We start from the raw sequence: 111,326 nt of genomic DNA, 5'->3' as shown, positions 1-111,326 counted from the left end.
AAAAGGCAGCATCGCCGCGGGCATCGGATATCGCCTATGACAAGATCCGTCAGTTCGTGCTTTCGGGCCGCGCGGAACCAGGCCAGCAGCTGACGGAGGAGCAGCTCGCGCGCATATCTGGCGTGTCGCGCACTCCGGTGCGCGAGGCGGTGCGGCGGCTCGAGAACGAGCTGCTGATCGTGCGCAGCGATTCGAAGCGGCTGTTCGTCGCCGACTGGTCGGCCGACGATATCGACGAGATGTTCGTGCTGCGCGGCATGCTCGAGGGTCATGCCGCCAGCCGCGCCGCGCGCAATATCTCGGCCCGTCAGATCGAGGAACTTGGCCGGATTTCGGATCTTCTCGACGCGGCGGTGCGGTGCAGTCCGCCCGATGTCACCGCTTTCCTTGCGCAGAACCGGCGCTTTCACGAGATCATTCTGGAGGCTGCCCGCTCGCCGCGCCTGTCCGCCATGCTGCCGATGCTGGTCGAGCAGCCCGTGGTCCGCCGCACGGCCGCGCAGTACAAGACCGAAGAGCTGCTGCAATCGGCGCGCGAGCATCGCGAACTGATCGCAGCGTTCACCGCACGCGATTCGCACTGGGCCCGCGCGGTGATGACCAGCCATATCCGCCGCGCCTTCCATGTCTTCAGCAGCACCGCCAAGCGCCACAAGGAGCAGCGCCAGGCCAATGACTGAGGCATTTTCCCGAGCGGCTGGACGGGCTCCCCACAAATGTATACAAACATCGCCATGAACAGCATCCAGATTGTCGAAGTCGGCCCGCGTGACGGCCTGCAGAACGAACCGGACATCGTCTCCACCGCCGACAAGCTGGAGATGATAGGGCGGATGATCGACGCCGGTGCGCGGCGGCTCGAGGTGGCGAGCTTCGTCCACCCGCAGCGCGTGCCGCAGATGGCCGATGCCGAAGCCGTGATCGCCGGGCTGCCCGACCGTAACGACGTTTCCTATATCGGCCTGACGCTGAACAAGCGCGGCGTGCTGCGCGCGCTGGCGACGAAGGAGGGCGGCAGGCGCGGGGTCGACGAGATCGGCTGCGTCATCGTCGCCACCGACACGTTCGGGCAGAAGAACCAGGGCCAGACCGTCGCCGAGGGCATTGCCGAAGCGAGCGAGATGATCCGCTTTGCCAAGGAGAACGGCCTGATCGCGCAGGTGACCATCTCCGCCGCGTTTGGCTGCCCGTTCGAGGGCGATGTGCCGGCGCAGCGGATCGTCGATATCGCCAGGGCCGTGCTCGAGGCAGGGCCTTCCGAGATTGCGCTCGCCGACACGATCGGCGTCGGGGTGCCCGCGCAGGTGACGGACCTGTACGGACGTCTGCGCGAATTCGTGCCCGCCGATATTCCGCTGCGCGCGCATTTTCACAACACGCGCGGCACCGGCATCGCCAATGCCTGGGCGGCGATCCAGGCGGGTGTTTCCGTGCTCGACGCCAGCCTGGGTGGGCTTGGCGGCTGCCCGTTCGCGCCCAGGGCGACCGGCAATATCGCGACCGAAGAGTTGATCTATCTCGCCGAGCGGTCGGGGCTGGATCATGGCATGAATCTGGATGCGGCCATTGCCGCCAATCGCTGGATGGCCGGGATTCTCGGTCGGGAGCTGCCCTCTCTGGTTGCCCGCGCGGCAGCCTGACGGGAAGGCCAACACATCAATCGTGTCGGCGACAGCGCCGACAAGCGAAGGGGTGAATGAATGAGTTACAGGCTGGGTGTCGATGTCGGCGGCACATTTACCGATCTGCTGCTGTTCGACGAACAATCGGGCGCCTTCTGGCGGCACAAGACCCCTTCGACCCCGCATGACAGTTCCGAAGGCATCCTGATCGGCGTGCAGGCGATCTGCGCCAATGCCGGGATCACGCCGGCGGATGTCGAGATCTTCCTGCACGGCACGACGGTCGCCACCAATGCGGTGCTGGAGGGCAAGGGCGCACGCGTCGGCCTGATCGTTACCGAGGGCTATCGCCAGGTAATGCAGATCGCGCGCAGCTTCGTGCCCGGTGGTCTTGCCGGCTGGATCGTCTGGCCCAAGCCGACCCCGCTCGCAGCATTGGAAGACACGGTCGAGATCAAGGGCCGCATGTCGGCGCAAGGCTCGGAAATCCGCCCGACCGATGATGCTGATATCCGCGCCGCTCTCGAAAAGCTGAAGGGCCAGGGGATCGAGGCGCTGACCGTCAGCCTGATGAACGCCTATCTCAACGGCGCGCATGAAAAGCGGGTGGCGGAACTGGCCGCCGAGATCCTGCCCGATGTGCCGATCTCGCTGAGCCATATCGTTCTGCCCGAGATGCAGGAATATGAGCGCACGCTCACCACCGTCGCCAACGCCGCGGTGCGCCCGGTCGTGGGCCGCTATGTCCGCAACCTGCGCAGCCGTCTGCGCGATGCCGGCATGGCGGGCAAGCTCGCGCTGCTCCGCTCGGACGGTGGCCTCATGTCTTCCGAAAAGTCCGAGGAGCATCCCGTCTCGCTGCTGATGTCGGGGCCTGCAGGCGGCGTGACCGGCGCGATCTGGGTCGGCAAGAATGCCGGGATCAAGAACATCCTGACGCTCGATGTCGGCGGTACCTCGACCGATGTCGCGCTGATCGAGAATCTGGAGGCGCGCCGCGTGCGCACCACCGAGGTCGGGCATCTGTCGGTCCGTGCCTCGGCGCTCGACGTCAAGACCGTGGGCGCGGGCGGCGGATCGATCGCCTATGTGCCCGAACTGACCGGCGCGCTGCGCGTCGGCCCGCAATCGGCGGGCGCGGTGCCGGGCCCTGTCGCCTATGGCAAGGGTGGCGAACTGCCCACCGTGACCGACGCCAATGTCGTGCTAGGCTATCTGCCCGAGGCATTGCTCGGCGGTACCTTCAAGCTCGACCGCGAGGGAGCGAAAAAGGCGGTGCAGACTATTGCCGATGCGCTGGGGATCGACCTCTATGCCGCCGCGCGCGGCATCATCGACATCGTCAACGAGAACATGTTCGGCGCGCTGCGCATGATCTCGGTGCAGCAGGGCTATGACCCGCGCGACTTTGCGCTGATGGGCTTTGGCGGGGCAGGGCCGCTGCACGTCAACGCGGTCGCCCGGCTGATGGGCAGCTGGCCCGCGATCTCGCCGGTCTCGCCCGGCGTGCTCTGCGCGCTCGGCGATGCGACGACGCGGATGCGCACCGAAACCGCGCGCAGCTTCTCGCGCCTCGCTTCGCAGACGACGCTCGAGGAACTGGGCGGCATTCTCGACGAGATGGCGGCGCAGATCGGCGACGAGCTGGTCGCCGAGGGCGTGGCGAAGGACGATGTCACGATCACCTTCGAGGTCGATGTCCGCTATGCCGGCCAGGCGTTCGAGGTACCCATGTCGGTCACCCGCGACGACCTGCACACCCATGGCATCGAATGGCTGACCGGACGTTTCGACGAGGAGCATCACCGGTTGTTCACCTTCAACATGGACTCGGAGCACGAGATCGTGAACCTGCGTGCGGTGGCGATGGGCAAGGCGCTCGACCTTCCCGCCGCCAAGCTGGCTGAGGGCAATGGCGATCCATCGGCGGCGAAGCTGCGCGATCACGAGCTGTGGATGGACGGGGCGATGGTGCCCGCGATCATCTACGACCGGTCGAAGCTGCTCGCCGGGGATGTCATCCCCGGGCCGGCCATCGTCATCGAAATGGATTCCACCACGCTGATCGAGGCGGACTGCACCGGCACCGTGGACAGTGTCGGCAACATCCTGATCACGCTGAAGACGGGGAACTGAAAACCATGCCCGCGACCATCATCCAGAGCGACACCACCCCGTTCGAGAAGAAGGCGATCGATCCGGTCACGCTCGACATCATCGAAAACGCCCTGCGCAATGCGCGGATCGAGATGGACGCGACGCTCGTGCGCACCGCCATGTCGCCCGGCATCCGCGAACAGGGCGATGCCTTTCCGCTGATCGCCGACCATGAAGGCCGGATGATCGTAGGCCAGTTCGGCAGCTTCATCGGTGGCTTTCTTGAAGGCTATAACGGCACGCTCGAGGACGGCGACATGATCTTCCTGTCCGACCCCTATTCGGTCGGCGGCGCGATCAGCCATTGCAACGACTGGCTGGTGCTGCTGCCGGTGTTCAAGGACGGCCGCCTGCTCGCCTATACCGCGATGTTCGGCCATCAGAGCGATATCGGCGGCAAGGTCCCCGGATCGATGCCGATCGACGCGACCAACATCTTCCAGGAAGGCGTACGCATTCCGCCGGTGAAGATCTGGAAGAAGGGCGTGTACAACGAGGATCTGGTCAAGCTGGTGCTGCACCAGAGCCGCACGCCCGCCTGGTGCGCAGCGGACCTGAACGCGCTGATCGCCTCGTGCCGTGTCGCCGCGCGCCGCGTGATCGAGATGAGCGAGCGCTTCGGCGTCGATACCTATGTCTCGGCGACGCAGGAACTGCTCGCGCGCAACCACCGCGCGATGAAGACCTTGCTCGCCCAGGCGATCAGCGAGGAGCCGGTGAGCTTCGAGGATTATATCTGCGACGACGGCATGGGCTATGGCCCGTACAAGCTCAAGTGCACGATGTGGCGCGAAGGCGATACCGTCATTCTCGATTTCGACGGCACCGATCCGCAGAGCCAAGCCTCGATCAATTTCCTGCTCAACGAGAACATGTTCAAGATGTTCTTCGGCATCTACATGATCATGGTCTTCGACCCGCAAATCCTGTTCAACGATGGCTTCTACGACCTGATCGAGGTGCGCATTCCGGAAGGATCGCTGCTGAAGCCGCGTTATCCCGCCGCGCTTTCGGGCCGCACCCATGCGCTGGGCCGGATCTTCGACATCCTCGGCGGATTGCTCGGTCAGAAGACGCCCGAATTCCTCAACGCCGCCGGGTTCTCGTCGAGTCCGCACCTGTTCTATGCGGGGACAGACAAGAAGGGCGACTGGTTCCAGCTGTTCCAGATCGGCTTTGGCGGCATTCCGGGCCGTCCGATGGGCGATGGCCCCGACGGTCATTCGCTCTGGCCGGGCTTCACCAACGTGCCCAACGAGTTTCTGGAGCGCTATTTCCCGCTGGTCATCGAACGCTACGAGACCGTGGCGGACTCGGGCGGCGCGGGGCTGCATCGCGGCGGCAATGGCATCGTCATGACCTATCGTTTCCTCGAGCCGGGCGTCATCGCCATTCATGACGACCGCTGGTTCGTGCCGCCCTGGGGCGTCAATGGCGGCAAGCCGGGCGCCCGCGCGCGCAAGATCCTCGAAAAGCCCGACGGGTCGCAAACCATCGTCGGCAACAAGGTGGAGGATGTCGCCATCGAAGCGGGCGATGTCCTCCATTTCATCACCTGGGGCGGCGGCGGTTGGGGCGACCCGCTCGAGCGCGATCCAGAGCTGGTGGGCAAGGAAATCCGCCAGGGGCTGGTCACGCCTGCAGGGGCCAAGGCCTATGGCGTCGTCGCCGATGGCGAAGGCGTGGTCGATCTGGCCGCGACCGAGGCCCTGCGGGCGGAGATCCGTGCCGGTCGCGGCGACCTGCCGCTGTTCGATTACGGGCCTGGCATCGAGACCTTGCGCGCCAATTGCGAGGCCGAAACCGGGCTGCCTGCGCCGATCCAGCCGCGCTGGGCCAATTACGCCATTGCTGCAGAATAAGGGACGGATGAGATGAGCCAGGAAAACCGGGGGGCATTGGCCGGCATTCGTGTCGTCGAACTGGGGCAGTTGATTGCAGGCCCGTTCTGCGGCCAGCTGCTCGGCGACATGGGCGCGGAAGTGATCAAGGTCGAACCCCCGGCCGTCGACGGAAAAGGCGGCGGCGACCCCATGCGGAACTGGGGCCATGGCGAGCACAAATTGTGGTGGGAGGTCGTCTCGCGCAACAAGAAGTCGGTGAGCGCCAATCTGCGTATCGCCGAAGGGCAGGAGGTCGTGCGCAAGCTTGCCGCGCATGCCGACATCCTGATCGAGAATTTCAAGCCCGGCACGATCGAGAAATGGGGGCTGGGGCCCGATGCGCTGCACGCCATCAACCCGCGCCTGATCATCGTGCGCGTCTCCGGCTATGGTCAGACCGGGCCCTATTCGAGCCGTGCGGGCTTTGGCGGCATTGGCGAGGCGATGGGCGGATGGCGCGCGATCGTCGGCGATCCCGACCGTCCCCCCAGCCGCATGGGCGTGTCGATCGGCGACAGCCTGGCGGCGACCTATGGCTGCATGGGGGCGCTCGCTGCGCTGCATGCGCGCGAACGCACCGGCAAGGGCCAGGTCGTCGACAGCGCGCTGTACGAGGCGGTGCTGCAGGTGATGGAAAGCCTGGTGCCCGAATATATGGTCAGCGGCCATGTCCGCAAACGCACCGGATCGATCCTCGAAGGCATCGCGCCCAGCAACGTGTACCAGTGCAGCGACGGTGAATATCTGATCGGTGCCAATCAGGACGCGGTGTTCGCGCGGCTGTGCCAGGCGATGGGGCGACCCGAGCTTGCGACCGATCCGCGCTATGTCAGCCATGTCGCGCGTGGGCAGAACCAGAAGGAGCTCGATGACCTGATCGAGGCCTGGACGAGGACGCTGACCGTCGCCGAGGTCGAGGCACTGATGATCGAGTACAGCGTGCCCGCAGGCAGGATCTACGGTGCGGCGGACATGCTGGCGGACGAGCATTTCAAGGCGCGCGAGGCGCTGGTCGAGGTCGACAGCCCGCGCTGGGGCAAGTTCGCCATGCAGAACAGCTTTCCCAAGCTGTCCGACACGCCGAGCTCCATCCGCAGCCTCGCCCCGCAGAGCATCGGCGAGCATAATGACGAGATCTATGGGACATTGCTCGGCATGGACCAGCAGACGATCGACAATCTGAAGGCGGCCGGCGCGATCTGATCCAGCCAAGTTGCTCCGTCATTCCCACGAAAGCGGGAATCCCGCTTCTTTCTGTACCTTGCGTACATGCGGGACCCCCGCCTTCGCCGGGGTGACGGAAAAGGGACAGGCAGGCGTAACCTCGCTCAGCCCTTCAGCCCTGCCAGATAGTCGAGCGCCTCGCCCTCGCGCACGACATCGGCATATTTGGCGTCCATATCGAACAGGTTCGCCTCGTGCGGCGCCTGGTGCCGGTCGCCGCAGGCATCGGCGATGACGATCGGGATGAAGCCATGGCTCGACGTGTCGACACAGGTCGCGCGCACGCAGCCGCTGGTCGAAAGCCCGGTGAGCAGCACCGTATCGACGCCCATCGCGGTCAGCGTCGCGGCGAGCGACGTGCCGAAAAACGCGCTCGGATATTGCTTGGAGATCACCAGCTCGTCGGCGTTCGGCTCCAGCCCCTGCGGCCATGCGCCCATCGGTGATCCTGCCTTGAACACCGCGAGCAGCGGCGTCTTCTGCTTGAAGCGGCCGCCATCGACCATGCTGGGGTGATAGACGACGTTGGTGTAGATGATCGGGATGCCCGCCGCACGGGCAGCATCGCGCACCCGGATCGCGCTCGCCAGCGCATCCTCGACGCCGGCATAGAGCGGACATTCCGGATCGAAATAGGCTTGGACGAAATCGATCAGCAGCAGGGCGGGGCGGTGGCCGAAGCCGATGCGGTTGCCGAACACGCCCGCATAGTTCGATGCCGCTTGCGATTCCGTCATGGCCAGACCCCCTTTGCCGCCGTTCCCTGCTGATTCGCGGATGCGCTGTCTTAAGGGGCCAAGCTCAACAGGCTGGCGCGGCGGAATGCAAGCGCTGGGCTCCGCCATGCGGATGAATTTGCCCGCGAAAACCGTCGAACTGCGCAGCGATCACCCGCGCATAAGGTTCCGAACCCTGGGCCAGCACGAGGTCGTGATCCTCCCAGAAAAGGAGCCCGCGCCGTTCGAACTCGGTCAGGACGGCGCGGGCAGTAGGGAGGAACTCGTCGTTCAGGCTCGCGCGGCCACGGCAGAGCAGCGCGTTGATGATATCGCCGCGGCGGATGTCGTCGGCATTGAGTGCGACACCGCGCGTCGGCGTCAGCCGGCCTTCGCCCACCAGCTTGCGATAGGGGCCCGCATTCTTCTCGTTCTGCACGATCAGGTCAGGAAAGATGCTGATCGCGCTGGCACCGAAGCCCAGCAATGTCGACGCACCATCGTGCGTGAAGCCCTGGAAATTGCGGTTTACCCGGCCTTCGCGTGCCGCGGCGGCTAGCGGATCGCCGGGCAGCGCGAAGTGGTCGAATCCGACCGGCACATAGCCGGCCTGGGTCAGGGTCAGATAGCCATAGGCCGCCTGCTCGAACCGCTCGCGATCGTCGGGCAGGTCGCGCGCATCGATCCGCTTCTGCCGCGGGATCATGTCGGGCAGATGCGCATAGCCGAACAGCGCGATGCGGCTGGGCGCAAGCCGGATCGTCTGCTGCAGCGTCGCGTCGAGATCGTCGAGATGCTGGCCGGGCAGGCCGTACATCAGGTCGAAATTGATCGCATCGATGCCGCGCATGCGCAGCGAGGTCATCGCGGTCTCGATATGGTCGAGCGGCTGGATGCGGCCGATCGCCGCCTGGATGTGCGGCGCGAAGGTCTGCACCCCCATGCTCACCCGGCTGACCCGCGACGAGGCGAGAACCAGCGCCCATTCGGAGGTGAAATTGCGCGGGTCGATCTCGATCGACACCTCGGGGCGCGAGCAGTCGAACACCGTCATGATCCGGTCGAGCAGCCGGACGAACTCGACCGGCGCGATCGCATTGGGGCTGCCGCCGCCAAAGGCGATATGCTGGACGCGTCCGCGCCCGCCCAGCCTTTTGGCCACCATCGCGATCTCGGCACGCAGCGCGGTGAGATAATCGGTCAGCCGGTGCTTGCGGTTGGCAGCGCCGGTGTTGCAGCCGCAATACCAGCAGATCTGCTCGCAATAGGGTATGTGGACATAGAGCGAGAGAGGGGCCCCCGATTCCACCGCATCGAGCGCGCGCATATAATGCTGAGCCCCCACATCCTCGCCGAAATCGGCAGCGGTGGGATAGCTCGTATAGCGCGGCACAGGGCGGCTGAGCAGATCGGGGTGATATGTCCACATGCCCGCAGATTATGCCGCTTCAGGCCAGGCAACATTGATGGAGGTCAAAGTTCCCTGAAAGACCTTCGCACCGCGCCGAATTCGGTCAGAAGCTTGCCCAGTTCGCATCGTCGGGATCGGCCTTCAGCGCCAGATTGCCGGCCACCGGGGCGGGGCGATGCTTGGGCGGCGCGGCGCGCGGGGCTGGCTGTCTGGTGCGGTGGCCGGTGTCGAAGCCCTCGACCAGCCGGGCGAGGTCGTTGGCCTCGTCAGCCAGGCTGCGCGCGGCGGCGTTGGACTGTTCGACCATCGCGGCATTCTGCTGCGTCATCTTGTCCATGTCGCTCACCGCCTGGTTGACCTGCTGCAGGCGCAGTGCCTGGGCCTGGGCGGAATCGGCGATCTCGGCGATGCGGTCGTTGATCGCGGCGACCCGCTCGCCGATGCGGGTCAGCACGGTGCCGGTTTCGTCGACCAGCGCCACGCCTTCGGCCACCGATGCGTGCGATGCGCCGATCAATGCCTTGATGTCGCTGGCGGCATCGGCCGAGCGCTGCGCAAGCGCCCGGACCTCGTTGGCGACGACCGCAAAGCCCTTGCCCGATTCGCCTGCGCGCGCGGCTTCGACACCTGCGTTGAGCGCGAGCAGGTTGGTCTGGAAGGCGATACCGTCGATCACGTCAATGATGCTGGTGATCTCGCTCGACGACTTCTGGATTTGTCCCATGGCTTGGACCGCGCGGGTGACGACGATGCCGCCCTCGGTCGCGCTGCCATGCGCGTCGGAGACCTGCTCGCCGACCTCGCGGGCATTCCTGGCGGTCTGCTGCACCATGCCGGTGACCTCGCGCATGGCCGCTGCGCTTTCCTCGATATTCGCCGCCTGCTGCTCGGTGCGCTGGGCGAGATCGCCCGAGGCCGAGCGGATTTCGGCGGAGCCATTGAGCACATTGCCGGCCGAAGCGGCGGTGCGGGTGACCACCGCGCACAACGTCTCGGTCGCGCTGTTGAAGCTGATTCGCAGCGGTTCGAACTCGGGCGGGAAGCTGGCGGTGATGCGATAGGCAAGGTTGCGGCTGGCCAGCGCCTCGAGCCCCATGGTGAGCTCGCGCACCACGCCGGCCTGGACGTCGGCGGCAAGGCAGGCCTGTGACGATTTGCGGAAGACTTCGATCGCGCGCATCATGTCGGCTATCTCGTCTACCGGCTTGTCGAGCCTGGCCTCGGCCTTGAGATCGCCCTCGGCCATGCGCCACATGACCGCGGAAACGGCCTTCAATGGATCGACCAGATGGCGGCGCAGCAGCAGATTGGCGGCGGTCAACACCAGCAGCAGGACAAGCCCCGCCACCGCCATCGCGACAAAGGCCATGGTGACATAGCTGTCGCCGGTCTGCCGGGTCGCGGCCTGATAGACGGCGGTCTGCTCGACCAGCTGGTCGATCTCGCGCCGGTGATCGGCATAGGCAGCAGCAAGCCGCGCGACGCTCTGCCGGGCGGCGACCTCGTCGCCGCGTTTCAGGCTGGGCAGGAAACGCAGTTCGAGCTCGGTATAGAAGCGGCGGGCAGGCGCATCGACCTTGTGGACCTGGGCCTTCAGGTCATCGGGCAGGGTGGATGCGGCCCAGTGCTTCTGACGCGCGTCGAATTCGCCATGCAGCTTCTTCAGCCGTGCCGCATGATGGTCGAGCCGCTGTGGCTCGGCCATCGCGAGCCGCGCTTCGAGATAGGATTCGAGGATATAGACCGGAGGCGGCAGGATATCGGCGACCAGATCGGACGCCTGCTGGTTGTCGTTCGAGATCGGGCCGCCGACGCTGATCGTGGCCATCGCTGCGCCGACGAATAGCGCGGTCGCTGCCAGGGTTGCGAAAATGACGCCGGTGCCTGCCAGCGTGGCCTTGCCGATCTGCATCTGTCCTGCCCTTTCGCGCCAGCCAGATCGCCCGGTCCCCGCGTCAATCGAGAGCCGTGAGATGGGTGTCGGCCTTCCCACAAGGCCGTCTGGAATAGCGAATGAGCAGAAGCGTCGCGCAAAGCGCTGAATTTAAGGTTAATGCCGAATTATGCTTGAGTAACAATGAATAGAACTGATCCTGGATCGAGGCATGACCTCCGGTCTATCTCTGGCCGGTTCAACAATTCGCCCAGGCGCCGTCATCGGACTTGAGGGCAAGATTGCCCGAAGTCACCGGCAGGCGATGAGCTGCGCGTCTTTGCGCATTTGCTGCTGCGGCGTGTGGCCGACCGGTTTCAAAGGCTTCGACCAGCGTCGCCAGTTCGCTCGCTTCATCTGCCAGGCTGCGTGCGGCAGCGTTCGATTGTTCGACCATGGCGGCATTCTGCTGCGTCATCTTGTCCATGTCGCCGACCGCGATATTGACCTGCTGCAACCGCACTGCCTGCATCTGTGCGGAGTCCGCGATATCGGCAATGCGCGCGTTGATCGTCGCCACGCGCTCGCCGATCTGCAGCAGGACCGCGCCGGTCTCGTCGACCAGCGCCACGCCTTCGGCCACCGACTGGTGCGACGTGGTGATCAGGTCCTTGATGTCATGCGCTGCGTCGGCGGAGCGCTGGGCGAGCGCGCGCACCTCGTTGGCGACCACGGCAAAGCCCTTGCCTGCCTCGCCCGCGCGCGCCGCCTCGACCCCGGCGTTGAGCGCGAGCAGGTTGGTCTGGAAGGCGATGCCGTCGATCACGTCGATGATGCTGGTGATCTGGCTCGCCGATTTCTGGATGCTGTCCATCGCCGCCACCGCGCGCGCGACCACCTTGCCGCCATCGGCAGCGCTCGCATGCGCTTCGGAAATGTCGCGGCCGACATCGGTCGCGTTGCGCGCGGTCTGGTGCACCATCTCGGTGACTTCGCGCATCGCGGCAGCACTTTCCTCCAGATTGGCGGCCTGCTGCTCGGTGCGCTGGGCGAGATCGTTCGAGGCGGAGCGGATCTCCGCCGCGCCGTTCAGCACATGGCCGGCCGATGCGACGCTATGGCTCAGGACCTCGGCCAGCTCTGCCATGGTCTGGTTGAAGCTGGTGCGCAGTGCTTCATACTCTTCGGGGAAACGCGCGTCGATTCGACGGGTCAGCTGCTTGGCAGCGAGCGCGTCCAGCCCGCCGGTCAGCTCGCGGACGATGAACGCCTGTTTCTGCTCGGCGGCGAGCCGCGACCGCGAGGCTTCGCGGAAGACCTCGATCGCGGCGATCATGTCGGCGATCTCGTCGACCGGCTTGTCGACCTCGGCCCGCGCGTCGAGATCGCCGCCCGCCATCCGCCGCATGGCATCGGCGACCGATTTGAGCGGAGTGATTGCATAGCGCGACAGCAGCCCATTGGCGGCTGCGAGCACCAGTGCAAGGATGAGCCCCGCCAGCGCCATGCTCCAATACGCAAAGCTGGCCTGAGCCGCGCCAGCTTCGCGCGTTTCAGCCTGATAGGCGGACGTCTGCTCGACCAACTCGTCGATTTCGCGGCGATGCGCGGCATAGGCGCGGCCCAAGGCATCGATGCTGGCCGATGCCGCCGCCATGTCGCCGCGCTTCAGGCTCGGGAGAAAGCGGCTTTCGACCTCTGCAAAGAACTGTTGCGCTGGCGCATCCACCCTGTTCAGCTGCGCCTTGAGCGGATCGGGCAGGGTCGAGGCGGTCCAGTGCGCCTGGCGGGTCTCATATTCGCCCTGCAGTTTTGCCAGTCGATCGGCATGGCGCCGCATCGCGCGCGGCTCGACCATCGCAAGGCGCGCTTCCAGGTAGGATTCCAGGATATAGACGGGCGGCGGCAGGATATCGGCGACCAGATCCGATGCCTGCTGGTTTGCGGCAACGACGGGGCCGCCGACACTGATCGTGCCTAGCGCCGTGCCGACATAGAGCGCCGCGACAGCAACGGTGGAGAAGATGACTGCGGACCCGATAAGTGTTGCCTTTTTCAGATCCATCGTCCGCGCTCCTATCATTGGCGACCCGGCGCACGCACAAACGATTGCGAACACCGTTGCAATAAGCTTCGATCCCCCTGTTTTGGGGGTGGCCTCCCGTACGACCGGACTGCTCAAGCAATGGTTAACGACGGCCCTGTTCCGCAGCAGATCTGGACCGATCACCCCCTGTTTCAGGGGGGTGTGGCGTAAAGAAAGATTGACACAAACGGATCGCGGTAACGGCGCGGCCAACGATTGCAGATGCGGGACGTGCTTGCTTCAGCAGGCCAATAATCAATGTTTATCAATGTTTTTGTTGGCTGGTCGCGGCCAGCAGGGGTTGGCCTGCCGGTTGACGCAAACGACAAATCGAAATGGTTAACATCTTCAGATTTGGGTTAACGGCGCGCCTTTTGAAATGGAGTTGTAAATTTTGCGGGGACATGGCCGCAAACCCGCAGAAAAGCGCTGATTGGCGCAAATTTCCTCCGAATCGGATGTAATTCGCGCGAGAACCCAGCCAGGTCTCGTGCGCTCGCGACCCGTGCCAGGCGGGGAACGGACCCGTGCGTCGCCTCGTATGCTTCCTGTCGGGCCGGGTGACACAGGAGAAACCCCATGCATAACAGTTTTGTATCCGCCATTTTCGACAACGAGCGCCAGGCCGGACAGGCGGTCGAACAGCTCCGCACTGCAGGCGTGCCGGATAGCGCGATCTCGATCGTCGCCAGATCGGACAATGGCAAGGCCACCACCACCGATGGGGCGGGTGAAGAGCAAACCCGGGACGTTCTGGGCACGGCCGCTGCGGGCGCAGGGCTGGGCGCGCTGTTCGGTATTGCTGCGCTCGCCATTCCCGGGGTCGGACCGTTCATAGCCGCCGGCGCGATAGCCGAGGCCGCCATTGGCGGCGCAGCGGTTACCGGGACTGTCGTGGGCGCTGCCGCTGGCGGATTGATCGGCGTGCTCACCAGCCATGGCGTCGACGAGGACGAGGCACGCTTCTATGAAGAGCGCATGACCCAGGGCGGCATCTTCGTTTCGGTCGATGCCGATTCCGCAGGTGTCTCGCCGATGCACGTGCGCGATATCCTGTTTGGCGCGGGCGGTTACAATTCCACCGGCGCGCGCAGCGGCACGCTTGCCTGACAAGACAGCGGATCAGGGCGGTGGCTGACAGTCACCGCCCTTGCATCGCTGCACGCGCCTCAGCAGTGCGAACCGGATTTGCCTGCAAGCCCCTTGGTGCGCCGGTCGGTCATGGCGTGACAGGCTTTCGCGCAATCGCCTTGCTTTTTCGGCAGGCCGTCGTCGCGTTCGGGAATGACGATCGTCGTCGTTCCGCCATTGCAATTCTCCATGACCAGCACCCGCCCCTGCGCGCGGGCAAGCGGGGCGTTGACCAGCGCAAGCGCCACCAGGAGCGCGCAGAGCGAGGCCATTCCGCCGGGCCGGCGCAGCGCGTTCATGGCTGCATCCGAGAGCGGTCGGCCTCGTCCTCGACCAGAATGCGCAGCGCTGCGCCATCCATGTCTTCATACTGACCGCCCTGGACCGACCAGAAGAACGCCCCCAGGCCCAGTAGCCCGAGGCAGAGGGCGATGGGGATCAGCAACAGCAGGCCGTTCATTTCAGGGATCCCTTGAGACGCAGCGCGTTGCCCACCACGATCAGCGACGATCCCGACATGGCGATCGCGGCGACCAGCGGCGTGACCAGTCCGGCAAAGGCCAGCGGCACCGCGATGACATTGTATCCGATCGCCAGCGCGAAATTCTGGCGAACGATGGCCTGGGTGCGGCGGGCCATGCGGATGGTGTCGACCACGGGCATCAGCCGATCGCCCATGAAGATACAGTCCGAAGCGTTCTTGCCGACATCACTGGCCGATCCGGGGGCCATCGAGGCGTGGCCGGCGGCGAGCGCGGGGCCATCGTTCAACCCGTCGCCGATCATCAGCACCTTGTGGCCCGCGCCGCTGCTCCGCGCGATGGCGGCGAGCTTGTCCTGCGGGCTGAGCCCAGTCATCGCGGTAAGACCCAGCGTGCGCGCGACCGGAGCGACGGCTTCGGTGCGATCGCCCGATAGGATCATCGCATCGACCCCTTCGGCCCTCAGCGCCGTGATGGCTTCCACGGTATCGGGGCGCAGCGCATCGGCAAAGCGCACCAGCGCGACGGGATGCCCATCGATGCTCAGCTCGCTCGCCAGTTCGCTGCCCGCTTCCGGACCTTGCGGCCTGCCCAGTGTGACCGGCTGGCCCTGCCACAGCGCGGCGACGCCGAAACCGGGCGTTTCCTGGACTTCGTCGATCTGCGCGGCGTGTACGCCCTGCGCGGTCAGGTCGCGGGTAAGCGCAGCGCTGAGCGGATGGCGGCTCATCTGCGCCAGCGCCAGCAGTACCGGGCGATGCTCCGCCGCGATCTCGGCCAGATTGCTCGCGACCGGCCGGCCGAGCGTGAGCGTTCCGGTCTTGTCGATCAGCGCGCGGTCGATCTCGGCCATGCGCTCGAGCGCCGACCCGTCCTTGATCAGCACGCCGCGCTTCATCAGCGCGCCCGCCGCGACGATCTGCGCTGCGGGCACGGCGAGGCCGAGCGCGCAGGGGCAGGTGATGATCAACACCGCCACCGCGATCAGCAGCGCCTCGTGCCAACCTGCACCCGCGACCATCCATCCGGCAAAGGCGGTGAGCGCCAGCCCGTGCACCGCCGGGGCATAGAGCCGCGCGGCGCGGTCGGCGATGCGGACATAGCGCGACTTGCCCTGCGAGGCTTCACCCATCAGCCGGGCAATATCGGCGATCGCGGTATCGGTTCCGGCGGCGGTGACGCGCACGCGCACCGGCGCATCGATGTTGAGCGTGCCTGCATGCACCACATCATCGAGCGCCGCCTCCTGCGGCGCGCTCTCGCCGGTGAGCAGCGACAGGTCGATCCGGGTGCTGCCCTGGACGATCACGCCGTCGGCGGCGAGGCGCTCGCCGGCGGCCACCAGCATCACCATGCCGGGCTGCAGCGCAGTCGCATCGGTCCAGTGGGTGCTGCCATCTGGCCCGACGACCATCGCGCCGGTGCCCATGTTGCGCAGCAACGCGGTGACGCCGCCGCGCGCGCGATCGCGCATCACGCTGTCGAGCCAGCGGCCGCACAGCAGGAAGAACAGCAGCATCACCGCGCTGTCGAAATAGGCATGCGCGCCGTGGGTTGCGGTCTCGTACAGGCTGAGCGCGGTGGCGAGCGTCACGCCGATGCTGATCGGCACGTCCATATTGGTGTGGCCATGTTTCAGCGCGCGCCAGGCCGAGCGGAAGAAGGGCCGACCGGCATAGGCGATGGTCGGCAGCGCGATCAGCGCCGAAAGCCAGTGGAACAGGTCGCGCGTCACCCCGGTCGCGCCCGACCAGACCGAGACCGACAGCAGCATGATGTTCATCATCGCAAAGCCACTGACCGCGACCGCGCGCACCAGCTCCTTGCTCGTCGCCGCTTCGCCATCGACGTCCTTCGGCCCCTCGCCGATCGGGTGCGCCTCGAACCCCAATGAGGTGAACGCGCCGAGCAGGTCGGGCATTTCGGCATCGGCGGTATGCGCCAGGTGCACGCGCTTCTCGGTGAAGTTGACGCGCGCGCTCCGGATCCGGGCATCGCGCACCAGCCCCTGCTCGAGCTTGGAGATGCAGCCGGCGCAGCGGATATCGGGCACGGCAAAATCGCGCTCGATCAGCGCCGTGTCAGGCGCGAGACGGGTCATCACGTTCACTTGAGGTCCCTCCGATAGCGTGCCTCGTCGCCGCCATGGTGCACCGCGAGCTCGATCCGCCAGCGACCCTGGGGCAACATCCTGGTCGAGATCATCCCGCCCTGGCCGTCGCCGACCATGACCAGCGCCTGCGAGGGGAGGCGGCCGAGCGGGTGGTGGATCATCGCCTTGGCGCTTTCGATCGGAAGCTTCGCGTCCTCATGCGCCAATGTCACGCGGACATGCCGGGTGCGGTCGAGCCAGACCGAGGGCTGCCAGCCGAGCCGGTCCTGCGCCTCTGCCTTTGCGAGCAGCTCGTTATAGTGCTGGCTGGCGACATAGCTGTTGTCGACCACCGTGCCACCGAAGCTCGACAGCGCGAACCGGGCCATGGCGAAATTGACCGCCATCACGATCACGAAGAACCCGACGAGAATCGCGGTCATGTGCCAGCCGGTAAACGGGCGAGGGGCGGTACGCGTGGTCATTGCTAGGCCTCCGGACGGTCGAACTGGATGGTGTCGCTATCGCCGCGCGGGTCGCCATCCCGGCCTTGCGTCGCGATGGTGAAGTCCTGGCGCGCCGGCCCCTTGGCGGGCGCGGCGACGAACAGGCGGACGCGGGTGACGCTGTCGGGCGAGATGGTCATCTCGACCCGCTGGCTTGCCTTTTCGCGCGATCCGGTCTCGGTCCACAGCTGCGCGCCGGGCAGGCCGCTGACGCTGATCGCCACCTTACGCGGGCGGGCTTCCATGTTGCGCAGCTTGAGCGTGTAGTTGTTGCGGATCATGCCGTCGGACAGCTGGACATAGAGCGGGCTGCGCTCGTGCTGCACGGCCAGGTCGAGCCGGGTGCGCTGACCTAGCGTGAACAACATCGCGAGGCCGATCGCGCACCAGATGGCGAGATAGACCATCAGCCGCGGGCGCAGCAGCGTCTTGAGCACCGGCTGTGCGGTGCCGCCCGCGCGCTCCACCGCGACATCGTCGAGCGCGCAATAGTCGATCAGCCCGCGCGGGCGACCGACCTGCGCCATCACCTTGTCGCACGCGTCGATGCACAGCGCGCAGGTGATGCAGCCGATCTGCGGCCCGGTGCGGATGTCGATGCCGGTCGGGCAGACCGCGACGCACTGGTTGCAGTCGACGCAATCGCCGACGCTGCCCGGATGCGCGAGCGCGGTCTTCAGGCTGCCGCGCGGTTCGCCGCGCCAGTCCTTGTAGGTCACCAGCAGCGACTTTTCGTCCATCATCGCGGTCTGGATGCGCGGCCAAGGGCACATGTAGATGCACACCTGTTCGCGCATGAAACCGCCGAGCACGAAGGTCGTCGCGGTGAGCACGCCGACGGTCGCATAGGCGACATAAGCCGCCTCGCCGGTCCAGAATTCACGCGTGAGCGTGGGCGCATCGGCGAAATACATGATCCACGCGCCGCCGGTCCAGAAGGCGATGGCGAGATAGAGCCCGTATTTGAGCGCGCGCTTTCCGATCTTCTCCGCGGTCCACGGGCCGTTGGCGAGGCGGATCTGCGCATTGCGGTCGCCATCGATCAGCCGGTCGACATGCTGGAAAAGATCGGTCCAGACGGTCTGCGGGCAGGCATAGCCGCACCAGGCCCGGCCGACCGCGCTGGTCACCAGGAACAGCCCGATGCCCGCCATGATCAGCAGGCCCGCGACATAATAGAATTCGTGCGGCCAGATCTCGATCTGGAACATGTAGAAGCGGCGATTGGCCAGGTCGACGAGCACCGCCTGATCGGGCGCATAGGGCCCGCGATCCCAGCGGATCCACGGCGTCCCGTAATAGATCGCCAGGGTGACGGCCATGATCAGCCATTTCAGGCGTCGGAAATGGCCGTCCACCTTCTTGGGGTAGACGCCCTTGCGCGCGGCGTAGAGCGGGCCTTCGACGGTCGCAAGGGCGTCGGGGTTAGCCATTATCGGCCTCCCCTTTGGGCTGAGCGGTGAGGACAGGAGCGGGAGCGTCCTCTCCGCCGCCCAAAGAATGGACATAAGCGCTGAGCATCTTGATGGTCACCGCGTCGAGCTTGTCGTTCCAGCGCGGCATCACGCCGTTGCGCGGCGCGTAGATGGTCCTGGCGATCGCCTCGCGGCTGCCGCCATAGAGCCAGACCGCATCGGTCAGCTTGGGGCCGCCCAGTTCGCGAATGCCCTGGCCCGCGGGACCATGACAGGCGACGCAATTGGCCTCGAACAAGGCCGCACCGCGCGCCGAGGAGGCGCTGGGCTTTTCCTGGCGGCTGATGACGCGGACATGGCTGACTAGATCGTTGATCGCGGCGGCATCGAGAATGCCGTCCTTGCCGAAGGCGGGCATCATGTTGAGCCGCGTTTCGTCATGATCGGGGTTGCGGATGCCGTGCGTCAGCGTGGTCTCGATCGCGGCAAGGTCGCCGCCCCAGAGCCAGTCGTCATCGGTCAGGCTGGGATAGGCACCGACAACGCCCGCACCGCCCGCGCCATGACATTGCACGCAATGCACCTTGAAGGCGGCGCTGCCGCCCTGGATCGCGGCTTCGAGCAGTTCGGGCTTCGCGGCCAGATCGGTGATGGAGGTAGCGGCAATGGCCTTCGCGATCGGTGCGCGCTTGGCGTCCTGTGCGGCCAGCTCAGCCTTGAGGTCTCCCCGGCTCGACCATTCGAGCATGCCGCGCGTCGCGCTGTTGACCATCGGCCAGGCCGGGAACAGCACGACATAGACCGCCGCCCAGGCGATGGTCGCGTAGAAGGTCCACAGCCACCAGCGCGGCAGCGGGGTGTTCAGCTCCTCGATCCCGTCCCATTCATGGCCGACGGTGGCGGTGCCGGTGGGTTCGTCGATGCGGCTCTTGTCAGACATTGTCGTCTTCCCTGAAGATCATGTTGGCGGCGTCGTGATGGTGCTGGCGCGCGCCCTTGCGGAAGGGCCAGGCGATCAGGCCGATGAACAGCACGGTCATGGCGAGCAGGCCCCAGCTGTCAGCGAAGTGGCGCAGATCGTCATAGGTCATGGATTGGCTCCCTTCGGAGCGGCAGCGGCGACCTTGGCGGCCACGGGCGCATCGCCCTGATCCTGCGGCGCGGCCTTTTCGACATCGACCAAAGTACCCAGCATCTGCAGATAGGCGATCAGCGCATCCATCTCGGTGATCCGCGAAGGATCGCCGTCGAAATCGCGCACCTGCGCCTTGGGATAGCGCGCCTGCAATTCGGCAGCGCCCTCGGCATTGGGGTCGGCCTGCGCCTTCAAGTCGGCATTGGCGGCGGCGATCGCGGCCTTGCTGTACGGCACGCCGACCCGCGACAATGCGGTCAGGTCGTCGCTCATGTCGCCCGCATCGAGATCGCGCTCGGCGAGAAACGCATAAGGCGGCATGATCGATTCAGGCACCACGCTGCGCGGATCGGCGAGATGCGCGCGGTGCCACTCGTCCGAATAGCGCTTGCCGACGCGCGCCAGGTCGGGCCCGGTGCGCTTGGACCCCCATTGGAATGGGTGGTCGTACATGCTCTCGGCCGCCAGGCTGTAATGGCCATAGCGCTCGACCTCGTCGCGGAACGGACGGATCATCTGGCTGTGGCAGGTATAGCAGCCTTCGCGCATGTAGATGTTGCGCCCGGACAGCTCGAGCGGGGTATAGGGGCGCATCCCCTCGACCTTCTCGATCGTGTTGTCGATCCAGAAAAGCGGGGCGATCTCGACGATGCCGCCGACGACGACGGCGGCGAGCGCGCCCAGACCCAGCAGGGTGATGTTGCGTTCCAGCTTCTTGTGGCTGAAGCGCGGTTCGGCAATGGGTTCGGCCATGATCTTGGCTCCTTATTCGGCGGGCACGGCGACCAGCGGACGGTCGGCGGCGGGATTGTGCGGCGTTTCGGTCATCGGCTTCTCGTCGCGGACCTTGCCGGCCAGCGTCGCCCAGACGTTGACGATCATGATGATGAAGCCGCTGAGGTAGAGCAGGCCGCCAAAGGCGCGCATCAGGTACATCGGGTGCATCGCGGCGACGGTTTCGACGAAGCTGTAGACCAGATATCCGTCGGCACCGTATTCGCGCCACATCAGGCCCTGCATGATGCCCGCGACCCACATCGACGCGGCGTAGAAGACGATGCCGGCGCTCGCGAGCCAGAAGTGCCAGTTGACCATCCGCAGCGAATAGAGCCGCTGGCGACCCCAGAGCCGCGGAACCAGATAGTACATGCAGGCAAAGGTGATCATGCCGTTCCAGCCCAGCGCGCCGCTATGGACGTGGCCGATGGTCCAGTCGGTATAGTGCGACAGGCTGTTGACCGACTTGATCGACATCATCGGGCCTTCGAAGGTGCTCATGCCGTAGAAGGCGAGCGCCATGACCATCATGCGGATGATGGGATCGGTGCGGATTTTGTCCCATGCGCCGTTGAGCGTCATCAGGCCGTTGATCATGCCGCCCCAGCTCGGCATCCACAGCATGATCGAGAAGACCATGCCCAGGGTCTGCGCCCAGTCGGGCAGCGCGGTGTAATGGAGGTGGTGCGGACCCGCCCAGATATAGAGGAAGATCAGCGACCAGAAGTGGATGATCGACAGCCGATAGCTGTAGACCGGACGCTCGGCCTGCTTGGGCACGAAGTAATACATCATCGCCAGGAAGCCGGCGGTCAGGAAGAAGCCAACGGCGTTATGGCCGTACCACCACTGGGTCAGCGCATCCTGCACGCCTGCAAAGGCGGCATAGCTCTTCGATCCGAAGATGCTGGCAGGCAGCGACAGGTTGTTCACCACGTGCAGCATGGCGATGGTGATGATGAAGCTCAGATAGAACCAGTTGGCGACATAGATATGCGGTTCGCGCCGACGGACGATCGTGCCAACGAACACCGCCAGATAGGCGAGCCAGACGATGGTCAGCCACAGATCGACATACCATTCGGGCTCGGCATATTCCTTCGCCTCGGTCACGCCCATGAGGTAGCCCGTGGCGGCGAGCACGATGAACAGCTGATATCCCCAGAAGACGAAGCGGGCGAGGGCAGGGAAGGCCAGGCGCGCGCGGCAGGTGCGCTGCACGACATAAAAGCTGGTCGCGATCAACGCATTTCCACCGAACGCGAAGATCACCGCCGAGGTGTGCAGTGGCCGCAAGCGCCCGAAGGTCGTGAACTCCAGATTGAAGTTGAGCGCGGGATAGGCGAGCTGCAGCGCGATGAACAGGCCGGCGGCAAGCCCCGCCGTGCCCCAGAACAGGGTCGCGATGACACCCCAGCGGATGGGGTCGTCATCATATTGCCCCTGGTCGGCGGGGGATTTCAGGATCCCGCGCGCGATCGCGCCATAATCAGCGCGGCTCATGGTGAACCACAAGGCGAGCAGCGCGGCGATCATCATGATCGTCATGTGCACCGCAAAGGGCGTATCGACGGCCATTACCGCCATTGCCAGTGCCAGCAGGGCGAGGCCCAGCCAGCCCCCGGCCTTCAAAACCAAACCATCCATAACGCTTGTCCCCGTGCACGCGGCTTCACAGCAGAATCCGCGCTTCCTCCGCTGGGGTTTGCCCCGAGTGGCGGGGCAAGACATTGATCCGGGTCAAAGAAATTTTTGCGCCGCATCAATGCGACGAACCGAGGCGCGGGGCAGGGATGCGATCACTCAAGGAGGAGTGATCATCATGAAAACCAAGATTATCCCGCTGGCTCTCACGGCAGCTGCGCTGGCCCTTCCCGGCCAGGCGATGGCACAGGCGGGCGAAGTGCATTTCAAGGTGCTGGGCACGCTGGTCGCGCCCGATGGCAAGATCAAGGACGTCAAGGTCGACCGCATCGGCCTGCCTGCAGGCACCCAGACCAAGGCGAACGACAATTTCGTGCCGACGGTCGCGATCGAATATTTCCTCGCCGATTCGCTGTCGGTCGAAACCATTGCCGGCGTGACCGAGCATGATGTCGACGGGCGCGGCGCGCTCGCCGGGGCCGGGCTGGTCTCGAACGCCAAGATCGTTCCCGCCACGGTCACGCTGAAATATCATTTCGGCAAGCCGGGCGGCATCCGTCCCTATATCGGCGCGGGCCCCAGCTATTTCATCTTCATCAACGAAAAGCCGGGCGCGACGACACGGGCGCTCGGTGCCACCAGCCAGAAGATCAACGATACCGTCGGTGCGGCGCTTCAGGCGGGTATTGATATCCCGGTCAACGACAAGGGGCTGTTCGTCTCGGCGGACGTGAAGCGCTATTTCCTGCGGCCGCTGGCCAGCTGGCGCGCCAATGGCGTCGAGGTGCTGCGCACCCGGCACGAGCTCGATCCCTGGGTGATCAGCGCCGGAATCGGCTTCCGCTTCTGAAGCGGGGGGGCGGGTGGATCAGCCCGCCATCTCTTCCATCGCGGCGCGGTTTCGGATCACGATCTCGCGTCGCGATGGCAGGGAAAGCAGCCCGTCGCTCTTCATCCGGGTGAGCTGGCGGCTGGTGGTCTCGATGGTGAGGCCCAGAATGTCGGCAATCTGCTGACGCCCGAATGGCAGCTCGAAGCCGTTCAAGGATCCGTCGGCGTTGCAGCCCTGGCCGGACAGGCGATCGGACATTTCGAGCAGGAACGAGGCGACCTTCTCGGTCGCCGACTTGCGACCCAGCAGCATCATCCAGTGGCGCGCGCGGTCGAGTTCGTCGAGGGTGCGGCGCAGCAGCTTCTGCTGCAGGTCGGGATGCTCGCTGGCGAAATCGTCGAAGGCGTTGCGGTTGAAGATGCACACCTCGGCATCGGTCATCGCGGTGACGCTGTACGGGCTTTCCTTGCCGAACGGACGGCCGATGAAATCGGACGGGAACACGATCCCGACAATCTGTTCGCGCCCGTCCGACGCGGCCACGACCAGCTTGAGCACGCCCTCGAGCACATTGGCGACGACAGGCGCGTCGTCGCCCTCCCAGAGCAGGGTGTGCCCCGCCTTGACCTTCTGGCGACGCCCCATCTTGCCCAGAATCAGCAACTCATCCGGTGTCAGGCTTGAACAGATCGCGCGGTTCCGCACGATGCAGGAAGAACAGTCGTTCATGGCTCGTCCCTAACCAGAAAGCTGTGTCTTGGACATAACATTCTTATTGGCGGGGGGGTAGCCCCGCGAAGGTAACCGCGCTTTCGGCGCCATTTTCGGCAATCGCCGCCACGCCGGCAAAATGATCGTCAACGATCACGCCGGGCAGCGTCAGCTTGGTATCGGTGGTCTCCTGCGACTGTTCCCAGTCGCGCGCATCGGCCCTGCGCCAATAGACCTTGTAGCGCGCCGCGCCCGGGACCTCGGGCCAGCTGACCTGGGTGTCGCTGCTCAGCGCCCCGCCCAGCACCGCGCTGGCGGGCGCAGGCGGGGCACTGGCGAGTTCGCGGATGACCGCGATGTTGAGCGCGGTGACGCGGGCGAGATAGGGGAAATCCATCTCGTCGATGGTGTCGCCGAACTTGCGGCCGTTTTCCTCGCGAAGGTCCTGATGCTGGTGGTCGTAATTCTCGACCCCCACGGTGAAGCGGATCGCGGGATAGCCCAGCTCGAGCGCGGGCAGATGGTCGCCGCCGCGCGAGAAGCGGTCGGGGCGGCGCACGCCGAACACCTCGAGTCCCAGGTCGCTGCGCGCCTTGCCGACGCGCTGCGCGGCACGCATGACGGCGCGCGAGGGACCGTCGTCCTCCGCACCGCTGCCGCGCCGCGCCATCGCCTCGGCCAGCGATTCCGAAGCGCGGATGCCCTCGCTGAACACGCGTACCCGGTCGGTCACGCGGCGGCCGTCCTGGCCCTCGGTGTTGCCGACAATGTCATTGTTGAGCAGCGCGCGCACCTGCCAGCCGCGCGCGCGTGCCGTTTCGGCGATCAGCCGTCCGCCCCACAGCCCCTGCTCCTCGCCCGAGAGCACCGCATAGATGATCGTCGGCGCGAACCTTTCCTTGCTCAAGGTGCGTGCGGCCTCGAGCACCAGCGCGACGCCCGATCCGTCGTCGTTCGCGCCGGGTGCGTCGCTGGTGAAATCGGCAACGTCCGACACGCGGCTGTCGATATGCGCGGAGATGATGATCACGTCATCGGGATTGCCCGTGCCGGCCTGCACGCCCAGCACGTTGACGACATTGACGCCATTGGGCGCGCGCGGGCCGGTGAAGCGCCGGTCGATCTGCTCGACCGTGATGCAGCCGCCGCACGCCTTGCCGATCTTCGCGAATTCCGTCGCCGCCCAGCGTCTTGCCGCACCGATGCCGCGCGTGGGATGGTCGGGCGAGGATAATGTGTGGCGCGTGCCGAAGCTCACCAGCTTCTCGACATCGGCGCGCAACCGCGCGGCGTCGGCCTCGGGCGCGGCGAGCGCCGGGCTGACGGAAAGGGAAAGGGCGGCGACCAGCGTTGCGATTTTGAGCATGCGCTCAAGCTGACGCAAATCCCTTGCCAGCGCAAGGCTTTGGCTGCGTGTCAGCCGCCCGTTTTGAGATACCAGCGCTCCCGGCCTTCCAGGCACAAGGCGGTCAGCATACCGCTCATATAGGCGCCGGTATCGATGCCAATGCGGTTGGAGCATTCCTCGACATCGTCGGTGATGGTGTGACCATGCACGATCAGCTTGTCATGCGGTGTTTCGTCGAGAATGAAATCCTCGCGGATCCAGCGCAGGTCCTTGGGGCGCTGTTCCTCGATCGACTTGCCCGGACGGATGCCGGCATGGACAAAGGCATAGTCGCCCATCACGATCCGGTCCTTGAAGCCGCGCACGAATTCGAGGTGCCTTTGTGGCAGCAGCGTGGTGAGCCGCTCGGTCAGCTCCTCCATGCTCAGCGAATTATATTCCTGTGGGCTGATGTCATAGCTCAGGATCGTCTCGCGCCCGCCGATCTTGCAGAAGAAGCGCACCAGCTTCTCGTCGCCATCGGCGGCGGCGAGATACACTTCCTCGTGATTGCCCATCAGGAAATGGACATTGTCGCCCAGCGTTTCGGACAGTTCGATCGCGCGATCGATCACCCCGGCGCTGTCCGGGCCGCGATCCATCAGGTCACCCAGAAACACGATATGCGTGTCTGCAGGGCCACGCATGCGGTCGTCCATGACGATCTTGTCGAGCAGCTGGTCGAGCAGATCGCGCCGGCCATGGATGTCGCCGATCGCATAGACGCGCTGGCCGTCGGGCAGGGTGGCGGTATCGATGGGCGCTGCCGGTTTGGGCTTTCTGCGCAGCAAGGCCTTCAGCATGATGCTTCCGCTTCTTCTCTTGTCGTGATCGTGCGTCGCCCCGTGCGGCTGCTATATGCGCCAATCTGCCCAAAGTGCAATGGGCCTGTGTTCGCAAGTGCAGCAATTCCTGCGCTGTGTCGCAATGGCGCAACATTTCCCCCTCCCGACGGGGAGGGGGAATCAGGATCACTCCGCCGCGAAGCTCAATCCGGCCCGGGCGACCAGCCGCTTGACGAGATGCTCGCCCAGCACCGCGCCGGGGGTGGTGATGCCTCCGGGGCCTTCGGGCACGTCGTCGATCAGCCCGAGTGCGCTTTCGGCGATCATCTTGCTGGTGGAGCCGTATCCGGGGTCCTTGTCGCCCTTGACGCCATAGAGCTGCACCTGGCCATCGGGCATCTCGGCAACGAAAAGCACGTCGTAGAAGCCGTTCTCGCGCTCTTCCTTGCTCGGGCCTTCTCCGGGCTTGGGGCCGCCTTCGCCGCCCATCATGTCGGTGCTGGCAATATGCTTGGCGATCGCCTCGCCCTTCTCGCCGGGGCCGGTCAGCATCATCTCGTCATAGACGAAATCCTGCCCATAAGGGTGGCCGAGCAGCGCATTGGTGCGATGGACATTCTTGGTGTTGATCGGCGCCATGATGAACGGCGCGGCCCAGCTGCCGAGCTTGTCGTCATGCTCGGGCTTGTTGCCCTTGGGCTGGGCCGGGCCTTCGAAGCCGCCCGCCAGGCTGAACGGATTGGTGAGATAGCCGAGCAGTTCGGGATTGCGCCCGACCGCGGCCATGGTCGCCTTGAGCGAGGCGGCGGTGCCGCCCGAAAAGGTGCCCTGCATCGCGCGGACCCGGCCCTTGACGCGCGGGGCGGGCTTGCCGAAGCGGCTGACGCATTCCTTCTGCAGCATCAGCACGCCGAGATCGAACGGGATCGAATCGAAGCCGGTGGAGAACACGATTCGCGCGCCGCTTTCCTTTGCCGCGGCGTCATACTTGTCGATCATCTGGCGCATCCAGGCGGGTTCGCCGCAAAGGTCGACATAATCGGTGCCATTGGCGGCGCAGGCGGCGACCAGCGGCTCGCCATAGAGCTGGTACGGACCGACCGTGGTCAGCACGACCTTCGTCCGCTTGGCCATCGCGTCAATGGTCTCGGGCTCGTCGGCATTGGCAACGACGATCGGGGTGTCGGCGGGCAGGCCCATCTCTGCAAGCACCGCTGCCATCTTGTCGGCAGAGCGCGCCGCGACCGCCCATTTGGGCGCATCGCCGCCCTGGCCATAGGTGTTTTGCAGATATTCGGCGACCAGACGCCCGGTAAAGCCGCTGGCACCATAGACGATGACGTCGAACTCGCGCGAATCGCGTGCGGACATGAGGCTCTCTCCTGCTGTGATGTTATAGTGCGTGCTTGTGGGTCAAAGCCGGGGCAATGTCACGCCGCGCTGGCCCATATATTTGCCCGCGCGGTCGGCATAGCTGGTCTCGCACGGCTCGTTGCCCTTGAGGAACAGGAACTGGCACGCGCCCTCGTTGGCGTAGATCTTGGCGGGCAGCGGCGTGGTGTTGCTGAATTCCAGCGTCACATGTCCCTCCCAGCCCGGCTCGAGCGGGGTGACGTTGACGATGATGCCGCAGCGCGCATAGGTCGATTTGCCAAGGCAAATGACCAGCACGTCGCGCGGCACGCGGAAATATTCGACCGTGCGGGCGAGGGCGAAGCTGTTGGGCGGGATGATGCAGACATCGGTCTTGCGATCGACAAAGCTCGCCGGATCGAATTCCTTGGGGTCGACCACCGAGGAGTTGACGTTGGTGAAGATCTTAAACTCGTCCGCCACCCGCGCGTCATAGCCATAGGAGGACAGGCCGTAGGAGATGCAGCCATCGCGCCGCTGGGCTTCCACGAACGGCTCGATCATGCCGTGTTCCTGCGCCTGGGTGCGGATCCATTTGTCGGAAAGGATGGACATTCTCGTTCCTTCTAACTTCGTCATTCCCGCGAAAGCGGGAATCCCGCTAGCGCTGCAAAGCGGGACCCCCGCGTGCGCGGGGGTGACGGGATGGCGGCATCATTCCAGATTGGCCGGGCCGAACGCGGCTGGCAAGAGCACCGACAGCCGGTGCTCGATTGCGCCCGTCGCGTGGCCCGAATAGACGATCGGATCAGTCCCGCCCAGTTGCGCCAGTTCGTTCATCACCTGGCGGCAGCGGCCGCAGGGCGTCACCGGATGCGGACCCGGCGCAAGCTGGCCATCGGGCCCAAGTGGCCCGCCCATGATCGCGACCTCGATCAGCCCGGTGCGGCGGCCCTGCAGGTTCGCGGCGATCGCGGCGCTGGTCTCGGCGCAGATGGCGAGGCCATAGCTTGCATTCTCGAAATTGCTGCCGGTCACGATCGTGCCATCGGCAAAGCGGAAGGCCGCGCCGACATGAAAGCCCGAATAGGGGGCATAGGCCGTCAGCGCCGCTGCCCGCGCTGCCTCCAGCAATTCGGTTCTGCCTATATTGTCATTCATGGTCGCACCACATTCCAGCGCACGCCGTCCGGCGCACCGTTGATCCGGTAGAAACTGCTCGATTGCCACATCACCCAGCGCTTGGCGGCATAGTCGGGTGGCACGAAATCGCCGATCAGCCAGACGGTGCGCGCCAGCCCTTCGCTGACCTGATACGCATCCTCGAAATCGCGGCCGATGCGCAGCAGCGCCGGCTTGCCCGCATGGTTCTCGATCTGGTTGAGCAGGGTGTTGAGTTCGCCAAGCAGCATGGCGCGATCAGGCCTGTTCTTGCAGGCCTCGCTCAGCTCCAGGCTGACAACGGGGGGCAGCATGTCGGGATCGCGCGGAACGGTGGTGATGAACTGCTGCGCCTGCGATTCCTCGCTGGCGCACAGGCTGAACTCATGCACCGCGCCGTAGCGCATGCCCGCCGCGCGCGCGCCCTTGATGTTCGCGGCAAAGCGCGGGTCACGCAACGATCCGCCCGCGCTCGCGCGGACATAGGCAAAATCCGCACCCATGGTCGCCAGTGTCGGCCAGGCCAGGTCGCCATCGGCGGCGCTGACATACAGGCCCTGCACAGGGTAATCCTTGCGCGAAGGGGTCCATCCGGTGATGCCGCCCCAGACCAGCCCGCCGAGCACCGCCAGCAGCAGCGCGAGCAGGACAAGGCCGATGGTCCAGCGTTTCAGGGTCGAAGGGCGCATGTCGCTTTGGCTCAGCCCTTGATGTGCAGCACGCAGATCAGCGTGAACAGGCGGCGCGCGGTGGCAAAATCGATCTCGATCTTGTCCTGCAGCCGCTCGACCAGCAGCTCGGCGGCATCATTGTGGACCCCGCGCCGTGCCATGTCGATTGTCTCGATCTCCTGCGCCGTCGCCTTGCGGATCGCCTGGTAATAGCTGTCGCAGATCGCAAAATATTCGCGGATCGGGCGGCGGAAGCGGCCCAGCGCCAGCACCAGCGTTTCCAGATGGCTGCCGTCCTCGCGCGAGATGGTGATCGCCAGCCGGCCTTCGAACACCGCCAGATGCAGACGGAAGGGGCCGGCATAGCCGTCAGGATAGGCTTTCAGCGGCTTGAAATAATTGTCCTCGATCAGGTCGAAAATGGCGATGCGCCGTTCCTGCTCGATATCCGCGTTGCGCCACAGAATCGTCTGCTCGTCGAGCTCGACATGGATGATGCGCGGATTGGACATGATCCTCCCGTCTTTCCCTATGCCGTGCATCGGGGCAAGCGGAAAAAGCCCGTCGGTTCCGCTCTCCCCGGCCTTGTCCACACGATTATTGGTACAGGCGGCTTGCGCGCCAGGGCGGCTGCGGCGATTATGGCCGGATGCCCGAAGATATCCTGCTCCAAGCCGCACCGCCGCCGGCGCTGCCGCCCCAGATTGCCGCGCCGAGTGCGCGCGAATCCGCCGAAGCGCGGCTGCCGCGCAATATCGAGGCCGAGGCCGCGTTCCTGGGCGCGCTGCTGATCGACAACCGCATTGCGGAAGAGGTCGGCGCGCGGCTCAAGGCCGAGCATTTCTTCGAAAGCGTTCACCAGCGGCTCTACGCGCAGATCATGAAGCTGATCGACAAGAACGTGACCGTCACCCCGGTGACGCTCAAGCCGTTCTTCGAGAATGATCCGGGCCTGGGCGAACTGGGCGGCATGCGCTATCTCGCGCGGCTGACCGGCGATGCCGGCGGGCTGATCGGCGCGCGCGACTTTGCCGAGCAGATCTACAATCTCGCGCTGCTGCGCGAGCTGATCCAGGTTGGCCGCTCGCTGGTCGAGAAGGCGATGGACACCAGCGAGGCGGTCGACCCTATGGGCCAGATCGAGCTCGCCGAAGCGGCGCTCTACAATGTCGCGCAGGGCGAGGGCGATACCAGCGGCGCGGTGCAGTTCAACGTCGCCACGCGCACCGCGCTGTCGATGGTCGAAAAGGCGCTGAATAGCGGCGGCCATGTCTCGGGCGTGACCACGGGTCTCACCGATCTCAACGCCAAGATCGGCGGCCTGCATCCGTCGGACCTGCTGATCCTCGCCGGACGTCCCGGCATGGGCAAGACCTCGCTCGCCACTAACATCGCCTTCAATGCCGCCGCGCGCTGGCGGCTCGACAAGGCGGCGGGCGTCGCCGACGACAAGAATGTCGGCGCGAAGACCGCGTTCTTCAGCCTCGAAATGTCCGCCGACCAGCTCGCCACGCGTATCCTGGCCGAGCAATCGCGGATCAGCTCGGAAAAGCTGCGCATGGGGCAGATCGCGCGCAACGAGTTCCAGCGGCTGGTTGCGGCTTCGCAAGAGCTCGAGGACCTGCCGCTGTTCATCGACGATACCCCGGGCCTGACGATCGCCGCGCTGCGCGCCCGCGCGCGCCGCCTCAAGCGCAAGCACGATATCGGCTTCATCGTGGTCGACTATCTCCAGCTGCTCCAGGGCACGGGCCGCAACGAAGGCCGCGTCAACGAGATTTCGGAGATCAGCCGAGGCCTCAAGACGCTCGCCAAGGAGCTTCAGCTGCCGGTGATGGCGCTGTCGCAGCTCAGCCGTGCGGTCGAAAGCCGCGAGGACAAGCGGCCCCAGCTGTCGGACCTTCGCGAATCCGGCTCGATCGAGCAGGACGCCGATATCGTGCTCTTCATCTATCGCGACGAATATTACAATCAGGCGCTCCAGCCGACCGTTCCCGACGACAACAGCACGCCAGAAGAGGTCGAGAAATATCGCATCTGGGAGGAACGCCATCTCAAGGTGCAGGGCAAGGCGACCGTGGTCGTCGCGAAGCAGCGCCATGGTTCGACCGGCAATGTCCAGCTGCGCTTCGAGAGCGAATATACCAAGTTCAGCGATCTGGCCCGCGAGGATTATATGGAAGGCGGGTTTGACGAATAGGGGAATGAGTTCAAGCCGCCTGCGCGACGTTGATCTCGAACACCAGACCTGCAGCTGTGGCGATATTGACCAGCGCGTCGAGGGAGAACTTGCTCATCTTGCCGCGCAACAGATCATTCAGTCTCGGGCGGGTGATGCCCAGCCGAGCGGAGGCGGCCTCCTGGGTCAGACCCCAGCTTTCGATCTGACATATAATGGCTATCATAAGAGTGGAGCGGGCCTTGAGATTGGCCGCTTCAGCAGGCGTATCTGCCAGAGCATCAAACACATTGTCGAAAATCTCGGGCACCATCGGTCAATCTCTCCAATTCTTCAATCGTCGCGTAGCCAGATCGATATCCTTTTGGGCAGTGGCCTGGGTCTTCTTCTGGAATGCGTGCAGCACCAATACCGCATCGGGCAATGTAGCCAGATAGATGATCCTGTAAGCGCCGGATCGTTCCCTGATCCGGATTTCGCGGACGCCTGGACCGATGGATTTCATCGGTTTCCAGTCATCCGGATCCAGCCCGTTCTGGACGCGATACAGCTGATGACCGGCATCCATGCGTGCTTCTTCAGGAAAATCCCGCAAACAGGCAAGACTGTCGCCCAGAAACGCGATCCGCTTCATCGCCATAACGTATCAGAATTGATACAAGCCTGCAAGGCCTAACCCCGCACCACCGTCATCAGATAATTCAGCGCCAGGTTGTCGCTAAGGTGCAGGCCCTTGAGCGGGTCCCAGGCGATGCCGCGCGTGTCGGTGACGGTGAGGCCGGCGTCCTTCAGCAGCGCGGTCAGCTCTTCCGGGGTGAGGAACTTGTGCCAGTCGTGCGTGCCGCGCGGCACCTGGCCGAGCCGTTCTGCCGCCTCGACCAGCATCAACCGGGACATGGGCGTGCGATTGGGGGTGGAGAGCAGCATCAGCCCGCCGGGCGCGAGCGCGCGCTCGAGCGCGGCGATGAATGCGGCAGGATCGGTGACATGCTCGATCACCTCCATTGAGGTGACCAGGTCGAACGTCTCGCCCTCGAGCTTTTCGACATCGACATTGCGATAGTCGATCGTCAGCCCGACTGCCTCGGCATGCGCTTGCGCCGCCGCGACATTTTCTGCCGCCGCATCGAGCCCAGTCACGCGTGCGCCGAGCCGGGCGAGCGGTTCTGCCAGCAGCCCCGCGCCGCAGCCAACATCGATCGCGCTGCGCCCCGCCAGCGGCTTGCGCGCTGCGCCCGCCTCTGCCCAGTGCCGGTCGATCGCCGCGCGGATATAGGCCAGGCGCACGGGGTTCAGCTTGTGCAGCATCGCCGATTCGCCCCTGGGATCCCACCACTCGGCCGCAAGACGCCCGAAATGGGCGGCCTCTTTCGGGTCGATGGTACCGCTGCGCGGGGCTGGGGTTCCGCTACGAGTTTCCACGGTTCCGGTGCTTGCGTTCATGATGGGGCCTCTCTATGGCAGCGCCCGGTTATAGGGGCGAACTTCGCATAAGGGAAAGCACGAACGGGCAATGGCACGGATCGTCATGAAATTCGGCGGCACATCGATGGCCGGGACAGAGCGCATCCGCAGGGTCGCGCGCATCGTCAAGCGCCAGCAGGATGCCGGGCACGAGGTCGCGGTGGTCGTCTCCGCGATGGCGGGGGAGACCGACCGGCTGGTCAATTTCTGCCGCGAGGCCAACTCGCTCTACGATCCGGCGGAATATGACGTGGTCGTCGCCAGCGGCGAGCAGGTGACGAGCGGGCTGCTCGCCATCGCGCTGCAGGCGCTCGGCGCCAACGCGCGCAGCTGGCTGGGCTGGCAGCTGCCGATCAAGACCGTCGAGGCGCATGCCAAGGCGCGCATCGACAGCATCGATGCCGAAGCGCTGATCGCCGAGATGCAGAGGGGCGTCATTGCCGTGATCCCCGGCTTCCAGGGAATGAGCGAGGATGGCCGTGTGACCACGCTGGGCCGTGGCGGATCGGATACGTCGGCGGTGGCGGTGGCAGCGGCGGTCAAGGCCGACCGCTGCGACATCTATACCGATGTCGACGGTGTCTACACGACCGACCCGCGCATCGTCGCCAAGGCGCGCAAGCTTGCCAATGTGACCTATGAGGAAATGCTCGAACTGGCGAGCGTCGGGGCCAAGGTGCTGCAGACCCGCTCGGTGGGCCTGGCGATGAAGGAAGGCGTGCGCGTGCAGGTGCTCTCCTCGTTCATCGACGATGATGCGCCGGCAGCGGACACGATCCCCGGAACGATGATCGTCAGCGACGAAGAACTGGAAGGAATGGACATGGAACGCCAGCTGATTACCGGCATCGCGCACGACAAGAACGAGGCGAAGATCACGCTGACCCGCGTGCCCGACAAGCCGGGTGCGGTGGCGAACATCTTCGGCCCGCTGGCCGAGGCCGCGATCAATGTCGACATGATCATCCAGAATGTCGGCCGCGACAAGGGCGAGACTGATGTGACCTTCACCGTGCCCGCCGCGGATCTGGCGCGTTCGCTCGACCTGCTCGAAGGCGCCAAGGAATCGATCGGCTTCAACCGCATCATCCCCGACACCAATGTCGCCAAGATTTCGGTCGTCGGCGTGGGCATGAAGAGCCATGCGGGCGTTGCCTCGACCATGTTCAAGGCGCTTGCCGATCGCGGCGTCAACATCCAGGCGATCTCGACCAGCGAGATCAAGGTCAGCGTGCTGATCGAAGAGGATTACACCGAACTCGCGGTGCGCGTGCTGCACACGGCCTATGGGCTGGACGCGGTAGAGGCTTGAGCATGAACCACCCGCTCACCGCTGCCGCCATGGCGCGCGGCACCGCCTTTCTGGGCAGCGAGACCGCGATCCTTTGCGGGGCGATGAGCTGGGTGTCAGAGCGCAATCTCGTCTCGGCCATCTCGAATGCAGGCGGCTTTGGCGTGATTGCCTGCGGGGCGATGACCCCCGAACTGCTCGATGCCGAGATCGCCGCGACCAAGGCGCTTGCTACCAAGCCGTTCGGCGTCAACCTCATCACCATGCACCCGCAGCTGATGGAGCTGATCGCGGTGTGCGCCAAGCATCAGGTCGGCCATGTCGTGCTGGCAGGCGGGCTGCCGCCCAAGGGCAGCATCGAGGCGATCAAGGAGATGGGCGCCAAGGTCGTGTGTTTCGCACCCGCGCTGACGCTCGCCAAGAAGTTCATCCGTTCGGGCGTCGATGCGCTGGTGATCGAGGGGATGGAGGCAGGCGGCCATATCGGTCCGGTGGCGACCAGCGTGCTCGCGCAGGAAATCCTGCCCGAAGTCGCGCACGAGGTTCCGGTGTTCGTCGCAGGCGGCATCGGCCGCGGCAGCGCAATCGCCGCCTATCTGGAAATGGGCGCGGCGGGCGTGCAGCTTGGCACCCGCTTTGTCTGCGCGCATGAATCGATCGCGCACCCGGCGTTCAAAAAGGCGTTCCTGCGCGGCAATGCCCGCGATGCGGTGGCCAGCGTCCAGGTCGATCCGCGCCTTCCGGTGATCCCGGTGCGCGCACTCAAGAACAAGGGCACCGAAGAGTTCACTGCCAAGCAGCGCGAGGTCGCCGCCCTGCTCGACGCTGGCGGCATCGACATGGCCGAGGCGCAGCTGCAGATCGAGCATTTCTGGGCAGGCGCGCTGCGCCGCGCGGTGATCGACGGCGATGTCGAGAACGGATCGCTGATGGCGGGCCAGTCGGTCGGCATGGTCACGCGCGAGGAAAGCGCCGCCGAGATCATCGCCGCCTTGATGGACGAGACCGAAGCGGCGCTCGCGCGCTGATACGCGTCAATATCAGGGATTGGGGTTGGGCAATGGAGCCTGGCCTTCAGGCGCCTCGACCGGATCGGACACCGATTCCTGCGGATCGGGCGCGGGATTGTCGGGAGCATTGGCCGAGCCGGTGAACACGATGATCGCAAAGGCGATGACGATCAGCGCGAGCGAGATCATCAGCACATAGCGCACGATATGACGCTTCTGCCCTGCGCTCGCCTCTTCGCTGGTCATTTCGACCTCTTCGCCATGTCGGATCATTGCTCGCCTCCATAAATGTCTGCCGGGATTACGGAAGCTGGCAGCGTTGGTTCCCTTCAGCCGGTCGGTAGCGCGCTCGACCGCAGGAACCAGAGGGCGATACCCGCAAGGCTGATCGCGAGCACCCGGCGCGTTCCGCGCAGCCGCTCGGGCTGGCTGAGCAAGGGGTGCAGCGTCGCGGCGAGCAGCACGATGGCGAGGTGCACCGCCGTCGCCACGGCCACGCTGATCCCGGTCAGCAGCAGGCCATCGTGCAGGCTCGCGTTCTGTTCGGGCAGGAAACGCGGCAAGATCGCGACATAGAACAGCGCCGCCTTGGGATTCAGCACGTTGGTCATCAGTCCGCGCAGGAAGAAGCGGTGTTTGCCGGACGGTCCACCGGCAATGCCGGCGGGCGATGTCTCCTTCTCGTCGCGCCAGGTCTCCCAGGCGAGGTAGAACAGATAGGCCGTACCTGCCCAGCGCAGTGCGTTCCAAAGCATGGGGCTCGCAGCGACCAGCGCGGCAAATCCCATGGCAGCAGCAAGGCCGATCAGCGCGAGGCCCAGCGCCACCCCCGCGACTGCCGCCAGCCCGGCGCGCCGTCCATGGCCCAGCGTCAGCGCCGCGAGATAGGCCATGTTCGGACCCGGGGTGAGCTCGATCAGCAGCACCGTGGCAAGATAGCTTGTCAACATCGCCCGCCAGCCTAGTGTATGATGGTAGAAGCGCAATCATCGTGGAAAGAGGGGCGGGCATGCTGAAACGCGAGGAAAATCATGTCTTTGCCGCGCCTGTCGAGGCGGTGGTCGCACGCTGGACCGACGCGGACTTTTTGACCGGGATGATGCAGGACCAGGGCTCGCGCGAGATTTCGGTCACGGTAGAGCATCTGTCGTCCGATCAAATCCAGGTCGCGATCACCCGTCAGGTGCCAGTCGATGCGCCCGCGATGATCCGTGCGGTCATCGGCTCGTGGCTCGACCTGACCCAGCGCGATGTCTGGACGCGAGCCGCCGATGGCAGCTGGAGCGCAGTCCGCGATGCCAAGCCCAAGGGATTGTCGGCGGAAGGCCAGTGCCTGCTCACGCTTACTGGCAATGCTGATGGCGGCGCGACCTGCGCGGCAATCGTCAGCGTGCAATCGCGCGCGCCGATGGTCGCCGCGATGGTCGAGAGCCTGATGCTCGAGGACAGCACCAAGTTGCTGCGACAGGAATTTGCTGCGGTCGATGCAGCCAGCGGTTGAAACGGGAGAGACGATCATGACGACAACGGGGGGATGCTTGTGCGGCGCTGTGCGGTACGAGATCGAGGGCGATCCGCTGCTGAGCGCGGTCTGCCATTGCCGCAATTGCCAGAAACAGGCTGGCAGCGCGATGTCGGTGCTGATCGGGGTAGCCGATGCACAGATGACGATCACCGGTGAGCTCAAGACCTATGAGGACAGGGGCGAAAGCGGCGATCCCGTCTGGCGGCGCTTCTGCGGCAATTGCGGATCACCGATCCTGTCCGACCTGCCGAGTCAGCAAGGTCTGCATTTCGTCAAGGCGGGCACGCTCGACGACGTGAGCGGGCTGGAGCCCAAGCTGCATTTCTGGACGGTCAGTGCCCAGCCCTGGGTGCGCTTTGCCGACGACGCGGTGAAATTCGACAAGACGCCGGGATAGTCTGGTTGGCGGTCTTCGCAGGTTGCGGCGACAGATTAACAAGTCGTAATTATGTGACGCGCTCGAGGTCGCGTAAGGCTGCAGCATGCCTTTGGTAGGAGGAATGCTGCAATGGCCGGACCTTTTGATGATCTCGAAGCTGGGCAAAGCCGTATGATCGGAGGAGACAATATCGACGCGCTCGTCATCGGGCCCTTTCTTTGGGACTCAAAGGTTGAGATCCATGCCTGGCATGCTGGGGTAAAGACCGGCGAAGGCAATAGTGCCTATATTTCGCTGAGCCAGGATGGTGCTGAAATCGGGAGGAAAACGGACAGTAAATTCGGCAACTACTCGCTTCCTATCGATAAGACAGCAATGCTGGCCAAGCTGGCCAGCACAACATTTTCCATCAGTTATGACAATGTCATGGCCACTGTTAGCAGTGTTGGTCTGCGGGCAACGGTCACGCGGCTCGACTGAACCAGCAATCTGCTCAACCCGGCTCCCAGCCCGGCTCGGCCAGCACGAAGCCGCTGAACTCGAAGCCGGGCGAGACCATGCAGCTGACCAGCGCCCAGCCCTGGTCGGCATGCGCGGCCTGCCAGTGGCCGGGCGGAATGACGACCTGCGCGGTCTCTCCGTCCAATATGTCCGCGCCCAGCCGGTGCCATTGCACAGGCCCGGCATCGCCTGGCGCATGGCCGAGGGCGATGGCGTGACCGGCATGCCAGCACCAGATCTCGGTCGCATCGACGGTGTGCCAGTGCGAGCGCTGCCCAGCTTCGAGCAGGAAGTAGATCAGCGTCTCGCTGGCGCGGCCATCGGCACCGGCGGCGCCGCGCCAGGTTTCCTTGAACCAGCCGCCTTCGGGATGCGGAGCCAGCCCCAGCGTCTCGATCAGCGCGCGCGCCGCGTCGCTCATCCGCCGCGCTCCGCGTCGCGCTTGGCCGCCATCTGCGCGCCGATCGACCCGATCAGTTCGAACGCCTTGAGCGGATCGTTCATGCGCAGCTTGGCGATCATGTCCTCCATGCCTTCGGCGACCAGGATTTCTGGTTCGCCCGCATCGATTCCGGCGATGATCCGGGAGGCGCATTCCGCCGGGTCCATGCCATTGGCGATGGCGCTGTCGGTATGGCCGAAGGCGCTGCCATCGCCCGACAAGGCATTGGCCGAGACGGCAGTGCGAATCGATCCGGGGAGCACGGTGTGCACCTTCATCCCGTAATGCGTTTCGGTCTCTGCGCGCAGTGCGTCGAGATAGCCGATCAGCCCGTGCTTGGCGGCGCAATAGGCGGTGCGCAGCGGCACCCCGGCGCGGCCTGCGACCGAGGAGATGCCGACGACCAGTCCTGACTTGCGCGCGGTCATGTGCGGTAGCAGCAGCTGGGTCAGCCAGATCGGCGCCAGCAGATCGACAGCGATGATCCGGTCATAGACTTCGAGCGCACTGTCCACCGCGAGCGCGCGCTGGCTGATGCCGGCATTGTTGACGAGGCCATCGACCTGGCCCTTCCACGCGATCGCCCGTTCGACGATGCCGGGCAAAGCGGCCTGATGCGTGGTCTCGAAAGGCAGGATCAGGCTCTCGGTCGGTAGCCGATCGGCGACTGCCTGTAACGCATCGGTGCGGCGGCCCGAAAGGATGATGTGCGCGCCGCGCGCGGCCAGCGCCTCGGCGAGCGCCTCGCCAATCCCCGACGAAGCCCCGGTGATCCAGATGACCTTGCCCGAATATTCCATGCATCCTGCTCCCATTGGTGTTTGCGATATCAAAGGGTGGTCCGCAGAAATCCGCAAGCAGGAAAAATACCCCCAGATCTGTGTTTCCGCTTGCCGCACCACCCTTGCCAAGGCCGTGTTGCCGCAGTAAGACGCCAGCCCGCTCCAGCTATAGTGCAGGACCCTACGGATACATGACTTCCGCTTACGACCAAGCCCGCCCGGTCATCTCCTCGACCGGCCTTTTCACCCCCGCCGACAGCATCAGCAATGAAGAGCTGGTTGCCAGCTTCAACGCTTATGTTGCGCAGCATAACGCGCAGCATGCCGCAGCGATCGAAGCGGGAGAGATGGTCGCGCTGCAGCCGAGCTCGGTCGAGTTCATCGAAAAGGCGAGCGGCATCAAGGCGCGCAAGGTGCTGTCCAAGGCTTCGATCCTCGACACCGACATCATGTGCCCGCGCTTCGAGGAGCGGCCCAACGACCAGATCTCGGTGCTCGCCGAAATCGGCGTCGCTGCCGCGCGCGATGCGCTGGAACGGGCAGGCCGCGATGCCAAGGATGTCGATGCAGTGCTGGTCGCCTGCTCGAACCTGCAGCGCGCCTATCCCGCCATTGCGATCGAGGTACAGGATGCGCTGGGCATCGAGGGCTTCGGCTTCGACATGAACGTCGCCTGCTCCTCGGCGACCTTCGGCATCCAGACCGCCGCCGATTTCATCCGCGCCGGCAATGCACGCTCGGTTCTCGTCGTGAGCCCGGAAATCTGCTCGGGCCATCTCAACTGGCGCGATCGCGACAGCCATTTCATCTTCGGCGATGTGGCGACCGCCGTACTGGTCGAAGCGTCGGATTTCGCGCCTGCCGGGCACTGGGACATATTGGGCACGCAGCTCAAGACGCGCTTTTCCAACAACATCCGCAACAATTTCGGTTTCCTCAACCGCACCGCGCCGGAGAGCCGTGACAGCGCCGACAAGCTGTTCGTCCAGGAAGGCCGCAAGGTGTTCAAGGAGGTCGTGCCGATGGTCGGGGATCTCATCACCGATCATATCGCGCGGCTCGGCATCGCGCCTGCGGATCTGCGCCGCCTGTGGCTGCACCAGGCCAATGCGGGGATGAACCGGCTGATCGCGCAGCGCGTGCTCGGGCACGAGGCGAGCGATGACGAGAGTCCGACGGTGCTCGACACCTATGCGAATACCTCGTCCGCCGGATCGATCATCGCCTTCCACCTCAACAGCGAGGATCTGAAGCCCGGCGATACCGGGATCATCTGCTCGTTCGGCGCGGGTTATTCCGCGGGCTCGGTGGTCATTCGCAAGGCGGCCTGATGCGATGGCGGTGACGGTCGAGACATTGCCCGCCCACCGCATAGCAGAAGCGATCGAAGCGCTGGCGCTATTGCGCATCGCGGTGTTCGCCGAATGGCCGTATCTCTATGAAGGCGATGCGGATTACGAGCGCAACTATCTCGCCGAATTTGCCGCCGCGCCCCATGCGGCGCTGGTGATCGCGCGGGATGGCGATGGGATCGTCGGCGCCGCTACCGCTTCGCCGCTCGCGGCGCAAAAACCTGAATTCATGGCGCCGTTTGTCACCGCGGGATGGGATGTCGCGCGGACCTTTTATTTCGGGGAGTCGGTGCTGCTACCCGGCTATCGCGGGCAGGGCATCGGACATGCGTTCTTCGACCATCGCGAGTCGGCCAGCCGGGCGGCGGGCGCGACAGTGGCGACCTTCTGCGCGGTGCAGCGCCCTGCCGACCATAGGCTGCGCCCGGCAGACTATCGCCCGCTCGACGCGTTCTGGACCAAGCGCGGCTATGCGAAGGTCGACGGGCTGGTGACCAGCTTCGACTGGCTCGACAACGGCGAGGCGCAAGAGACTCCGCACCTGATGCAGTTCTGGGCGCGCGAGCTCTAGGCCTCTGCCCGTCATTCCCGCGAACGCGGGAATCCCGCTATAGGTGCAGCGCTGGCGCAGCAGCGGGACCCCCGCTTTCGCGGGGGTGACGAAGAGAGATGGCTCTCTCCTCCTTGCTTATTTCGGCAGCTTCACCTTGGGCTTGGTCGCGAACGGCTTGATGCCGAATTCGGGATAGACCTCGCTCGGATAGTAGAACACGCCGTCCTTGGCGACGAGGCGGATCGCCTTGATCGCCTTCAGGTCCCTGGTCGGGTCGCCCTGGATCAGGAAGAAATCGGCGTACTTGCCCTTCTCGATGCTGCCCAGCGATTGGTCCTGCTTCAGATACTGCGCCATGTCATAGGTCGCGCGGCGCAGGATCTGCGCGGGGGTCATGCCCGCCTTCTGGTACAGTTCCAGCTCGCGATGATAGGTGAAGCTGCCGCCCATATCGGTGCCGGGGATGAGGAAGATGCCCGATTCGTGCATCTTGCGGATCGTCGCCGCGACCTGATCGAACGCGCCGCGATAGGCCTTGTCGTCCGCCGCATCGGCAATCTTGGCCCAGGCCTGTTTCGCGCTGCGCTGCACGCCGACGGGCATGTGGTCGACATAATCGACCATGCCGGGATTGATCATGCCGTTGCGCGAGAGCAGCAGCGATTCATGGATGGCGAAGGTGGGGTCGATCGTGACCTTCCGATCGACCATCGCGCGGATCGTGGCGTTGACGCGGCCGCTGTTGAGGTCGAGCGCGGGCAGCCGCTTGAGCGCGGTGAGGCGCAGCAGGGTGCGCGTGTCCTCGCCCGGTTCGAGCACCCAGCCCAGCATCACCTGGTTGATGTGCGTCATCTCGTCATAGCCCGCCGCGATCATCGCATCGGCATTGGTGAAGGCTGGCACATGGCCCATTACGTGCAGCCCCAGCGCCTTGGCCTCCTTGACCAAAGCCGGAATCCATTCGGGGTTCATGCTGTTGTAGATCTTGATCGCCTGGTAATCGCGCGCCGCATAGAAGCGCGCGGCGTCGATCGCCTCCTGCTGGCTGTTCACCAATATGCCGTTGTTCGAGCTGAACGGCGACTTGCCCTCGATAAAGCCCGACTTGATGATGCGCGGACCCGCCAGCACGCCGCTATCGATCCGCTCGATCAGCCCGTCGAGCACGTCGATCTCGTTGCCCATGTCTCGCACCGAGGTGATGCCTGCCAGCACGTTGAGCATCGCGTCTTCCTGGCCGATATGCCCGTGCATCTCGTACAGGCCCGGAACCAGTGTGCCGCCTTCGCCGTCGATCGTCACCTCGCCTGGCGTGGCGGGGCTGCTGGCGGGCAGTACTGCGGAGATATGGCGCCCGCTGACCAGCACGCTTTTCGGTTCGGTCAGCTTCATCGCCACCGGGTCGAACACGCGCACATTGGTGATGCGCACCGGCGCCTTGTAGCTGTTCGCCGCCTTGGCCTGCATCTTGACGAAGCGCTCGGTCGAATATTTGACCGCCAGATCGCGCAGCTTGATGTCCTCGCCCTCGAAGCCCTTGCGCACGAACACGGCGCGCGGGGAAATCGCGGCGAACAGCGCGCCCTTGTCGTCGAGCAGGAAATAGCCGGGGTCGAGATCGTTGCCCGACAGCGCATAAGCGGTGACGGTCATCGCCCCGCCGCTGCCGGTCACCTGCACCTTCTCGAGCTCGGCGAGGCTCAGCGCGCCGCCGGGCAGTGCCGGGATGGAACGGTCGTCATCGGCGAGCAGTGCGCGGGCATAAAGCCCTGCCGACCAGGGGCTGCCTTCCTGCGCGACATAGATGGCCTGGCCCTTGGGCTTGGCGGTTCCTGAACCGGTTGAATCGGTCCAGCGCGCGGTGCCGCGCTGCATCGTGAAGCTCTCGTTGATCGCGTTGCCGAAGGTCGAGTTGCCGGTGATCTTCCAGGCAACCGGCATGCCCTTGGCATCGAGCTTCAGCTCTTCCTTCATCGTCGGGCCGCGACCGTTGTTCTTGTAGTCGTAATCGATCTTCACCGTGTCGCCGCTGCGCACGACATCGAGATGGCCGACATTGGTCCCGCCGATGATGACGGTGAAATTCTCGGTCGAATCTTGTGCCTGTGCGGGCATGCCCAACGGGGCGATCGCGAGCGCGAGCGCGATGGAACCGAATTTCAGTGCTTTAGCGGCCACGGCCAGTCCTTCCCTGCGAGGATTTTTATCTGCGCAGACAATGGGCTAGCGGGAAGGGGATGGCAAGCGGCGGCAACGCGCGAAATGCTCCCGGAGCATGCCCGGGAGGGAGGCGGTCGCAATGCGAAGGGTGGAGGGGCGCCGCACCACCTGCGGCGCACTGGCCCCTCCGTCAGCCTTGCGGGCTGCCACCTCCCCCAGGCAAGCTGGGAGAGGATTGGGATATATCAGCTCGCCGGGTTGCCCGTGGCGATGCTGAGTTCGGCCATCAGCGCGTTGCGGTCTTCGGCGGCGACCGCCAGTACATGCGCCTGCACCTCATCGGCGCGGCGGGCGAGCGTGTCGCTGACCTGCTCCTTGCCCTGGGCGCAGCGGCCGTTGGTCGATCCTTCGATCAGCTTGGCCGGTACCAGCGTGCGCACGACATGGCTGCCCTGTCCGGCCGGGGCCTGGAGATGCCGTTCGACCATGACTTCCGCCTTCCACAGGCAGCGGGCGGTGCTGGGCCGGTTCGGGCTCATATTGCCGATCTGGCGATAGCTGACCATCGTCTTGGGCTGATAGACGGCGGTCACTTCGCGCTCTCCGTGTGGCACCTGCACCTGATGGCGGATGTGCTGAAATTCAGAAGCGCTGGCGGGGATCGAAAGTCCTGCAACTGACAGAGCCGCGATCGTGGCGGCCTTTATATTTTTCATGGCATTGTCCTTTCCAATGGATGTGCATTGGTCGGGATGCGCGGGATTTCGATCGATTGACCGGGCCGGAAGCCCGGGATGGTGCGCATCCCGTAGCAGTCCGACATCACGCAGCATTGGAAATTGCTGCGCCAGAGGGGCCCGGCCTGCTGCGGTCGAGAATGGGGTCGGCAAGCCCGTCTGTCAACTACAGCGCGAAAGACGTTCATGCTGCGCAGCAATAGACGCAGACTATGCCCTCAGATCTGTCTGGCGAAGGCCGTCAGTTCGGCACGCAGATTGGGGTGGGCATCTGCGGTCCTGGCACAGATGAGGTCATAGACCTCGCCGGCATGCCCGTCGCGAAACGCCATCGACCAGTCGCCGAACTCGCGTCTGCCCACGGTCCGGCGGCTGAGCATCACCTGCGCGCGATGCCGCGTATCGCGCCGAATGCGCTCGAACGTGTTCTCCACCGCACCCGACGGCCCTTCGAGCACTTGCAGAAAGCGCTTGCCGTTGAACATCAGCAGGCCGGTAATGTCGTGCGCGCGGTTGTTGCGCCGGGCCACCGCGAGGATCGATTCCAGATCGACGGTTTCTCTTGGAGAAACCGTGCTGATATACAGGATCTGCAAAAGATCGGTGCGCTCTGACATGACCGCAGATTGCTGCAGCATGGTTAAAATGCCCTGAATCGGATCGAATTGCTCCGAATTTTTCTGGAGTTTACTGTCGATCAGAAGACAGGATCATTCGCTCCATTGTCATCCTGGGCACCGGGGAGCGGCGTTACCTCGCTATGGATGCCGCATTCGGTCTTGTCCCAGCCCTTCCAGCGCCCCGAGCGCGGATCTTCGCCGGGCGCGACCTTGCTGGTGCACGGCGCGCAGCCGATCGAGGGATAGCCCTGCGCCTCGAGCGGATGGCGCGGAAGGTCGTGTTCGGCGAAATAGCTGTCGAGCATCTCCTTGGTCCAGCTCGCGAGCGGATTGAGCTTGAACCGGCCCTGCGCGTCGGACGTGTCGATCTCGAACCGCGGCAGGCCTTGGCGCGTTGCCGACTGGAAGCCCTTGCGACCGGTGATCGAGCCGTCATAAGCGAGCAGCGCCTTGGCCAGCGGGCGGACCTTGCGGATCTCGCAGCAGCCATCGGGATCGTAGGACCAGCGCAGGCCGTTGGCGTCCTGCTTTTCCAGGTCTTCTGCATCGGGCGACAGCACGATCAGGTTGGTCAGCCCCAGCCGCTCGACCAGGGTGTCGCGATAGGCCAGCGTCTCGGGGAAATGCTTGCCGGTATCGAGGAACAGCACCGGCAGCGAGGGATCGACCGAGGCGATCATGTGCAGCAGCACCGCGCTCTCCGCGCCGAAGGACGAGACGATCGCAAGATCGCCGACCAGCCCGTCGCGGATCACGGTGCGCATCATCTCCGCCGTATCGGTGCCGCGGAACATGTTGTTCAGGCGGATCGCGTCGCGCTCGGTGAAGCGGGGCCCGGCATCGATGCGGTCGCGCTGGCGGGGGGCAGCACTGGCAGCGGGCTGCGCGTTGACTTCGGTCTGCTTCATGATGCCACCTGATGCCGCTTCGCCCAGATCGCGGCGACGCCGTCGCTGGTCTTCTGGTAGAATTCGGGGAAAAAGCCCTCGGCCGCCTTCACATCGTCCGGATTGAGCGGCTTGCGGGGCGCGAAGCTGTCGAAGCCACAGCGGCGCAGGAAGACGAACTGGTCGACCAGCACATCGCCGACCGCGCGCAGTTCGCCCTTGTATCCGGCTTCGCGCAGGATCTGTGCGCTGGAAAAGCCGCGTCCGTCGCCGAAGCTCGGAAAGTTCACCTCGACAAGGCGAAGCTGATCGAGCTGCGGAAGAAGTGCGCGCGCGTCCTCGCCCGGCTCGATGCGCACCGCAGCCGAATTGGTGCCGGTCGTAAACTCGGCGAGCGGGATGGCGGTATCGGTGACCGCAGGTTCGTCACGATAGAGGATCTGGGGTGTGGTCATGCCGCTTCTCCTGCAGTGCGCACCCAAATCCGTTTGTCCCGAGCGTGTCGAGGGACGTCGGCGAAACGGTAGCGATCACGTCCCTCGACTTCAGCCAGAGGCTGAAGTTCATCCTGAGAGACGCCGACAGGCGGCGTCGAAGGGCTCGGGACAAACGGGGAAGGGAGATGGGCCTGGGATGCGTCAGCCATAAAGCGCCTCCTTGAACGGCTGCATGCCGATGCGGCGATAGGTATCGACAAAGCGTTCGCCCGGTTCGCGTGCGCCGAGATACACGTTGGTGACAGTCTCGACCGCGTTGACGATGCCGTCCTCGTCAAAGCCCGGGCCGACGATCCTGGCGAGCGACACGTCCTCCGCCCCCGATCCGCCGAGCAGCAGCTGGTAGTTTTCCAGCCCCTTCTTGTCGACGCCCAGGATGCCGATATGCCCGGCATGGTGGTGGCCGCACGCGTTGATGCAGCCCGAGATCTTGAGCTTGAGCTCGCCCAGATCGCGCTGACGGCCGGTATCGGCGAACCGCTCCGAAATCTTCTGCGCCACCGGGATCGAGCGGGCATTGGCGAGGCTGCAATAATCGAGCCCGGGGCAGGCGATCATGTCGCCGATCAGGTCCAGATTCGCGGTGGCGAGGCCTGCGGCATCGAGCTTCTGCCAGATCGCGTAGAGATCGGCCTTGCGAACATGCGCCAGCACGATGTTCTGCGCATGCGTCACGCGCAGCTCGTCGAACGCATAGTCGCGCGCCAGTTCGGCCATCAGGTCGATCTGCTCCGCCGTGGCGTCGCCGGGAATGCCGCCCGCAGGCTTGAGGCTGATGGTCAGCGACGTGTAGCCCGGCACGCGGTGCGGGTGCGTGTTCTGATCGACCCAGACCGCGAAATCGGGGTCCGACCGGTCGATTTCGTCGCTCAGCCCCTGCTCGAACGGCGGGTCGCGGAAGAATGCGCTGATCCGCTCGAGCTCGGCTGCGGGCGGGTTGAGCCCCCGCGTCTTCATGTGCGCGAATTCTTCCTCGACCTGGCGGATATATTCCGCCGCGCCGAGTTCGTGCACCAGGATCTTGATGCGCGCCTTGTACTTGTTGTCGCGGCGGCCATGGCGGTTGTAGACGCGCAGGCAGGCCTCAGCATAGCTGATCAGCTCCTCTATCGGCACCCATTCGCGGATCATCGGCGCGATCATCGGGGTGCGGCCCATGCCGCCACCGGCAAAGAACCGTGCGCCGAGCACACCGTCGGCATTCTTGACCAGCTCGATGCCGATATCGTGCAGCCGCATCGCCGCGCGGTCATTGGGCGAGGCGATCACCGCGATCTTGAACTTGCGCGGCAGCAGCTGGAATTCGGGGTGGAAGGTCGACCATTGCCGCAGCAATTCGGCCCAGGGGCGCGGATCGGCAATCTCGTCGGCGGCAGCGCCCGCGAACTGGTCCGAGCTGATATTGCGGATGCAGTTGCCGCTGGTCTGGATCGCGTGCATCTCGACCGTCGCCAGCTCGGCAAGAATGTCGGGCGCATCCTCTAGCTTGATCCAGTTATACTGGATGTTCTGCCGGGTGGTGAAATGGCCATAGCCCTTGTCGTACTTGCGCGCGATATGGGCGAGCATGTGCATCTGCTTCGAATTGAGCGTGCCATAGGGAATGGCGACGCGCAGCATATAGGCGTGCAGCTGCAGATAGAGGCCGTTCTTCAGGCGCAGATGGCGGAACTCGTCCTCGGGCAGGCTGCCATCGAGGCGGCGGCGCACCTGGTCGCGGAATTCCGCGACGCGCGCATCGACCATCGCCTGGTCGTATTGGTCATACTGATACATCGCGTACCCTTCCGAAAAATCTCAAACCTGTGCGGCAAAGCCGCGAACGGCGACCATGTCGAGACGCTGGCTGCCGACGATGCGGCCCAGCTGCGCCAGGCCTTCGCCCTCGATCAGCACGGTCTTGTGGACCTTGCGGATCGCCTCGAAACCCTTTGCCGTGGCAGGGTCGTCATAACCCTGTGCGGTCGGGTAACCGACCTGCATCGCATAATCCCACGCCTCGAACCCCGGGGCGGAGCGCGCCAGCCAGAAGCCGGTGAACAGCCCCTGGTCGAGCGCCTTCTGGTCCATCACCAGCCAGTTGGCGGCGAGAAACCGGCCCAGCGCATCGGCCTTGCCCGGCAGCGCCTTGAGCAGTGTCTGTTCGACCACCACGGTCGGGCGCGGGCTCGCGGCGAGCGCAGGCGCGGCCACCCCGCCCAGCATGGCCAGGCCCGCCATTCCCGCCAGGGCGTCACGGCGCGAGGGCATGGTTTCAGGCCCTCACGATCGGGATGCTGGTGTTGATGGCAAGGTCGGTGCGCACCGTCGGTCCGAAGGCACGGATGCGTTCCTTGATGTGCAGCGGCATCGGACCCTGATCGGTCTGCCTGCCATCGACGATATAGGGGACATTGACGCGCAACGCGGCTTCCTCGCGCTTGAGGATCGCTTCGGCCTCGTCGCCTGCATCGACGCTGTCGGCGAGGTGGCGTGACCAGCGTGTATCGCCCGCCCACCAGATGACGTCGCCGGTCTTCAGGTCATTACCGGTGAGAATCTTCATGAAATCGGCTCCAGATGCTGGGCAAAGAGCGTGGGCAGGCAGTCGATGGCCTTGGCGCGGGTGACGACATCGCCGATCACGATCAGCGCGGGGCTCACCACCTTCTCGCGCGCGATCATGGGCCCGAGATCGGTCAGCAGCGTGCGCAGGGTGCGCATATCGGCGCGCGTGCCTTTCTCGAGCACGGCCACCGGCGTATCGGGCGACAGGCCGTCGGCGATCAGCTTCTCGGCGATCGCATCGCCGGTGGCGACGCCCATATAGATGACGAGCGTGCGGCCCTTTCCGGCCAGGCCGGACCAGTCCTGTTCGGTCAGCCCCTTGCACTGGCCCGCGACGAACGTCACCGCACTCGCAAGGTCGCGATGAGTGAGCGGCAGTTGGGCTGCGGCAGCGGCGCCATTGGCGGCGCTGATGCCGGGGATCACCTCGACGTGGACACCAGCGGCGCGGCAGTCATCGACTTCCTCGCCGCCGCGGCCGAAGATGAACGGATCGCCGCCTTTCAGGCGCACGACATCATGGCCCGCGCGCGCCTGTTCGATCAGCAGCGCATTGATGTCCTGTTGCGGCAGCGTGTGCCGGGCGCGCTGCTTAGCGACCGAGATCAGCTGCGCATCGGGCCGGGCGAGCGCCAGGATGGCGTCATCGACCAGACCGTCATGCACGATCAGCCGGGCGCGCGCGATGATCCGCGCGGCCTTGACGGTGAGCAGATCGGGATCGCCGGGGCCTGCACCGACCAGCCACACCGTGCCGGGCGCCGTTTGCGGGACAGAAGTGGGATGCGTCATGCCGTTGGTCCTTTCCAACGGTGCATCTGATATTTGGAGGCCTCGGATGCAAAGCAGAACCCCTTGGGCAGGGGTTAGATTTGCTTTTGCGGCTGCGAAGGAACCTGGTCCCCCGGTCCCGTTTCAGTCCGATTTCAGGCCGATGCCGATGGTCGCGCGCGGCTGTTCCATCTCGTTCGAGACGACCGGATAGGCGCAGTAATCGGCGGCGTAATAGGCGCTGGGGCGGTGGTTGCCCGAAAGTCCGACCCCGCCGAACGGTGCCTTGGACGAGGCCCCGTTGGTCGGTCGGTTCCAGTTGACGATGCCGGCGCGGATGTTGGCCCAGAACTGCTTGTAATGCTGGGGACTGCCGCCGACCAGAGCAGCGGACAGGCCGAAGCGCGTATTGTTCGCCTCGGCCACCGCTTCCTCGAACGAGCTGACCTTGACCACCTGCAGCAGCGGGCCGAACAGCTCGATATCGGGCCGATCCTTGACATTGGTGACGTCGATGATCGCGGGCGACAGGAAGGGCAGGCTGTCGTCGAGCCGCACCAGATGCTTGATGACGCGGCCACCGTTGCTGAGAAAATAGAGGAAGCTTTCGGTCAGCCCATCGGCAGTGGCATTGTCGATTACCGGCCCCATGAACGGCTGCGGATCGTCGAACGGCTTGCCGACGACCAGCCGGTCGGCCAGCTTCTTGGTTTCGGCGATCACCGCATCGTAGATGGTGTCACGAACGATCAGACGGCTGGCCGCCGAGCAGCGCTGCCCCGCCGAGGTGAAGGCCGACTGGATGATCAGCACCGCCGCATCGGCGATGCATGGCGTATCCCAGACCACCATGGGATTGTTGCCGCCCATTTCCAGCGCCACGATCTTGTCCGGGCGGCTGGCGAGCGTGCGGTTGATCGCGATGCCGGTGGTGGCAGAGCCGGTGAACAGCACGCCATCGACGTCTTCGTGCGCGACCAGCGCCTTGCCCTCGTCCGCACCGCCGATCAGCAGCCGCACCACGCCTTCAGGGATCCCAGCCTGGTGCAGGCACTCGACCAGCATCGCGCCGACGGCAGGCGTCTTTTCCGAAGGCTTGAACACCACGGCATTGCCCGCGATCAGCGCGGGGATGATATGCCCGTTGGGCAGATGCGCGGGGAAATTGTAAGGCCCCAGCACCGCCATCACGCCATGCGGCTTGTGCCTGAGCGCCATGGTGCCGCCCAGCGCGCTGTCAAGTTTGCGCTGCGAGGTGCGCTCGGCATAGGCGGCGACCGAAATATCCACCTTGGCGACGACCGATTCCACCTCGGTCCGCGATTCCCACATCGGCTTGCCGGTTTCGCGCGCAATCAGCTCGGCCATTTCCTCGGCGCGCGCGCGCACCTGATTGGCAAAGCGGCGGCAAAGCTCGATCCGCTTGGTGACCGCCATCGCCACCCATTCGGGAAAGGCCGCACGCGCGGTTGCGACTTCGGCATCGACATCGCCGTGCGGGCCGGACCAGAGCCGGGCACCGCTTGCAGGCTCGAAGGAGACAAGTTCAGGCAATTTCACGCTTTCTGGCGAGCAGTTCATGACCGGTTGTGCGAACCTGGAACCCCCGATAGCAAGTTATGAACGCGGCGGAAACCGTTGAACGCCATGGTGACAAATTTGTGGCGATTTCTTGGGGTTGCGCATCGCGGTCGCTCTGATAGATTTCGCTACGGCTGGTTAACGACCACTCGGCGAACAGGGTCGCATGAGTAAAGTTATAGCCGGGGGCAAACCCGCCTTGTCATCGAGCAAGGAGCGGTCCCATGAAATCTTTCCCCAACAACGCAAAAGCGTTGCGTGCCACGCTTTTTCTGGCCTCAAGTGCTGCAGCCATCGCCATCGCGAGCCCGGCTTATGCCGATGCCACCGCACCTTGCAACGCCAATGCCGGACCTGACGGGATCGCAGGCAATGCCGATGACCCGGCGCAATCCACCGAATGCGGCGTCAATTCCGTCGCAAGCGGGTTCGGATCGACCGCTGTCGGGCACACCGCGCGCGCGCTGAACCCCGAATCGACCGCCATCGGGGCGGCCTCGACCGCGTCGGGCGATGGGGCCACCACGGTCGGCAACCAGTCCCTCGCCTCGGGAAGCTTCAGCACGGCCCTGGGCGCGCGCTCGGTTTCCTCGGGGATCCAGTCGTCGGCGGTCGGTGCCGCAGCCACTGCCTCGGGCAATTTCTCGACTGCGGTCGGCACGTTCGCGACCGCTTCCGCACTGCAATCGCATGCCCTGGGTGACTCGGCCAACGCGTCTGCCAATTTCGCGATCGCCATCGGTACGGCGGCCGCCTCCTCGTCGCTGAGCAGCATCGCCATCGGCGCGAATTCGACCACCGCAACCATCGGCACCACCCCCTCGGGCGCAGCATCGCTGGGCACGGCGGTGGCCATCGGCAATGCCGCACGGGCCACGCAGGAAGACGCGGTCGCCTTGGGCGACCTCGCCAATGCCTCGGGCTTCCACGCGACGGCGATCGGCGGCGAATCGGTCGCCTCGGGCGTCGGCAGCCAGGCGTTCGGCTGGCAGGCCAATGCCTCGGGACGCACCGCCGTTGCAGTCGGTCATCAGGCGAATGCCGCCGGGCTGGAAGCGACATCGGTGGGCAAGAGCACCCAGGCGGGCGGCGCCAATGCTACCGCCGTTGGCAGCCGCGCCAATGCCGCAGGGATCAGTTCGGTCGCGATCGGCAACGGCGCGGTGACGGCGGACGGCACGACGCCCTCGGGCGCGGCTTCGACCGGAACCGCAGTCGCGATCGGCAACGCCGCACGGGCAACGGCAGAAGATGCGGTGGCGCTGGGCGATCTTGCCAATGCGAGCGGTTTCCACGCGACCGCGATCGGCGGCGAATCGGTCGCCTCGGGCGTCGGCAGCCAGGCGTTCGGCTGGCAGGCCAACGCCTCGGGGCGCACCGCCGTTGCAGTGGGTCATCAGGCCAATGCTGCCGGGTTCGAGGCGACGTCGGTCGGCAAGAGCGCGCAGGCGGGCGGCACCAATTCGGCGGCTCTGGGCAGTCGCGCCAATGCAGCCGGCATCAATTCGGTCGCGATCGGCAATGGCGCAGTGACTGCGGACGGCACGACGCCCTCGGGCGCGGCTTCGACGGGAACCGCGGTGGCTGTCGGCAATCTGGCGCAGGCGACGGCTGAAGATGCCGTGGCGCTGGGCGATCAGGCCAATGCAAGCGGTTTCCATGCGACCGCGATCGGTGGGGAATCGGTCGCCTCGGGCGTCGGCAGCCAGGCCTTCGGCTGGCAGGCGAACGCGTCGGGACGCACCGCCGTTGCAGTGGGTCATCAAGCCAATGCTGCCGGCTTCGAAGCGACCTCGGTCGGCAAGAGTGCACAAGCCGGCGGGGCCAACGCCTCGGCGCTGGGCAGTCGCGCCAACGCCTCAGGCGTGAACTCGCTCGCGGCGGGCAACGCGGCCGTGTCTGCCGGCATCAACTCGGTCGCGATCGGCAACGGCGCGGTAACCGCGGACGGCACCACGCCTTCGGGTGCGGCCTCGACGGGCACAGCGGTCGCCATCGGCAATGCCGCACAGGCCACTGCCGAGGATGCCGTGGCGCTGGGTGATCTGGCCAATGCGAGCGGTTTCCACGCGACAGCGATCGGCGGGGAGTCGGTTGCCTCGGGCGTCGGCAGCCAGGCGTTCGGCTGGCAAGCCAATGCCTCGGGTCGCACGGCCGTTGCGGTCGGGCACCAGGCGAATGCTGCGGGCTTCGAGGCCACCTCGGTGGGCAAGAGCGCCCAGGCGGGCGGTGCGAATGCGACGTCGGTGGGCAGCCGCGCCAATGCGGCAGGTCTCAACTCGGTGGCGATCGGCAACGGCGCGGTGACGGCGGACGGTACCACGCCTTCGGGTGCCGCCTCGACGGGCACCGCGGTGGCCATCGGCAATGGCGCGCGCGCGACGGCGGAAGATGCGGTGGCGCTGGGCGACCTCGCCAACGCCTCGGGCTTCCACGCAACCGCGATCGGCGGCGAATCGGTCGCCTCGGGCGTCGGCAGCCAGGCCTTCGGCTGGCAGGCCAATGCCTCGGGCCGTACCGCTGTGGCGGTCGGTCATCAGGCCAATGCCGCCGGGCTGGAGGCGACCTCGGTCGGCAAGAGCGCGCAGGCGGGCGGGGCCAATGCCACGTCGCTCGGCAGCCGCGCCAATGCCGCTGCCGATAACAGCGTTGCGCTGGGCAATGCGGCGAGTGCCACGGCGGCCAATGCGGTCGCGCTGGGATCGGGATCGGTGGCCGATCGCGCCAATACCATCTCGGTAGGGGCGGCGGGCGCCGAGCGCCAGATCACCAATGTTGCGGCGGGCACGGCGCTGACTGATGCGGTCAATGTCGGCCAGCTCAACGCGGTCGCCGCCACCACCACGGCCAATGCCGCGCGGCTCAACTATTTTGCGGTCAACAGCACCCAGGCAGGCGCAACGGCCACCGGCGCATCGGCGATCGCGGCGGGCGACAATGCCCGGGCCGAAGGGATCGACGCGCTTGCCATCGGCGGCGACGATGCCGGAACGGGCGCACGGGCGATCGGCAATTCGACCGTCGCGATTGGCGGCGAGGCGGATGCCTTCGGCCCCGGTGCGACCGCCTTTGGCTGGCGCTCCAATGCCGATGCCGAGCGCGCGCATGCGCTGGGCCACCTTGCCAATGCCACGGGCGTACGATCGCTGGCGGTGGGTGAGGCCGCCAACGCGACCGCGCTGACCAGCGTTGCTGTCGGCAATCAGGCCAGCGCTACCGACGAGGATTCGGTGGCGGTCGGCGATCTCGCCAATGCCAGCGGCTTCCACGCCACGGCGGTGGGCGGTGAGTCGGTCGCATCGGGCCGTGGGGCGCAGAGTTTCGGCTGGCAGGCACGCGCCTCGGGCGAACTCTCACTCGCGGCAGGGCACCAGGCCCAGGCGACGGGCGTGCGTTCGACCGCCGTCGGCAAGAGCGCCGTCGCCTCGGCCACCAATTCGGTCGCCATCGGCAACCAGGCCACGACCGACAGCGCCAACACCGCGTCGCTCGGCACGTCGGTGGCGATCGGCAACCTGGCGAGCGCAGGCGATGAGGATTCGGTGGCGATCGGTGACCAGGCCAATGCCTCGGGCTTCCACGCCACAGCGGTCGGCGGCGAAGCGGTGGCTTCGGGCCGGGGATCGCAGACCTTCGGCTGGCAGGCGCGGGCGACCGGCGAGCTGTCGCTGGCGGTCGGGCACCAGGCAGTGGCAGGCGGCGTGCGCTCGCTAGCGCTGGGCAAGAGCGCGACGGCAAGCGGCGATTTCTCGATCGCGATCGGCAATCTGGCTTCGACCGGAGCCTTTATCAACTCTGTCGCCATCGGCAATGGATCGGTCGCAACCGCGAACAACCAGTTCGTTCTTGGCGCAGCCAATCACAGCTATCGCTTTGCCGGTCTGGCCGGGATCGTCCCGGCAGGCCAGCAGTTCTTCCTGACCATCGATTCGGCGGGCAATCTGATCGCGGTCGCCTCCGCGCCTCCGGGTGCAGGCATCGGCACGGGTGTCGACAGTACGCAAGTGGGCGTCGGTGCGCGGGCAAGCGCGGAAGACGCGGTGGCCGTGGGCAACAGCGCCGTGGCCAGCGCGGTCGATGCAACAGCCGTCGGCACTGACGCGCAGGCGCTGAGCCCCGGAGCGACCGCGATCGGTGCGGGTGCGATCGCGTCGGGCTCGACCGCCGTCGGCGCGGACGCCCAGGCGCTCGGTGCTGGATCGGCGGCCTATGGCTCCAACTCGCGCGCGACCGGCGCGCGTTCGATCGCGATCGGCGAGGACGGTGACGATGCCGATGGGCTGGGGGCAGTGGCATCGGGTACCGGCGCCATCGCCATCGGCAACGACGCGCGCTCGACCGGTCTAGAGGCGGTGGCGATGGGGCTGAGCGCCTCGGCCACCGCCGCCAATGCGACCGCGATAGGCGGCCGGGCAACGGCCACGGCGCAAGGTGCGACCGCTTTTGGCTGGCAGGCCAATGCGGTGGCCGAACGTGCCACCGCGCTCGGTCATCTCGCCAATGCGACCGGCGTGCGTTCGACAGCAGTCGGTTCCTCGGCCACGGCCTCGGGCGAGGTCAGCGTCGCGATGGGCAATCTCTCGGTCGCCAGCGGCACCAATTCGGTCGCCATCGGCAACACTGCGATTGCCAGCGGCGGCGATGCGATCGCCATCGGCGGCAATCGCGACGGTGCTTCGGGCCGCGCGACCCAGGCCGCTGGTGCATCGACCACCGCCGTCGGCGGCCAGGCGCTGGCGACGGCAACGGCGGCCACCGCCTATGGCTGGCGATCGGAAGCAACGGCGGAACGCGCCACCGCGCTCGGCCATCTCGCCGTGGCATCGGGGGTCCGCTCGGTCGCGGTGGGTGAAGCGGCGATCGCCTCGGGCTCCGGTGCGATCGCCATCGGCAATCAGAGCTCGGCGGCGTTCACCAACTCGGTCGCGATCGGCAATGGTGCCACCGCCAACCGCGCCAACCAGATCAAGCTGGGCGGCACGGGAAGCTCGGTGACGATCGGCGATCTTGCTGCCAGCACCGCGGCGCAATCGGGCACCACCTCGATCGTCACCACCGATGCCAGCGGCACGCTGGGCGCAGGGCCTGCGGTGAGCAATTTCGCCACCAATGCGCAGGTCACTGCGCTCACCGGCCAGGTGAACACGCTGTTCGACCTGACCGAGATCAACCGGCGGGCGATCAACCGGGCGAACGAGGGCGTCGCCATGGCGCTGGCGATGGAATCGCCCGCGCTGCCGGCGGGCACCAACTTTGCGCTGTCGGGCGGTGTCGGCTATTATGAGGACCAGGCCTCGCTGACCATGGCGATCACCGCCCGGGTCGGGGAGAACGCTTCGGTTTCCGCCGGTATCGGTACCGGCTTCAACAGCGGTTCGGTGGGCGCGCGCGGCGGCTTCCAGATCGCCTGGTAAGGACGGGTATGACAGGTTTGAACTTCTGGCCGGGGCGTTTTGTCCCGGCCTTTTTGCTTGCCGCTGCGGCGCTGGTGCTGCCCGCTACAGCCATGGCGCAGACTGCGCCCCAGGCTGCGCAACCGCCAATCTCGGTCGAACCCGTGCCGAGCGAGCTCGAACTCGCCAAGCTGCTCTGGTCGACCATGACGGCGGTGCACCATGCCAATCTTTCGGGCAACTACTCGGTGCTGCGCGACATTTCCTCGCCGGGCTTTCAGGTGATGAACAATGCCGCGCGGCTGGGCGAGATCTTCGCCAGCATTCGCGCAAGCCGCGTCGATCTGTCCAACGCGCTGCTGCTCGCCCCCACCTATACCGAGCCGCCCTCGGTGGTGGAGCCGGGTGTGATCCGCGTGCGCGGCTATTTCGGCCTGAGGCCCACCGCGATCTTCTTCGACTTCTATTTCCAGTGGGTTGAGGGGCGCTGGCGGTTGCATGGCGTTTCGATCAGCCCGCAGGCGATCGCATCCGAGGAAGCGCCGGAGCGGGGGCGGACCTCGACCCGATAACGCTTGCGCGTACGTCCCTCGACTTCGCTCGGGAAAAACGGGTGGGCGGCACCATGCCACGATTCTTTCCACGTTCCCCAGCCCAGTTGAGCGACGTTACGCGAAGCATCGCCTCACATTCCCGCTTCCCCCCGCCCGCATCCGCGCGCATATAGCGCCCGGTTTTTCATCGTTCACAGGCTATCCCCATGAAGCGCAGATCCGGACAAGACCCCGCCATCACCAGCCGCTGGCGCCCCGCCACCCGCGCGATCCGCGGTGGCACCGCGCGCAGCGAGTTCGGCGAAACCTCCGAGGCGCTGTTCCTCAGCTCGGGCTTTGCCTATGACTGCGCCGAGGATGCCGCCGCGCGCTTCAATGGCAAGCAGGACGGCATGACCTACAGCCGGCTGCAGAACCCCACGGTCGAGATGCTGGAAAAGCGCATCTCGCTGATGGAGGGCGCGGAGGCCACGCGCTGCATGGCGAGCGGCATGGCCGCGATGACGGCCGCCCTGCTTTGCCAGCTCAAGATGGGCGACCATGTCGTCGCCAGCCGCGCGCTGTTCGGATCGTGCCGCTGGCTCACCGACACGCTGCTGCCCAGGTTCGGCATCGAGACCACGATCATCGACGGGCGCGAGCTCGACCAGTGGGAGGCCGCGATCCGCCCGAACACGAAGGTGTTCTTCTTCGAAACCCCCGCCAATCCGACGATGGATATCATCGACCTCAAGGCCGTGTGCGACATTGCCCGCGCGCACGGGATCGTGAGCGTCGTTGACAATGCCTTTGCCACCAACGTGCTGCAGCGGCCGATGGAATATGGCGCGGATGTCGTCGCCTATAGCGCGACCAAGATGATGGACGGGCAGGGCCGCGTGCTCGCCGGCGCGGTCTGCGGCACCGAGGATTTCATCACCAACACGCTGCTGCCCTTCACCCGCAATACCGGCCCGACGCTGAGCGCGTTCAACGCCTGGGTGGTGCTCAAGGGGCTCGAGACGCTCGACCTGCGCATCCGCCGCCAGAGCGACAATGCGCTGAAGGTCGCGCGCTTTCTTGAGGGCCGGGTGGAACGGGTCAACTATCCGGGCCTGGCAAGCCATCCGCAGCATAACCTTGCGATGTCGCAGATGGAGGCCGCAGGGCCGATTTTCTCGCTCTATGTCGGCGGTGGCAGGGCACGCGCCCACGCGCTGCTGAATGCGCTCGAGCTGGTCGATATCTCGAACAATATCGGCGACTCGCGCTCGCTGATGACGCACCCGAGCTCGACCACGCACCATGGCCTGGGCGAGGAGGCGCGGCTCGCGGTCGGCATCACCGAGGACATGCTGCGGCTCAATGTCGGCCTCGAGGATGTTGACGACGTGATCGAGGACCTGGACCGGGCGCTGGGCAAGGCGGGGTTGTAAGCGTTTACAGGTTGCGAAGGACCCACCCCTAACCCCTCCCTTTCAGGGAGGGGAACGCGCATACACTGGCCCCTTGCGTAACCTGCTCTCTTCCCTGGAAGGGAGGGGCTGGGGGTGGGTAGGCGGCCATGAGAAACCGCTATAGTCTAGCCCCATGACCAAGCGCGTCCCGCCGCACATGACCCGCAATGCGCGCGCGTTGCGCAATGATCCGACGCTGCCAGAATACAAGCTGTGGCAGATCCTCGCGCCTTATCGTCCACGCTATACCCGGCAGCTGGTCATCGGCCCCTATATCGCCGACATCGCCCACCGCATCGCGCGTCTGGTGATCGAGCTCGACGGCGAGCAGCATCTCGACAACGCGGACGATCTCTTGCGGACGCGCTATCTGGAGGCGCAAGGGTGGGCGGTGGTGCGCTTCTGGAACCATGAGGTGCTGGAAGACCCCTATGCGGTCGCTGAGGCCGTACTCGATCACACCGCGCACCGTCTTGGCGGGACCCACCCCCGGCCCCTCCCTTCTAGGGAGGGGAGCAGGAGGCGCAAGGAGTAAGCGTATGCGTGCTTCCCACTATACAAAGCAGGAGCAGAAGGCGCCGACGTTGAACCGATGCGCGTTCCCCTCCCTGAAAGGGAGGGGTTAGGGGTGGGTCAGCGCCTGCAAAACCACCCTCGCCGCGACCCGATCAAATTCACCGTTTACACCCGTAGTCGAATCGATTACACCCGTAGTCGTATCTCCTGCAACAAGGCGAAGGCGACTCGATGGCTCCCGAACGGATCAGTGATGCGGAACATGCGGTGATGGAGGTGCTGTGGCAGCGCGCGCCGCTTACCGCGACCGAGGTCGCGGACGCGCTGGCCGATGCGCGCGAATGGTCGTTGCAGACGGTCAAGACGCTGCTGTCTCGGCTCACCAACAAGGGTGCGGTTTCCTATGATCAGGACGGCCGCCGCTATCTCTACAGCCCCATTTTGGCGCGCGAGGATTATGTCGGCGATGAATCGCGGCGGTTGGTCGATCGGCTGTTCGGCGGTCGCGCCGCGCCGCTTATCGCGCATCTGGCAGAACAGCAGAAATTCACGGCGGAGGACCTGGCCGAAATCGAACGGCTGATCGGGGAGTTGAAGTCATGATCGGGGAATGGCTCGCATTTCAATCGCTCAGCGATTTTGCGCACGGCGTGGCCGGGCAATGGATGGTCGACACATTGATCGTCACCGCCGCGCTGATGGCTTTGGTGCTGGTGCTGCGCCGTCCGGTGGCGAAGCATTTCGGTGCCGAATTGGCCTATTCGCTCTGGGCGATCCCGCTCGCGCGGCTGTTCATGCCGCCGCTGACGAGGACCATCGAGGTGAAGGTGAGCGCGCCAGCCGCGCCGGTCGCGACCGAGGCGGTCGAGAGTGCCGGAAGCATCATCCCTGCGGCCATGGCCGCCCCCGCCGATGCGATGCCCGAGCCCAGCCTGGTGCAAAGCCTGCTCGCCGATGCCGACTGGTTCGCGATCGGCGTGACGGTGTGGCTGTGCGGCGCAGCGATCTTCCTGATCGCGCAGCTTTCCGCCTATCTGCAGAACCGGCGCGAGCTGCTCGAGGATGCGGTCGAGGTCGCGCGGATCGACGACATTCGTGTGATCGAGATTGCGGGCATTTCCGGCCCCTTCGCCTTCGGCCTGTGGCAGCGTTATATCGCGCTGCCGATCGGCTTCACCCGCGATTACAACCCGGTCGAGCGCGAGCTGGCGCTGGCACATGAACGCAGCCACCACCGCGCCGGCGACCTCTGGGCGAATTTCGCCGCGCTGGCGATGCTGTCGCTGCACTGGTTCAACCCGATCGCCTGGATGGCCTGGCGCGCCTTCCGCTTCGATCAGGAAGCGGCGTGCGATGCCCGCGTGCTGCGTCGCCGCACCAGCGCCGAGCGGCTGGCCTATGCCCGCGCCATCGCCAAGGCGGCGACCGGCCACACGCTGGCCTTTGCCAGCCCCCTGAACCCCAAGGAAAAGATCGTCGAGCGGCTCAAGATCATGAAGCAGTCGGAAACGTCGAAAGGCCGCAAATGGCTGGGCGGATCGCTGATCGGTGGCGGTCTGGTTACCGCGATGGCGATGACCGCGACGGTGAGCTATGCGGTTCAGCCGGTCGAGCCCGAAACGCCCGAAGCGCCGCTCGCTCCGGATGCGCCTGACGCGCCGGAGGCGCCTGCAGCACCGTCGGTCAAGGTCGATGACGGCGTCTATGTGTACACGCTGCGTCGTGACGACGGGAAGAAGGTGGTGCTCCGCCTCAACCGCCCGGCGCGCCAGAAGGAACTCGACCGCATGGCCGCCGAAGCCGAACGCTCGCGCGCCGAGGCCGACCGCGCGCTTGCCGGCGCGGATCGTGCTCTGGCCGAGGCGGATCGCGCACGCGCCGAAGCGGACCGTGCCGCAGGGCAGGCGGCCTGGGCTGCCAGCGAGGCAGAGCGCCGCAGCGCCAGCGCCTATGCGCATGCCTCGCGGGTCATGGTGCGCAATGGCAAGCCTGGCGAAAACATCATCGAGCTGGGTGACAATCATACGCTGCGCATCCAGACCACCGATTGCGAAGGCAGATCGAAGTCGGCCGCGTTCATGACCCAGACCGAAACGCGCAATGGCCAGGTGACGCGCACCAAGGTTGTCACCTGCGGCCAGGTGATGCCCGACGAGGCCGAGATCGCAGCGCAGATCGAGCGCGGCATGGCCGAAGGCCGCAAGTCGATGGAACGCGCGCGCGCCGAAATCCGTCGCAACCCGAACCTGAGCGCCGAGGACCGCGCCGAAGCGCTGCGCGGGTTGGATGAAGGCCTGCGCGAAATGCGGGCTGGCCTGGCCGAGGCGCGCCGTCAGGTTCGCCGGGATGTCCGCCGCGACATGGGAGAGGTCAGGCGCGAGATGAGCCGTATTCCGGAGCCGCCCGAAGCGCCCGAACCGCCCGCTCCTCCGGCGCGGACCTGGTAAGCGCTACCGATCGACCCACCAAAAGGGGCTGCGCGGCAAAAGTTGCGCAGCCCCTTTCGTTTGAGTGCCAGAGGTGCCAACTAGAGCGCATGGAACTGCCCGCTGACCTGCCGACCGGCCTTGCCGAGACGATAGAACCGCTTGTTCGCCGTGTGCTGGCGGGCAATCCCTCGCCGTTCACCTATACCGGCACGCAGACCTATGTGGTCGGCAACGGCCCCGATGTCGCGGTGATCGATCCGGGTCCGGCGGACGAGGACCATATCGCGGCGATCCTGGCGACGGTGGGCGAGGCGCGCATCGCGGCCATCATGTGCACGCACACGCATCGGGACCACAGCCCCGCCGCCGCGCCGCTCAAGGCTCGCTCTGGCGCACCGATCGTCGGTTGCGCGCCGCTGATCCTGTCCGACGAAGGCCCGCGCGCCGATGAGGCGTTCGACACGACCTATTCGCCCGACCGGGTGCTGACCGATGGCGAGCGCGTTTCGGGCACCGGCTGGACGATCGAGGCGGTGGCGACGCCTGGCCATACCAGCAACCATCTGTGCCTCGCGCTGGTCGAAAGCGGCGCGCTGTTCACGGGTGATCATGTGATGGGTTGGTCGACCAGCGTCATCTCGCCGCCCGATGGCGACATGGCGGCCTATATGCAGAGCCTCGCGAAACTGCAGGAACGCTCCGACCGCATCTACTATCCTGCGCACGGGCCTGCGGTGGAAAACCCTGCACAGCTGGTGCGCGGCATGATGGGGCATCGCAAGCAGCGCGAGCGCCAGGTGCTGCGCCAGCTCGAGGCGGGACCGCAGACCATCCCAGCGATGGTGCCCGACATGTACAAGGGCATTGATGCGCGGCTCCATGGCGCGGCGGGCCGGTCGGTGCTGGCGCATCTGATCGACCTGGAACATCGCGGCGCGGTGGCGCGCGATGGCGATCTGTGGCGGCTGGTCGCAGGCGCGCCCGAGGCCGCAAACAGCATTTCGTAAATCGCTGGTTCCGCGTTATGCTCTCGCCGGGTCCGGGGGGAGTCGAAACATGGCGGTTACCGGCGTTCTGCGACAACGTTCGGCTGAGGCCGAACCCTTTTATGCCTGGTCGGCGACCATCATGGCGTTGGTCGTGGTTGCGGGCTTCAGCCTGCACCTCGCCATGGGGCGATCGACCTTTGCCGCACGGCCGCTGGTCCATGTGCACGGCGTGGTGTTCATGGGCTGGGTGCTGCTGTTCACTGCCCAGGCCTGGCTGGCGGTGCAGGGGCCGCACAGCGCGCACCGCCTGCTCGGGCGGATCACCGCCGTCTGGGTGGTGCTGATGATGGCGCTAGGTTTCTGGATCACCATCGATGTGGTGCAGCGCGGCATCACCCCGTTCTTCTTCCAGCCGCAGCATTTCCTGATCGCCAATCCGTTCAACCTGCTGATGTTCGGATGTCTGATCGTCGCGGCGCTTCGGCTGCGGCATCAGCCGGACTGGCATATGCGGCTGCAGCTCTGCGCCATGACCAGCCTGCTCAACCCCGGCCTTGGCCGCCTGCTGCCGACACCGCTGCTGGTCCCGCACGCCTGGGAAATCCCGCTGCTGGTCGCATTGATCTTTCCGGTGGCGGGGATCGTCCGCGATTGGCGGCACGGCATCCGTTTCCATCCCGCCTATCTGTGGGGCATGGTCGCGATCGCGCTGCCGATCCCGGTGGTCAACCTGATCGCGCCGACCGCGCTGGGCGATGCGATCTATGCCTGGACGGTCGCAGGGCATCCGGGCGAAGTTATTGCAGGTATGGCATTTCCGCCGCCGCCCCCCATGTAACGCGCCATCGACCATTTGCCCTTGGCTTGCCGCACGTCTAGACAGGGGCGCGAGGGGCATCGGTGCCCCGTGTTGAGGAAATGCCATGACTGCACAACCCCGCGAAAATCTCTCAGGCCTCGACCTGCGCGCCGAAATCGACCGGCTGCGCAAGGAGAAGAACGCGGTCATCCTGGCGCATTACTACCAGAAGCCCGAACTTCAGGATCTCGCCGATTTCGTCGGGGATTCGCTGGAACTGTCGCGGATCGCGGCGGAGACCGATGCGGACGTTATCGCCTTTTGCGGCGTCAAGTTCATGGCCGAGACCGCCAAGATCCTCTCGCCCGACAAGATCGTCGTGCTGCCGGACCTGGACGCGGGCTGTTCGCTCGAGGACAGCTGCCCGCCGGACAAGTTCGCCGCCTTCCGCGCGCAGCATCCCGACCATATCGCGCTGACGTACATCAACTGTTCGACCGAGGTGAAGGCGCTGAGCGACATCATCGTCACCTCGTCCTCGGCGGAAAAGATCCTGAGCCAGATCCCGGTAGATCAGAAGATCATCTTCGGCCCCGACAAGCATCTGGGCGGTTATCTCCAGCGCAAGCTGGGCCGCGAGATGCTGCTCTGGCCGGGCGTGTGCATCGTGCACGAGGCGTTCAGCGAGACCGAGCTGCTCAAGCTCAAGGCGCAATATCCCGACGCGCCAGTCGCCGCGCATCCCGAATGCCCCGCGCATATCATCGACCATGCCGATATGGTCGGATCGACCAGTGCGATCCTGAAATTCGCCAAGGAAACGCCGAGCGAGGTGGTGATCGTTGCGACCGAACCGCACATCATCCACCAGATGGAAAAGGCGGTGCCGGAAAAGACGTTCATCGGCGCGCCGGGCGCGGACGGCAACTGCAACTGCAATATCTGCCCGTACATGGCGCTCAACACGATGGAAAAGCTCTATGTCGCGCTGCGCGACCTGGAGCCGCGGATCGAGCTGGACGAGGAACTGCGCCTCCAGGCGAAGAAGTCGCTCGACCGGATGCTCGAAATGGCGAGCAGCACGGTGGGGCAGGGCGATCTCGGCCGCCCCGATCTCGCGCATCAGGGCTGATCAGCCCTGGCGCCTCAGGCGCTATTTGTGCACCGCATTGCGCCCCGCCATCGCCGAATAGAAGGCGAAGGCGGGGGCCATGTCCTTCTCGTAATCGCCGGTCGGGTGGATGACCGGGCCCAGGCCTGCGCGCCGGTTGCCATAATCCATGAACCCGCAGACGATCGGCACGCCCGCGCCATGCGCGATGCGGTAGAATCCGGTGCGCCAGGCGTCGACGGTCTTGCGCGTGCCTTCGGGCGCGATCGTCAGGATGAAGTCCTCGCGGGTGGCGAATTCGGCGATCATCTGCTGCACCATGTCGCCCGCCGCGCTGCGATCGACGGGGACGCCACCCATCTGCCGCATGAAATTGCCGAACGGCCAGCGGAACAGCGAGGTCTTGGCCATGAAATGCGTCTGCAGCCCCAGTTCGCGCGTCACCCCCATGTAATTGGGAAAATCCCAGTTGCTGGTATGCGGCACCGCGATGATGACATAACGCCGGTCGAGCGGCGGCGTGCCCACTGCCGTGAACCGGTGGCGGCGATAGATGAACATCAGCAGCGCATAGAGCGTGCGCGCCATCCAGCCGAGATGCGCGGTCGAAGGCTCGCGCGAGCGCGACGCCTGGCTTGCCTTGGTCATCCTACCCCCGGTCGCGCCTTGCCTCCTCCAGCGTGATAGCCGTAGCGGCAGGCGCCTGCCGCCTAGTGACGCAAGCGCCGCACGAGATCAACGGGGCAGATCACGAAAATTCCGAATGGCGATAGGCTGGAGCCGTCTCCCGATCTCGGTTAGCCTGGCCCGATGACGCGCGTACATCTCTCGCTGCTTCCAGTCCTGATCGCGCTGACCGGCTGCGTCGGCGCATCGGGGCGCCCAGGCCTCGCGAGCGATGCGCCCACCTTCGATGTCGCGCGCGCCTTTGTTGGAGCGAGTGCGGGCGAGGGGCGGCTCAAAATCGCGTTCCGCAAGACACGTCCGGTGCATGTCCAAAGCACCGGTCACCAGGCAGAAGACGGAACGATCGTGGTCGACCAGATCATCACCGAGCCAGGCCGCAAGGCCACCACGCGCCAGTGGCGGCTGCGCGAGGTCGCGCCGGGGCGCTATGCCGGCAGTCTGTCCGATGCGGCAGGTCCGGTCGAGGGCGCGGTGCGCGGCAATTGCCTCGAACTGCGCTTTCGCATGAAGGGCGATCTGACCGCGCACCAATGGCTGTTCGCCATGCCCGATGGCCGCACGGTCCAGAACCGCATGTCGATCCGCAAATCGGGCATTCTGGTCGCCCGGCTGCACGAGACGATCACGCGAAGGGATTGATCGAAAAAAATGTGACCTCTTCGCGAGCAATTATATTGCACACAATATAATTGCTTCCTATCTATCGGTCATACACGGACAACAAGGAGCAGACCATGAGCACTCTCTACACCACGCGCGTCAACGCCTATGGTGGCCGCAGCGGTACCATCAAGAGCGAGGACGGCATTCTCGACCTCGCACTCGCCATGCCCAAGGAGCTGGGCGGCAAGGGCGGCGCGACCAATCCCGAACAGCTGTTCGCCGCAGGCTATGCCGCCTGTTTCGAGAACGCCGTCATCCATGTGACGCGCGGCAAGGCCGACAAGGTCAAGGATAGCGATATCGAGGTCGCGGCCGAGGTCAGTCTGCTGCCGACCGAACAGGGCGGCTTCCAGCTCGCGGTCGCGCTCGAGGTCGAGATCACCGGGGTCGACCAGGCGAAGGCCGAGGAGATCGTCCAGGCGGCGCACGCGGTCTGCCCCTATTCGAACGCGATCCGCGGCAATGTCGACGTCAAGATCAGCGTGTTCGCGCAATGACCGGTAAGGTGGCAGCGCCGGGCGATGATCCGCTTCTGCTCGATCGGCAGGTGTGCTTTCCGCTCTACGCTGCCACCAACCTGCTGAACCGGCTTTACGGCCCGGTGCTGAGGCCGCTGGGTCTCACCTACCCGCAATATCTGGTCATGCTGGTGCTGTGGGAAGAGGAGCCGCAGACGGTCGGAGCGCTGGGCGCGCGGCTCTATCTGGACAGCGGGACGCTGACCCCGCTGCTCAAGCGGATGGAGCAGGCCGGCCTTGTCAGGCGCACCCGCGATGCCGAGGATGAGCGGCGCGTGCTGATCGGCCTGACCGAGCGGGGCAGGGCGCTGCGCGCCGACGCGCTGCACGTGCCCGAAACGATCGCAGGCGGTCGCTCGCCCGAGGGGCTCGACCAGCTTCGCGAAGGCGTTCGCAAGCTGGTGGCTATGCTGGCTGCGCCTGGCGGGGCCGGCTGACCGCGCTCAGCGGCGTTTCCTGAACGGCCAGTCGGTCACCCCGCCGACCCACAACGCCCACCAGATGATCAGCGGCTGCAGCATCAGGCGCGGGCCGTGATAAGCCCAGGGCAGGCGGTTGCCGCCGATGGCGATGTCATTGATCGCATGGTTGAGATTGGCGGGCCAAACGCACAGCGCGTAAAGCGCCAGCCCGATGCCCGCGGCCCGGCGCAGGCGCGGGATCATCAGCCCGATCGCGCCTGCGATTTCCGCGACCCCGGTCCAGAACACCACCGCGTGCGGGCTGGGCACCCAATCGGGCGTGATCGCGACAAAGCCGCCGGGCGAACGGATATGGATCACGCCCGCCGCGAGATAGATCAGCGCCAGCAGCCAGCGAAAGCCCGTGCGGACGGGAGATTGCCGAGGCACGGGGCGTCTACCGCTTGCGGACGAACTCGGCGCGGAGCACCAGGCCCTTGATGCCGTCGAAGCGGCAGTCGATTTCCTGCGCGTCGCCGGTCAGTCGGATAGACTTGATCAAGGTGCCGCGCTTCAGCGTCTGGCCCGCGCCCTTGACCTTCAGGTCCTTGATCAGCGTAACCTGGTCGCCATCGGCGAGCAGGTTGCCGACCGCATCGCGGACCTCGATGCCCTCTTCGCCCGCCGCGGCGACCGCTTCGCCGGGCGCGATCCATTCGCCGCTCGCCTCGTCATAGACATAGTCCTCGCCATCGGGTGTCGACATGGGCGCTCTTTTAGCTCTTCAGGGTAACGATGTTCAGTCCACCGGGCTTGGTCGACGGATTGGAGGCGTTCTGGGGCTTGGGCTTTTCGGCCTTGGGCTTGCGGACTTCGCGGTTCGATTTCTTCTGGCCCTTAGCCATGGTCTGTTCCTTGTCCAGGCGGAGCGCCCGGACTGGAACCATAGACCGGATCGGCGCGCAATGCGCCCGAAATCGGTGGGTCAGCCGGATGCGATTGGTGCCGCTGTCTTGGCGGGCACACGCTTCCTTCGCGCGGGCGCGGGCTTGTTGGCGCGGTGCTTCTTGGCGGCCTTGGGGATCGGCGCATCGGGGCCGTCGGGCTTGGGCTTGAAGCGGCACAGATCGGCCACCGGGCAACGCCAGCATTCGGGCTTTCGCGCCTTGCAGATATAGCGGCCGTGCAGGATCAGCCAGTGATGGCCGTGTACGCGGAACGGCCCCGGCGTGCCCTTGTCGAGCGCCTTTTCAACGTCGATCACCGTGCGACCTGGCGCGAGGCCGGTGCGGTTGCCGACGCGGAAGATATGCGTATCGACCGCAAAGGTTTCCGCCCCGAACGCGGCATTGAGCACGACATTGGCGGTCTTGCGCCCGACGCCGGGCAATGCGGTGAGCGCATCGCGATCCTCCGGCACTTCGCTGCCGTGCCGCTCGATCAGCGCCTCGGACAGCGCGATGACATTCTTCGCCTTGCTGTTGAACAGTCCGATCGTCTTGATGTGCTGCTTCAAGCCCTCTTCGCCGAGCGCGACCATCTGCTCGGGCGTCTTCACGATCTCGAACAGCGCGCGCGTCGCCTTGTTCACGCCGACATCCGTCGCCTGGGCCGAAAGCACCACCGCGACGAGCAGCTGGAAATGGTTGCCATATTCCAGTTCAGTCACTGGCGCGGGATTGGTCTCGGCGAGGCGGCGGTAGAATTCGAAAGTGTCGGCCTTGTTCATGCCGCGCCTTGTGCCAGAGCCATGTCCACCGCGGCAAGGGCGTGCAGCGCGGTCGTGTCGAACAGCGGCACGGAGCTGTCTTCCTCGCGCACCAGCAGCATGATCTCGGTACAGCCCAGGATGATCGCCTGCGCGCCCGCCGCCGCCAGCCGTGCCATGATCGCGCGATATGTGGCGCGCGACTCTTCGGTCACGATCCCCCGCACCAGTTCGTCATAGATGATGCGGTGCACGTCCTGCCGGTCCGCCGCTTCGGGGACGATCACCTCCAGCCCGTGCCGCTGCGCGAGGCGATTGCGCAGGAACGGCTGTTCCATGGTGAAAGCGGTGCCGAGCAGCCCGACTTTGGCCAGCCCCTGCGCAGCGATGGCGGAGCCGACCGGATCGGCAATGTGCAGCAGCGGAATGCCGATCGCCGCCTGTACCGCATCGGCCATGCGGTGCATCGTGTTGGTGCAGACGAGCAGCAGTTCGGCCCCGCCGGCTTCGGCCTGGCGCGCAGCGGCGATCATCCGTTCGGTCAGCGCGTCCCAGTCGCCTGCGTGCTGCAGCGCCTCGATCTCGGCAAAATCGACCGAGACCATCACGCTCGCCGCGCTGTGCATGCCGCCGAGCCGCTCGCGCACTGCCTGGTTGATCAGGCGATAATAATGGGCCGAGCTTTCCCAGCTCATTCCGCCGAGCAGGCCGATGGTGCGCATCAGGGGTTGACCGGGGCGGTCGCTGGCTTGCCTGCGGGGTGTTTCGCCTTCCATTCCATTGCGCTGCGCACGCGGCGCTCGACCGAGGGGTGCGTGTAGAAGAGCATTTCCTGCAGCGGATGCGGGCGCGGATAGCGATATTCGGCGGTCTTGACGAGCGCGCCCGCCAGCGCATCGGGCAGGTTCACCATCTGCAACGAATAGGCATCGGCCTCGCTCTCGCCGATCCGGGTGAGCGCATTGGTCACCGGCAAGGCCAGTGTGCCCAGGATCGACAGCACCAGCATCAGCACCGGCAGCCCGCGCGGATCGGATATCTCGGTGGTCGGGTTGCCCAGCGCCCTGGCAAGGCGCGGGTGCAGGCGATCGGCGAGGAAAAACAGCGCCACCACCAGCACGCTCAGCACCCCGACCGAGCGCCAGACATGACCGAGCACATAATGGCCGATCTCGTGTCCAGTCACCGCGCGCACCTCGTCGAGCGAGGCCTGTTTCAGCGCGACATCCGAGATGGCGATCCGCGCGGCGCTGCCGATGCCGGAGACGTTCGCAGTGAAATTGTTCGACTGGCGCGATCCGTCATAGATGAAGATCCGATCCGCCGGGATATCGACCTGCTTGGCCATATCGAGCACCGCCTCGCGCACCGGGCCCTCGGGAATCGGCCTGTACTGGTTGAACAGCGGCTCGATCAGCGTCGGCGCGAGCAGCAGGCCTGCCGATACCGCCGCCGCGGCAAAGCCGGCGGACCAGAGCCACCAGGTCCTGCCCGTCCGCCGCATCAGCGCATAGACGCCGAGCAGGAAAAGGCTGCCCATCACGGTGCTGATCGTCATCGCGATCGCGCCCTGGCTCAGGAAATCGCCGAGCGGCTGGCTGGTCAGGCCATAGCTCTTCTCGTGCCACCAGTCCGCATAGATCGTCCAGGGCAGGCCGATCACGGTGGAGGCCACCGAGAAGCCCGCGACCGTCAACAGGGTACGCAGCGCCCAGCCCCGCCGTGCGAGGCGCGCCCAGATGCGATCGGTGAGCTGCAGCCGCACGAGGATGACGGTAATGACCAAAGTGACGACCAGTCCGCCCAGGATCATCCATTCGCTCGACGCGGTATAGGCAGCGGATTTCGCGAGCGCTTCCGCGCCCAGCCCGTCGATATAGGCCCTGGTTGCCGCTTCCGGATCGAATGCCATGCTGCGCCCCGCTGTATTGGTTGTATAATACAGGTTTAGGCGGCAGCGCAGCGGTCGTCAAGCCGACGGGATCAGGCGAGCCCCAGCACCTGCGGCATGGCGTAGCGCCCTGCCGGCTGGTTGTGCAGCCACAGGCACGCCTTGACTGCCCCGCGCGCGAACACCATTCGGCTTTCGGCGCGATGGGTGAGTTCGATCCGCTCGTTGTCGCCCGCCAGGAACACGGTGTGGTCGCCCGCCACCGATCCGCCGCGCAGAGACGCAAAGCCGATCGCGCCGCGCGCTCGCGCCCCGGTCACGCCATCGCGCCCGCGCTCGCTGTCGCGTGCGAGGTCGAGCCCACGCGCGCGCGCCGCCGCCTCGCCGAGCAGCAATGCGGTGCCCGATGGCGCGTCGACCTTGTGACGGTGGTGCATCTCGGCAATCTCGATATCCCAATCCTCGCCAAGGCGCGTTGCCGCCTCGTGCACCAGATGCGCGAGCAGGGTGACGCCGAGCGAGGTATTGCCGGTCTGCAGCACCGCGATGCTGTCCGCCGCGCTGTCGATCAGCCAATGGTGCCGTTCCTCGAGCCCGGTGGTGCCGATGACGATCGGAATGTTCGCCGCGATGGCCGCGTCGAGGTTCGCTTCGAGTGCGGCGGGCACCGAGAAATCGACCAGCACGTCGCTCTCCTTCGCCAGCGTCAGTGGATCGCCGCCCTTGTCGATCCCGCCCGATACACTCGCGCCTGCCTCGACGATCGCACTTTCCAGCGCCTGGCCCATGCGGCCCGCAAGCCCGATAATCCCGATCCGCGTCATCCGTCTTTCCTCAGACTGTAATTCGCCTGGCCAATGCCCTATTGCCTGGCTCATGGCAAAGATTCCCAGCATCGTCATCCTCACCGGCGCCGGCGTGAGCGCGGAAAGCGGCATCGATACCTTCCGCGCCGAGGGCGGTCTGTGGGAGCAGCACCGGGTGGAGGATGTCGCCACGCCCGAGGCGTTCGCGCGCGATCCCGATCTCGTGCTGCGCTTCTACGACATGCGCCGCGCCGCGATCCAGACCAAGCAGCCCAATGCCGCGCACGAGGCGCTGGCCCGGCTCGACCGCGAATGGCCGGGCGAGCTGTTGATCATCACGCAGAATGTCGACGACCTGCACGAACGCGCCGGCGCGAGCCGGCTGCTGCACATGCACGGGACGCATCTCACTGCCTGGTGCCTCGCCTGCGACGCGCGGCCCGAATGGCTGGGGCCGCTGATCGACCGGCCCGCCTGTCCCGAATGCGGCGTGGCGGGGCAGCTGCGGCCCGATATCGTCTGGTTCGGCGAGATGCCGTACGAGATGGAACGGATCTACGAAGCCGTCGGCGCGTGCGACCTGTTCGTCTCGATCGGTACCTCGGGCGCGGTCTATCCTGCTGCGGGCCTCGTGCGCGAGGCGCGGGCGCGCGGCGCGATGACGCTCGAGCTCAATCTGGAGCCGAGCCAGGGCAGCTATTTCTTCCACGAATCGCGCCACGGCCCGGCGACGAAGCTGGTGCCCGAATGGGTCGGCGAGATGCTGGGGCAGTAATCAGGCGCAGTAATAGCCCTCCCCCTGGATGGGGGAGGGTTTGGGAGGGGGTGATGGTGCGGGCTCATGCCTGCGCGCCAACCGGCACGCTCACCCTCACCGCTGCGACTAGGCTCCTTCGTCGCCAAGTCTCGCTGCCTCTCCCATCGAGGGAGAGGCGGGTAACGCGCACGCTTTGCCCTTCCCCAAGGGGAGGGGAGAGGCCTAGCCGTTCACCGTCACCACCAGGAACAGCGTCCAGGCGATGGCGATGGCATAGGCGATCCAGGTGCCGATGACGCCCAGCGCGCGCAGCTGCGGCGGCTTGCCGGGGCCATGCGGCTGGTGCAGGCCGATGATGTGCGCGGCGCGTGCCGCCAGGAACAGCACCGCAAGCCCCGTGAGCGGCCAGTGGCTGGCGTTCGATTGCTCCAGCAGCCCGATCAGGATCACGAACAGCGGCGCGTGCTCGGCGAGATTGCCGTGCGCGCGGCTCGAGCTGATCAGCCCGGCATCGCCCGCATCGCCGAACGAGGCCTGGGTGCGGAAGCGCGCGCGGACGGTGGCGATGGCGGTGGCGAGCAGCATGATCGCGCAGATTGCAGCGGTCAGCGCGGTAACGGGCAGGGTCATCGGCATCCTCCCAGATGAGGAGCCGACTATGCCGCCGAGCCCGCGCCCCCGCAAGCCTTGCACTCGGGGTCCTTGGCGATCCTGAGCGTGCGCCAGAGCGGGCTGAGGCCGTCGATCAGGTGCAGCTTGCCGCGCGGATCGTCGCCAAAGCCGGTGATCGCGCGCACGACCTCCATCGCGGCGAGCGATCCGACCAGCCCGACCATCGCGCCCAGCACGCCTTGTTCGGCGCAGGTGTCGCAATCCTCGGCATCGAAGGCATCGCCGACGAAGCAGCGATAGCAGGGCGCATCCGGCAACCAGCCGCGAAACGTGCCGATCTGCCCCTGGAACCGCCCGATCGCCGCGCTGACCAGCGGGATGTGCAGCGCGGTCAGCGTGTCGGACACCAGCAGGCGCGTCGCGAAATTGTCGGTGCCGTCGAGCACGACATCGGCCCCGGCGAGCAGGGTTGCGGCATTGTCCGGCGTCAGCCGTTGGGCCAGGCCCGTGACCTGCAATTCGGAGTCGAAGCGGCGCACCCAGGCGGCCGCGACCTCGGCCTTGGATTGCCCGACATCTGCAGGCGTGAACAGCGTCTGGCGCTGGAGATTGGACAGATCCACCGCATCGCCATCGATCAGCGTCAGCAGACCGATACCGGCGGCGGCGAGATATTGCAGCGCCGGACAGCCGATCCCGCCCATGCCGACGAGCACGACATGCGCGGCAGCGAGCTTCGCGACGCCGACGCCGCCGATCTCGGGCAGCACGATGTGCCGGGCATGGCGTTCGAGCTGGGTGGGGGAAAGGGGCATGCGGCGAACGTCCTCAATGACCGCGCGAATGCCGAAAACACCATCGTCATTCCCGCGAAAGCGGGAATCCCGCTCGGGTCGGCGCTATAGCGGGATTTCCGCCTTCGCGGGAATGACGAAATTGTTGGGCTAGTGCCGCTTCAGCTTTCCAGCTGCTGCAGCAGCGCGCGCACGTCGCCATCCATATCGGCATCGCGGGTGCGCAGGTCCTCGATCAGGCGGACAGCGTGGATCACCGTCGAATGATCGCGTCCGCCGAACTTGCGGCCGATCTCGGGATAGGAGCGCGGGGTCAGCACCTTGGCGAGATACATCGCGACCTGGCGCGGGCGCACCACGGCGCGCGCGCGGCGCTTGGACGACATTTCGGCGCGATCGACCTTGTAGAACTGGCAGACGGCGCGCTGGATCTCGTCGATGGTGATCCGGCGGCGATTGGCGCTGAGCAGATCGGACAGCTGCTCCTCGGCCAGCGCCAGCGTCACCTTCTGCCCGGTGATCTGGGCATAGGCCATCAGCTTGTTGAGCCCGCCGACCAGCTCGCGGACATTGCGGCTGATCGTGCGTGCGAGAAATTCGGTGACCTCTTCGGGAATCTCGCCCATCCGCATCTGTTCGACCCGGGCGCGCAGGATTGCGCGGCGCAGTTCGATATCGGCAGGCTGGATGTCGGCGACCAGGCCCATGGCGAGCCGCGAGAGCAGCCGCTGGTCGACACCGTCGAGCGCCTGGGGCGCGCGGTCCGAGGTGACGACCAGGCGCTTGCCCGCGCCCAGGATCGCGTCGATCGTGTGGAGGAATTCCTCCTGGGTCGAATTCTTGCCGATGATGAACTGGATGTCGTCGACCAGCAGCATGTCGAAGCTGCGCAGCCGTGCCTTGAACGCCATCGAATCGCCGCGCTGGATGGCGCTGACGAAATCGTTCATGAACTTTTCCGCCGGGCAGTAGCAGATGCGCGCCTGGGGATTGGCCTCGGCATAGGCATTGCCGATAGCATGGAGCAGGTGCGTCTTGCCCTGGCCGGTGGCGGCCTTGAGATAGAGCGGGCTGAACAGCGGCTTTTCCGCTGCGGCCATGCGCTGCGCGGCGTTGAACGCGAGCACGTTCGACTGACCGGTGATGAAGCCCGAGAAGAGCTGCGAGGGATCAAGCGCGATGCGGTTGCCGCTTTCGGCAGCGCGCGGCGCGGCCGGGATCGGCGCCACCGGGGCGGGCATGCGCGGACGTGCGATCTCGGCTTCGCGCGGCGCGGCGGCAATGGCAACGCTGCGCACTTCGGGACGCACGATCTTCCACGCCAACGCCAGTCGGTCGGCAAAGCGCTCCCGCACCCAGTTGGCGGAAAATTCGGAAGGCAGGTGCAGGTGCAGCTGGCCGGAGGCGGGCTCGAAGCTGCCGGGACGGATGGGGCGGATCCACTGGGTGTGGATCTGTGCACCCAGATCCTTGCGCAGACCTTCGCTGATCTCGTTCCAGTCGGCCGCCCAGTCTGCCGCGCCGCTCGAATCGCTGAGTTCGATCATGCCTGAATGCCACTTCTTGTATCTTGGTCAGCACCGGTACCGCCGGTCATCGCTGACAAGGGGTCCGGCGGAACCTGATGGCTCTGCCGGATGGGACGGAAAACGGCGGGCAACCCTTGACTTCGGTTGCACCCCAGCCGTTGCGGAATGCTAGTTCAGGCGCCCTCGGCCAGGGTCCGGCCAGCGCGAGCTGACACAGGCGGCATGCCGGGCGGCATAGCCGGGCAGGCGTGCGGAGTCACATCCGGGATGATCCCGGTCCATCCAGTGCAGTGGCAATCCGACCCAGTTACGCAAAACCTGCTACCTCCCCCTCGCTCGCATCGCATCAGGGCCTATCCCTGGCGCAATGATCTTCCCTGTGTGCCGCCCAACCCCTTGGTCAGCACGGGAAACCGTCCCAAATCTGGGGCACAAAAGGTGTTCACCGAAAAACACATGGGTCTTTCGATCAATGTATCCACCAGTTTGTGCAATGGAGAACCTGGCTGATCGCTCGGCTCTCGACCCTGATGTAGCCGTGGAAAAACGAGTCGAGCAAGAGCCGCCGGGTAAAAAAAATGAAATAATGGCGCTTGACTCGGTTAACGCGAGGATATTGCTGGATTCACATTGATTATAATTCAGATTCAATGACTTAGCCGGAGGCATGTTACCCCTGCCGAGCCGAATCGCAGGAAATGCGTCAGTTGCCGGACGGGGCGTGTGACGGATCCATTACCGTTATGTCACAAAGCTGACGCGATGTTGCAAATACTGTCAAGAACACTGGACGCACGAAAAATCCGCCTGCCCTGACGGGCGGCGGATCATCGTGTCCAAAAGACTGGAAACGGGCGGGGCGTTGGCGCCGCCACCCGATTCGCCGTCAGGCCAGAGCGGCGAGCCGCTTGGTCAGGCGCGAGAACTTGCGCGAGGCGGTGTTCTTGTGCAGCACGCCCTTGGCGACGCCGCGGGCCAGCTCGGGCTGCGCGCTGGCGAGAGCCGCCTTGGCCGCTTCCTTGTCACCGGCGTCGAGGGCCGATTCGACCTTCTTGACGAAGGTGCGGATGCGACCGATGCGGTTGCCGTTGACGACGGCACGACGCTCGTTCCGGCGGATGCGCTTCTTGGCTTGCGGCGTATTGGCCATAGTTTCTCACACGTCTTTCAATTGGCGATCACGGCTGATCGGCGGATTTGGGGTAAAGCAGATTGGCCGCCCGGTGGCGGTGCCAGCGCTTTGAAGCCGCTGCCGTTAGCGATTCTCATGGCCCACGTCAATGTCTCAATGCCGCCCGGTGGCGCGATCGCGGCTATTTCTGGCAGGAACGGCACCAGAAGGTCGACCGGCCCGATTGTACCACCCGCTCGACCGTGCCGCCGCACGGGCAGGTCTCGCCCTCGCGCCCGTAAACGCGCCATTGCTTGGCGAAATAGCCCAGCTGTCCGTCGGGCCGGGCATAATCGCGCAGCGTCGATCCACCCGCCAGAATCGCGTCGGTCAGCACCGCCTTGATCGCGGCGACCAGCGGTTTCAGCTTGGCGGGGCCGATCTGCCCGGCGGCGCGCAGCGGCGAGATTCGCGCCATGTTGAGCGCCTCGCAGACATAGATGTTGCCCAGGCCCGCGACGATTCGCTGGTCGAGCAGCATCGCCTTGATCGGAGAGGCGCGGCCCGCCAGGCGCTCGCGCAAATAGGCGGGGGTGAATTCGTCGCCCAGCGGTTCCGGACCCATAGCGGCGAAGGAGGGGAAGCTCGCCAGCGCATCGGTGGTCACCAGGTCGACCGAGCCGAAGCGGCGCGGATCGAACAGTGATAGCCGATGCCCCGATTCGGTCTCGAGCACCAGATGGTCGTGGGTGCCGATCTCTTCGGGATCGATCCGCCACCGCCCCGACATGCCGAGATGGAACACCATCGAATCGCCCCGGTCGGTGCCCAGCAGCCCGTATTTGGCGCGGCGGCCGAGCGAGATGATCCTGGCTCCCGTCATCCGCTGGCCCAGATCGACCGGAAACGCGCGGCGCAGGTCCGCGCGGCGCGCGACAACGCTGGTCAGGCGCACGTCCTGCAGCACGGCGGCAAGCCCGCGCACGGTGGTTTCGACTTCGGGAAGCTCTGGCATAAAAAGCGCTGCTATCAGGCTTTGCGCCAGCCACAAAGATGCTTACATGGCGGCCATGACCGAGACAGTGCCCTTTGGCTATCAGGATATCGACCCGGCGGAAAAGCAGGGCCGGGTTGGCGGCATCTTTTCGAACGTCGCGGGCAAATATGACATCATGAACGATGTCATGTCGGGCGGCATGCATCGGCTGTGGAAGGACCGCTTCGTCCGCCGCGTGAAGCCGCGCGCGGGCGAGGACATTCTCGACATGGCCGGCGGCACCGGCGACATCGCCTTCCGCATGGTCCAGTCGGGCGCGAACGTCACCGTCGCGGACATCAACCAGGACATGCTCGATGTCGGCATCGAACGCGCGGTCGCGCGCGGCGAGGACCGGCTGGTCTGGTCGTGCCAGAATGCGGAAGCCCTGAAATTCCCCGATCGCAGCTTCCACGCCTACACCATCGTCTTCGGCATCCGCAACGTCACCTATATCGACAAGGCACTGGCCGAGGCGCACCGCGTGCTCCGCTATGGCGGGCGCTTCTTCTGCATGGAATTCGCGACGACCGAATGGCCGGTCTTCGGCGAGGTCTACGATGCCTATTCGCACCATCTGATGCCGCGCCTGGGCCAGATGATCGCGGGCGATGCCGACAGCTATCGCTATCTCGCCGAATCGATCCGCCGCTTCCCCAAGCCGCCGGTATTCGAACAGATGATCAAGGACGCCGGGTTCACCGCCACCAGGGTCGAGCCGATCCTGGGCGGCGCGGTCAACATCCATAGCGGCTGGAAGGCGTGATGGGGGCAGGGCCGGCGCAGCGGCGGGGGTTCGGCATCCGTCCATGACCCGTCCGCGCACGCATATCCTGCGGCTCCTGAAATGGGGTCGCATCCTTGCGCGTCATGGGGCGCTGAAAGGTCTGGAGGCCGCGCCGCAGACCCCGCCCGAGGTCCGCCGCCTGTTCCGCCTCGCGCGCTTCGGCGCGAGCGTGCCTGCCGTTCCCGACTATGCCGGGGCCTTCCGCGCGATCGGCCCGGCAGCGATCAAGCTCGGCCAGACGCTCGCCACCCGGCCCGATCTGGTCGGCGAGGAAGCCGCGAACAATCTGCTGACGTTGCAGGACAGCCTGCCGCCGGTGCCGTTCGAGGATATCCGCGCCGAGATCGAACAGGGGCTGGGCGGCCCGCTCGAAAAATTCTTCGAATTCGTCGAACCCATGCCGGTCGGCGCGGCCTCGGTCGCGCAGGTGCATCGCGGGCGCACGACCGACGGGCGCGATGTCGCGATCAAGGTGCTGCGCCCCGGCGTACGCAAGAATTTCGCGCGCGACATCGACACCTATGAATGGGCCGCCGCACATCTGGAATCGCTGGGCGGCGAGGCGACGCGGCTGCGCCCGCAGCTCACCATCGCCAATTTCAAGCGCTGGACATTGCGCGAGCTCGACTTGCGGCGCGAGGCGGCGAGCGCGTCCGAGCTTGCCAGCGCGATGGACGGCCATCCGGGCTATCGCGTTCCCGCGATCGACTGGGACCGCACCTGCGGCACGGTGATGACGCTCGAATGGATCGACGGCATCAAGATCTCGAACCGCGAGGCCTTGATCGCTGCCGGGCATGATCTGCCCGATCTGGCGCGGCGGCTGGTGCTCGCCTTTCTGCGCCAGGCGATTGCGGGCGGCTTCTTCCATGCCGACATGCACCAGGGCAATCTGTTCGTCGCCCCCGACGGCACCATCGTCGCGATCGATTTCGGCATTATGGGCCGCATCAACCGCCAGGCGCGTTTCTGGCTGGCGGAGATCCTTTATGGCCTGACCACCGGCAATTACCGTCGCGTCGCCGAGATCCATTTCGAGGCGCAGTACGTGCCGAGCTATCACAATGTCGATGAGTTCGCGACCGCACTGCGCGCGGTGGGCGAGCCGATGCGCGGCAAGCCGGTAAGCGAGCTGTCGGTCGGGCAGATGCTCGACGGGCTGTTCGCGATCACGCGCGATTTCGACATGAAGACCCAGCCGCACCTGCTGCTGCTGCAGAAGACGATGGTAATGGTCGAGGGCGTCGCGACCCAGCTCGACCCCAATATCAACATGTGGGATGTCGCAGCGCCGTATGTGCGCGACTGGATCCGTGGCGAGCTGGGGCCTGAGACGCTGCTCGCCGACCGGATCAACACCGATGTCGCGACCCTGCTACGCCTGCCCGACCTGATCCGCCGCCTCGAGGAGCGCGTGCCGAAAAAGGGTGGCGCCCCCGAACCGCCGCCGGTGCCGAAAATCCCGCTGATCTGGGACCGCAAACGCCGCGCGCGCGGTGGCGGCGGCTTCTGGAGCCACGTTGCGGCGCTGGTGATCGGCGCGGGCGCAGGCGCGGCGGCGCTGCTCGCTTGGGTGCATTGACGTAATGCCTGCTCTCTCCCCCTTGGGGGAGAGACGCGAGACTTGGCAGCTTGCTGCCTAGTCGCAGCTGAGAGGGGCGTGTCGAGCGCCTCCGTCGCGCATCCCCCCTCCCAACCCTCCCCCCTGAAGGGGAGAGGGCTCTATCTTGCCTCCCGCTAGCGCACCATCAAACCCCCCTCCCTGCAAGGGAGGGGCAGGGGGTGGGTAAGCGCGCGCAGCGCGCCATCGACCGCGAGCAGCGCACCGCCGACCCACCCCTAACCCCTCCCTTGCAGGGAGGGGAACGCGAACCCCATCGGCCATGCCCAACCCCTTCGCGCCTTCGCGCCTTCGCGTGCCAAAAGGGGTTTCACGCGAAGACGCGAAGCCGCGAAGAGGTCGCGCCAGCCGCGCAAACCCGCCCGCCACATGACCGCTCCCCTGCGAAGGCAGGGGCCCATCTCCCGAGCGTTGCGCCGGGAGCCAGCGCAGGAGATGGATGCCTGCCTGCGCAGGCAAGCGGGGAGGGGAGTGCGTTCTTACCGTTCATTCTCGTCGCGCGCAGTGTTCACCGCCATGCGCGCGATCTATCTCAGCCTCGCCATCCTATCGCTGGCAGCCACGGCGCTTATCTGGGCCTTTATCGCAGGTTGGGCGGGAAAGGTGGTTTTCGCTCCGGACATGGAGTTGCTCGCTTCCGGGGAAGCCCTGAGCTGGCTTGCGTTCATGGTCCTGATGTACGGACCGATCGCCTTTGCCGCGTGTCTGCTGTTCCTGGCTTGGCGCAAAAGCCCTTGACCACCTCCGTTCATTTCTGAAACAAGTTCAGGACAAGCTCGGGCTGAGCAGAGGGCGGTAGTTAGTGGGACTTCGCAGATAAACCTGCAATCCTGTACACTTCCCGTTGAGATTTTTGGGCATTGTGAGCATTCTCTCCAGATGTGTTATCATTCCGTGCCCCGAAAATTTAGTTGACCTCATCGAGTGTTTGCCGAACCTCCGCTTCGCTGCCGTAAACTCATTAGGATAATTCTGTGATCGATGCATTCAATCTGGCGGGTTTTCTCTCAGCGCATGCCATTTGGTGCATTGAGGACGGAGAGGTCTTGATTCCGATTTTTGGTTACATGATGGCCAACGGCGAGCGCCGGCTTGAACGGATTGAGCTAGAAAATCATGAAGTTTCTGTTGCACTTGGAAAGCGAAATCTTGAGGCAAATCAGTATGGTGCAATTAATGCAGTGCTTCTATACGATGGGCGAGTTCAGCTGGGAGCTGAGAAAATTGATGCCATAATTGTGGAGATTAGATCGTATTCGCAATTATATCCAGAAGCTGTATTATTTATCCCTTATCGCTCAAAAAGTTCATCGGTAAAATTTTTGGTGTATAGGCCTAAGTTGGTGCATTGGAAGAACTGGGACGATTTAGATCTAGAGGCCGCACTGGAATCATTTTTCGAGGGTGTCGATGCACATGAGCACGGCGCTGCCGTCTGGAACGCGAGTCTTGATCAGTCTCTCTAAAGACTGCGACCCCTCACTATGCTGTACCTTTGAATTGGGGGGTGGCCCATGTTATCTCAACTGACTGTTCTAAACGTGCATTAATTATAATCGAAGTCTGTGGCGATTGTGTACCAATCGTCTGCCATTCCACGCAAAATTTGAACAGCCCGAAAGCAGCCAACAAGCCCCAACCCTATACCTCCACCCCCAGCACCGCATCGAGCAGCCCCGGAAACCGCTTGTCCACCTCCTCGCGGCGCAGCGTGTTCATGTGCTGCACCCCGGCGATGCGCGTGTGCACCAGGCCCGCAGAGCGCAGGACGCGGAAATGATGCGACATGCTCGATTTCGGGCGGCCGCCGTCCAATGCGGCGCAGCTTGCTTCGCCCGCGCGGTCGAGTTGGCGGACGATGTCGAGCCGCACCGGATCGCTCAGCGCGTGCAGCGCGTGCTCGATGGTAACGTCGGCAAGATCGGGATGCGCATAGTTCCTCATGCGCACCCATATAGCAGGCCGGGCTTGTAATTCCTATAGTTCGATTATATACGAACTATCAAACATCCCCAAGCCAAGGACGATCCCCCTATGACCAATCCGAGCCCCAGCACCGATACGCCGCTGTTCACGCCGTTCACGCTCAAGTCGGTGACGTTGCGCAACCGCATCGCGGTCTCGCCGATGTGCCAGTATTCCGCGACCGACGGCGTCGCCAACGACTGGCATCGCTCGCATCTTGTCTCGTTCGCGCGCGGCGGCGCGGGGCTGGTGGTGGTCGAGGCCTCGGGCGTGTCGCCCGAAGGCCGGATCACCCCGGCGTGCCTCGGCCTGTGGAACGACGAACAACGCGATGCGCTCGCGCCGATCGTCGCCGAGATCAAGGCGGCGGGCGCGGTCCCCGGCATCCAGATCGCGCATGCCGGGCGCAAGGCCAGCGCCAATGTGCCCTGGGAGGGCGACGACCATATCGCCGAAGGCGATCCGCGCGGCTGGGAGCCGATCGCGCCGTCGGCGGTTGCGTTCGGCGGTGGCCTCAACCGCACCCCGCGCGAGATGACGCTGGACGATATCGAGCGGGTGAAGGCCGATTTCGTCGCCGCGGCGATCCGCGCGCGCGATGCCGGGTTCGAATGGCTGATGCTGCACTTCGCGCATGGCTATCTTGCGCAGAGCTTCTGGTCGCGTCATTCGAACCAGCGCACCGACCAATATGGCGGCAGCGCCGAAAATCGCGGGCGCTTCCTGCTCGAGACGCTGGAGGCGGTGCGCGCAGTATGGCCCGACCATCTGCCGCTTTCCGCCCGTTTCGGCGTGCTCGAATATGATGGGCAGGATGAGGAGACGCTCAAGGAATCGATCGCGCTGGTCGGCGAGATGAAGGCGCGCGGGCTCGATTTCATCGATGTCAGCATCGGCTTTTCGACGCCCGCCGCGCAGATCCCCTGGGGGCCCGCGTTCATGGCGCCGATCGCGCGCCGGGTCCGCGACGAGACCGGCCTGCCCAATGCCACCAGCTGGTATATCGGCAGCTCCGAAAACGCCAACCGCATGGTCGCCGATGGCGATGTCGATCTGGTGATGATGGGCCGCCCGCTGCTCGAGAATCCGCACTGGCCCTATCAGGCCGCGCGCGAGCTCGGTATCGACAATGCCAGCTGGACGCTGCCTGCGCCCTATGCGCACTGGCTGGCACGCTACCGCGCGGCCTGAGGCAAAAAGAGGGGAGGCGAATGACCGCCTCCCCGATATGCGCAAGTGTCGTTCCTCTTTGGATTATCAGGCCGCGCTCTGCATCCCATAGCCGTTGCGCATCAGGAACAGCGCGCGGCGCTTGCGATTGGCCCTGGTCTTGAAGGGGTTGTCGCGGTTCGGGCGCTGCGCGATCAGTGCTTCGAGACGGCGATGGTCGATCGGGCTGTCCGGATTAACGGTGCGTGCGGCGGGCCGAGCAGGCGCAGGATGGATCACCGGCTGCACAAAGCTGGCCGTCGCGGGTGCTGCGGCAGCCATGGTGGGTGCCACCGGCGGACGCGCATGTGGCGACGCCAGGCGGCGGTCGTATTCTGCGTCCGATGCGCGCGCTTCGGCCATCATCGCGGCGCTCTTGCGCGTCCGGGTGCGGCGCAGCGCGATCGCGCCGCCGCCCACGCCCAGAGCGGCCAGCAGGGCGGCCATCCAGCCCCAGACCTCGCCATCGCCTTCGGTCGGGGCGGGCGGGGGAGCTGTCACTTCGGATGTCGGCACTTCGTTCACCGTGCCGCCATTGGTCATCGGCGGAACCGCCGTCAGATCTTCGCCTGCCAGGGTTTCAACCGGATCGGCGATGTCCGCGCCGGTCGCAGGACTCGGATTGGTGGGCTCGGCCTGGGCCACGCGCGGCGGTGCTGCGCGTTCCGCTGTCTGGGGGCGGGCCGCGCGCGGAGCCGGGGCCGCTTCAACCTCGGCCGTCGGTGCGATCGCAGCCACCGGCACATCTGTCACGGCGGGGGGTGCAACGGGGCTCGCAAGCGGCGTGCCGGGCAGCGCGGCAGCGGGCGGCTGAGCCTGGACGGTCGGGGCCTGTGTCGTGGCCGCCGGAGCGCCGGCACCGGGAAGCGTCGTCGTCGGCACCGAAGGCTGGGCCGGCTGCGCCTGCGGCAGCGTCGGTGCCACAGTGGGTGCGGTGGCGGGAGCCATGTCCTGCGCCATCAGCGGGGTTGCGGTCAGGGCAAGAACGGCGGCAATCGCGGCCCTTGCCGGGCGAATGGGGTGCGATAGGTTTGTCATGGTAAGGCGGCAACGCTCGGCAAGCGCAAAAGCGTTCAGCCCATCGCCGGGTTTTGCCGTTGAGATGACGTAAGTTACCGTCAGACCGATTTAATGGGTCTGGAAAGCTGACCTGATTTGCAGCCTATTCCATCGCGAACTGGGGCAGGGTTGCGATGCCTGCGAGCGCCAGCCCCAGGCCTGCCGATACCCACAAGGCACTCAGCCCCCAGGCCTGGAAGGCCAGCGCCCCCAGCAGCGCTCCTGTCACCAGCCCGGCCCAGAGCAGCAGATAGGGCAGCCACTCGCCGCGATGCCCGCGCTGGTGCACCCGCGCCAGCGCCTGGCCGAGCTTGACCAGCGTGCCCGTCATATAGGTGAGGCCGATGCTTACCTGGCCTTCGCGCTGGAACGCAGTGTTCTCCGCACCCATGGCGAGCAGGGTGCAGCCGATCGCGGCGACCTGCAACCTCGCCATCGCCAGGCCCGCCGCCAGTGCGAGCAACGTCGCGACCAGCAGCACCGTCACCGGCAGCCGCGTGCGCGCCTCGCAGTGGTTGCCGAGAACCGCGCCCAGCGTCACCCCGGTAACGAAGGTCGCGATCATTGCCACCGCGATCCCCGCCGCCGATGCATCGTGCACCGCGCCCACCGCCATGCGGGTCGAGTTGCCCGACATGAAGGCGGTGAAGAAGCCGCCCGTTTCTAGAAAGCCGATCGCATCGACAAAGCCCGCAAGTCCGGCGAGCGTGGCTGCGAGCAGCCAGTGATGGCGCTGGTAACGTGTCATCTGCCTCGCATAGCGTGCGGGGCAGGGCGGTGTCATCCGTCGCAAAGCCGTGCGCGGCGGTTTGACAAGTCCAACAGCGCTGCTTATATCGCGCTGCAACACCGGACGCTTCGAGACATGACAGGTTTGCGCGGACCTGCCGAACGAAGGAAGCTTCAGGGATAATCTGACGCGATAGGCTGCGGTTCATGGGGTTCTCATGAGCTTGCGGCCTTTTGACGTCTTTGTGCGCCCCGAATCGACAGACACGAAAAGGCGAAGACACGTTTATGGCAACTTCCGCACGAGCATCGGCCGCTACCAAGCCGACCCCGATGAAGCGTATCCGCAAGATCTTCGGTGACATTCACGAAGTCAGCGAAATGCCGAACCTCATCGAGGTCCAGCGCGAGAGCTACGAACAGTTCCTGCGTTCGGATCCCTCGATCGGTTATGTTTCGGGCCTGGAAAAGACGCTGCGCAGCGTTTTCCCGATCCGCGACTTCGCCGGAACTGCCGAACTCGACTTCGTGCACTATGAACTCGAATCGCCCAAATACGATGTCGAGGAATGCCGTCAGCGCGGCATCACCTATGCGGCGCCGATGAAAGTGACGCTGCGCCTGATCGTGTTCGAGGTCGATGCCGAGACCGAAAGCCGCTCCGTGCTCGATATCAAGGAGCAGGACGTGTACATGGGCGACATGCCGCTGATGACCGCGAACGGCACGTTCGTGATCAACGGCACCGAGCGCGTGATCGTCAGCCAGATGCACCGTTCGCCGGGCGTGCTGTTCGATCATGACCGCGGCAAGACCCACTCGTCGGGCAAGTATCTCTTCGCCGCGCGCGTCATCCCCTATCGCGGTTCGTGGCTCGATTTCGAATTCGACGCCAAGGACATCGTCAACGTGCGCATCGACCGCAAGCGCAAGCTGCCGGTCACCTCGCTGCTGTACGCGCTGGGCCTCAACGACGAGGAAATCCTCGACTATTTCTACGAGACCGTGACCTATGAGCGCGGCACCGGCGGCTGGAAAATCCCGTTCGTCGCCGAACAGTGGCGCGGCATGAAGCCGGCGTTCGACATCGTCGATGCCGCAACCGGCGAAGTCGCATTCAAGGCAGGCGACAAGATCACCCCGCGCGCCGCCGCCAAGGCCGCCAAGGATGGCCTGGCCAGCCTGCTGATCCCGACCGAGGAAATCTTCGGCCGGTACAGCGCCTATGACCTGATCAACGAGCAGACCGGCGAAATCTATATCGAAGCGGGCGACGAGGTCACCGCCGAGAATCTGGAAAAGCTCGACAAGGCCGGAATCGACCAGCTGGTTCTGCTCGACATCGACCATGTCACCACTGGTCCGTGGATCCGCAACACGATGAAGGCCGACAAGGCCGACAGCCGCGACATGGGTCTCGATGCGATCTATCGCGTCATGCGCCCCGGCGAGCCGCCGACGCGCGAAACCGCCGATGCGCTGTTCGAAGGCCTGTTCTTCGATCCCGAGCGCTATGACCTCTCGGCCGTGGGCCGCGTGAAGCTCAACATGCGCCTCGAGCTCGACTGCGAGGACACCGTCACCACGCTGCGCCGCGAGGACATCCTGGCGGTCGTCAAGACGCTGGTCGATCTCAAGGACGGCAAGGGCGAAGTCGACGATATCGACAATCTCGGCAACCGCCGCGTCCGCTCGGTGGGCGAGCTGCTGGAAAACCAGTATCGCGTCGGCCTGCTGCGCATGGAGCGCGCGGTCAAGGAGCGCATGAGCTCGGTCGACGTGTCGACCGTCATGCCGAATGACCTGATCAACGCCAAGCCGGCGGTCGCTGCCGTTCGCGAATTCTTCGGCTCGTCGCAGCTGTCGCAGTTCATGGACCAGACCAACCCGCTCGCCGAAGTCACCCACAAGCGCCGCGTTTCGGCGCTTGGCCCGGGTGGTCTCACCCGCGAGCGCGCGGGCTTCGAAGTCCGCGACGTTCACCCGACCCATTATGGCCGTATCTGCCCGATCGAAACGCCCGAAGGCCCGAACATCGGTCTGATCAACTCGCTCGCCTCGTTCAGCCGCGTCAACAAGTACGGCTTCATCGAGACCCCGTACCGCAAGGTGATCGACGGCAAGGTGACCGATGAGGTCGTATATCTCTCCGCGATGGAAGAGGCCAAGCACACGATCGCGCAGGCGAACGCCGAGCTGAACGACGATGGCAGCTTTGCCGAGGACATCGTTTCGGCCCGCCAGGCCGGCGAATTCCTGATGGCGCCGCGCGACATCATCACGCTGATGGACGTCAGCCCCAAGCAGCTCGTCTCGGTCGCGGCATCGCTCATTCCGTTCCTGGAAAACGATGACGCCAACCGCGCGCTGATGGGATCGAACATGCAGCGTCAGGCCGTGCCGCTTGTGCGCGCCGAAGCGCCGTTCGTCGGCACCGGCATGGAAGAGACCGTGGCGCGCGATTCGGGCGCCGCGATCGCCGCCAAGCGCGCCGGCATCGTCGATCAGGTCGACGCGACCCGTATCGTGATCCGCGCCACCGGTTCGGTGGATTCGGGCAAGTCGGGCGTCGACATCTACACGCTGATGAAGTTCCAGCGCTCGAACCAGAACACCTGCATCAACCAGCGTCCGCTGGTGAAGGTGGGCGACGTGATCAACGAAGGCGACATCATCGCCGACGGCCCGTCGACCGATCTGGGTGAGCTGGCGCTGGGCCGCAACGCGCTCGTCGCGTTCATGCCCTGGAACGGCTACAACTATGAGGACTCGATCCTCATCAGCGAACGCATCGTGAAGGATGACGTGTTCACCTCGATCCATATCGAGGAGTTCGAGGTCATGGCACGCGATACCAAGCTGGGCCCCGAGGACATCACCCGCGATATTCCGAATGTCGGCGAGGAAGCGCTGCGCAACCTCGACGAGGCGGGCATCGTCTATATCGGCGCGGAAGTGCATCCTGGCGACATCCTGGTCGGCAAGATCACGCCCAAGGGCGAAAGCCCGATGACGCCGGAAGAAAAGCTGCTGCGCGCGATCTTCGGCGAAAAGGCGAGCGACGTGCGCGACACCTCGCTCCGTCTGTCGCCGGGCGTGTCGGGCACCGTGGTCGAGGTCCGCGTGTTCAACCGTCACGGCATCGACAAGGACGAGCGTGCGCTGGCGATCGAACGCGAGGAAATCGAGCGTCTGACCAAGGACCGCGAGGACGAGCGCGCCATTCTCAACCGTGCCACCTATAACCGTCTGCGCGAAATGCTGGTCGGTCAGGTCGCGTCGGCTGCGCCCAAGGGCGTGAAGAAGGGTGTGGCCATCGACGAGGCGCTGCTCGATGAGGTCGAGAAGCACTTGTGGTGGAAGTTCGCGGTCGAGGACGATGCGGTTCAGGCCGATCTCGAAGCGGTCAAGGCCCAGTATGACGAAGCCGTGACCCGCATCACCGAGAAGTTCGACGACCGCCGCGAGAAGCTGGAGCGCGGCGACGAGCTGGCGCCTGGCGTGCTAAAGATGGTCAAGGTGTTCGTCGCGGTGAAGCGCAAGCTGCAGCCGGGCGACAAGATGGCCGGACGTCACGGCAACAAGGGGATCATCAGCCGCATCCTGCCGATCGAGGACATGCCGTTCCTCGAAGACGGCACGCATGTCGATTTCGTGCTCAACCCGCTGGGTGTGCCGAGCCGCATGAACGTGGGTCAGATCTTCGAAACGCATCTGGGCTGGGCCGCGCGCGGTCTGGGCCAGCAAATCTCGAAGGCGCTCGACGAATGGCGCGAGGCCAATCCGAACCCGGAAGCGGGCCCGCCGCCCGATGCCGTGCGCGAGAAGCTGAAGTACGTTTACGGCCCCGAATATCATGCCGAGATCGACAGCCGTTCGGATGATGGCGTGGTCGAGCTGGCGGGCCTGCTGCGCAACGGCGTTCCGATGGGCACCCCGGTGTTCGACGGTGCGCGCGAGGCGGACGTGTCGCGGATGCTGGAGCGGGCGGGTCTCGACCCGTCGGGCCAGGTCGATCTGTACGACGGCCGTACCGGCGACAAGTTCGACCGCAAGGTGACCGTGGGCTATATCTACATGCTCAAGCTGCACCACCTGGTCGACGATAAGATCCACGCGCGTTCGATCGGTCCCTACAGCCTCGTCACCCAGCAGCCGCTGGGCGGCAAGGCCCAGTTCGGTGGCCAGCGCTTCGGGGAAATGGAGGTCTGGGCGCTCCAGGCCTATGGCGCGGCCTATACGCTGCAGGAAATGCTGACGGTGAAGTCCGACGACGTGGTCGGCCGCACCAAGGTCTATGAGGCGATCGTCAAGGGTGACGACACGTTCGAGGCCGGTATCCCTGAAAGCTTCAACGTGCTGGTCAAGGAAATGCGCTCGCTGGGCCTGAACGTCGAGCTGAACTCGCTCGACGCGCTGCCCGATCCGGACGAAGGCCCGGACGCGCTGCCGGAAGCCGCGGAGTAAGATTGTCCCTCCCTCTCCCCTTCAGGGGAGAGGGCCGGGGAGAGGGGGAGTCACAGACTTCCCTCGGCGAAAGCCCCTCTCCCAACCCTCTCCCTGCGAAGGGGAGAGGGCTTAAATGGAGCAGAAAATGAACGAACTGACCAAATTCAACAATCCCGCCGTGAAGCCGGAAACCTTTGACGAGATCCAGATCGGCCTCGCTTCCCCCGAGCGTATCCGGTCTTGGTCCTTCGGCGAGATCAAGAAGCCCGAAACGATCAACTATCGCACGTTCAAGCCCGAGCGTGATGGCCTGTTCTGCGCGCGCATCTTCGGTCCGGTAAAGGACTACGAGTGCCTGTGCGGCAAGTACAAGCGCATGAAGTACAAGGGCATCGTCTGCGAAAAGTGCGGCGTGGAAGTGACCGTCACCAAGGTCCGCCGCGAGCGCATGGGCCATATCGAGCTTGCCGCGCCGGTCGCGCACATCTGGTTCCTGAAGTCGCTGCCCTCGCGTATCGGCCTGCTGCTCGACATGCAGCTCAAGCAGCTTGAGCGCGTGCTGTATTTCGAAAGCTATGTCGTGATCGAGCCGGGCCTGACCAGCCTGGAAAAATATCAGCTGCTCACCGAAGACGAGCTGCTCGATGCGCAGGACGAGTTCGGCGAGGACGCCTTCTCGGCCGGTATCGGTGCCGAAGCCGTACGCCAGATGCTGATGGATCTGGACCTCGAGCAGGAGCGCGCCGACCTGCTGCAGGAGCTTGAGACGACCAAGTCGGAGCTCAAGCCCAAGAAGATCATCAAGCGCCTCAAGGTCGTGGAATCGTTCATCGATTCCGGTAATCGTCCCGAATGGATGATCCTGGAAGTCATCCCCGTGATCCCGCCCGAGCTGCGCCCGCTGGTGCCGCTGGACGGTGGCCGCTTCGCGACCTCGGACCTCAACGACCTGTATCGCCGCGTCATCAACCGCAACAACCGTCTGAAGCGGCTGATGGAACTGCGCGCGCCGGACATCATCGTGCGTAACGAAAAGCGCATGCTGCAGGAAGCCGTGGACGCGCTGTTCGACAATGGCCGTCGCGGCCGCATCATCACCGGTGCGAACAAGCGTCCCCTGAAGTCGCTGTCCGACATGCTCAAGGGCAAGCAGGGCCGCTTCCGTCAGAACCTGCTCGGCAAGCGCGTCGACTATTCGGGCCGTTCGGTCATCGTGACCGGTCCGGAACTCAAGCTGCACCAGTGCGGTCTGCCCAAGAAGATGGCGCTCGAGCTTTTCAAGCCGTTCATCTACGCGCGTCTCGACGCCAAGGGTCTGTCGATGACCCTGAAGCAGGCCAAGAAGTGGGTGGAGAAGGAGCGCAAGGAAGTCTGGGACATCCTGGACGAGGTAATCCGCGAGCACCCGGTGATGCTCAACCGCGCACCGACGCTGCACCGTCTGGGCATCCAGGCGTTCGAGCCCGTGCTGATCGAGGGCAAGGCGATCCAGCTGCACCCGCTGGTCTGCTCGGCCTTCAACGCCGACTTCGACGGTGACCAGATGGCCGTCCACGTTCCGCTCTCGCTGGAAGCCCAGCTGGAAGCGCGCGTGCTGATGATGTCGACCAACAACATCCTGTCGCCCGCCAACGGCAAGCCGATCATCGTGCCCTCGCAGGACATGGTGCTGGGCCTGTATTACCTTTCGATGGACCGCGAAGGCGAGCCGGGCGAAGGCATGCTGATGGCCGATATCGCCGAAGTGCATCAGGCGCTCGAAGTGGGTGCGGTCACGCTCCACTCGAAGGTCATCGCGCGCGTTCCGCAGACCGACGAACAGGGCAACCAGTATCTGAAGCGCTACCAGACGACGCCGGGCCGCATGCTCATCGGCGAATGTCTGCCCAAGAGCCACAAGGTGCCCTTCGATGTCGTCAACCGCCTTCTCACCAAGAAGGAAATCGGCGACGTCATCGACCAGGTCTATCGTCACACCGGCCAGAAGGACACCGTCCTGTTCGCCGACGCGATCATGGGCCTGGGCTTCCGTCACGCCTGCCGCGCCGGCATCTCGTTCGGCAAGGACGACATGATCATTCCGGACAGCAAGGAGCGTCTGGTTGATGAAACGCGCGCGCTGGTTGCCGACTATGAGCAGCAGTACCAGGATGGTCTGATCACCCAGCAGGAAAAGTACAACAAGGTGATCGACGCTTGGAGCCGTTGCGGCGACCAGGTCGCGAACGCCATGATGGAAGAGATCAAGGCGACGCCGAAGGACGAGCATGGCCGCGAAGCCCCGGTCAACTCGATCTACATGATGAGCCATTCGGGTGCGCGTGGTTCGCCAGCGCAGATGAAGCAGCTTGCCGGTATGCGTGGTCTGATGGCCAAGCCGTCGGGCGAGATCATCGAAACGCCGATCATCTCGAACTTCAAGGAAGGCCTGACCGTTCTGGAGTATTTCAACTCCACCCACGGCGCGCGCAAGGGTCTGGCGGATACGGCGCTCAAGACGGCGAACTCGGGTTACCTGACCCGCCGTCTGGTCGACGTGTCGCAGGATTGCGTCATCGTGCAAGAAGACTGCGGCACCGAACGGGCGCTGGAAATGCGTGCGATCGTGCAGGGTGGCTCGGTCATCGCTTCGCTTGGCGAGCGCATCCTGGGCCGTACCCTGGCCGAGGATATCGTCGACGCGAAGTCCGGCGATGTCGTCGTTGCCAAGGACACGCTGCTCGACGAAGCCGCCGTGGCATCGATCGAGGCTCTGGGCATCCAGGCAGCGCGCATCCGTTCGCCGCTGATCTGCGAAGCGACCCAGGGCGTGTGCGGCAAGTGCTATGGCCGTGACCTGGCGCGTGGTACTCCGGTGAACATCGGCGAGGCTGTCGGCGTCATCGCCGCGCAGTCGATCGGTGAACCGGGTACCCAGCTCACCATGCGTACCTTCCATATCGGCGGTGCGGCGCAGCTCAACGAGCAGTCGAACCTCGAAGCGGTGGCCGATGGCACGCTGCAGTACCGGGATATCCCGACCATCGTGAACAAGCGCGGCCAGCGCCTGTCGCTCGCCCGTAATGGCGAAATCGCGATCGTCGACAAGGAAGGCCGCGAGCGTGCGGTCCACCGTATCCCATACGGCACGGTGCTGCTGGTCGACGACAATGGCGAGGTGAACATCGGCGATCGGATTGCCGAATGGGATCCGTTCACCATGCCGGTGATCACCGATACCAGCGGTGTCGTGAAGTATCAGGACCTGATCGACGGCAAGACGCTGGTCGAGCAGACCGACGATGCCACCGGTATCGCGCAGCGCGTGGTCGTGGAATTCCGCGGATCGAGCAAGGCGAAGTCCAAGGAAGACCTGCGTCCCCGCCTCACCCTGCTGGATGAGGATTCGGGCGAAGCGGCGCGCTACATGCTTGCCGTGGGCGCGATGCTCTCGGTCGAGGATGGCCAGAAGGTCGAAGCCGGCGATGTTCTCGCCCGCGTCAGCCGCGAAGCCGCCAAGACCCGCGACATCACCGGCGGTCTGCCGCGCGTGGCCGAGCTGTTCGAGGCGCGCAAGCCCAAGGACAATGCGATCATCGCCAAGGTTTCGGGCCGCATCGAGTTCGTCCGCGACTACAAGGCCAAGCGCAAGATCGCGATCCACCCGGAAGAGGGGGATCCGGTCGAGTATCTGGTGCCCAAGTCGAAGGTCATCGACGTCCAGGAAGGCGACTATGTCAAGAAGGGCGACAACCTGATCTCGGGCTCGCCCGATCCGCACGACATTCTGGAAGTGCTGGGCGTGGAAGCGCTGGCCGAATATCTGGTCAGCGAAATCCAGGAAGTCTACCGCTTGCAGGGCGTGAAGATCAACGACAAGCACATCGAGGTGATCGTTCGCCAGATGCTGCAGAAGGTCGAGATCACCGATGGTGGCGATACCACGCTGCTGCCGGGCGAACAGCTCGATGCCGAGGAAATGAACGAGGTCAACGCCCGTCTTCCCGAGGGCAAGAAGCCCGCGGAAGGCAAGCCGGTGCTGCTTGGCATCACCAAGGCTTCGCTGCAGACGCGTTCGTTCATCTCGGCCGCGTCGTTCCAGGAAACCACCCGGGTGCTCACCCAGGCGGCCGTGGAAGGCAAGCGCGACTCGCTGATCGGCCTGAAGGAAAACGTGATCGTCGGTCGTCTGATCCCGGCAGGTACCGGTGCGGGCATGGCGCGCATCCGCATCGCCGCGAACAGCCGCGATGCCGCGCTCCGCGCCCAGCAGCGCGCGCTGCAAAAGGCGATGGCAGCAGCGAACGAGGTCGAGGCGGCTCCCGCCCCGGCACCGGTTGCTGCCGAAGCCGAAGCGGTGGACAGCGACGCCGAATAAGCCTCGCGTTTTTCCTCCCGCCCACACCCGGGGAACCGACACGACAAGACCCCGCCGGAAGCGCTTTCCGGCGGGGTTTTTGTTGTCCGCTGCTCGGGCGAATGCGGGATGTGGGGATCATTCGGGGGCTTGGCGCAGCAAATTCCCCCAAGCTGACGCCATGCCAATTATTGCAATTGACTCGCATTTCGGAATTGTTAGGAACGCCTCGCATTAACATTTGATGAGGCGGCCGTGACTGCACCCCGACACCTTTTCCGTCTGGCTCTGCTGTCGCTGCCGCTGGCGATCGCTGCATCGCCAGTCCATGCGCAGGCCGAGCCGCAGGATGCAGAAGCCGAACAACAGGCGCGGCGAGAGATCATCGTCACAGGACGCGCATCGGGCTATCAGGCGCTCGACGCGGTAGGCACGCGCGACGGAGCGGCGTTGCTCGATACACCGCAATCGGTGCAGGTGCTGACCGAAGACCTGCTGCGCGACCAGCGAGCGGATACTTTCAGCGCGCTCGCCAATGTCCCCAGCGTCCGCAATTCGGCTCCCGCCAATTTCGATGGCCTCCGCGTGCAGGTCCGCGGTTTCTTTGCACCGACGGCGCTCGATGGCATGCTGTCCAAGGTCGGCAACGGCCCGGCGGCCAATCTGGGGCCGGACCTGACCGGGATCGAACGGATCGAGGTGCTGCTCGGCCCCGCCTCTTTGCTGTTCGGCAATTCCTCGCCGGGCGGGACGATCAACTTCATCACCAAGCAACCCGAAGCCGAGCCCGGCTATTTCGTGACGGCAACGCTGGGCAGCTATGACTTCTTCCGTGCGGAGGCCGATCTCACCGGACCTTTGGATCAGTCGGGGAAGATCAGCTATCGGCTGAGCACGTCGGTGCGCGACCAGGGATCGTTTCTGGAAGGGGCGAGCACGCGCAATTCGGTGATCATGCCGTCGGTGCGGGCGATGCTGGGCGATCGGACCAGCCTGACGGTCGAGGGAGCCTACAAGCTTCTCGATCTCGACCGGCAGAATTTCGGGCTGCCTGCAGTGGGGACGATCCTCGCCAATCCCAATGGCCGGATATCCCGGCGACGCAACGTCAATACCGGCAGCGTGGAAGTGGAGCAGCATCGCATCGGTGCCCGCCTCGTGCACGAATTTAGCGACGACTGGTCGGTCAGCAGCATCCTGCGCTTCGTCGATACCGATTATGCTGCGGTGGGGGCAGAACTTCCGGGCGCGCTGGCTGCCGATGGGCGAACCCTATCACGAACCCCGTTCGATTCCTTCGACACGTATGGCGAGACCCAGATGCAGACGACGCTGCGGGGCCGCTTCGCGACCGGCGCGGTCCGTCATGAGCTGATCGCCGGCCTGGACCTTTCGCGCTCGACGGCCGATTTCCGCTATCGGGAATTCGATCCTTCCGCGCCGATCGATATATTCAGTCCCGTTTACAGCGTGCGGCGCGGGGCGCTGAACTACACCTATGATGCGGGCAACACGCTGCGCGAACTCGGGCTCTTCCTGCAGGACAGGATCGTCTTCAGCGATCAGTGGAGCCTTGTTCTCGGCGGCCGCTATGACTCGTTCGAGCAGGTCGATACCGACCTTGCCGCAAATACACGTGCCCGCCAGACCGGCAGCGCCTTCAGCCCGCGTGTCGGCCTGATCTTCAAACCGCGCGAGGCCGTGTCGCTCTATGCCAGCTACAGCAAGTCCTTCCAGCCGCAGATCGGCAGGACGGTCACGGGCGAGGCCTTTGCCCCCACGCGTGGCGAGCAGCTGGAACTCGGCGCAAAGGTCAACCTGACCGAAGGACTGACCGGTTCGCTCGCCGTCTATCGCATCGACCAGACCAATGTCGCGACGCCCGATCCGGTGAATGTCGGTTTTTCGGTGCTCGATGGTGAACAGCGCAGCCAGGGTGTCGAATTGTCGCTGGCAGGCACGATCTTGCCCGGCTGGAGCATCCAGGCGAGCTATGCCTATCTAGACGCAGAGATCACCCGCACCAACACGGCAGCCTTTCAGGGGCGCCAGGTGCAGCGGACGTCGCCGCATAGCGCCAATATCTGGTCGAGCTATGAGGTGCAATCCGGGCCGCTCAAGGGCCTCGGCTTCGGCGGCGGCGTGACGCTTGTCGACAAGCGCCCGGTGAACAATGCCAACACGCTGACATTGCCGGGCTATACGCTGCTCGATGCCGTCATTTCCTATGAGATAGACGGCTGGCGCTTTGCGCTCAACGCGCGGAACCTGACCGACAGCTTCGCCTTCGATGCCTTTGGCCCGGGCCGGGTGACCTATGGGACGCCGCGCACCTTCGAGGGTACGGTATCGTGGTCCTTCTGATGTCCTGGCGAAGGGCCTGACGCCCGATGCGGCTCAGACCCGCTCTGGTGCTGTGGCATCGCTGGTTCGGCCTGCTGGGGGCGCTATGGTTGTTCCTGCTGGGTGCAACCGGGTCGATTCTCGTCTTCTACGAGGAAATTGACCATGGCCTGAATGCGGACTGGTTCACCGCTAGTCCGGGACCGACGCTCCCTGTCAGCCAGCTGGTCGGGGCCGCAATCGGGGCGCACCCAGGCAATCGACCCGGCTATATCGATCTGCCCGACGAACCGGGCGACGTCGTCACGGTCTATCTCGAGCCCATTGCCAGTGCAGGCCAATCGGCAGTCAGCCCGTCCTACTGGCAGGTGTTCGTTGACCCGGCGACCGCCAAGGTGCTGGGCGCGCGCGACGCCAATGCGATCGATCTGTCGCGGCGCGGGATCATGAGCTTCCTCTACACCTTCCATTACTCGCTGCACCTGGGCGCGTGGATGACCTGGATCCTTGGCCTGGTCGGCCTTGTCTGGATCATCGACCATATCGCGTCTGCTGTGCTGTCCTTTCCCAATGCCGCGCGCTGGAAGGAAAGCTTCCGCATCCGTCGCCGAGCGGCGGGGCACAAGCGGGTGTTCGATCTGCATCGGGCCGTAGGCCTCTGGCTTTTCCCGGTAACACTGACGCTCGCGGCGACGGGTGTATATTTCAATTGGTCTGATGATGTCCTGATGGCGATCGATCGGATCTCGCCTTTGACCAAGCGACCCGACCAGGCCGCGGCGGCGCTGGCCGAGCCGCTGGACCGTCCGCCGGTCAGCGCCGATCAGGCATTGGCCCTGGCGGGTGCCGCCAGGGTGGACAGCCTTTCGTACAATCCTGCGAAGGGAATCTATTGGCTGCGCCTGTTCGATCCGCGCGACATCGACAGCAACGGCAACCGCTGGCTGTTCGTCGACGCCCGCAGTGGTGCGGTAGTCGGCGATCGGCATTTCAGCGAGGGAAGCGCGGGTGACGTCGTGGTGGCCTGGCAGTTCCCGTTGCACAGCGGCAAGGCCTTCGGCTGGGCGGGGCGGATCGCGATTTTCCTGTCCGGCATCGCGCTGTGCACGTTCGTCGTCACCGGCCTGATGATCTGGTGGCGCAAGCGCTCCGCGCGCCATGTCGCGGTCAGACGGTCAGCCGCCCAGACAGAGAGATCGGTTGCGCCCGCCGAATGACCGGCAGCGTCAGAACGGGTTGAGCGTGTAGCCCTGCTGTTGCAGCTGTGCGTGCGCGGTCATCGCGGAGAGTGCCAGCTTGACGCCGGGGGCCAGCTGCTCGAGCTTGATGCCCAGCGCTGCGGCACTCTGGCCGCACAGGATGAACTGCACATCGTGCTGCAGCAGCGCCGCGATCGCAGCGAGGTTGGCATTGGCGGCACCGTCATGCTTCGCCGCATAGGTGGCGGCATTGGTCAGGTCGAACGACGCCTGGCCGTGCGCGACCACCGCAATGCGGATGGCCTCGCGCGGCACGCCCGCCTCGACATGCATGTTGATGAACCGGGCCGCGCTTTCGATCGTGCGGTTGAGGCTGCCGGGCTTGCCCGCCTCGCTGACATCGAACGCGATGCTGAAGGTCGCTTCGGCGGGGATCGGCATATGGCCCTCGGCGCTGGCGACGGGGCCGAATTCCGGGATGGCGGTCCCGGCGTGAAAGCCGGGGCGCAGGCTGTCCTGTGCGTGTGCCGGTAGCGCGGCTGCAAGCCCCGCCAAGGCCATCAGACCGATCACCGACTTCCCAACACCATATTGCATCGCCGCCTCCCTCGCCACTATCGGCTTGTATTCATAGCGTACCGGCACGCCGCCCATAGTCTTATTCGAACAGTTCGGCGGGCAGGGGACTGTGCCTGCCCAGCGCGTTGATGGGCAGGCGCAGGAAGGCACGGCCCTGGGCATCCGGGCTGGGCAGTTTTCCGCCCTGGATATTGACCTGCAGACTGGGCAGGATCAGCGTGGGCGCATCGAGCGTGGCATCGCGGGCTTCACGCATCGCGACGAATTCGGCCTCGCTCACACCGTCATGCACATGCACATTGGCCGCGCGCTGTTCCGCGACGGTCGTTTCCCAACGGAAATCGCTGCGGCCCCTGGGCAGATAATCATGCCCGACAAAGATGCGCGTCTGCTCGGGCAGCGCCAGGATCTTGCGGATCGAACGAAACAGCGTCGCCGCATCGCCGCCTGGAAAGTCGGCGCGCGCGGTGCCGTAATCGGGCATGAACAGCGTATCTCCGACAAACGCTGCATCTTCGATCCGATAGGTGAGGCAGGCGGGCGTATGCCCCGGCGTGTGCAGCACTCGGATCTCGGTTTCACCCAATGCCAGCGTGTCGCCCTCGTCGACCAGCATGTCGAACACCTCGCCGGTTTCGATCGTCTCGGCCGCAAAGACCGGGGTGAAGATCGACTGGACGTTGCGGATATGCGCACCGATCACGACCTTCGCTCCTGTGCGCGCACGGATGTAATGGGCGGCGGTCAGGTGATCGGCATGCGCATGTGTTTCCAGCACATAGTCGAGTGTCGCGCCTTGCTCATCGACGATGGCGAGCAGCCTGTCGGCGATGGTCGTGGCAATGGTCGCTGCCTTGGCCTCGAAATCCAACACCGGATCGATGATCGCCGCGCGCGCGCTGGCCGGATCTATCACGACATAGCTGACCGTGTTGGTCACGGTATCGAAATGCGGATGGATGGCGATGGGCATGTCGAACTCCTATATCAGATATATCTAATTTAGTCTTGTCTAATTTAGATTCAAGGAATATATGCGCCCCATGTCTGATATCTCCTTCACCAAGCCTCTGCCCGAGGCGATGGCCGCCAAGGCCGACGAGGCCGCGCACATGTTGCGCCTGCTCGCCAATCCGCACCGGCTGCAGGTGCTCTGCCTGCTCGTGGATGGCGAATTGTCGGTGAGGGCAATTCAGCAGCAGGTCGCGCTGTCGCAATCCGCACTGTCGCAGCATCTGGCCCGCCTGCGCGAGCAGGGGCTAGTGGAGACCCGGCGCGAAGGCACCAGCATTTTCTACCGGATCGCCGACCCTGCGGTGCTGCAGATCATGCAGGTGCTTGCCGCGATCTATTGTCCCCCTGAAAGCTGAGGAATCTTGCCATGGCGATCACGACCATCGATGCGCGTGAGGCGCACCAACTGCTCGATCGGGGCCTTGCGCGGCTGATCGACATTCGCGAGCCGGACGAGTTCGCGCGCGCTCACATTCCAGGGGCGATCCTGCGCCCCGCCTCGGCAGCCACCACAGAACCGGTGGTGCTGGAAGACGGTGTGCTGCCGATCCTGATGTGCGCCAGCGGCATGCGCACAGGGCTGCACCAGGAACGGCTGGCCCGGCAATGGCCGGTCGACACGCTCGTCCTCAAGGGCGGGCTGAAGGCCTGGGAAGCGGCCGGGCAACCGGTCGTGCGCAATGCGCGTGCACCCTTGGAGCTGATACGTCAGGTGCAGATTGCGGCGGGCGTGCTGATCCTGACCGGTCTCCTGCTCGCGTGGCTGGTCGCGCCCGCCTTTGTCGCGCTCACCGCCTTTGTCGGGCTGGGTCTGACCTTTGCAGGGCTGAGCGGCTTTTGCGGCATGGCGCGGCTGCTCGCGCTGATGCCGTGGAACCGGCGCGCCTTGGGCTGATCCAATGATCGAGACGCTCGCTCTTGCCGCGCTGGGAGGCGCGATCGTCGGCCTGTTGCTGGCGGCTTTCGGGGGCGGCGGGTCGGTGCTCGCGACACCCTGGCTGATCTATGTCGTCGGCATCGCCGATGTGCATGTCGCGATCGGAACATCCGCCGCCGCCGTCGCGCTCAATGCGCTCGCCGGATTGCTGGGTCAGGCGCGCGCAGGTGCGGTCAAATGGCCCTGCGCCAGCGTGTTCGCCGTGGCAGGGGTGAGCGGCGCCCTGATCGGTGCGCATGTCGCCAAGCAGGTCGATGGCCAGGCGCTGCTCGGCTGGTTCGCGATTGCCATGGCGCTGGTGGCGCTGTCGATGATGCGCACCCCGCGCAGCACCGGCGATCCGCTGGTGCGGCTCGATGCCGTGCGCACGATGAAGCTCGCGCCGATCGGTCTGCTGGTCGGGCTGGCGGCCGGATTCTTCGGCATTGGCGGGGGCTTCCTGATCGCGCCGGGGCTGATGGCGGCGACCGGGATGACGCTGTCCAATGCCGCCGCCTCGTCGCTGGTTTCGGTGAGCCTGTTCGGCGCATCGACCAGCGCCAGCTATGCGATGTCGGGCCAGATCGATGGACCGATCCTCGCGGCCATGGTGGCGGGCGGCGCGATGGGCACGGTGCCGGGCATTTTCCTGGCGCGGGCGCTGGCGCGCAAGGTGCTCATCGCGCGCCGGCTTTTTGCGGCGATGGTGCTGCTGGTGGCGCTGCTCGTCCTGTGGAATGTGCTCGCGGTCTAAGCGATCACGAACTGCTGTCGTCAGCGGAACTCGGCTCGGCCTGCGCACTGCCCCGGTCCAGCAGCTTGCGCGCCAGCTCAGCGAGCTGGGTATCGTGCGGGTGGTTGAGCAGCGGGGCAAGGGTCGTCTCAGCAGCCTGCTTGTCGCCGGTGCGGATGAAGTAATCCGCCAGCGTCAGCCGGTTGCCCGTATCATAAGGCGCCAGCTGCAGCGCCTTTCGCAGGCCTTGGACGGCCATCTCGGGCGGCTTCTTTCCCTCTGCCGCATAGCTGCGAAAGAAATAGGCCAGGGGGATGGGGTTGTCGTTCTCGATCCGATTGGCGGCCGAGATCGCCGCGCGCACCTTGGGCCAGAGCGCGTCGTCATCCCCAGCCTTGCGAAACAGCGCATATATCTTCTGGATCATCGCGCCCACGGCCTGCGGGTTCTTGGCGATCGCCTTGTCCGCAGCCGCGATGGCAGCCTCGTCGTTGCCCGCATCGAACTCGGCCTCGGCGAGCGCGCTCAGCACGAAGGCATCGTCGGGATATTGTGCCGCCACCTTCTGCGCGTCCGCCAGAACCTCGGTCGCGGTTTCCTCGTTCACGCCGCGTTTCGACCGCATCATGACCGGTAGAATGGCGGCTTCGCCCTTGCCGAGCATGCGGATCGCGATCGGCGCGCTGGCGATCTTGCTTGCGCCCAGATTGAGATAGGTCAGCCGACGCCGTTTCATATAGGCGCCCAATTCCTTGTCGAGCACGCCCAGATCGCCAAAGGCCTGGGTCGCTGCGGCCTCTTCGCCTTCGCCGGCGTTGATGCGCTGGAGATAATCGGCCATCTGGCCGGCGCGCGCTTCGGAAAAGGTGAGGTAGTGGAACAGCAGCCAGCTGCGTCCATAAAAGGCGTCGTAACGCTTCGAGGCATTTTCCCGGTATTTTCGGGTGCTCAGCAGCATGTCGAGCGGAACTTCCTGGGCCAGCGCCAGTTCGGCCGCGCGATGATCGGCCGGCAGCCCCAGGCCGACGCCGCCCGCGCTATCGAACTTCGCGGTGGAATAGAATTCGGCAAAGCCTTCCTGCAGCCACAGCGGCGGGGAACCGGCGAACACGCTGAACATGAAATGATGCGCATATTCGTGAAGCAATATCTGCTCGCCCTGCGACACGCGGTCGCTCTGGCTATTGTCATCGACCCGCGGGACGAACGCCACCGACCCGCCGGCGCGCGACTGGTAGAAGCCCAGCACATAGCGGTTGTTGGTGCCCATCAGCTTGCGCACCTGATTGGCGTCGCGCACGACAAACACGGTCAGCCGATTCGAGGGCGAAGTCGCTTCTTCGGGCAGCTTGTAGATATAGCGCATCGCCGAACGGTACCGCTCGAGCATGTCGGTGAATTCGCGAATGTCGCCTTCGCTCTGATCGGCATAGACCAGAAAATTGGGGCTCGAGGCTTCGCGCCATTCGGCCCTGGCCGGGGCTGCGGCGACCCAGACCATCGACAGGATGAACGCCATCCGCCGCAACGCAACCCGCACCATCATCGCTCTCCCCAGAACAGGGGCCGAGGCTAGGCAGATGCCAAACCGCCCGCAATCCCCCAAACATGGGGGACGCGGGCGGCTGCTCCCGAGCGGGCGGGGGAGGGGGTCAGGCGGTCAGGCGGTCAGCTTGGCCGCAGTGCGCGCGACCTTGGCGCCCAGATAGCGCGCGCCATCCAGATCGGCCTGGTGCGGCTGGCGCGATCCGTCGCCACCGGCGATCGTGCTGGCACCATAAGGGGATCCGCCGATCACCTCGTCATTGCTCAGCTGACCCTGGAAGCCATAGTCGAGCCCGACCACGGTCAGGCCGTGGTGCAGAAGGTTGGTGAGGATCGAGAAATGGGTGGTCTCCTGGCCGCCATGCTGGCTTGCGGTCGCGGTGAACGATGCACCGACCTTGCCGACGAGTGCGCCCTTGGCCCATAGGCCGCCGGTGCGGTCCCAGAAGGCTGCCATCTGGCTCGACATGCGGCCGAAGCGCGTGCCGGTACCGACGATGATCGCGTCATAATCGGCCAGTTCCTCGGGCGTCGCGATCTCGGCAGCCTGGTCGAGCTTGAAGTGGCTCGCGCGGGCAATCTCTTCGGGAACGGTTTCGGGGACGCGCTTGATCGTCACTTCGGCGCCTTCGCTGCGCGCACCTTCGGCGACCGCTTCGGCCATCGTCTCGATATGACCATAAGTCGAGTAATAGAGCACCAGAACCTTTGCCATGGGAATTCTCCTTTGCGGGATATGGGAATGAAAGGGTGTCCCGCCGCCCGAGGGGGAAGGCGGCGGGGCGGGGGAGGGATCAGTGGGTGCGGGTCTCCGCGATCAGGAATTCGGCGTCTTCCAGCGCCGTGATCGTGATCTCGGGTTCGCGGGTGATCGCGGCAGCATCGCGTTCGCCGATCTCGACGCCATTAACGCTCACGCTGCCTGCCGACACCACCAGATAGGCGGCATAAGCCGGGTCGATCCGGTGGGTGATGCTGTCGCCCTTGGCGAGTGTCGCCCCGGACAGCCTTGCATCGGCCCGGATCATCAGCGCGCCCGCCAGGATGTCCTCGTCACGGCCGCTGGCCAGAACTTCCAGCTTGCCCGAACGCTCACCCTTGGGGAACTGCTTGGCATCCCAGCGCGGAGCACCGCCCGCTTCATCGGGGATGATCCAGATCTGGAACAGCCGGGTTTCCTCATCCTCCAGGTTGAACTCGCTATGCGCCACGCCGGTTCCCGCGCTCATCACCTGGACGTCGCCCGCTTCCGTGCGGCCTTCGTTGCCCAGGCTGTCGCGATGGGTGATCGCGCCGGTGCGGACATAGGTGATGATCTCCATGTCGCGGTGCGGATGGGTGGGGAAGCCGCTCCGGGGGGCGATCTCGTCGTCGTTCCAGACGCGCAAGCTACCCCAACCCATGCGGGCCGGATCGTGATAGCCGCCGAACGAGAAATGGTGGCGGGCATTGAGCCAACCGTGATTGGCGTGACCCAGGGTGGAAAAATCGCGTTTCTCGATCATGTCACTTGCTCCTTGCTGGCATCGGACCGTTGCCGACGCCTTGGCTTGAGCTACAGATAGTCCTGAGCTATCGTTTCCAAAATAGCCAGTTTGGAAAAGGATTGTTTCCGGATATGCGACTTCCCGATTTCGAGGCCTGGGCGGTTTTCGCAGCGGTTGCCGATACCGGCAGCTTCACCGGAGCAGCCGATGCGCTCAGCCTGTCCAAGGCCAAGGTGTCCAAGGCGGTCTCGCGGCTCGAGGCGGAACTGGGCACGGTACTGTTCCACCGCACCTCGCGGCGGCTATCGCTGTCGGCGGCAGGGCGTTCGCTGGTCGATCATGCGCGGCGCATCCGCATGGACGGCGAGGCGGCGGTCGAGGCGGCGCGCGACGAGGCGGTGCTCCTGAGCGGAACCGTGCGCATCGCGGTGCCGATGAGCTTCGGCCTCAGCGCTGTCGCGCCGCTGATCGCGCAGTTCATGGCGCTGCACCCCGGCATATTGATCGACATGCACCTGTCCGACGCGCGGGTCGATCTGGTCGATCAGGGTTTCGACATGGCGCTGCGCATCGCGGTGCTGCCCGACAGCAGCCTGCGCGCGATCCGGCTGCGCACCGTCAGTCTCTACCTGATTGCCGCCCCCGGCTATTGTGCGCGCCACGGCACGCCGCACCATCCCGCAGAGCTGGAGGCGCACAAGGCGGTTCATTATGCCAACAGTCCGCAGCCGGGACTCTGGCCGCTGACGGGACCCGACGGGACGCGCGTGCTCGCCCGTTCACAGCCTGCGCTGATCGTCAACAATGCCGATGCCGCGATGCCCGCCGTTTTCGACGGTCAGTGCATCGCCGCCTTGCCCGATTTCTTTTGCATGGACGGTCTTTCTGACGGGCGGCTGGTGCACCTGCTGCCCGAATGGCGGTTCGAACCGCTGACGCTCAGCATCGTCACGCCGCCCTCGCCGCACCGCCCAGCGCGGGTCGAGGCTCTGATCGCCTGGCTGCGTAAAGGTTTGCAAGGGGAGTAAATTCGCGTTTCATCTCCGTTACCAATTGGAAACCAATTGGCGCTAATCGGTCAAAAGCGACGAACCGAAAAGGACCGTCTAAGTGCCGGAAATGGGAGTCTTTTGAGCCCCTTCGCGCCCTTGCAGGCTTCGGCGACTCGTGGAGTCAGGCCGGTTAATTCAAAATTAACCTTTTGCCCCCAAAAAAATATGGTTAATGTTTTCCTCGTCGATCCGTTCTTGGGTCCAGATGACTGAACGGTGCCGATGGCACGGGCGAAAAGGGGCTGCACATGCGGGTGCTTTTGATCGAAGATGAGCCGACCACGGCCAAGGCAATCGAGCTGATGCTCACGACCGAGGGTTTCAATGTCTACACCACCGACCTGGGTGAGGAAGGCCTCGACCTCGGCAAGCTCTATGATTACGACATCATCCTGCTGGACCTGAACCTGCCCGACATGCACGGCTATGACGTGCTGAAGAAGCTGCGCGTCGCCAAGGTGCAGACGCCGGTGCTCATCCTGTCCGGCATTTCGGAAATGGACAGCAAGGTGCGCTCGTTCGGTTTTGGCGCCGATGATTATGTCACCAAGCCGTTCCACCGCGAAGAGCTGATCGCCCGCATCCACGCCGTGGTCCGCCGCTCCAAGGGCCATTCGCAAAGCGTCATCCGCACCGGCAAGCTGGCGGTCAACCTCGATGCCAAGACCGTCGAGGTCGATGGTGCCCGCGTCCATCTGACCGGCAAGGAATATGCGATGCTCGAGCTGCTTTCGCTGCGCAAGGGCACCACGCTGACCAAGGAAATGTTCCTGAACCACCTTTATGGCGGCATGGACGAACCCGAACTCAAGATCATCGACGTCTTCATCTGCAAGCTGCGCAAGAAGCTGGCGCTGGCCTGCGGGGGCGAGAATTATATCGAGACCGTCTGGGGCCGCGGCTATGTGCTGCGCGATCCGGAGGCCGATGGCGAGGTAATCGCCGCCTGATTACTCCTGAACTACCCTTCACACTTCCTTCTCTTCCATAAAGGGGTCGCGGGCAACCGCGGCCCCTTTTGGCTGTTCGCCAGGCGATGCAGATGCGCGCTTTTGCTTGCCAAGCCGGGCCTCGACGTTAACGGTCGCGCGCCGGGGAGGGCCGAATGACGCATCCATATCGTACGCATGCGCGGGTGCTGACCGCTTCGCTGGTCGGCACGGCGGTCGAATTCTACGATTTCTATATCTATGCCACCGCCGCCGCGCTGGTGTTCGGACCGCTGTTCTTCCCCTCCGAAAGCGCCTCTGCTCAGCTGATGCTGAGCTATATGAGCTTTGGCCTCGCCTTTTTTGCGCGGCCCGTCGGCGCGATCGCCTTCGGGCATTTCGGCGACCGGATCGGGCGCAAGTCGACGCTCGTCGCCTCGCTGCTGCTCATGGGCGGATCGACGCTGCTGATCGCCTTCCTGCCGACCTGGCAGATGGTCGGCTGGGTCGCGCCGCTGCTTCTGTGCATCCTGCGGTTTGGCCAGGGCTTCGGCCTTGGCGGCGAATGGGGCGGCGCGGCACTGCTGGCGGTGGAAAACGCACCCCCGGGCTGGGCAGCGCGCTTCGGCATGGCGCCGCAGCTCGGTGCGCCGGTGGGTTTCATCGCCGCCAATGGTTTGTTCCTGCTGCTGGGGCTCAATCTGAACGAAGAGCAGTTCGTCGCCTGGGGCTGGCGCGTGCCGTTCCTGGCGAGCGGCATCCTGGTGGGGCTTGGCCTGTGGGTGCGGCTCAAGATCAGCGAGACGCCCGATTTCGCGCGCGTGCTCGAGGCGGAACGCCCTGCACCGGTGCCGGTGGTGGAACTGCTGCGCCATCATCTCCGCGCGACATTGGCGGGGACCTTCGCGGTCGTCGCGTGCTTTGCGATCTTCTACCTCTCGACCGCCTTCGCGCTCGGCTATGCCACTACCGCGCTGGGTCATGACCGGACGAGCTTCCTGATCGTCCAGCTGGGTGCGATCCTGTTCCTGGCGCTGGGCATCGTCATTTCGGGCTATCGATCGGACGCGACGAGCAGCGGCCGCGTGCTGATGATCGGCTGCGCGGCGACCGTCGGCGTCGGCCTGATGTTCGGGCCGCTGCTGGGTTCGGGTTCGCTCTGGCTCGCCTGGATCGCCTTGTCGGTCGCGCTGCTGGTGATGGGCTTCGTCTATGGCCCTCTGGGCGCTTGGCTGCCGCAGCAATTTCCGGCGCGCGTGCGCTATACCGGCGCGTCGGTGGCGTTCAACGGCGGCGGCATCATCGGCGGCGCAGTCGCCCCGATCGCCGCGCAGGCACTGGCGGACATGGGCGGCGCGGACGCTGTCGGCCTGTATCTGGCGGCAGCGGGGCTGGTCAGCCTTGCCGGTTTATGGGCGCAACGGGGGCGGGCGGTAGGTTGAATTCTGGCTCGCTCGCTCTCCGGCGAACGCCGGAGTCCAGGAGTCAGGTTGCGCTCGTGTCGCTTTGGATTCCCGCTTTCGCCGAAAAACGGCCATGACTAGGCCGACCCGCTTGCCGCCGGCCGCAACAGCGTGAGCTTCGCCTTGCCGACGACGCGTTCGGTGTCGATGTCGAAGCCGGCCACGTCGAGGCTTTCCTTGGCCGAGGTTTCCACGCTGATCCAGCTCGAGGGCGCGAACCAGCCCAGGCGGCCGAGTTTGTCGAGCGCCACCGCGCCCGCGCCGGTGCCATAAGGCGGGTCGAGCAGCACCAGGTCGAACGGCTTGATCGCCGGGCCGAGCGACAGTGCGGAACTCGGCCGCACCTCGCAGCGCGCATCGGCGCCGAGCAGGCGGATATTGCCCTTGAGCACATCGATCGCAGGCCGGTCCTGCTCGACGAACATGCAGCGTCCCGCGCCACGCGAAAGCGCCTCGAGCCCCAGCGCGCCCGATCCTGCAAACAGGTCGAGCACGCTCAGCTCCTCGAACGAGCCGAGGCGGCTGGTGAGCATCGAGAACAGCGTCTCGCGGGTGCGGTCGGCGGTGGGGCGGGTGGTGTCGCCCGGCGGGGCCTTGAGCTTGCGCCCCCGCCATTCGCCCGAGATAATGCGCAGCATATTCAGATGTTCACCCTCATTTCAGCGTCTTCCGGAACGCGACGACATCATGCCTGCGCACCTCGTCGATCGCGCCGACATCGAGTCCTTCAAGCAGGAACGGGCCATAGCGGGTGCGGATGAGGCGCGAGACCTTGAGGCCGAGATGTTCGAGCACGCGGCGCACCTCGCGGTTCTTGCCCTCGGTCAGCGTCATCTCGATCCAGCCGTTACGCCCGGTGCGGCGTTCCAGATTGGCGTCGATCTTGCCGTAGCGAACGCCCTCGATGGTGATGCCGTGGATCAGGTCCTCGAGCTGCGCCTGGCTGACCTCGCCGAACGCACGCGCGCGATAGGTCCGCTCGACCCCGGTCGCGGGCAGCTCCATCTGGCGCTTGAGTTCGCCGTCATTGGTCATCAGCAGCAGACCCTCGGTGTTGAGGTCGAGCCGACCGACCGGCATCATCCGCGGCGCATCGGGGGCGACCTTGGCGAGATGCTCGTAGATGGTGGGGCGCCCGGTAAAGTCGCGCTCGGCGGTGAGCAGACCGGCAGGCTTGTGGAAGCGCCACAATTTGGCCGGCGCAGGTTCCTTGACCGGCTTGCCGTCGACGGTGATGCCGTTGAGGCTGGTCAGCACCGTGGCGGGCGTGGTGATGGCGACACCATCGCGCGCGACGCGGCCGCCCTCGATCATCCGCTCGATCTCGCGGCGCGAGGCGATGCCGGCGCGCGCGAGCAGCTTGGCGATGCGCTGGCCTTCGCCGAGCGTGGAGGTGCGGGCCTTGGGTTGTGCGGCGCGCGGCGACGGGCTGTCGTCGAGCGGATCGAATTTCGGTTTCCGGGGGGGCATGCGCGCTGCTATAACGTCGAAGCGGGCGCGCGGGAACGCAAGAATTGCACCCGGCGTATTTGCCTTTCCCGCCGCTCGCCCGTTCAGAAGGTTCCTCCATGCTGTTTTCGCGGTTTACCCGGTCGATCGAAACCATCCTGATCGTCGAGGATGAGCCGCTGGTCGCTTTCGACAACGAGCTGCGCGTGGTCGATGCGGGCTATCGCGTGGTCGCGACGGTCGATACCGAGGCCGAGGCGATCGCGGTGCTGGAGCGCGAGCCGATCCATCTGGTGCTCGCGGACGTCAACCTGTCGCGCGGCGGCAGCGGGGTCGAAGTCGCCCGCGTGGCGAGTGAGCGCGACATCCCGGTGCTGTTCGCGACCGGCACGTGCCCCGGCCATGCGAAACAATATGCGATCGGCTGTCTGATCAAGCCTTACAGCGCTGCCGAGCTGGTCAAGGCGATCCACGCGGTCGACCTGCTGATCCGCGGCCAGACGCCCAAGGCCATGCCCAAGCCGCTCAACCTCTATTCGGCGGCGTAACCCCGCGCCGACATCCGTCGAACCTCGCGGCCATGGAGCGCAATCGTTGCGCGCGAGGACATGCAAATGCTGAAAATCTGGATTCCGATGGCTGCGCTGGCCGCATTGACCGCCTTCGTGCTGGTCGAAGGCCGTGCCGACACGTCGCAGGCGGCCGCCCGTCCGCAGAACAGCGCAGCGCCCGCCGCGCTGGCGCAGAGCGCCGCCGGCCCCGTCGTGGCCGAACTGTTCACCAGCCAGGGCTGTTCGTCCTGTCCGCCCGCCGATGTGGTGGCGGCCAGGCTGGCGCGCGATCCCGGCGTGCTGGTGATCAGCCGCCCGGTCACCTATTGGGACCGGCTTGGCTGGAAGGACAGCCTGGGCCGCGAGGAAAACACCCGGCTCCAGCGCCAATATGGCGACAGGGCCTTTGCCGGCGCGAATATCTATACCCCGCAGCTGGTGGTCGACGGCCGGGCCCAGGCGGTCGGATCGCAGGAAGCCAAGGTCCGCAGCCTTCTCGCCACCGCAGCGGCTGCGCGGCGGAAAGCGGGATTGAGCGTCCGCATCGCCGCCGATGGGACCGGCAGGCAGGTGCTGATCGATGGGCCCAAGGATCAACAGGCCGAACTGGTGCTTGTCGCTCTCGCGTCCGGGCGCACGGTCAGCATCGGCGCGGGCGAGAATGGCGGGCGCAAGGTGCATTATACCAATGTCGTGCTGGCCGAGCGCGCTCTCGGGCGCTGGAGCGGCGGCGCGCTGCGCGTTCCGATCACCCTCGACCTGCTCCGCGTGACCGGCGCGGACCGGCATGCGGTGCTGGTCCGCAAGGGGCCAGGCGGGCCGGTGATCGGCTCGGCAGTGATCTGACCGGGCCAGCGCGCGCAAAAGCCTCTGGCGTAAATCGCTGGTGCCGCTAGTTTCCTGCCCGGGACACGGGAAGGGAAGCTGAATGACCGAACACACCGCCGGGATCGCCCCCGAGGCAACGGGCTGGCGCGCGTCGCTGCCGGTGGGCCTGCGCCCCTATACCGAGGCCGCGCCGCTCGCCGCGCTGTTCCTGGGCATCTCCTCGGGCTTTCCCTTTGCGATGATCGCGGCGACGCTCTCCACCCGGCTGGCGCAATCGGGAATCGAGAAATCGACCGTCACCGCCTTTGCGCTCACCTTTCTGGCCTATAATTTCAAATGGCTCTGGGCCCCGATCATCGATGCGGTGAAGCTGCCGTTGCTCGGACGGCTGGGCCAGCGTGTCTCATGGCTGATCCTTTGCGCGGTGCTGGTGATGGTCGCGATCATGAATCTGGGGCTCGCCGATCCGGAGGCGGACATTGCCAGCGTGGCGGTCGCCGCGATCCTGGTCGGGGTCGCGGGTGCGACCTTCGATATCGTGATCGACGCCTATCGCATCGAGCTGCTCGAACCGCACCAGCTTGGCGTCGGATCGGGCATGAGCCAGTATGGCTGGCGCATCGGCGCGGCGCTTGCCGGATCGGTGGCGTTGATCGTCGCGGCGCGCAGCGATTGGACCACGGCCTATATCGCGGTCTCGTTCTTCGGACTGTTCGCGGTGATCACCGGCCTCGTCATGGGCGAGCCCGCGCGGCGGCAGGAGCCCAAGCCGCTCAAGGGGCCGGTCGCTGCCGCGATCGCCTATGTCAGCCCGCTTGCCGAGTTCTTCAAGCGCCAGGGCGCGCTGGTCGTGCTGCTGTTCGTCCTCGTCCACAAGATCGGCGACACGCTCGCCAACCTCACGCTGCGGCTGCTGTTCGAGGATCTGGGCTTCACCAATGACGAGCTCGCCATCTATGACGTGGGCCTCGGCTTCTGGGCGCTGCTCGCGGGAATTTTCGTCGGTGGGATGCTTTATGCGCGGCTGGGCATGAAGCGTTCGGTGTTGATCAGCCTGATCCTGATGGCCGTTTCGAACCTTGCCTTTGCCGGGCTCGCCACGGTCGGGCACAGCACTTGGGCGATGGCGGGCGCGATGGGCTTCGAGAATTTCGCCAGCGGCATCGGCGGGGTGTGCGTGGTCGCCTATCTCTCGGCGCTGTGCAATCTGGAGTTCACCGCAACCCAGTTCGCGCTGCTCTCGGCGGCGGCGAGCATCACCGGGCGCTTCCTCACCGGCACGCTTGCCGGCGGCATGATCGAGTCGCTGGGTTTCACCAATTTCTATCTTGTTACGACCGTCGCCGCGCTTCCGGGCGTGCTGCTGTTCTGGTGGATGATGGCAAGCGGACTGGTCGATCGCTCGCTCGGCACGGCGGGAACCGAGGAGAGCGGGGAGTAAAATCCGGCGCTAAACCCCTGCCGTTTGTCCCGAGCGAAGTCGAGGGACCTACGCGCTACCGTTCGGACAAGCGTCCCTCGACTTCTCGGCTTTGCCGAGAAGTTTATCCTGAGCGGCTGGCTTGCCAGCCAGTCGAAGGGCTCGGGACAAACGGATTGAGATTTGGCTGATCGCCGATCAATCCGGCTCCTGCCCGTTCGCCCTGAGCACCTCGCCCGCGAGATAGAGCGAACCCGCGATCAGCACCGGCGCCGCCTCGCGCTCCGCCAGCAGCGCCATCGCCGCGCGCACATCTGCCGCCGCTTGCACCTCGATTCCCGAGGTAAGGCATTGCTGGAAGGCATCGGCATCGTGCCATTCATGCCCCGGCACCGGCAGCGCGGTGACGCTGGCGAGGTGCGCCTCCAACGGCCCGAGCAGGGCGCCGGGCTGCTTGTTGCTCAGCATACCGATGATCAGGTGCGCCTTGCCGCCCATCGCGGACACATGCCGCGCCAATGCCGCTCCGGCGTCGGGATTGTGCCCGCCATCGAGCCAGACCGGCTCGTCGGTGCCGAGCAGCGCGACCAGCGGTCCGTCGGCGAGCCGCTGCATCCGCGCGGGCCATTCCGCCCAGCCCATCGCGGCGCTCAAGGCGCTGTCGGGGATGCTGAGCGCGCTCTGGTGGCGGATCATCGCGACCGCGAGCGCGGCATTGTCCGCCTGGTGCGCGCCGGGCAGCCGCGGGACGGGCAGGTTGAGCTTGCCGTCGACATCGCGATAATGCAGCCGCCCCTGATAGAGCGCCGCGTCCCAATCCTCGCCGCGCGCCTTGACATAGGCGCCCGCGCGCATCGCTTGGCCCGCGATCGCGCCCATCATGCCGATGGCATATTTCTGGATGACGAGCGGCACGCCCTGCTTGGCGATTCCCGCCTTCTCGAACGCGATCCGTTCGAGCGGAATATCCGGCGTGCCTTCCTCCGGTGCGAGCAGGAACGCCTCATGATCGATGCCCAAAGCCGCGATACCGCACACGGCGGGCGCGGGCAGCACGTTCGTCGCATCGAGCCTGCCGCCGAGGCCGACCTCGATCACGCAGGCATCCGCAGGCGTCTCGGCAAAGGCGAGGAACGCGGCAGCGGTGGTGACCTCGAAAAAGCTGGCGTTGATGCCCTCGGCGATGTCGAGCACGCGAGCGAGATAATCGGCGAGCGCCTCGTCCGCGATCAGCCGCCCGGCGAGCCGGATGCGCTCGTTGAAGCGCACCAGATGCGGGCTGGTATAGACATGGGCGACATGGCCCGAAGCCTCGATCGCCGCGCGCAGGAACGCGCAGGTCGATCCCTTGCCGTTGGTGCCAGCGACATGGAAGACCGGCGGCAGGCGCAGATGCGGGTTGCCGAGGCGATCGAGCAAGGCGGTGATCCGCTCCAGCCCCAGCACATCGCGCCCCGGCGATAATGCGGCAAGTCGGTCGAGCTGGGTCTGGACGCCGGGATGGGCGGAGATGGCGTGGTCAGGCATGCCTCACCCCTCCCCTTGAGGGGAGGGGCTGGGGGTGGGGAAGGGCGTAAGGCGCAATCCGGGG

At 65.3% G+C, this 111,326-nt stretch carries 108 protein-coding genes (1 of these 108 running past the window's edge); 46 read left to right on the top strand and 62 right to left on the bottom strand.

Annotation, left to right across the window (positions count from 1 at the left end; translation table 11 throughout):
* The 5 genes in view from FG486_RS05640 to FG486_RS05620 are tightly spaced (at most 60 nt apart) and all read left to right on the top strand, a layout consistent with a single transcriptional unit that may run on beyond the window.
* Positions 1-680: the 3' portion of a GntR family transcriptional regulator gene (locus FG486_RS05640; RefSeq protein ID WP_181266748.1), read on the top strand. It extends 4 nt beyond the left edge of the window; only the last 680 of its 684 coding nucleotides appear in the window; the start codon falls outside the window, past its left edge; the stop codon is at positions 678-680.
* Positions 681-734: 54 nt separating this feature from the next.
* Entirely contained in the window at positions 735-1,640 is a 906-nt protein-coding gene (locus FG486_RS05635; RefSeq protein WP_181266747.1) for a hydroxymethylglutaryl-CoA lyase, read from the top strand.
* Positions 1,641-1,700: 60 nt separating this feature from the next.
* Entirely contained in the window at positions 1,701-3,758 is a 2,058-nt protein-coding gene (locus FG486_RS05630) for a hydantoinase/oxoprolinase family protein (RefSeq protein ID WP_181266746.1), read from the top strand.
* Positions 3,759-3,763: 5 nt separating this feature from the next.
* A complete protein-coding gene (locus FG486_RS05625) occupies positions 3,764-5,641 on the top strand; it encodes a hydantoinase B/oxoprolinase family protein (RefSeq protein WP_181266745.1) in 1,878 nt (625 codons plus the stop codon).
* A gap of 12 nt (positions 5,642-5,653) precedes the next feature.
* The gene (locus FG486_RS05620; RefSeq protein WP_181266744.1) at positions 5,654-6,865 is read left to right on the top strand and encodes a CaiB/BaiF CoA transferase family protein; all 1,212 of its coding nucleotides are present in this window, start codon (positions 5,654-5,656) and stop codon (positions 6,863-6,865) included.
* A gap of 125 nt (positions 6,866-6,990) precedes the next feature.
* On the opposite strand, the gene FG486_RS05615 is transcribed toward FG486_RS05620, so the two are convergent.
* From FG486_RS05615 to FG486_RS05600, 4 genes are all read right to left on the bottom strand, one after another.
* Positions 6,991-7,623 carry an isochorismatase family protein gene (locus FG486_RS05615; RefSeq protein WP_066285154.1) on the bottom strand — a complete coding sequence of 211 codons (633 nt, stop codon included), beginning with the start codon at positions 7,621-7,623 and terminating at the stop codon, positions 6,991-6,993.
* Between the two features lie 64 nt (positions 7,624-7,687).
* The gene (gene hemN, locus FG486_RS05610) at positions 7,688-9,031 is read right to left on the bottom strand and encodes an oxygen-independent coproporphyrinogen III oxidase (RefSeq protein WP_181266743.1); all 1,344 of its coding nucleotides are present in this window, start codon (positions 9,029-9,031) and stop codon (positions 7,688-7,690) included.
* 85 nt (positions 9,032-9,116) lie between these two features.
* On the bottom strand, positions 9,117-10,925 hold the full coding sequence (locus FG486_RS05605) for a methyl-accepting chemotaxis protein (protein WP_181266742.1): 1,809 nt from the start codon (positions 10,923-10,925) through the stop codon (positions 9,117-9,119).
* A gap of 220 nt (positions 10,926-11,145) precedes the next feature.
* Positions 11,146-12,951 (bottom strand): methyl-accepting chemotaxis protein, encoded by a 1,806-nt coding sequence (locus FG486_RS05600; RefSeq protein WP_181266741.1) that lies wholly within the window; start codon positions 12,949-12,951, stop codon positions 11,146-11,148.
* A gap of 600 nt (positions 12,952-13,551) precedes the next feature.
* On the opposite strand from FG486_RS05600, the gene FG486_RS05595 reads away from it, so the two are divergent.
* Positions 13,552-14,082, top strand: a complete 531-nt coding sequence (locus FG486_RS05595; protein WP_181266740.1) for a low temperature-induced protein — start codon at positions 13,552-13,554, stop codon at positions 14,080-14,082.
* Between the two features lie 59 nt (positions 14,083-14,141).
* Here FG486_RS05595 and FG486_RS05590 read toward each other — a convergent pair whose 3' ends face one another.
* From FG486_RS05590 to ccoN, 9 genes are read right to left on the bottom strand one after another with little or no spacing between them, the layout of a single operon-like run.
* On the bottom strand, positions 14,142-14,402 hold the full coding sequence (locus FG486_RS05590) for a hypothetical protein (RefSeq protein WP_181266739.1): 261 nt from the start codon (positions 14,400-14,402) through the stop codon (positions 14,142-14,144).
* Positions 14,399-14,563 carry a cbb3-type cytochrome oxidase assembly protein CcoS gene (gene ccoS, locus FG486_RS05585; RefSeq protein ID WP_181266738.1) on the bottom strand — a complete coding sequence of 55 codons (165 nt, stop codon included), beginning with the start codon at positions 14,561-14,563 and terminating at the stop codon, positions 14,399-14,401. Before ccoS ends, FG486_RS05590 begins: the two co-directional genes overlap by 4 nt.
* Positions 14,560-16,686, bottom strand: a complete 2,127-nt coding sequence (locus FG486_RS05580; RefSeq protein ID WP_181266890.1) for a heavy metal translocating P-type ATPase — start codon at positions 16,684-16,686, stop codon at positions 14,560-14,562. Before FG486_RS05580 ends, ccoS begins: the two co-directional genes overlap by 4 nt.
* A gap of 5 nt (positions 16,687-16,691) precedes the next feature.
* A complete protein-coding gene (locus FG486_RS05575) occupies positions 16,692-17,162 on the bottom strand; it encodes a FixH family protein (protein ID WP_181266737.1) in 471 nt (156 codons plus the stop codon).
* Between the two features lie 2 nt (positions 17,163-17,164).
* Positions 17,165-18,616, bottom strand: coding sequence for a cytochrome c oxidase accessory protein CcoG (gene ccoG, locus FG486_RS05570; protein ID WP_181266736.1), 1,452 nt, complete (start codon positions 18,614-18,616; stop codon positions 17,165-17,167).
* Positions 18,609-19,538 carry a cytochrome-c oxidase, cbb3-type subunit III gene (ccoP, locus tag FG486_RS05565; RefSeq protein ID WP_181266735.1) on the bottom strand — a complete coding sequence of 310 codons (930 nt, stop codon included), beginning with the start codon at positions 19,536-19,538 and terminating at the stop codon, positions 18,609-18,611. The genes ccoG and ccoP overlap by 8 nt, the downstream gene beginning before the upstream one ends.
* Positions 19,531-19,689: a cbb3-type cytochrome c oxidase subunit 3 gene (locus FG486_RS05560; RefSeq protein WP_023838412.1), complete on the bottom strand. Its 159-nt coding sequence runs from the start codon at positions 19,687-19,689 to the stop codon at positions 19,531-19,533. Before FG486_RS05560 ends, ccoP begins: the two co-directional genes overlap by 8 nt.
* Complete coding sequence (gene ccoO, locus FG486_RS05555; protein WP_181266734.1) at positions 19,686-20,486, bottom strand: cytochrome-c oxidase, cbb3-type subunit II; 801 nt, start codon at positions 20,484-20,486, stop codon at positions 19,686-19,688. The genes FG486_RS05560 and ccoO overlap by 4 nt, the downstream gene beginning before the upstream one ends.
* A 12-nt stretch (positions 20,487-20,498) precedes the next feature.
* The gene (gene ccoN, locus FG486_RS05550; RefSeq protein ID WP_181266733.1) at positions 20,499-22,157 is read right to left on the bottom strand and encodes a cytochrome-c oxidase, cbb3-type subunit I; all 1,659 of its coding nucleotides are present in this window, start codon (positions 22,155-22,157) and stop codon (positions 20,499-20,501) included.
* A 175-nt stretch (positions 22,158-22,332) separates the two neighbouring features.
* Here ccoN and FG486_RS05545 point away from each other — a divergent pair, with 175 nt between their 5' ends.
* The gene (locus FG486_RS05545; RefSeq protein WP_181266732.1) at positions 22,333-23,004 is read left to right on the top strand and encodes an OmpW/AlkL family protein; all 672 of its coding nucleotides are present in this window, start codon (positions 22,333-22,335) and stop codon (positions 23,002-23,004) included.
* 18 nt (positions 23,005-23,022) lie between these two features.
* Here the strand turns inward: FG486_RS05545 and FG486_RS05540 are convergent, their stop codons facing one another.
* From FG486_RS05540 to FG486_RS05505, 8 genes are all read right to left on the bottom strand, one after another.
* Positions 23,023-23,715, bottom strand: a complete 693-nt coding sequence (locus tag FG486_RS05540; RefSeq protein ID WP_060980013.1) for a Crp/Fnr family transcriptional regulator — start codon at positions 23,713-23,715, stop codon at positions 23,023-23,025.
* A gap of 43 nt (positions 23,716-23,758) precedes the next feature.
* Entirely contained in the window at positions 23,759-25,063 is a 1,305-nt protein-coding gene (locus FG486_RS05535) for a M20/M25/M40 family metallo-hydrolase (protein ID WP_066280038.1), read from the bottom strand.
* A 50-nt stretch (positions 25,064-25,113) separates the two neighbouring features.
* Positions 25,114-25,887, bottom strand: a complete 774-nt coding sequence (locus tag FG486_RS05530; protein WP_181266731.1) for a metallophosphoesterase family protein — start codon at positions 25,885-25,887, stop codon at positions 25,114-25,116.
* A gap of 168 nt (positions 25,888-26,055) precedes the next feature.
* A complete protein-coding gene (locus tag FG486_RS05525) occupies positions 26,056-27,240 on the bottom strand; it encodes a saccharopine dehydrogenase family protein (protein ID WP_181266730.1) in 1,185 nt (394 codons plus the stop codon).
* 42 nt (positions 27,241-27,282) lie between these two features.
* Positions 27,283-27,837 (bottom strand): dCTP deaminase, encoded by a 555-nt coding sequence (dcd, locus tag FG486_RS05520; RefSeq protein ID WP_066280049.1) that lies wholly within the window; start codon positions 27,835-27,837, stop codon positions 27,283-27,285.
* 99 nt (positions 27,838-27,936) lie between these two features.
* The gene (locus FG486_RS05515) at positions 27,937-28,383 is read right to left on the bottom strand and encodes a cytidine deaminase (RefSeq protein WP_066280052.1); all 447 of its coding nucleotides are present in this window, start codon (positions 28,381-28,383) and stop codon (positions 27,937-27,939) included.
* Positions 28,380-29,072, bottom strand: coding sequence for a glycoside hydrolase family 25 protein (locus FG486_RS05510; RefSeq protein ID WP_066280055.1), 693 nt, complete (start codon positions 29,070-29,072; stop codon positions 28,380-28,382). Before FG486_RS05510 ends, FG486_RS05515 begins: the two co-directional genes overlap by 4 nt.
* An 11-nt stretch (positions 29,073-29,083) precedes the next feature.
* Positions 29,084-29,566: a UPF0262 family protein gene (locus FG486_RS05505; protein ID WP_181266729.1), complete on the bottom strand. Its 483-nt coding sequence runs from the start codon at positions 29,564-29,566 to the stop codon at positions 29,084-29,086.
* A gap of 137 nt (positions 29,567-29,703) precedes the next feature.
* On the opposite strand from FG486_RS05505, the gene FG486_RS05500 reads away from it, so the two are divergent.
* On the top strand, positions 29,704-31,254 hold the full coding sequence (locus FG486_RS05500; RefSeq protein ID WP_082751053.1) for a replicative DNA helicase: 1,551 nt from the start codon (positions 29,704-29,706) through the stop codon (positions 31,252-31,254).
* A 10-nt stretch (positions 31,255-31,264) separates the two neighbouring features.
* Here the strand turns inward: FG486_RS05500 and FG486_RS05495 are convergent, their stop codons facing one another.
* From FG486_RS05495 to ubiG, 3 genes are read right to left on the bottom strand one after another with little or no spacing between them, the layout of a single operon-like run.
* Positions 31,265-31,546: a helix-turn-helix domain-containing protein gene (locus tag FG486_RS05495; protein WP_181266728.1), complete on the bottom strand. Its 282-nt coding sequence runs from the start codon at positions 31,544-31,546 to the stop codon at positions 31,265-31,267.
* Positions 31,547-31,549: 3 nt separating this feature from the next.
* Complete coding sequence (locus FG486_RS05490; protein WP_181266727.1) at positions 31,550-31,867, bottom strand: type II toxin-antitoxin system RelE/ParE family toxin; 318 nt, start codon at positions 31,865-31,867, stop codon at positions 31,550-31,552.
* A gap of 38 nt (positions 31,868-31,905) precedes the next feature.
* A complete protein-coding gene (gene ubiG, locus FG486_RS05485; RefSeq protein ID WP_181266726.1) occupies positions 31,906-32,676 on the bottom strand; it encodes a bifunctional 2-polyprenyl-6-hydroxyphenol methylase/3-demethylubiquinol 3-O-methyltransferase UbiG in 771 nt (256 codons plus the stop codon).
* A gap of 70 nt (positions 32,677-32,746) precedes the next feature.
* On the opposite strand from ubiG, the gene FG486_RS05480 reads away from it, so the two are divergent.
* Positions 32,747-34,009, top strand: a complete 1,263-nt coding sequence (locus FG486_RS05480) for an aspartate kinase (RefSeq protein ID WP_181266725.1) — start codon at positions 32,747-32,749, stop codon at positions 34,007-34,009.
* A 2-nt stretch (positions 34,010-34,011) separates the two neighbouring features.
* Positions 34,012-35,016 (top strand): NAD(P)H-dependent flavin oxidoreductase, encoded by a 1,005-nt coding sequence (locus FG486_RS05475; protein WP_181266724.1) that lies wholly within the window; start codon positions 34,012-34,014, stop codon positions 35,014-35,016.
* Between the two features lie 12 nt (positions 35,017-35,028).
* On the opposite strand, the gene FG486_RS05470 is transcribed toward FG486_RS05475, so the two are convergent.
* Both FG486_RS05470 and FG486_RS05465 read right to left on the bottom strand, forming a co-directional pair.
* Positions 35,029-35,271, bottom strand: coding sequence for a hypothetical protein (locus FG486_RS05470; RefSeq protein WP_066276350.1), 243 nt, complete (start codon positions 35,269-35,271; stop codon positions 35,029-35,031).
* A 56-nt stretch (positions 35,272-35,327) separates the two neighbouring features.
* A complete protein-coding gene (locus FG486_RS05465; RefSeq protein WP_181266723.1) occupies positions 35,328-35,948 on the bottom strand; it encodes a LysE family translocator in 621 nt (206 codons plus the stop codon).
* A gap of 59 nt (positions 35,949-36,007) precedes the next feature.
* Between FG486_RS05465 and FG486_RS05460 the strand changes: the two genes are divergently transcribed.
* The 3 genes from FG486_RS05460 to FG486_RS05450 all read left to right on the top strand — a co-directional run bounded on the left by FG486_RS05460 (position 36,008) and on the right by FG486_RS05450 (position 37,382).
* Positions 36,008-36,499 (top strand): DUF2505 domain-containing protein, encoded by a 492-nt coding sequence (locus FG486_RS05460; protein WP_181266722.1) that lies wholly within the window; start codon positions 36,008-36,010, stop codon positions 36,497-36,499.
* Positions 36,500-36,515: 16 nt separating this feature from the next.
* Positions 36,516-36,920 (top strand): GFA family protein, encoded by a 405-nt coding sequence (locus tag FG486_RS05455; RefSeq protein WP_066276379.1) that lies wholly within the window; start codon positions 36,516-36,518, stop codon positions 36,918-36,920.
* A 111-nt stretch (positions 36,921-37,031) separates the two neighbouring features.
* Entirely contained in the window at positions 37,032-37,382 is a 351-nt protein-coding gene (locus tag FG486_RS05450) for a hypothetical protein (RefSeq protein WP_181266721.1), read from the top strand.
* Positions 37,383-37,395: 13 nt separating this feature from the next.
* On the opposite strand, the gene FG486_RS05445 is transcribed toward FG486_RS05450, so the two are convergent.
* Both FG486_RS05445 and FG486_RS05440 read right to left on the bottom strand, forming a co-directional pair.
* Positions 37,396-37,824 carry a cupin domain-containing protein gene (locus FG486_RS05445; protein WP_181266720.1) on the bottom strand — a complete coding sequence of 143 codons (429 nt, stop codon included), beginning with the start codon at positions 37,822-37,824 and terminating at the stop codon, positions 37,396-37,398.
* A complete protein-coding gene (locus tag FG486_RS05440) occupies positions 37,821-38,645 on the bottom strand; it encodes an SDR family NAD(P)-dependent oxidoreductase (RefSeq protein ID WP_181266719.1) in 825 nt (274 codons plus the stop codon). Before FG486_RS05440 ends, FG486_RS05445 begins: the two co-directional genes overlap by 4 nt.
* A 173-nt stretch (positions 38,646-38,818) precedes the next feature.
* On the opposite strand from FG486_RS05440, the gene FG486_RS05435 reads away from it, so the two are divergent.
* Together FG486_RS05435 and FG486_RS05430 are read left to right on the top strand one after the other, a co-directional pair.
* On the top strand, positions 38,819-39,958 hold the full coding sequence (locus tag FG486_RS05435; protein WP_181266718.1) for a beta-ketoacyl-ACP synthase III: 1,140 nt from the start codon (positions 38,819-38,821) through the stop codon (positions 39,956-39,958).
* Between the two features lie 4 nt (positions 39,959-39,962).
* A complete protein-coding gene (locus tag FG486_RS05430; RefSeq protein WP_181266717.1) occupies positions 39,963-40,550 on the top strand; it encodes a GNAT family N-acetyltransferase in 588 nt (195 codons plus the stop codon).
* Positions 40,551-40,667: 117 nt separating this feature from the next.
* On the opposite strand, the gene FG486_RS05425 is transcribed toward FG486_RS05430, so the two are convergent.
* The 10 genes from FG486_RS05425 to astD form a co-directional block, all read right to left on the bottom strand.
* Positions 40,668-42,710, bottom strand: a complete 2,043-nt coding sequence (locus FG486_RS05425; protein WP_338401578.1) for an amidohydrolase family protein — start codon at positions 42,708-42,710, stop codon at positions 40,668-40,670.
* Positions 42,711-42,937: 227 nt separating this feature from the next.
* The gene (locus FG486_RS05420; RefSeq protein WP_060979988.1) at positions 42,938-43,408 is read right to left on the bottom strand and encodes a hypothetical protein; all 471 of its coding nucleotides are present in this window, start codon (positions 43,406-43,408) and stop codon (positions 42,938-42,940) included.
* 239 nt (positions 43,409-43,647) lie between these two features.
* Positions 43,648-44,067 (bottom strand): BLUF domain-containing protein, encoded by a 420-nt coding sequence (locus FG486_RS05415; protein WP_241695581.1) that lies wholly within the window; start codon positions 44,065-44,067, stop codon positions 43,648-43,650.
* A 59-nt stretch (positions 44,068-44,126) separates the two neighbouring features.
* Complete coding sequence (locus tag FG486_RS05410) at positions 44,127-44,957, bottom strand: phosphoadenylyl-sulfate reductase (RefSeq protein WP_181266716.1); 831 nt, start codon at positions 44,955-44,957, stop codon at positions 44,127-44,129.
* On the bottom strand, positions 44,954-45,391 hold the full coding sequence (locus tag FG486_RS05405; protein WP_066284801.1) for a DUF934 domain-containing protein: 438 nt from the start codon (positions 45,389-45,391) through the stop codon (positions 44,954-44,956). Before FG486_RS05405 ends, FG486_RS05410 begins: the two co-directional genes overlap by 4 nt.
* 183 nt (positions 45,392-45,574) lie before the next feature.
* Positions 45,575-47,209: a nitrite/sulfite reductase gene (locus tag FG486_RS05400; RefSeq protein ID WP_181266715.1), complete on the bottom strand. Its 1,635-nt coding sequence runs from the start codon at positions 47,207-47,209 to the stop codon at positions 45,575-45,577.
* 21 nt (positions 47,210-47,230) lie between these two features.
* Positions 47,231-47,683, bottom strand: a complete 453-nt coding sequence (locus FG486_RS05395; protein WP_181266714.1) for a hypothetical protein — start codon at positions 47,681-47,683, stop codon at positions 47,231-47,233.
* A 4-nt stretch (positions 47,684-47,687) separates the two neighbouring features.
* The gene (locus tag FG486_RS05390) at positions 47,688-47,978 is read right to left on the bottom strand and encodes a DUF2849 domain-containing protein (RefSeq protein ID WP_066284798.1); all 291 of its coding nucleotides are present in this window, start codon (positions 47,976-47,978) and stop codon (positions 47,688-47,690) included.
* On the bottom strand, positions 47,975-48,772 hold the full coding sequence (cobA, locus tag FG486_RS05385) for a uroporphyrinogen-III C-methyltransferase (protein WP_181266713.1): 798 nt from the start codon (positions 48,770-48,772) through the stop codon (positions 47,975-47,977). Before cobA ends, FG486_RS05390 begins: the two co-directional genes overlap by 4 nt.
* A 123-nt stretch (positions 48,773-48,895) precedes the next feature.
* A complete protein-coding gene (astD, locus tag FG486_RS05380) occupies positions 48,896-50,332 on the bottom strand; it encodes a succinylglutamate-semialdehyde dehydrogenase (RefSeq protein WP_181266712.1) in 1,437 nt (478 codons plus the stop codon).
* A gap of 224 nt (positions 50,333-50,556) precedes the next feature.
* Here astD and FG486_RS05375 point away from each other — a divergent pair, with 224 nt between their 5' ends.
* The 9 genes from FG486_RS05375 (at position 50,557) to nadA (ending at position 63,580) form a co-directional block, all read left to right on the top strand.
* Positions 50,557-55,746 carry a beta strand repeat-containing protein gene (locus FG486_RS05375; protein WP_181266711.1) on the top strand — a complete coding sequence of 1,730 codons (5,190 nt, stop codon included), beginning with the start codon at positions 50,557-50,559 and terminating at the stop codon, positions 55,744-55,746.
* A gap of 8 nt (positions 55,747-55,754) precedes the next feature.
* The gene (locus FG486_RS05370) at positions 55,755-56,297 is read left to right on the top strand and encodes a hypothetical protein (RefSeq protein ID WP_066279008.1); all 543 of its coding nucleotides are present in this window, start codon (positions 55,755-55,757) and stop codon (positions 56,295-56,297) included.
* A gap of 188 nt (positions 56,298-56,485) precedes the next feature.
* Positions 56,486-57,694: a trans-sulfuration enzyme family protein gene (locus FG486_RS05365; protein WP_181266710.1), complete on the top strand. Its 1,209-nt coding sequence runs from the start codon at positions 56,486-56,488 to the stop codon at positions 57,692-57,694.
* A 154-nt stretch (positions 57,695-57,848) separates the two neighbouring features.
* Positions 57,849-58,250 (top strand): endonuclease domain-containing protein, encoded by a 402-nt coding sequence (locus FG486_RS05360; protein ID WP_241695580.1) that lies wholly within the window; start codon positions 57,849-57,851, stop codon positions 58,248-58,250.
* Positions 58,251-58,462: 212 nt separating this feature from the next.
* Positions 58,463-58,834 (top strand): BlaI/MecI/CopY family transcriptional regulator, encoded by a 372-nt coding sequence (locus tag FG486_RS05355; protein WP_060979086.1) that lies wholly within the window; start codon positions 58,463-58,465, stop codon positions 58,832-58,834.
* The gene (locus FG486_RS05350; protein ID WP_181266709.1) at positions 58,831-60,678 is read left to right on the top strand and encodes a M56 family metallopeptidase; all 1,848 of its coding nucleotides are present in this window, start codon (positions 58,831-58,833) and stop codon (positions 60,676-60,678) included. Before FG486_RS05355 ends, FG486_RS05350 begins: the two co-directional genes overlap by 4 nt.
* Positions 60,679-60,767: 89 nt before the next feature.
* A complete protein-coding gene (locus FG486_RS05345; protein WP_181266708.1) occupies positions 60,768-61,667 on the top strand; it encodes an MBL fold metallo-hydrolase in 900 nt (299 codons plus the stop codon).
* A gap of 49 nt (positions 61,668-61,716) precedes the next feature.
* Positions 61,717-62,487 carry a hypothetical protein gene (locus tag FG486_RS05340; RefSeq protein ID WP_066278989.1) on the top strand — a complete coding sequence of 257 codons (771 nt, stop codon included), beginning with the start codon at positions 61,717-61,719 and terminating at the stop codon, positions 62,485-62,487.
* 85 nt (positions 62,488-62,572) lie between these two features.
* Entirely contained in the window at positions 62,573-63,580 is a 1,008-nt protein-coding gene (gene nadA / locus FG486_RS05335; protein WP_181266707.1) for a quinolinate synthase NadA, read from the top strand.
* A 21-nt stretch (positions 63,581-63,601) separates the two neighbouring features.
* Here the strand turns inward: nadA and FG486_RS05330 are convergent, their stop codons facing one another.
* Positions 63,602-64,207, bottom strand: a complete 606-nt coding sequence (locus FG486_RS05330) for a lysophospholipid acyltransferase family protein (protein ID WP_181266706.1) — start codon at positions 64,205-64,207, stop codon at positions 63,602-63,604.
* A gap of 162 nt (positions 64,208-64,369) precedes the next feature.
* Between FG486_RS05330 and FG486_RS05325 the strand changes: the two genes are divergently transcribed.
* The 3 genes from FG486_RS05325 to FG486_RS05315 all read left to right on the top strand — a co-directional run bounded on the left by FG486_RS05325 (position 64,370) and on the right by FG486_RS05315 (position 65,864).
* Positions 64,370-64,885: a DUF3833 family protein gene (locus FG486_RS05325; protein ID WP_181266705.1), complete on the top strand. Its 516-nt coding sequence runs from the start codon at positions 64,370-64,372 to the stop codon at positions 64,883-64,885.
* 95 nt (positions 64,886-64,980) lie between these two features.
* Complete coding sequence (locus FG486_RS05320) at positions 64,981-65,406, top strand: organic hydroperoxide resistance protein (protein ID WP_181266704.1); 426 nt, start codon at positions 64,981-64,983, stop codon at positions 65,404-65,406.
* Complete coding sequence (locus FG486_RS05315) at positions 65,403-65,864, top strand: MarR family winged helix-turn-helix transcriptional regulator (RefSeq protein WP_181266703.1); 462 nt, start codon at positions 65,403-65,405, stop codon at positions 65,862-65,864. Before FG486_RS05320 ends, FG486_RS05315 begins: the two co-directional genes overlap by 4 nt.
* Before the next feature lie 6 nt (positions 65,865-65,870).
* On the opposite strand, the gene FG486_RS05310 is transcribed toward FG486_RS05315, so the two are convergent.
* The 7 genes from FG486_RS05310 to dapB form a co-directional block, all read right to left on the bottom strand.
* Complete coding sequence (locus tag FG486_RS05310; protein ID WP_181266702.1) at positions 65,871-66,278, bottom strand: DoxX family protein; 408 nt, start codon at positions 66,276-66,278, stop codon at positions 65,871-65,873.
* A gap of 7 nt (positions 66,279-66,285) precedes the next feature.
* Positions 66,286-66,594: an alkylphosphonate utilization protein gene (locus tag FG486_RS05305; RefSeq protein ID WP_023839616.1), complete on the bottom strand. Its 309-nt coding sequence runs from the start codon at positions 66,592-66,594 to the stop codon at positions 66,286-66,288.
* 10 nt (positions 66,595-66,604) lie between these two features.
* The gene (locus tag FG486_RS18260) at positions 66,605-66,733 is read right to left on the bottom strand and encodes a hypothetical protein (RefSeq protein WP_269454092.1); all 129 of its coding nucleotides are present in this window, start codon (positions 66,731-66,733) and stop codon (positions 66,605-66,607) included.
* A gap of 80 nt (positions 66,734-66,813) precedes the next feature.
* A complete protein-coding gene (gene nth, locus FG486_RS05300; protein WP_066276681.1) occupies positions 66,814-67,557 on the bottom strand; it encodes an endonuclease III in 744 nt (247 codons plus the stop codon).
* Positions 67,554-68,258, bottom strand: coding sequence for an aspartate/glutamate racemase family protein (locus tag FG486_RS05295; RefSeq protein WP_181266701.1), 705 nt, complete (start codon positions 68,256-68,258; stop codon positions 67,554-67,556). Before FG486_RS05295 ends, nth begins: the two co-directional genes overlap by 4 nt.
* Positions 68,258-69,448, bottom strand: coding sequence for a M48 family metallopeptidase (locus FG486_RS05290; RefSeq protein WP_181266700.1), 1,191 nt, complete (start codon positions 69,446-69,448; stop codon positions 68,258-68,260). Before FG486_RS05290 ends, FG486_RS05295 begins: the two co-directional genes overlap by 1 nt.
* Positions 69,449-69,519: 71 nt before the next feature.
* The gene (gene dapB, locus FG486_RS05285; protein WP_181266699.1) at positions 69,520-70,251 is read right to left on the bottom strand and encodes a 4-hydroxy-tetrahydrodipicolinate reductase; all 732 of its coding nucleotides are present in this window, start codon (positions 70,249-70,251) and stop codon (positions 69,520-69,522) included.
* 52 nt (positions 70,252-70,303) lie between these two features.
* Here dapB and FG486_RS05280 point away from each other — a divergent pair, with 52 nt between their 5' ends.
* The gene (locus FG486_RS05280) at positions 70,304-71,008 is read left to right on the top strand and encodes an NAD-dependent deacylase (protein ID WP_181266698.1); all 705 of its coding nucleotides are present in this window, start codon (positions 70,304-70,306) and stop codon (positions 71,006-71,008) included.
* A gap of 204 nt (positions 71,009-71,212) precedes the next feature.
* Here the strand turns inward: FG486_RS05280 and FG486_RS05275 are convergent, their stop codons facing one another.
* From FG486_RS05275 to mutM, 5 genes are all read right to left on the bottom strand, one after another.
* Positions 71,213-71,620, bottom strand: coding sequence for an MAPEG family protein (locus FG486_RS05275; protein WP_181266697.1), 408 nt, complete (start codon positions 71,618-71,620; stop codon positions 71,213-71,215).
* 26 nt (positions 71,621-71,646) lie between these two features.
* Positions 71,647-72,417 carry a HesA/MoeB/ThiF family protein gene (locus FG486_RS05270; protein ID WP_181266696.1) on the bottom strand — a complete coding sequence of 257 codons (771 nt, stop codon included), beginning with the start codon at positions 72,415-72,417 and terminating at the stop codon, positions 71,647-71,649.
* A 140-nt stretch (positions 72,418-72,557) separates the two neighbouring features.
* Complete coding sequence (gene dnaA / locus FG486_RS05265; protein ID WP_181266695.1) at positions 72,558-73,943, bottom strand: chromosomal replication initiator protein DnaA; 1,386 nt, start codon at positions 73,941-73,943, stop codon at positions 72,558-72,560.
* A gap of 868 nt (positions 73,944-74,811) precedes the next feature.
* On the bottom strand, positions 74,812-75,075 hold the full coding sequence (rpsT, locus tag FG486_RS05260; RefSeq protein WP_060980353.1) for a 30S ribosomal protein S20: 264 nt from the start codon (positions 75,073-75,075) through the stop codon (positions 74,812-74,814).
* Between the two features lie 163 nt (positions 75,076-75,238).
* Positions 75,239-76,051 (bottom strand): bifunctional DNA-formamidopyrimidine glycosylase/DNA-(apurinic or apyrimidinic site) lyase, encoded by an 813-nt coding sequence (gene mutM / locus FG486_RS05255; RefSeq protein WP_066279451.1) that lies wholly within the window; start codon positions 76,049-76,051, stop codon positions 75,239-75,241.
* Positions 76,052-76,106: 55 nt separating this feature from the next.
* Here mutM and FG486_RS05250 point away from each other — a divergent pair, with 55 nt between their 5' ends.
* From FG486_RS05250 to FG486_RS05235, 4 genes are all read left to right on the top strand, one after another.
* On the top strand, positions 76,107-76,838 hold the full coding sequence (locus tag FG486_RS05250; RefSeq protein WP_066279456.1) for a class I SAM-dependent methyltransferase: 732 nt from the start codon (positions 76,107-76,109) through the stop codon (positions 76,836-76,838).
* A 43-nt stretch (positions 76,839-76,881) separates the two neighbouring features.
* On the top strand, positions 76,882-78,441 hold the full coding sequence (gene ubiB, locus FG486_RS05245) for a 2-polyprenylphenol 6-hydroxylase (protein WP_181266694.1): 1,560 nt from the start codon (positions 76,882-76,884) through the stop codon (positions 78,439-78,441).
* A gap of 555 nt (positions 78,442-78,996) precedes the next feature.
* Positions 78,997-79,218 carry a hypothetical protein gene (locus FG486_RS05240; protein ID WP_181266693.1) on the top strand — a complete coding sequence of 74 codons (222 nt, stop codon included), beginning with the start codon at positions 78,997-78,999 and terminating at the stop codon, positions 79,216-79,218.
* Positions 79,219-79,454: 236 nt separating this feature from the next.
* Positions 79,455-79,946 (top strand): hypothetical protein, encoded by a 492-nt coding sequence (locus FG486_RS05235; RefSeq protein ID WP_181266692.1) that lies wholly within the window; start codon positions 79,455-79,457, stop codon positions 79,944-79,946.
* 175 nt (positions 79,947-80,121) lie between these two features.
* Here the strand turns inward: FG486_RS05235 and FG486_RS05230 are convergent, their stop codons facing one another.
* The gene (locus FG486_RS05230) at positions 80,122-80,424 is read right to left on the bottom strand and encodes an ArsR/SmtB family transcription factor (RefSeq protein WP_181266691.1); all 303 of its coding nucleotides are present in this window, start codon (positions 80,422-80,424) and stop codon (positions 80,122-80,124) included.
* Positions 80,425-80,514: 90 nt separating this feature from the next.
* Between FG486_RS05230 and FG486_RS05225 the strand changes: the two genes are divergently transcribed.
* Positions 80,515-81,636, top strand: coding sequence for an NADH:flavin oxidoreductase/NADH oxidase (locus FG486_RS05225; protein ID WP_181266690.1), 1,122 nt, complete (start codon positions 80,515-80,517; stop codon positions 81,634-81,636).
* A gap of 66 nt (positions 81,637-81,702) precedes the next feature.
* Here FG486_RS05225 and FG486_RS05220 read toward each other — a convergent pair whose 3' ends face one another.
* Together FG486_RS05220 and FG486_RS05215 are read right to left on the bottom strand one after the other, a co-directional pair.
* Positions 81,703-82,692 carry a hypothetical protein gene (locus tag FG486_RS05220; protein ID WP_181266689.1) on the bottom strand — a complete coding sequence of 330 codons (990 nt, stop codon included), beginning with the start codon at positions 82,690-82,692 and terminating at the stop codon, positions 81,703-81,705.
* 124 nt (positions 82,693-82,816) lie between these two features.
* On the bottom strand, positions 82,817-83,461 hold the full coding sequence (locus tag FG486_RS05215; protein WP_181266688.1) for a YoaK family protein: 645 nt from the start codon (positions 83,459-83,461) through the stop codon (positions 82,817-82,819).
* Positions 83,462-83,730: 269 nt separating this feature from the next.
* Between FG486_RS05215 and rpoB the strand changes: the two genes are divergently transcribed.
* The 4 genes from rpoB to FG486_RS05195 all read left to right on the top strand — a co-directional run bounded on the left by rpoB (position 83,731) and on the right by FG486_RS05195 (position 95,787).
* Positions 83,731-87,909, top strand: a complete 4,179-nt coding sequence (gene rpoB / locus FG486_RS05210) for a DNA-directed RNA polymerase subunit beta (RefSeq protein WP_066275119.1) — start codon at positions 83,731-83,733, stop codon at positions 87,907-87,909.
* 127 nt (positions 87,910-88,036) lie between these two features.
* Entirely contained in the window at positions 88,037-92,248 is a 4,212-nt protein-coding gene (gene rpoC / locus FG486_RS05205; protein ID WP_137776301.1) for a DNA-directed RNA polymerase subunit beta', read from the top strand.
* A 234-nt stretch (positions 92,249-92,482) separates the two neighbouring features.
* Positions 92,483-94,591 (top strand): TonB-dependent siderophore receptor, encoded by a 2,109-nt coding sequence (locus FG486_RS05200; protein ID WP_181266687.1) that lies wholly within the window; start codon positions 92,483-92,485, stop codon positions 94,589-94,591.
* Positions 94,592-94,617: 26 nt separating this feature from the next.
* Positions 94,618-95,787, top strand: coding sequence for a PepSY-associated TM helix domain-containing protein (locus tag FG486_RS05195; RefSeq protein ID WP_181266686.1), 1,170 nt, complete (start codon positions 94,618-94,620; stop codon positions 95,785-95,787).
* A 9-nt stretch (positions 95,788-95,796) separates the two neighbouring features.
* Here the strand turns inward: FG486_RS05195 and FG486_RS05190 are convergent, their stop codons facing one another.
* Positions 95,797-96,366: a DsrE family protein gene (locus tag FG486_RS05190; RefSeq protein ID WP_241695579.1), complete on the bottom strand. Its 570-nt coding sequence runs from the start codon at positions 96,364-96,366 to the stop codon at positions 95,797-95,799.
* A gap of 61 nt (positions 96,367-96,427) precedes the next feature.
* Positions 96,428-97,321 carry an MBL fold metallo-hydrolase gene (locus tag FG486_RS05185; protein WP_181266685.1) on the bottom strand — a complete coding sequence of 298 codons (894 nt, stop codon included), beginning with the start codon at positions 97,319-97,321 and terminating at the stop codon, positions 96,428-96,430.
* Between the two features lie 70 nt (positions 97,322-97,391).
* Between FG486_RS05185 and FG486_RS05180 the strand changes: the two genes are divergently transcribed.
* The 3 genes from FG486_RS05180 to FG486_RS05170 are packed head-to-tail and all read left to right on the top strand — an operon-like array spanning position 97,392 to position 99,032.
* On the top strand, positions 97,392-97,718 hold the full coding sequence (locus FG486_RS05180) for an ArsR/SmtB family transcription factor (protein ID WP_181266684.1): 327 nt from the start codon (positions 97,392-97,394) through the stop codon (positions 97,716-97,718).
* 11 nt (positions 97,719-97,729) lie between these two features.
* The gene (locus FG486_RS05175; RefSeq protein WP_181266683.1) at positions 97,730-98,257 is read left to right on the top strand and encodes a rhodanese-like domain-containing protein; all 528 of its coding nucleotides are present in this window, start codon (positions 97,730-97,732) and stop codon (positions 98,255-98,257) included.
* A gap of 4 nt (positions 98,258-98,261) precedes the next feature.
* Positions 98,262-99,032, top strand: a complete 771-nt coding sequence (locus FG486_RS05170) for a sulfite exporter TauE/SafE family protein (protein WP_181266682.1) — start codon at positions 98,262-98,264, stop codon at positions 99,030-99,032.
* 4 nt (positions 99,033-99,036) lie between these two features.
* On the opposite strand, the gene FG486_RS05165 is transcribed toward FG486_RS05170, so the two are convergent.
* The 3 genes from FG486_RS05165 to FG486_RS05155 form a co-directional block, all read right to left on the bottom strand.
* Complete coding sequence (locus FG486_RS05165) at positions 99,037-100,557, bottom strand: tetratricopeptide repeat protein (RefSeq protein WP_181266681.1); 1,521 nt, start codon at positions 100,555-100,557, stop codon at positions 99,037-99,039.
* Positions 100,558-100,671: 114 nt separating this feature from the next.
* Positions 100,672-101,271 carry an NAD(P)H:quinone oxidoreductase gene (gene wrbA / locus FG486_RS05160; protein WP_060977568.1) on the bottom strand — a complete coding sequence of 200 codons (600 nt, stop codon included), beginning with the start codon at positions 101,269-101,271 and terminating at the stop codon, positions 100,672-100,674.
* Between the two features lie 79 nt (positions 101,272-101,350).
* Entirely contained in the window at positions 101,351-102,061 is a 711-nt protein-coding gene (locus FG486_RS05155) for a pirin family protein (protein ID WP_066279492.1), read from the bottom strand.
* 113 nt (positions 102,062-102,174) lie between these two features.
* Between FG486_RS05155 and FG486_RS05150 the strand changes: the two genes are divergently transcribed.
* The 3 genes from FG486_RS05150 (at position 102,175) to FG486_RS05140 (ending at position 105,466) form a co-directional block, all read left to right on the top strand.
* Positions 102,175-103,071, top strand: a complete 897-nt coding sequence (locus FG486_RS05150; RefSeq protein ID WP_066279495.1) for a LysR family transcriptional regulator — start codon at positions 102,175-102,177, stop codon at positions 103,069-103,071.
* Between the two features lie 272 nt (positions 103,072-103,343).
* On the top strand, positions 103,344-104,045 hold the full coding sequence (ctrA, locus tag FG486_RS05145; RefSeq protein WP_023839689.1) for a response regulator transcription factor CtrA: 702 nt from the start codon (positions 103,344-103,346) through the stop codon (positions 104,043-104,045).
* 155 nt (positions 104,046-104,200) lie between these two features.
* The gene (locus tag FG486_RS05140) at positions 104,201-105,466 is read left to right on the top strand and encodes an MFS transporter (protein WP_181266680.1); all 1,266 of its coding nucleotides are present in this window, start codon (positions 104,201-104,203) and stop codon (positions 105,464-105,466) included.
* Positions 105,467-105,564: 98 nt separating this feature from the next.
* Here the strand turns inward: FG486_RS05140 and rsmD are convergent, their stop codons facing one another.
* Together rsmD and FG486_RS05130 are read right to left on the bottom strand one after the other, a co-directional pair.
* The gene (gene rsmD, locus FG486_RS05135) at positions 105,565-106,122 is read right to left on the bottom strand and encodes a 16S rRNA (guanine(966)-N(2))-methyltransferase RsmD (RefSeq protein ID WP_181266885.1); all 558 of its coding nucleotides are present in this window, start codon (positions 106,120-106,122) and stop codon (positions 105,565-105,567) included.
* A gap of 19 nt (positions 106,123-106,141) precedes the next feature.
* Positions 106,142-106,957 carry a pseudouridine synthase gene (locus tag FG486_RS05130; protein WP_181266679.1) on the bottom strand — a complete coding sequence of 272 codons (816 nt, stop codon included), beginning with the start codon at positions 106,955-106,957 and terminating at the stop codon, positions 106,142-106,144.
* A gap of 98 nt (positions 106,958-107,055) precedes the next feature.
* Between FG486_RS05130 and FG486_RS05125 the strand changes: the two genes are divergently transcribed.
* The 3 genes from FG486_RS05125 (at position 107,056) to FG486_RS05115 (ending at position 109,756) form a co-directional block, all read left to right on the top strand.
* Positions 107,056-107,484 carry a response regulator gene (locus tag FG486_RS05125; protein WP_066281793.1) on the top strand — a complete coding sequence of 143 codons (429 nt, stop codon included), beginning with the start codon at positions 107,056-107,058 and terminating at the stop codon, positions 107,482-107,484.
* A 66-nt stretch (positions 107,485-107,550) separates the two neighbouring features.
* On the top strand, positions 107,551-108,333 hold the full coding sequence (locus FG486_RS05120; protein ID WP_181266678.1) for a DUF1223 domain-containing protein: 783 nt from the start codon (positions 107,551-107,553) through the stop codon (positions 108,331-108,333).
* A gap of 82 nt (positions 108,334-108,415) precedes the next feature.
* Positions 108,416-109,756 (top strand): AmpG family muropeptide MFS transporter, encoded by a 1,341-nt coding sequence (locus FG486_RS05115; RefSeq protein ID WP_066281796.1) that lies wholly within the window; start codon positions 108,416-108,418, stop codon positions 109,754-109,756.
* A gap of 177 nt (positions 109,757-109,933) precedes the next feature.
* Here FG486_RS05115 and FG486_RS05110 read toward each other — a convergent pair whose 3' ends face one another.
* Positions 109,934-111,262 carry a bifunctional folylpolyglutamate synthase/dihydrofolate synthase gene (locus FG486_RS05110; RefSeq protein ID WP_181266677.1) on the bottom strand — a complete coding sequence of 443 codons (1,329 nt, stop codon included), beginning with the start codon at positions 111,260-111,262 and terminating at the stop codon, positions 109,934-109,936.
* Positions 111,263-111,326: the final 64 nt, after the last annotated feature.

It is taken from the genome of Blastomonas ursincola (assembly GCF_013607875.1).
GTDB lineage: Bacteria > Pseudomonadota > Alphaproteobacteria > Sphingomonadales > Sphingomonadaceae > Blastomonas > Blastomonas ursincola.
Note: the sequence above shows the minus strand (reverse complement) of the source record. Positions and strands in the feature narration are given on the sequence as shown.

What these genes read in the sequence shown, in the direction of transcription:
- FG486_RS05290 (WP_181266700.1), bottom strand. Translation starts at nt 69,448, where the DNA reads ATGGCATTCGATCCGGAAGCGGCAACCAGGGCCTATATCGACGGGCTG.
- FG486_RS05120 (WP_181266678.1), top strand. Translation starts at nt 107,551, where the DNA reads ATGCTGAAAATCTGGATTCCGATGGCTGCGCTGGCCGCATTGACCGCC.
- FG486_RS05420 (WP_060979988.1), bottom strand. Translation starts at nt 43,408, where the DNA reads ATGAAAAATATAAAGGCCGCCACGATCGCGGCTCTGTCAGTTGCAGGA.
- FG486_RS05490 (WP_181266727.1), bottom strand. Translation starts at nt 31,867, where the DNA reads ATGAAGCGGATCGCGTTTCTGGGCGACAGTCTTGCCTGTTTGCGGGAT.
- FG486_RS05560 (WP_023838412.1), bottom strand. Translation starts at nt 19,689, where the DNA reads ATGACCTATGACGATCTGCGCCACTTCGCTGACAGCTGGGGCCTGCTC.
- FG486_RS05525 (WP_181266730.1), bottom strand. Translation starts at nt 27,240, where the DNA reads ATGTCCGCACGCGATTCGCGCGAGTTCGACGTCATCGTCTATGGTGCC.
- FG486_RS05430 (WP_181266717.1), top strand. Translation starts at nt 39,963, where the DNA reads ATGGCGGTGACGGTCGAGACATTGCCCGCCCACCGCATAGCAGAAGCG.
- FG486_RS05535 (WP_066280038.1), bottom strand. Translation starts at nt 25,063, where the DNA reads ATGCTCAAAATCGCAACGCTGGTCGCCGCCCTTTCCCTTTCCGTCAGC.
- astD (WP_181266712.1), bottom strand. Translation starts at nt 50,332, where the DNA reads ATGAACTGCTCGCCAGAAAGCGTGAAATTGCCTGAACTTGTCTCCTTC.
- FG486_RS05395 (WP_181266714.1), bottom strand. Translation starts at nt 47,683, where the DNA reads ATGCCCTCGCGCCGTGACGCCCTGGCGGGAATGGCGGGCCTGGCCATG.
- FG486_RS05275 (WP_181266697.1), bottom strand. Translation starts at nt 71,620, where the DNA reads ATGACCCTGCCCGTTACCGCGCTGACCGCTGCAATCTGCGCGATCATG.
- dcd (WP_066280049.1), bottom strand. Translation starts at nt 27,837, where the DNA reads ATGTCCATCCTTTCCGACAAATGGATCCGCACCCAGGCGCAGGAACAC.
- nth (WP_066276681.1), bottom strand. Translation starts at nt 67,557, where the DNA reads ATGAACAAGGCCGACACTTTCGAATTCTACCGCCGCCTCGCCGAGACC.
- FG486_RS05510 (WP_066280055.1), bottom strand. Translation starts at nt 29,072, where the DNA reads ATGCGCCCTTCGACCCTGAAACGCTGGACCATCGGCCTTGTCCTGCTC.
- FG486_RS05175 (WP_181266683.1), top strand. Translation starts at nt 97,730, where the DNA reads ATGGCGATCACGACCATCGATGCGCGTGAGGCGCACCAACTGCTCGAT.
- FG486_RS05155 (WP_066279492.1), bottom strand. Translation starts at nt 102,061, where the DNA reads ATGATCGAGAAACGCGATTTTTCCACCCTGGGTCACGCCAATCACGGT.
- FG486_RS05240 (WP_181266693.1), top strand. Translation starts at nt 78,997, where the DNA reads ATGCGCGCGATCTATCTCAGCCTCGCCATCCTATCGCTGGCAGCCACG.
- FG486_RS05225 (WP_181266690.1), top strand. Translation starts at nt 80,515, where the DNA reads ATGACCAATCCGAGCCCCAGCACCGATACGCCGCTGTTCACGCCGTTC.
- dapB (WP_181266699.1), bottom strand. Translation starts at nt 70,251, where the DNA reads ATGACGCGGATCGGGATTATCGGGCTTGCGGGCCGCATGGGCCAGGCG.
- mutM (WP_066279451.1), bottom strand. Translation starts at nt 76,051, where the DNA reads ATGCCAGAGCTTCCCGAAGTCGAAACCACCGTGCGCGGGCTTGCCGCC.
- FG486_RS05495 (WP_181266728.1), bottom strand. Translation starts at nt 31,546, where the DNA reads ATGGTGCCCGAGATTTTCGACAATGTGTTTGATGCTCTGGCAGATACG.
- FG486_RS05575 (WP_181266737.1), bottom strand. Translation starts at nt 17,162, where the DNA reads ATGACCACGCGTACCGCCCCTCGCCCGTTTACCGGCTGGCACATGACC.
- FG486_RS05445 (WP_181266720.1), bottom strand. Translation starts at nt 37,824, where the DNA reads ATGAGCGACGCGGCGCGCGCGCTGATCGAGACGCTGGGGCTGGCTCCG.
- FG486_RS05340 (WP_066278989.1), top strand. Translation starts at nt 61,717, where the DNA reads ATGGCGGTTACCGGCGTTCTGCGACAACGTTCGGCTGAGGCCGAACCC.
- FG486_RS05605 (WP_181266742.1), bottom strand. Translation starts at nt 10,925, where the DNA reads ATGCAGATCGGCAAGGCCACGCTGGCAGGCACCGGCGTCATTTTCGCA.
- FG486_RS05540 (WP_060980013.1), bottom strand. Translation starts at nt 23,715, where the DNA reads ATGAACGACTGTTCTTCCTGCATCGTGCGGAACCGCGCGATCTGTTCA.
- FG486_RS05315 (WP_181266703.1), top strand. Translation starts at nt 65,403, where the DNA reads ATGACCGGTAAGGTGGCAGCGCCGGGCGATGATCCGCTTCTGCTCGAT.
- FG486_RS05115 (WP_066281796.1), top strand. Translation starts at nt 108,416, where the DNA reads ATGACCGAACACACCGCCGGGATCGCCCCCGAGGCAACGGGCTGGCGC.
- rpoC (WP_137776301.1), top strand. Translation starts at nt 88,037, where the DNA reads ATGAACGAACTGACCAAATTCAACAATCCCGCCGTGAAGCCGGAAACC.
- FG486_RS05450 (WP_181266721.1), top strand. Translation starts at nt 37,032, where the DNA reads ATGGCCGGACCTTTTGATGATCTCGAAGCTGGGCAAAGCCGTATGATC.
- FG486_RS05460 (WP_181266722.1), top strand. Translation starts at nt 36,008, where the DNA reads ATGCTGAAACGCGAGGAAAATCATGTCTTTGCCGCGCCTGTCGAGGCG.
- nadA (WP_181266707.1), top strand. Translation starts at nt 62,573, where the DNA reads ATGACTGCACAACCCCGCGAAAATCTCTCAGGCCTCGACCTGCGCGCC.
- FG486_RS05190 (WP_241695579.1), bottom strand. Translation starts at nt 96,366, where the DNA reads ATGCAATATGGTGTTGGGAAGTCGGTGATCGGTCTGATGGCCTTGGCG.
- FG486_RS05480 (WP_181266725.1), top strand. Translation starts at nt 32,747, where the DNA reads ATGGCACGGATCGTCATGAAATTCGGCGGCACATCGATGGCCGGGACA.
- FG486_RS05375 (WP_181266711.1), top strand. Translation starts at nt 50,557, where the DNA reads ATGAAATCTTTCCCCAACAACGCAAAAGCGTTGCGTGCCACGCTTTTT.
- FG486_RS05270 (WP_181266696.1), bottom strand. Translation starts at nt 72,417, where the DNA reads ATGCCCCTTTCCCCCACCCAGCTCGAACGCCATGCCCGGCACATCGTG.
- FG486_RS05410 (WP_181266716.1), bottom strand. Translation starts at nt 44,957, where the DNA reads ATGAAGCAGACCGAAGTCAACGCGCAGCCCGCTGCCAGTGCTGCCCCC.
- FG486_RS05595 (WP_181266740.1), top strand. Translation starts at nt 13,552, where the DNA reads ATGCATAACAGTTTTGTATCCGCCATTTTCGACAACGAGCGCCAGGCC.
- hemN (WP_181266743.1), bottom strand. Translation starts at nt 9,031, where the DNA reads ATGTGGACATATCACCCCGATCTGCTCAGCCGCCCTGTGCCGCGCTAT.
- ccoP (WP_181266735.1), bottom strand. Translation starts at nt 19,538, where the DNA reads ATGTCTGACAAGAGCCGCATCGACGAACCCACCGGCACCGCCACCGTC.
- FG486_RS05250 (WP_066279456.1), top strand. Translation starts at nt 76,107, where the DNA reads ATGACCGAGACAGTGCCCTTTGGCTATCAGGATATCGACCCGGCGGAA.
- FG486_RS05515 (WP_066280052.1), bottom strand. Translation starts at nt 28,383, where the DNA reads ATGAATGACAATATAGGCAGAACCGAATTGCTGGAGGCAGCGCGGGCA.
- FG486_RS05405 (WP_066284801.1), bottom strand. Translation starts at nt 45,391, where the DNA reads ATGACCACACCCCAGATCCTCTATCGTGACGAACCTGCGGTCACCGAT.
- rpoB (WP_066275119.1), top strand. Translation starts at nt 83,731, where the DNA reads ATGGCAACTTCCGCACGAGCATCGGCCGCTACCAAGCCGACCCCGATG.
- FG486_RS05505 (WP_181266729.1), bottom strand. Translation starts at nt 29,566, where the DNA reads ATGTCCAATCCGCGCATCATCCATGTCGAGCTCGACGAGCAGACGATT.
- FG486_RS05455 (WP_066276379.1), top strand. Translation starts at nt 36,516, where the DNA reads ATGACGACAACGGGGGGATGCTTGTGCGGCGCTGTGCGGTACGAGATC.
- FG486_RS05470 (WP_066276350.1), bottom strand. Translation starts at nt 35,271, where the DNA reads ATGATCCGACATGGCGAAGAGGTCGAAATGACCAGCGAAGAGGCGAGC.
- FG486_RS05600 (WP_181266741.1), bottom strand. Translation starts at nt 12,951, where the DNA reads ATGGATCTGAAAAAGGCAACACTTATCGGGTCCGCAGTCATCTTCTCC.
- FG486_RS05635 (WP_181266747.1), top strand. Translation starts at nt 735, where the DNA reads ATGAACAGCATCCAGATTGTCGAAGTCGGCCCGCGTGACGGCCTGCAG.
- FG486_RS05130 (WP_181266679.1), bottom strand. Translation starts at nt 106,957, where the DNA reads ATGCCCCCCCGGAAACCGAAATTCGATCCGCTCGACGACAGCCCGTCG.
- FG486_RS05180 (WP_181266684.1), top strand. Translation starts at nt 97,392, where the DNA reads ATGTCTGATATCTCCTTCACCAAGCCTCTGCCCGAGGCGATGGCCGCC.
- FG486_RS05150 (WP_066279495.1), top strand. Translation starts at nt 102,175, where the DNA reads ATGCGACTTCCCGATTTCGAGGCCTGGGCGGTTTTCGCAGCGGTTGCC.
- FG486_RS05330 (WP_181266706.1), bottom strand. Translation starts at nt 64,207, where the DNA reads ATGACCAAGGCAAGCCAGGCGTCGCGCTCGCGCGAGCCTTCGACCGCG.
- ccoG (WP_181266736.1), bottom strand. Translation starts at nt 18,616, where the DNA reads ATGGCTAACCCCGACGCCCTTGCGACCGTCGAAGGCCCGCTCTACGCC.
- FG486_RS05465 (WP_181266723.1), bottom strand. Translation starts at nt 35,948, where the DNA reads ATGTTGACAAGCTATCTTGCCACGGTGCTGCTGATCGAGCTCACCCCG.
- FG486_RS05615 (WP_066285154.1), bottom strand. Translation starts at nt 7,623, where the DNA reads ATGACGGAATCGCAAGCGGCATCGAACTATGCGGGCGTGTTCGGCAAC.
- FG486_RS05230 (WP_181266691.1), bottom strand. Translation starts at nt 80,424, where the DNA reads ATGAGGAACTATGCGCATCCCGATCTTGCCGACGTTACCATCGAGCAC.
- FG486_RS05110 (WP_181266677.1), bottom strand. Translation starts at nt 111,262, where the DNA reads ATGCCTGACCACGCCATCTCCGCCCATCCCGGCGTCCAGACCCAGCTC.
- ubiB (WP_181266694.1), top strand. Translation starts at nt 76,882, where the DNA reads ATGACCCGTCCGCGCACGCATATCCTGCGGCTCCTGAAATGGGGTCGC.
- FG486_RS05140 (WP_181266680.1), top strand. Translation starts at nt 104,201, where the DNA reads ATGACGCATCCATATCGTACGCATGCGCGGGTGCTGACCGCTTCGCTG.
- FG486_RS05305 (WP_023839616.1), bottom strand. Translation starts at nt 66,594, where the DNA reads ATGTCGACACCCGATGGCGAGGACTATGTCTATGACGAGGCGAGCGGC.
- FG486_RS05545 (WP_181266732.1), top strand. Translation starts at nt 22,333, where the DNA reads ATGAAAACCAAGATTATCCCGCTGGCTCTCACGGCAGCTGCGCTGGCC.
- FG486_RS05415 (WP_241695581.1), bottom strand. Translation starts at nt 44,067, where the DNA reads ATGCTGCAGCAATCTGCGGTCATGTCAGAGCGCACCGATCTTTTGCAG.
- FG486_RS05500 (WP_082751053.1), top strand. Translation starts at nt 29,704, where the DNA reads ATGCCCGAAGATATCCTGCTCCAAGCCGCACCGCCGCCGGCGCTGCCG.
- FG486_RS05590 (WP_181266739.1), bottom strand. Translation starts at nt 14,402, where the DNA reads ATGAACGCGCTGCGCCGGCCCGGCGGAATGGCCTCGCTCTGCGCGCTC.
- FG486_RS05530 (WP_181266731.1), bottom strand. Translation starts at nt 25,887, where the DNA reads ATGCTGAAGGCCTTGCTGCGCAGAAAGCCCAAACCGGCAGCGCCCATC.
- FG486_RS05580 (WP_181266890.1), bottom strand. Translation starts at nt 16,686, where the DNA reads ATGACCCGTCTCGCGCCTGACACGGCGCTGATCGAGCGCGATTTTGCC.
- FG486_RS05320 (WP_181266704.1), top strand. Translation starts at nt 64,981, where the DNA reads ATGAGCACTCTCTACACCACGCGCGTCAACGCCTATGGTGGCCGCAGC.
- FG486_RS05440 (WP_181266719.1), bottom strand. Translation starts at nt 38,645, where the DNA reads ATGGAATATTCGGGCAAGGTCATCTGGATCACCGGGGCTTCGTCGGGG.
- FG486_RS05215 (WP_181266688.1), bottom strand. Translation starts at nt 83,461, where the DNA reads ATGACACGTTACCAGCGCCATCACTGGCTGCTCGCAGCCACGCTCGCC.
- FG486_RS05475 (WP_181266724.1), top strand. Translation starts at nt 34,012, where the DNA reads ATGAACCACCCGCTCACCGCTGCCGCCATGGCGCGCGGCACCGCCTTT.
- dnaA (WP_181266695.1), bottom strand. Translation starts at nt 73,943, where the DNA reads ATGATCGAACTCAGCGATTCGAGCGGCGCGGCAGACTGGGCGGCCGAC.
- FG486_RS05620 (WP_181266744.1), top strand. Translation starts at nt 5,654, where the DNA reads ATGAGCCAGGAAAACCGGGGGGCATTGGCCGGCATTCGTGTCGTCGAA.
- FG486_RS05185 (WP_181266685.1), bottom strand. Translation starts at nt 97,321, where the DNA reads ATGCCCATCGCCATCCATCCGCATTTCGATACCGTGACCAACACGGTC.
- FG486_RS18260 (WP_269454092.1), bottom strand. Translation starts at nt 66,733, where the DNA reads ATGGCTAAGGGCCAGAAGAAATCGAACCGCGAAGTCCGCAAGCCCAAG.
- FG486_RS05435 (WP_181266718.1), top strand. Translation starts at nt 38,819, where the DNA reads ATGACTTCCGCTTACGACCAAGCCCGCCCGGTCATCTCCTCGACCGGC.
- FG486_RS05360 (WP_241695580.1), top strand. Translation starts at nt 57,849, where the DNA reads ATGACCAAGCGCGTCCCGCCGCACATGACCCGCAATGCGCGCGCGTTG.
- FG486_RS05325 (WP_181266705.1), top strand. Translation starts at nt 64,370, where the DNA reads ATGACGCGCGTACATCTCTCGCTGCTTCCAGTCCTGATCGCGCTGACC.
- FG486_RS05345 (WP_181266708.1), top strand. Translation starts at nt 60,768, where the DNA reads ATGGAACTGCCCGCTGACCTGCCGACCGGCCTTGCCGAGACGATAGAA.
- FG486_RS05400 (WP_181266715.1), bottom strand. Translation starts at nt 47,209, where the DNA reads ATGTATCAGTATGACCAATACGACCAGGCGATGGTCGATGCGCGCGTC.
- FG486_RS05365 (WP_181266710.1), top strand. Translation starts at nt 56,486, where the DNA reads ATGAAGCGCAGATCCGGACAAGACCCCGCCATCACCAGCCGCTGGCGC.
- FG486_RS05280 (WP_181266698.1), top strand. Translation starts at nt 70,304, where the DNA reads ATGGCAAAGATTCCCAGCATCGTCATCCTCACCGGCGCCGGCGTGAGC.
- FG486_RS05630 (WP_181266746.1), top strand. Translation starts at nt 1,701, where the DNA reads ATGAGTTACAGGCTGGGTGTCGATGTCGGCGGCACATTTACCGATCTG.
- FG486_RS05165 (WP_181266681.1), bottom strand. Translation starts at nt 100,557, where the DNA reads ATGATGGTGCGGGTTGCGTTGCGGCGGATGGCGTTCATCCTGTCGATG.
- FG486_RS05295 (WP_181266701.1), bottom strand. Translation starts at nt 68,258, where the DNA reads ATGCGCACCATCGGCCTGCTCGGCGGAATGAGCTGGGAAAGCTCGGCC.
- FG486_RS05125 (WP_066281793.1), top strand. Translation starts at nt 107,056, where the DNA reads ATGCTGTTTTCGCGGTTTACCCGGTCGATCGAAACCATCCTGATCGTC.
- ubiG (WP_181266726.1), bottom strand. Translation starts at nt 32,676, where the DNA reads ATGAACGCAAGCACCGGAACCGTGGAAACTCGTAGCGGAACCCCAGCC.
- FG486_RS05195 (WP_181266686.1), top strand. Translation starts at nt 94,618, where the DNA reads ATGCGGCTCAGACCCGCTCTGGTGCTGTGGCATCGCTGGTTCGGCCTG.
- ccoO (WP_181266734.1), bottom strand. Translation starts at nt 20,486, where the DNA reads ATGGCCGAACCCATTGCCGAACCGCGCTTCAGCCACAAGAAGCTGGAA.
- ccoN (WP_181266733.1), bottom strand. Translation starts at nt 22,157, where the DNA reads ATGGATGGTTTGGTTTTGAAGGCCGGGGGCTGGCTGGGCCTCGCCCTG.
- rpsT (WP_060980353.1), bottom strand. Translation starts at nt 75,075, where the DNA reads ATGGCCAATACGCCGCAAGCCAAGAAGCGCATCCGCCGGAACGAGCGT.
- FG486_RS05350 (WP_181266709.1), top strand. Translation starts at nt 58,831, where the DNA reads ATGATCGGGGAATGGCTCGCATTTCAATCGCTCAGCGATTTTGCGCAC.
- ctrA (WP_023839689.1), top strand. Translation starts at nt 103,344, where the DNA reads ATGCGGGTGCTTTTGATCGAAGATGAGCCGACCACGGCCAAGGCAATC.
- FG486_RS05170 (WP_181266682.1), top strand. Translation starts at nt 98,262, where the DNA reads ATGATCGAGACGCTCGCTCTTGCCGCGCTGGGAGGCGCGATCGTCGGC.
- cobA (WP_181266713.1), bottom strand. Translation starts at nt 48,772, where the DNA reads ATGACGCATCCCACTTCTGTCCCGCAAACGGCGCCCGGCACGGTGTGG.
- FG486_RS05355 (WP_060979086.1), top strand. Translation starts at nt 58,463, where the DNA reads ATGGCTCCCGAACGGATCAGTGATGCGGAACATGCGGTGATGGAGGTG.
- FG486_RS05370 (WP_066279008.1), top strand. Translation starts at nt 55,755, where the DNA reads ATGACAGGTTTGAACTTCTGGCCGGGGCGTTTTGTCCCGGCCTTTTTG.
- ccoS (WP_181266738.1), bottom strand. Translation starts at nt 14,563, where the DNA reads ATGAACGGCCTGCTGTTGCTGATCCCCATCGCCCTCTGCCTCGGGCTA.
- FG486_RS05625 (WP_181266745.1), top strand. Translation starts at nt 3,764, where the DNA reads ATGCCCGCGACCATCATCCAGAGCGACACCACCCCGTTCGAGAAGAAG.
- FG486_RS05390 (WP_066284798.1), bottom strand. Translation starts at nt 47,978, where the DNA reads ATGAAGATTCTCACCGGTAATGACCTGAAGACCGGCGACGTCATCTGG.
- FG486_RS05220 (WP_181266689.1), bottom strand. Translation starts at nt 82,692, where the DNA reads ATGACAAACCTATCGCACCCCATTCGCCCGGCAAGGGCCGCGATTGCC.
- wrbA (WP_060977568.1), bottom strand. Translation starts at nt 101,271, where the DNA reads ATGGCAAAGGTTCTGGTGCTCTATTACTCGACTTATGGTCATATCGAG.